Origin of the sequence: Gordonia hydrophobica NBRC 16057, from assembly GCF_001592365.1 — a bacterium.
Lineage (GTDB): Bacteria > Actinomycetota > Actinomycetes > Mycobacteriales > Mycobacteriaceae > Gordonia > Gordonia hydrophobica.
Genome location: NZ_BCWU01000014.1, coordinates 1 through 99,181, shown reverse-complemented (window position 1 = coordinate 99,181; position 99,181 = coordinate 1). Strand labels below are relative to the sequence as shown.

General features: G+C 68.4%; 91 protein-coding genes, 1 tRNA gene, 1 pseudogene and 1 riboswitch. Of the genes and pseudogenes, 35 read left to right on the top strand and 58 right to left on the bottom strand.

All coding sequences use genetic code 11. From position 1 onward, the window contains the following. Window positions 1-18: 18 nt before the first annotated feature. The gene (locus tag GH2_RS19200) at window positions 19-858 is read right to left on the bottom strand and encodes an undecaprenyl-diphosphate phosphatase (RefSeq protein ID WP_066171910.1); all 840 of its coding nucleotides are present in this window, start codon (window positions 856-858) and stop codon (window positions 19-21) included. A 57-nt stretch (window positions 859-915) separates the two neighbouring features. Here GH2_RS19200 and GH2_RS19195 point away from each other — a divergent pair, with 57 nt between their 5' ends. After that, complete coding sequence (locus tag GH2_RS19195; RefSeq protein ID WP_066171908.1) at window positions 916-1,953, top strand: YncE family protein; 1,038 nt, start codon at window positions 916-918, stop codon at window positions 1,951-1,953. A gap of 40 nt (window positions 1,954-1,993) precedes the next feature. Beyond that, window positions 1,994-3,091, top strand: a complete 1,098-nt coding sequence (locus tag GH2_RS19190; protein ID WP_066171906.1) for a quinone-dependent dihydroorotate dehydrogenase — start codon at window positions 1,994-1,996, stop codon at window positions 3,089-3,091. 58 nt (window positions 3,092-3,149) lie between these two features. Here GH2_RS19190 and GH2_RS19185 read toward each other — a convergent pair whose 3' ends face one another. Continuing rightward, window positions 3,150-3,689: a YbhB/YbcL family Raf kinase inhibitor-like protein gene (locus GH2_RS19185; protein ID WP_066171905.1), complete on the bottom strand. Its 540-nt coding sequence runs from the start codon at window positions 3,687-3,689 to the stop codon at window positions 3,150-3,152. A gap of 39 nt (window positions 3,690-3,728) precedes the next feature. Next, the gene (locus GH2_RS19180; protein ID WP_066171903.1) at window positions 3,729-5,060 is read right to left on the bottom strand and encodes a M20/M25/M40 family metallo-hydrolase; all 1,332 of its coding nucleotides are present in this window, start codon (window positions 5,058-5,060) and stop codon (window positions 3,729-3,731) included. A gap of 88 nt (window positions 5,061-5,148) precedes the next feature. Between GH2_RS19180 and GH2_RS19175 the strand changes: the two genes are divergently transcribed. After that, a tRNA-Leu gene (locus GH2_RS19175) sits at window positions 5,149-5,234 on the top strand. Window positions 5,235-5,289: 55 nt separating this feature from the next. Here GH2_RS19175 and GH2_RS19170 read toward each other — a convergent pair. The 3 genes from GH2_RS19170 to GH2_RS19160 form a co-directional block, all read right to left on the bottom strand. Next, entirely contained in the window at window positions 5,290-5,859 is a 570-nt protein-coding gene (locus GH2_RS19170) for a hypothetical protein (protein ID WP_066171901.1), read from the bottom strand. Window positions 5,860-5,952: 93 nt separating this feature from the next. Then, window positions 5,953-6,639, bottom strand: a complete 687-nt coding sequence (locus GH2_RS19165; RefSeq protein ID WP_066171899.1) for a response regulator — start codon at window positions 6,637-6,639, stop codon at window positions 5,953-5,955. Between the two features lie 9 nt (window positions 6,640-6,648). After that, window positions 6,649-8,229 carry a sensor histidine kinase gene (locus GH2_RS19160; protein WP_244885434.1) on the bottom strand — a complete coding sequence of 527 codons (1,581 nt, stop codon included), beginning with the start codon at window positions 8,227-8,229 and terminating at the stop codon, window positions 6,649-6,651. 124 nt (window positions 8,230-8,353) lie between these two features. Here GH2_RS19160 and GH2_RS19155 point away from each other — a divergent pair, with 124 nt between their 5' ends. Further along, entirely contained in the window at window positions 8,354-9,847 is a 1,494-nt protein-coding gene (locus GH2_RS19155; RefSeq protein WP_372434602.1) for a cation:dicarboxylate symporter family transporter, read from the top strand. 62 nt (window positions 9,848-9,909) lie between these two features. Here the strand turns inward: GH2_RS19155 and meaB are convergent, their stop codons facing one another. The 3 genes from meaB to GH2_RS19140 are packed head-to-tail and all read right to left on the bottom strand — an operon-like array spanning window position 9,910 to window position 15,052. Next, complete coding sequence (gene meaB / locus GH2_RS19150) at window positions 9,910-10,905, bottom strand: methylmalonyl Co-A mutase-associated GTPase MeaB (protein WP_066171897.1); 996 nt, start codon at window positions 10,903-10,905, stop codon at window positions 9,910-9,912. After that, window positions 10,902-13,154, bottom strand: coding sequence for a methylmalonyl-CoA mutase (gene scpA, locus GH2_RS19145; protein WP_066171896.1), 2,253 nt, complete (start codon window positions 13,152-13,154; stop codon window positions 10,902-10,904). The genes meaB and scpA overlap by 4 nt, the downstream gene beginning before the upstream one ends. Further along, entirely contained in the window at window positions 13,151-15,052 is a 1,902-nt protein-coding gene (locus GH2_RS19140; protein ID WP_066171895.1) for a methylmalonyl-CoA mutase family protein, read from the bottom strand. The genes scpA and GH2_RS19140 overlap by 4 nt, the downstream gene beginning before the upstream one ends. Window positions 15,053-15,164: 112 nt before the next feature. On the opposite strand from GH2_RS19140, the gene GH2_RS19135 reads away from it, so the two are divergent. The 3 genes from GH2_RS19135 (at window position 15,165) to GH2_RS19125 (ending at window position 17,203) form a co-directional block, all read left to right on the top strand. Continuing rightward, complete coding sequence (locus GH2_RS19135) at window positions 15,165-15,938, top strand: TVP38/TMEM64 family protein (protein ID WP_066171893.1); 774 nt, start codon at window positions 15,165-15,167, stop codon at window positions 15,936-15,938. A 195-nt stretch (window positions 15,939-16,133) separates the two neighbouring features. After that, window positions 16,134-16,652, top strand: a complete 519-nt coding sequence (locus GH2_RS19130) for an RNA polymerase sigma factor sigma-70 region 4 domain-containing protein (RefSeq protein ID WP_239589125.1) — start codon at window positions 16,134-16,136, stop codon at window positions 16,650-16,652. Continuing rightward, window positions 16,649-17,203 (top strand): hypothetical protein, encoded by a 555-nt coding sequence (locus GH2_RS19125; protein WP_066171890.1) that lies wholly within the window; start codon window positions 16,649-16,651, stop codon window positions 17,201-17,203. The genes GH2_RS19130 and GH2_RS19125 overlap by 4 nt, the downstream gene beginning before the upstream one ends. 16 nt (window positions 17,204-17,219) lie before the next feature. Here GH2_RS19125 and GH2_RS19120 read toward each other — a convergent pair whose 3' ends face one another. Next, the gene (locus GH2_RS19120) at window positions 17,220-18,014 is read right to left on the bottom strand and encodes an Rv1486c family protein (protein WP_066171888.1); all 795 of its coding nucleotides are present in this window, start codon (window positions 18,012-18,014) and stop codon (window positions 17,220-17,222) included. A 65-nt stretch (window positions 18,015-18,079) separates the two neighbouring features. Here GH2_RS19120 and GH2_RS19115 point away from each other — a divergent pair, with 65 nt between their 5' ends. Then, the gene (locus tag GH2_RS19115) at window positions 18,080-18,904 is read left to right on the top strand and encodes a DUF3097 domain-containing protein (protein ID WP_066171929.1); all 825 of its coding nucleotides are present in this window, start codon (window positions 18,080-18,082) and stop codon (window positions 18,902-18,904) included. Between the two features lie 24 nt (window positions 18,905-18,928). Here the strand turns inward: GH2_RS19115 and GH2_RS19110 are convergent, their stop codons facing one another. From GH2_RS19110 to GH2_RS19075, 8 genes are all read right to left on the bottom strand, one after another. Then, on the bottom strand, window positions 18,929-19,993 hold the full coding sequence (locus tag GH2_RS19110; protein ID WP_066171886.1) for a ferrochelatase: 1,065 nt from the start codon (window positions 19,991-19,993) through the stop codon (window positions 18,929-18,931). 1 nt (window position 19,994) lies between these two features. Beyond that, on the bottom strand, window positions 19,995-20,828 hold the full coding sequence (gene inhA, locus GH2_RS19105; RefSeq protein ID WP_066171884.1) for an NADH-dependent enoyl-ACP reductase InhA: 834 nt from the start codon (window positions 20,826-20,828) through the stop codon (window positions 19,995-19,997). A 53-nt stretch (window positions 20,829-20,881) separates the two neighbouring features. Next, entirely contained in the window at window positions 20,882-21,616 is a 735-nt protein-coding gene (fabG1, locus tag GH2_RS19100) for a 3-oxoacyl-ACP reductase FabG1 (RefSeq protein ID WP_066171882.1), read from the bottom strand. Between the two features lie 16 nt (window positions 21,617-21,632). Next, entirely contained in the window at window positions 21,633-22,625 is a 993-nt protein-coding gene (locus GH2_RS19095; protein WP_084247633.1) for a VWA domain-containing protein, read from the bottom strand. Then, window positions 22,625-23,563 carry a DUF58 domain-containing protein gene (locus GH2_RS19090; protein ID WP_066171880.1) on the bottom strand — a complete coding sequence of 313 codons (939 nt, stop codon included), beginning with the start codon at window positions 23,561-23,563 and terminating at the stop codon, window positions 22,625-22,627. The genes GH2_RS19095 and GH2_RS19090 overlap by 1 nt, the downstream gene beginning before the upstream one ends. Further along, complete coding sequence (locus GH2_RS19085; protein ID WP_239589143.1) at window positions 23,550-24,671, bottom strand: AAA family ATPase; 1,122 nt, start codon at window positions 24,669-24,671, stop codon at window positions 23,550-23,552. The genes GH2_RS19090 and GH2_RS19085 overlap by 14 nt, the downstream gene beginning before the upstream one ends. A 135-nt stretch (window positions 24,672-24,806) precedes the next feature. Then, window positions 24,807-26,222: a C40 family peptidase gene (locus tag GH2_RS19080; protein WP_084247636.1), complete on the bottom strand. Its 1,416-nt coding sequence runs from the start codon at window positions 26,220-26,222 to the stop codon at window positions 24,807-24,809. Window positions 26,223-26,553: 331 nt separating this feature from the next. Beyond that, window positions 26,554-27,150 carry an Rv1476 family membrane protein gene (locus GH2_RS19075; RefSeq protein WP_066171874.1) on the bottom strand — a complete coding sequence of 199 codons (597 nt, stop codon included), beginning with the start codon at window positions 27,148-27,150 and terminating at the stop codon, window positions 26,554-26,556. Between the two features lie 257 nt (window positions 27,151-27,407). Here GH2_RS19075 and acnA point away from each other — a divergent pair, with 257 nt between their 5' ends. From acnA to GH2_RS19045, 6 genes and pseudogenes are all read left to right on the top strand, one after another. Then, entirely contained in the window at window positions 27,408-30,188 is a 2,781-nt protein-coding gene (acnA, locus tag GH2_RS19070) for an aconitate hydratase AcnA (RefSeq protein ID WP_066171872.1), read from the top strand. Window positions 30,189-30,193: 5 nt separating this feature from the next. Further along, window positions 30,194-30,775, top strand: coding sequence for a TetR/AcrR family transcriptional regulator (locus GH2_RS19065; RefSeq protein ID WP_066171868.1), 582 nt, complete (start codon window positions 30,194-30,196; stop codon window positions 30,773-30,775). A gap of 188 nt (window positions 30,776-30,963) precedes the next feature. Further along, on the top strand, window positions 30,964-32,562 hold the full coding sequence (locus tag GH2_RS19060) for a substrate-binding domain-containing protein (protein ID WP_066171866.1): 1,599 nt from the start codon (window positions 30,964-30,966) through the stop codon (window positions 32,560-32,562). A 114-nt stretch (window positions 32,563-32,676) separates the two neighbouring features. Beyond that, window positions 32,677-34,219: pseudogene (locus GH2_RS19055) on the top strand (acyl-CoA synthetase). A gap of 116 nt (window positions 34,220-34,335) precedes the next feature. Further along, entirely contained in the window at window positions 34,336-35,223 is an 888-nt protein-coding gene (locus tag GH2_RS19050; RefSeq protein WP_157086155.1) for an MSCRAMM family protein, read from the top strand. Continuing rightward, a complete protein-coding gene (locus GH2_RS19045; RefSeq protein WP_066171863.1) occupies window positions 35,223-35,843 on the top strand; it encodes a class F sortase in 621 nt (206 codons plus the stop codon). The genes GH2_RS19050 and GH2_RS19045 overlap by 1 nt, the downstream gene beginning before the upstream one ends. Before the next feature lie 3 nt (window positions 35,844-35,846). Here GH2_RS19045 and GH2_RS19040 read toward each other — a convergent pair whose 3' ends face one another. Beyond that, a complete protein-coding gene (locus GH2_RS19040) occupies window positions 35,847-37,475 on the bottom strand; it encodes an ABC-F family ATP-binding cassette domain-containing protein (protein WP_066171925.1) in 1,629 nt (542 codons plus the stop codon). 99 nt (window positions 37,476-37,574) lie between these two features. On the opposite strand from GH2_RS19040, the gene GH2_RS19035 reads away from it, so the two are divergent. Further along, entirely contained in the window at window positions 37,575-38,348 is a 774-nt protein-coding gene (locus GH2_RS19035) for an SDR family oxidoreductase (protein WP_066171861.1), read from the top strand. Continuing rightward, window positions 38,345-39,481: a lycopene cyclase family protein gene (locus tag GH2_RS19030; protein ID WP_066171859.1), complete on the top strand. Its 1,137-nt coding sequence runs from the start codon at window positions 38,345-38,347 to the stop codon at window positions 39,479-39,481. The genes GH2_RS19035 and GH2_RS19030 overlap by 4 nt, the downstream gene beginning before the upstream one ends. On the opposite strand, the gene GH2_RS19025 is transcribed toward GH2_RS19030, so the two are convergent. The 3 genes from GH2_RS19025 to GH2_RS19015 all read right to left on the bottom strand — a co-directional run bounded on the left by GH2_RS19025 (window position 39,468) and on the right by GH2_RS19015 (window position 42,054). Continuing rightward, on the bottom strand, window positions 39,468-40,613 hold the full coding sequence (locus tag GH2_RS19025) for a DUF7373 family lipoprotein (RefSeq protein ID WP_066171857.1): 1,146 nt from the start codon (window positions 40,611-40,613) through the stop codon (window positions 39,468-39,470). The genes GH2_RS19030 and GH2_RS19025 overlap by 14 nt on opposite strands. A gap of 78 nt (window positions 40,614-40,691) precedes the next feature. Then, window positions 40,692-41,048, bottom strand: a complete 357-nt coding sequence (gene trxA, locus GH2_RS19020) for a thioredoxin (protein WP_066171855.1) — start codon at window positions 41,046-41,048, stop codon at window positions 40,692-40,694. 49 nt (window positions 41,049-41,097) lie between these two features. Beyond that, window positions 41,098-42,054, bottom strand: a complete 957-nt coding sequence (locus GH2_RS19015; RefSeq protein ID WP_066171853.1) for an NAD(P)/FAD-dependent oxidoreductase — start codon at window positions 42,052-42,054, stop codon at window positions 41,098-41,100. A gap of 48 nt (window positions 42,055-42,102) precedes the next feature. Here GH2_RS19015 and GH2_RS19010 point away from each other — a divergent pair, with 48 nt between their 5' ends. Beyond that, window positions 42,103-42,693: a helix-turn-helix domain-containing protein gene (locus GH2_RS19010; protein ID WP_066171851.1), complete on the top strand. Its 591-nt coding sequence runs from the start codon at window positions 42,103-42,105 to the stop codon at window positions 42,691-42,693. Here the strand turns inward: GH2_RS19010 and GH2_RS19005 are convergent. The 8 genes from GH2_RS19005 to GH2_RS18970 form a co-directional block, all read right to left on the bottom strand. Next, window positions 42,647-43,618, bottom strand: coding sequence for a GGDEF domain-containing protein (locus GH2_RS19005; protein WP_169802482.1), 972 nt, complete (start codon window positions 43,616-43,618; stop codon window positions 42,647-42,649). The two genes, GH2_RS19010 and GH2_RS19005, sit on opposite strands and share 47 nt — an antisense overlap. A gap of 84 nt (window positions 43,619-43,702) precedes the next feature. Continuing rightward, on the bottom strand, window positions 43,703-44,059 hold the full coding sequence (locus tag GH2_RS19000; protein ID WP_066171846.1) for a metal-sulfur cluster assembly factor: 357 nt from the start codon (window positions 44,057-44,059) through the stop codon (window positions 43,703-43,705). A 54-nt stretch (window positions 44,060-44,113) separates the two neighbouring features. Then, window positions 44,114-44,575 carry a Fe-S cluster assembly sulfur transfer protein SufU gene (gene sufU / locus GH2_RS18995; RefSeq protein WP_066171844.1) on the bottom strand — a complete coding sequence of 154 codons (462 nt, stop codon included), beginning with the start codon at window positions 44,573-44,575 and terminating at the stop codon, window positions 44,114-44,116. 16 nt (window positions 44,576-44,591) lie between these two features. Next, entirely contained in the window at window positions 44,592-45,857 is a 1,266-nt protein-coding gene (locus GH2_RS18990) for a cysteine desulfurase (protein ID WP_066171842.1), read from the bottom strand. A 27-nt stretch (window positions 45,858-45,884) separates the two neighbouring features. Next, on the bottom strand, window positions 45,885-46,655 hold the full coding sequence (gene sufC, locus GH2_RS18985) for a Fe-S cluster assembly ATPase SufC (RefSeq protein WP_066171841.1): 771 nt from the start codon (window positions 46,653-46,655) through the stop codon (window positions 45,885-45,887). A gap of 49 nt (window positions 46,656-46,704) precedes the next feature. Continuing rightward, the gene (gene sufD, locus GH2_RS18980; RefSeq protein ID WP_066171840.1) at window positions 46,705-47,880 is read right to left on the bottom strand and encodes a Fe-S cluster assembly protein SufD; all 1,176 of its coding nucleotides are present in this window, start codon (window positions 47,878-47,880) and stop codon (window positions 46,705-46,707) included. Then, complete coding sequence (gene sufB, locus GH2_RS18975) at window positions 47,880-49,316, bottom strand: Fe-S cluster assembly protein SufB (RefSeq protein ID WP_066171838.1); 1,437 nt, start codon at window positions 49,314-49,316, stop codon at window positions 47,880-47,882. Before sufB ends, sufD begins: the two co-directional genes overlap by 1 nt. Continuing rightward, window positions 49,313-50,059: a helix-turn-helix transcriptional regulator gene (locus GH2_RS18970; protein WP_066171836.1), complete on the bottom strand. Its 747-nt coding sequence runs from the start codon at window positions 50,057-50,059 to the stop codon at window positions 49,313-49,315. Before GH2_RS18970 ends, sufB begins: the two co-directional genes overlap by 4 nt. Before the next feature lie 117 nt (window positions 50,060-50,176). Between GH2_RS18970 and mptB the strand changes: the two genes are divergently transcribed. From mptB to GH2_RS18950, 4 genes are all read left to right on the top strand, one after another. Beyond that, window positions 50,177-51,952 carry a polyprenol phosphomannose-dependent alpha 1,6 mannosyltransferase MptB gene (gene mptB / locus GH2_RS18965; protein ID WP_066171834.1) on the top strand — a complete coding sequence of 592 codons (1,776 nt, stop codon included), beginning with the start codon at window positions 50,177-50,179 and terminating at the stop codon, window positions 51,950-51,952. Between the two features lie 98 nt (window positions 51,953-52,050). Further along, window positions 52,051-53,019, top strand: coding sequence for an ABC transporter ATP-binding protein (locus GH2_RS18960; RefSeq protein WP_066171923.1), 969 nt, complete (start codon window positions 52,051-52,053; stop codon window positions 53,017-53,019). After that, window positions 53,016-53,819 carry an ABC transporter permease gene (locus tag GH2_RS18955; RefSeq protein WP_066171832.1) on the top strand — a complete coding sequence of 268 codons (804 nt, stop codon included), beginning with the start codon at window positions 53,016-53,018 and terminating at the stop codon, window positions 53,817-53,819. The genes GH2_RS18960 and GH2_RS18955 overlap by 4 nt, the downstream gene beginning before the upstream one ends. Beyond that, a complete protein-coding gene (locus tag GH2_RS18950) occupies window positions 53,816-54,727 on the top strand; it encodes a COX15/CtaA family protein (protein ID WP_066171830.1) in 912 nt (303 codons plus the stop codon). Before GH2_RS18955 ends, GH2_RS18950 begins: the two co-directional genes overlap by 4 nt. Window positions 54,728-54,756: 29 nt before the next feature. Here GH2_RS18950 and GH2_RS18945 read toward each other — a convergent pair whose 3' ends face one another. Continuing rightward, complete coding sequence (locus GH2_RS18945) at window positions 54,757-55,128, bottom strand: hypothetical protein (RefSeq protein ID WP_066171827.1); 372 nt, start codon at window positions 55,126-55,128, stop codon at window positions 54,757-54,759. Window positions 55,129-55,163: 35 nt separating this feature from the next. Between GH2_RS18945 and GH2_RS18940 the strand changes: the two genes are divergently transcribed. Further along, window positions 55,164-56,138 carry a quinone oxidoreductase family protein gene (locus GH2_RS18940; protein ID WP_066171825.1) on the top strand — a complete coding sequence of 325 codons (975 nt, stop codon included), beginning with the start codon at window positions 55,164-55,166 and terminating at the stop codon, window positions 56,136-56,138. Further along, window positions 56,135-56,821 (top strand): hypothetical protein, encoded by a 687-nt coding sequence (locus tag GH2_RS18935; RefSeq protein WP_066171823.1) that lies wholly within the window; start codon window positions 56,135-56,137, stop codon window positions 56,819-56,821. The genes GH2_RS18940 and GH2_RS18935 overlap by 4 nt, the downstream gene beginning before the upstream one ends. Window positions 56,822-56,826: 5 nt before the next feature. On the opposite strand, the gene GH2_RS18930 is transcribed toward GH2_RS18935, so the two are convergent. After that, window positions 56,827-58,041, bottom strand: coding sequence for a hypothetical protein (locus GH2_RS18930; protein WP_066171822.1), 1,215 nt, complete (start codon window positions 58,039-58,041; stop codon window positions 56,827-56,829). A 52-nt stretch (window positions 58,042-58,093) separates the two neighbouring features. Further along, window positions 58,094-59,035 (bottom strand): heme o synthase, encoded by a 942-nt coding sequence (locus tag GH2_RS18925; protein ID WP_066171820.1) that lies wholly within the window; start codon window positions 59,033-59,035, stop codon window positions 58,094-58,096. Window positions 59,036-59,335: 300 nt separating this feature from the next. On the opposite strand from GH2_RS18925, the gene tkt reads away from it, so the two are divergent. The 9 genes from tkt to ehuA all read left to right on the top strand — a co-directional run bounded on the left by tkt (window position 59,336) and on the right by ehuA (window position 69,057). After that, window positions 59,336-61,420 (top strand): transketolase, encoded by a 2,085-nt coding sequence (gene tkt / locus GH2_RS18920; RefSeq protein ID WP_066171819.1) that lies wholly within the window; start codon window positions 59,336-59,338, stop codon window positions 61,418-61,420. A 26-nt stretch (window positions 61,421-61,446) separates the two neighbouring features. Then, on the top strand, window positions 61,447-62,565 hold the full coding sequence (gene tal, locus GH2_RS18915; protein WP_066171817.1) for a transaldolase: 1,119 nt from the start codon (window positions 61,447-61,449) through the stop codon (window positions 62,563-62,565). Between the two features lie 16 nt (window positions 62,566-62,581). After that, window positions 62,582-64,123, top strand: a complete 1,542-nt coding sequence (gene zwf, locus GH2_RS18910) for a glucose-6-phosphate dehydrogenase (protein ID WP_066171815.1) — start codon at window positions 62,582-62,584, stop codon at window positions 64,121-64,123. Beyond that, window positions 64,120-65,031: a glucose-6-phosphate dehydrogenase assembly protein OpcA gene (locus GH2_RS18905; protein ID WP_174545366.1), complete on the top strand. Its 912-nt coding sequence runs from the start codon at window positions 64,120-64,122 to the stop codon at window positions 65,029-65,031. The genes zwf and GH2_RS18905 overlap by 4 nt, the downstream gene beginning before the upstream one ends. A 35-nt stretch (window positions 65,032-65,066) precedes the next feature. Beyond that, the gene (gene pgl, locus GH2_RS18900) at window positions 65,067-65,798 is read left to right on the top strand and encodes a 6-phosphogluconolactonase (protein WP_066171811.1); all 732 of its coding nucleotides are present in this window, start codon (window positions 65,067-65,069) and stop codon (window positions 65,796-65,798) included. A gap of 198 nt (window positions 65,799-65,996) precedes the next feature. After that, a complete protein-coding gene (gene ehuB, locus GH2_RS18895) occupies window positions 65,997-66,887 on the top strand; it encodes an ectoine/hydroxyectoine ABC transporter substrate-binding protein EhuB (protein ID WP_066171809.1) in 891 nt (296 codons plus the stop codon). 22 nt (window positions 66,888-66,909) lie between these two features. Continuing rightward, window positions 66,910-67,644, top strand: coding sequence for an ectoine/hydroxyectoine ABC transporter permease subunit EhuC (ehuC, locus tag GH2_RS18890; protein ID WP_066171807.1), 735 nt, complete (start codon window positions 66,910-66,912; stop codon window positions 67,642-67,644). Continuing rightward, window positions 67,644-68,285 carry an ectoine/hydroxyectoine ABC transporter permease subunit EhuD gene (ehuD, locus tag GH2_RS18885; protein WP_066171805.1) on the top strand — a complete coding sequence of 214 codons (642 nt, stop codon included), beginning with the start codon at window positions 67,644-67,646 and terminating at the stop codon, window positions 68,283-68,285. Before ehuC ends, ehuD begins: the two co-directional genes overlap by 1 nt. A gap of 16 nt (window positions 68,286-68,301) precedes the next feature. Continuing rightward, complete coding sequence (ehuA, locus tag GH2_RS18880; RefSeq protein ID WP_066171803.1) at window positions 68,302-69,057, top strand: ectoine/hydroxyectoine ABC transporter ATP-binding protein EhuA; 756 nt, start codon at window positions 68,302-68,304, stop codon at window positions 69,055-69,057. Window positions 69,058-69,093: 36 nt separating this feature from the next. Here ehuA and ppc read toward each other — a convergent pair whose 3' ends face one another. From ppc to GH2_RS18825, 11 genes are all read right to left on the bottom strand, one after another. Then, the gene (gene ppc, locus GH2_RS18875) at window positions 69,094-71,922 is read right to left on the bottom strand and encodes a phosphoenolpyruvate carboxylase (protein ID WP_066171921.1); all 2,829 of its coding nucleotides are present in this window, start codon (window positions 71,920-71,922) and stop codon (window positions 69,094-69,096) included. 58 nt (window positions 71,923-71,980) lie between these two features. Further along, complete coding sequence (locus GH2_RS18870) at window positions 71,981-73,699, bottom strand: cation:proton antiporter domain-containing protein (protein WP_084247631.1); 1,719 nt, start codon at window positions 73,697-73,699, stop codon at window positions 71,981-71,983. Window positions 73,700-73,823: 124 nt separating this feature from the next. Next, window positions 73,824-74,057 (bottom strand): preprotein translocase subunit SecG, encoded by a 234-nt coding sequence (gene secG / locus GH2_RS18865; RefSeq protein ID WP_066171800.1) that lies wholly within the window; start codon window positions 74,055-74,057, stop codon window positions 73,824-73,826. A gap of 187 nt (window positions 74,058-74,244) precedes the next feature. Beyond that, window positions 74,245-75,030 (bottom strand): triose-phosphate isomerase, encoded by a 786-nt coding sequence (gene tpiA, locus GH2_RS18860; RefSeq protein ID WP_066171796.1) that lies wholly within the window; start codon window positions 75,028-75,030, stop codon window positions 74,245-74,247. After that, the gene (locus GH2_RS18855) at window positions 75,027-76,244 is read right to left on the bottom strand and encodes a phosphoglycerate kinase (protein ID WP_066171794.1); all 1,218 of its coding nucleotides are present in this window, start codon (window positions 76,242-76,244) and stop codon (window positions 75,027-75,029) included. The genes tpiA and GH2_RS18855 overlap by 4 nt, the downstream gene beginning before the upstream one ends. 20 nt (window positions 76,245-76,264) lie before the next feature. Next, window positions 76,265-77,284: a type I glyceraldehyde-3-phosphate dehydrogenase gene (gene gap / locus GH2_RS18850; protein ID WP_066171791.1), complete on the bottom strand. Its 1,020-nt coding sequence runs from the start codon at window positions 77,282-77,284 to the stop codon at window positions 76,265-76,267. A 145-nt stretch (window positions 77,285-77,429) separates the two neighbouring features. Continuing rightward, complete coding sequence (whiA, locus tag GH2_RS18845; RefSeq protein ID WP_066171787.1) at window positions 77,430-78,413, bottom strand: DNA-binding protein WhiA; 984 nt, start codon at window positions 78,411-78,413, stop codon at window positions 77,430-77,432. Between the two features lie 105 nt (window positions 78,414-78,518). Beyond that, window positions 78,519-79,514 (bottom strand): gluconeogenesis factor YvcK family protein, encoded by a 996-nt coding sequence (locus GH2_RS18840; RefSeq protein WP_066171785.1) that lies wholly within the window; start codon window positions 79,512-79,514, stop codon window positions 78,519-78,521. Next, window positions 79,511-80,362, bottom strand: coding sequence for an RNase adapter RapZ (gene rapZ / locus GH2_RS18835; protein ID WP_066171920.1), 852 nt, complete (start codon window positions 80,360-80,362; stop codon window positions 79,511-79,513). The genes GH2_RS18840 and rapZ overlap by 4 nt, the downstream gene beginning before the upstream one ends. Before the next feature lie 41 nt (window positions 80,363-80,403). Continuing rightward, on the bottom strand, window positions 80,404-82,389 hold the full coding sequence (gene uvrC, locus GH2_RS18830; RefSeq protein ID WP_066171918.1) for an excinuclease ABC subunit UvrC: 1,986 nt from the start codon (window positions 82,387-82,389) through the stop codon (window positions 80,404-80,406). 63 nt (window positions 82,390-82,452) lie between these two features. Further along, complete coding sequence (locus tag GH2_RS18825; protein WP_066171783.1) at window positions 82,453-82,737, bottom strand: hypothetical protein; 285 nt, start codon at window positions 82,735-82,737, stop codon at window positions 82,453-82,455. A gap of 507 nt (window positions 82,738-83,244) precedes the next feature. On the opposite strand from GH2_RS18825, the gene GH2_RS18815 reads away from it, so the two are divergent. Further along, the gene (locus GH2_RS18815; protein ID WP_157086152.1) at window positions 83,245-84,078 is read left to right on the top strand and encodes a hypothetical protein; all 834 of its coding nucleotides are present in this window, start codon (window positions 83,245-83,247) and stop codon (window positions 84,076-84,078) included. Between the two features lie 37 nt (window positions 84,079-84,115). Here GH2_RS18815 and GH2_RS18810 read toward each other — a convergent pair whose 3' ends face one another. From GH2_RS18810 to GH2_RS18795, 4 genes are read right to left on the bottom strand one after another with little or no spacing between them, the layout of a single operon-like run. Then, window positions 84,116-84,613: a PH domain-containing protein gene (locus tag GH2_RS18810; protein WP_066171777.1), complete on the bottom strand. Its 498-nt coding sequence runs from the start codon at window positions 84,611-84,613 to the stop codon at window positions 84,116-84,118. Beyond that, the gene (gene ribH / locus GH2_RS18805; protein ID WP_066171775.1) at window positions 84,610-85,080 is read right to left on the bottom strand and encodes a 6,7-dimethyl-8-ribityllumazine synthase; all 471 of its coding nucleotides are present in this window, start codon (window positions 85,078-85,080) and stop codon (window positions 84,610-84,612) included. Before ribH ends, GH2_RS18810 begins: the two co-directional genes overlap by 4 nt. Next, window positions 85,077-86,396 carry a bifunctional 3,4-dihydroxy-2-butanone-4-phosphate synthase/GTP cyclohydrolase II gene (locus GH2_RS18800; RefSeq protein ID WP_066171773.1) on the bottom strand — a complete coding sequence of 440 codons (1,320 nt, stop codon included), beginning with the start codon at window positions 86,394-86,396 and terminating at the stop codon, window positions 85,077-85,079. The genes ribH and GH2_RS18800 overlap by 4 nt, the downstream gene beginning before the upstream one ends. After that, entirely contained in the window at window positions 86,389-87,036 is a 648-nt protein-coding gene (locus GH2_RS18795) for a riboflavin synthase (protein WP_066171770.1), read from the bottom strand. Before GH2_RS18795 ends, GH2_RS18800 begins: the two co-directional genes overlap by 8 nt. 51 nt (window positions 87,037-87,087) lie before the next feature. Beyond that, window positions 87,088-87,240: riboswitch (FMN riboswitch) on the bottom strand. A 127-nt stretch (window positions 87,241-87,367) separates the two neighbouring features. On the opposite strand from GH2_RS18795, the gene GH2_RS18790 reads away from it, so the two are divergent. Further along, window positions 87,368-87,607: a LapA family protein gene (locus GH2_RS18790; RefSeq protein ID WP_066171767.1), complete on the top strand. Its 240-nt coding sequence runs from the start codon at window positions 87,368-87,370 to the stop codon at window positions 87,605-87,607. Between the two features lie 39 nt (window positions 87,608-87,646). Here GH2_RS18790 and ribD read toward each other — a convergent pair whose 3' ends face one another. From ribD to mihF, 10 genes are all read right to left on the bottom strand, one after another. After that, window positions 87,647-88,630, bottom strand: coding sequence for a bifunctional diaminohydroxyphosphoribosylaminopyrimidine deaminase/5-amino-6-(5-phosphoribosylamino)uracil reductase RibD (ribD, locus tag GH2_RS18785; protein ID WP_066171916.1), 984 nt, complete (start codon window positions 88,628-88,630; stop codon window positions 87,647-87,649). A gap of 26 nt (window positions 88,631-88,656) precedes the next feature. Then, entirely contained in the window at window positions 88,657-89,361 is a 705-nt protein-coding gene (gene rpe, locus GH2_RS18780) for a ribulose-phosphate 3-epimerase (RefSeq protein ID WP_066171764.1), read from the bottom strand. Between the two features lie 100 nt (window positions 89,362-89,461). Then, a complete protein-coding gene (locus GH2_RS18775) occupies window positions 89,462-90,910 on the bottom strand; it encodes an RsmB/NOP family class I SAM-dependent RNA methyltransferase (protein WP_066171762.1) in 1,449 nt (482 codons plus the stop codon). Then, entirely contained in the window at window positions 90,907-91,848 is a 942-nt protein-coding gene (fmt, locus tag GH2_RS18770; RefSeq protein ID WP_066171759.1) for a methionyl-tRNA formyltransferase, read from the bottom strand. Before fmt ends, GH2_RS18775 begins: the two co-directional genes overlap by 4 nt. Window position 91,849: 1 nt before the next feature. After that, window positions 91,850-93,790 (bottom strand): primosomal protein N', encoded by a 1,941-nt coding sequence (locus tag GH2_RS18765; protein WP_066171914.1) that lies wholly within the window; start codon window positions 93,788-93,790, stop codon window positions 91,850-91,852. Window positions 93,791-94,056: 266 nt separating this feature from the next. After that, entirely contained in the window at window positions 94,057-95,271 is a 1,215-nt protein-coding gene (gene metK / locus GH2_RS18760) for a methionine adenosyltransferase (RefSeq protein ID WP_066171756.1), read from the bottom strand. Between the two features lie 56 nt (window positions 95,272-95,327). After that, window positions 95,328-96,605 carry a bifunctional phosphopantothenoylcysteine decarboxylase/phosphopantothenate--cysteine ligase CoaBC gene (gene coaBC / locus GH2_RS18755; RefSeq protein WP_066171753.1) on the bottom strand — a complete coding sequence of 426 codons (1,278 nt, stop codon included), beginning with the start codon at window positions 96,603-96,605 and terminating at the stop codon, window positions 95,328-95,330. 9 nt (window positions 96,606-96,614) lie between these two features. Beyond that, window positions 96,615-96,914, bottom strand: a complete 300-nt coding sequence (rpoZ, locus tag GH2_RS18750) for a DNA-directed RNA polymerase subunit omega (protein WP_066171750.1) — start codon at window positions 96,912-96,914, stop codon at window positions 96,615-96,617. Next, window positions 96,911-97,534 carry a guanylate kinase gene (gmk, locus tag GH2_RS18745; RefSeq protein ID WP_084247630.1) on the bottom strand — a complete coding sequence of 208 codons (624 nt, stop codon included), beginning with the start codon at window positions 97,532-97,534 and terminating at the stop codon, window positions 96,911-96,913. Before gmk ends, rpoZ begins: the two co-directional genes overlap by 4 nt. A gap of 2 nt (window positions 97,535-97,536) precedes the next feature. After that, window positions 97,537-97,851 (bottom strand): integration host factor, actinobacterial type, encoded by a 315-nt coding sequence (gene mihF, locus GH2_RS18740; protein WP_062392741.1) that lies wholly within the window; start codon window positions 97,849-97,851, stop codon window positions 97,537-97,539. A gap of 245 nt (window positions 97,852-98,096) precedes the next feature. Here mihF and GH2_RS18735 point away from each other — a divergent pair, with 245 nt between their 5' ends. Continuing rightward, on the top strand, window positions 98,097-99,164 hold the full coding sequence (locus GH2_RS18735) for an alpha/beta hydrolase (protein WP_066171747.1): 1,068 nt from the start codon (window positions 98,097-98,099) through the stop codon (window positions 99,162-99,164). Window positions 99,165-99,181: the final 17 nt, after the last annotated feature.

Below are 99,181 nucleotides of genomic sequence, written 5' to 3'. Positions count from 1 at the left end.
GCGCTGGTTCCTCCGGACTCAGCTGGCGATGACACCCGTCGCCAGGAGTGCGATGACCAGCAGGCCGAGCGCGATGCGGTAGCCGGCGAACCAGCTCATGGAGTGGTGGGAGACGAACTTGAGCAGCCAGGCGATCGAGGCGTAGCCGAGCAGGAACGCGACGACGGTCGCGACCAGGATCTGCGGACCGGTCGCGGCGAGGCCCTCGCCCGCGGGCTCGAAGACGTCCTTCAGGCTGAACAGACCGGAGGCCAGCACCGCGGGGATGGCGATGAGGAACGAGAATCGGAAGGCGGCTTCGCGTTCTAGTCCGACGAACAGACCAGCGCTCGCGGTGGCACCGGAGCGGGAGACGCCGGGGATGAGCGCGAGGCACTGTGCCGCGCCCATGATGAGCGCATCGCGACCGGTGATCTTCTCGAGCGGCCGTGCTCGGTTTCCGAAACGCTCCGCGGCGATGAACACGAACGAGAACGCGATCAGCATGATGGCGACGAGCCAGAGGTTGCGCCCGGCCGTGCGGATCTGGTCCTTGAACAGGAATCCGAGCAGTCCGATCGGGATGGTGGCCAGAATCACGTACCAGCCCACGCGATAGTCCAGTCCCCGCTTGTCGGCGTCGCGCAGGCCGGTGAACCAGGCGAGGATGATCCGCCAGATGTCCTTAGCGAAGAACAGCAGCACCGCGAGTTCGGTTCCCAGCTGCGTGACCGCGGTGAACGAGGCTCCCGCGTCGTCGCCGAACCAGATCTCCGACACGATCCGCAGGTGCCCCGACGACGAGATCGGGAGGAATTCGGTCAGGCCCTGGACGCCGCCGAGCACGATCGCCTGCAGCCATGTCATGGTCTCGTTCACGGTGGGAGATGCTACCCATCGGCCGGGTCACACTTCCCGATCGCGCAAGATGGTGTCATGCGTGCGCGAACCCGATTCACCGCCCTGCTCGTGGCCGTGGCCACCGCTTCCGCCCTCACCGCCTGCGGTCAGTCTGACGACGGGCCCAAAGAGAACGTGCCGACAGTCACACCGGCGACGGCTGCGGAATCGCCCATGTCCGACGCGACGCCTGCGGGCACCGTCGTCGTCGCGCTGCCGGCGAAGGCGATCGTCGTCGGGCACGGTGCCGGGGCCAAGACGGCGATCCTCTCGAACGACGGCACGCGCGTTCAACTCTTCGCGGCCCCGGGCGCCATGGACGCTCCGGCGCCGATCACGGTGACCGTTCCTGCGCTCGGCGCCATCGCCGCCGTCGGGAACGGGTTCGTCGGCGCGGGCACGGACGGCCTGGTCCGGATCGACGCCAATGGTGGTGTGACCGAGCAGAAGGCCGAGTTGGGCGGGGTGCTCTCCCTCGCGGTGACCGACGATCAGCGGGTCCTCGTCGGCACCGACCGCGGACACGTCCTCGTCCTGGATTCGGCGGGCACGGTGAAGCGCGACATCGGCGGTTTCGTCCGCGTCGACAGCATCACCGTCGCACCGGCGTCGGCCGGTGATCGCGCCGGACAGGTGGTCGTCCTGGACCGCGCCCAGTCGGCCGTCACCCCGATCGACATCGACACCGGTGAACTCAAGGCCGCACTCCGGGCGGGCGACGGCGCCACGGTGTCGACGGTCGACCAGTACGGCCGCGTCCTGGTGTCCGGCACCCGGAACGACGAGGTCTACGCGTTCTACGGACAGCCGATCGTGATGCGCCTGCGCGCCCCCGTTCCCGCCAGTCCGTATGCGATCGCCTACGACGGCCGCTCGGACACCCTGTGGGTCGCGAGCACCGCGAGCGATGTGATCACCGGATACGACGTCTCCTCCGGAGAGGCACTCGAGCGCCATCGGATCACCAGCGTCCCGCAGGTCACCGCCATGACCGTCACCGATGCCGGGGATCTGCTGGCCGTGTCCGGCCGGGACGGTGCGCTGCAGGTGGTCTTCCCGAACGACGTCCGGTGACGTTCTCCCCCCAACCCACTCCAGAGACGAAGGCCCGCCGATGCTGAGCACTCTCAACCGCATCTTCTACCCCATCGTCCTCAAGGCGATGTTCCGAGTGTCACCGGAGAAGATCCACACCGTTCTCGCGACCGTGATCAGCCGCTGCGGCGCAGCGCCCGGTCTCCGGCAGCTGATGGCGAAGCTGTTCAGCGTGCAGGACCCCGTGCTGGCGAACGACGTGTTCGGGGTGAGGTTCCCCGCGCCGATCGGTCTCGCCGCAGGCTTCGACAAATCGGCGTCGGCCGTCAACGCCTGGGGGCAGATGGGCTTCGGGTTCGCCGAGATCGGCACCATCACCGGTCAGGCGCAGCCCGGCAATCCGGCGCCGCGCCTGTTCCGGCTGCCCGCCGACCGCGCCCTGATCAATCGCATGGGATTCAACAACCCGGGCGCCGACGCCGCCGCCCCCAAGCTGACCGCGCCGCGACCGGGGCCGATCCGCGTGCCGATCGGCGCCAACATCGGCAAGACGAAGGTCGTGCCGGTCGAGGAGGCCGTCGCCGATTACCGTCACAGCGCCCAGACGCTGGGACCATTGGCCGACTTCGTCGTCGTGAACGTGAGCTCCCCCAATACCCCCGGACTGCGCGATCTGCAGGCCGTGGACTCGCTGCGTCCGATCTTGGCGACGGTCCTCGAGGTGGCGCAGAAACCGGTCCTGGTGAAGATCGCTCCCGATCTGTCCGACGACGACGTCGACGCCGTCGCCGATCTGGCGGTGGAGCTCGGCCTGGCCGGAATCGTCGCCACCAACACCACCGTCCGACGCGACGGTCTGGCGACTCCGGCCACCGAGGTGGCGGCGATGGGCGCGGGCGGGCTGTCCGGCCCGGCCGTCGCCGATCGTTCGCTGGAGGTGCTCACTCGCCTGTACGGACGTGTCGGCGGCAGGGTGGCGCTGGTGAGCGTCGGCGGCATCGAGACCGTCGATCAGGCGTGGGAACGCATCTGCGCGGGCGCAGACCTCCTGCAGGTCTACACCGGCTTCATTTACGGCGGCCCGGTGTGGCTGCGAGAGCTGCACGAGGGTCTCGCGGCCAGAGTGCGTGCTGAGGGGTTCGCGTCGATTCGCGACGCGGTCGGTTCCGCGGCCTGACCGCCGCGTCGACGCGCACTCGCGGCGGCGAGCAGCACTCGCCGCCGCAAGTGTGGTCCTACTCGGACGGCTGCTCGTAGATGCCAGTCAGGACACCGCGCGCGATGGCGCGCGAGAACAGGTTGAATCCGAGGAAGCCGGGCGTCGCGGCCGCGGGCAGCTCCAGGGACTCCACGTCCACGGCATGGACCGCGAACAGGTAGCGGTGCGGGCCGTGTCCGGGAGGCGGGCCCGCACCGACGAACTGCTTGAGACTGGCGTCGTTGCCGAGGGTCACCGCGCCCGCGGGCAGGTCCGCCGACCCGGGGCTGCCCGCGCCGGTCGCCAACGACGTGATGGACGCCGGAATGTCGGCCACCGCCCAGTGCCAGAAGCCCGATCCGGTCGGTGCGTCCGGGTCGAAGCAGGTCACCACGAAGCTCTTGGTCTCGGCGGGAAAGCCCGACCAGCTCAACTGGGGCGAGACGTCGTCGCCCCCGGCGCCGAAGATCCCGGACACCTGCGGCATGGGCAGCGTCTGTCCTTCGGCGAAGTCGCTGGAGGTGACCGTGATCTCGGGGAGCGGCGGTAACGCCTCGTACGGATGATAGGTCGTCACAATCGGGTCCTTTCGACGATTCACACTCTGCCGTCGACGTCAGCAGTTGGTGAGGAAATGCTCGAAAACTTTGGTGCCGAACAGAATCGAGTCTACGGGCACCCGCTCGTCCACACCGTGGAAGAGCGCGGCGAAGTCCAGGTCCGGCGGCAGCTGCAACGGGGCGAAGCCGAAGCAGCGGATGCCGAGCTTGGCGAACGCCTTCGCGTCGGTGCCGCCGGACAGCATGTACGGGACGGTGCGTCCGTCGGGGTCGTGGGCGAGGATCGCGCCGTTCATCGCGTCCACCAGATCCCCGTCGAAGGTGGTCTCATACGCGTCGAGGTGAGTGATCCACTCGCGCTTCACCTTCGGGCCGATGAGCTCGTCGATGGTCTTCTCGAACTCGGCCTGCCGTCCGGGCAGCACGCGGCAGTCGATGACCGCCTCCGCGTGTTGCGGAATCACGTTGGCCTTATAGCCGGCGGAGAGCATCGTCGGGTTGGCCGTGTCGCGCAAGGTGGCACCGATGATGCGTGCGAGGTTGCCGATCTTGAACAGTGCCGACTCCAGATCCGGGGTCTGCGGGCTGAAGTCCAGGCCCGTCTCCTCCGAGAGCGCGGCGAGGAACTCGCGCACCGAATCGGCCATCACCAGCGGGAACGTGTGCGCGCCGATCCGAGCGACGGCGGCCGCGATCTCGGTGACCGCGTTCTCCGCGGCCAGGAACGAGCCGTGGCCCGCGGCGGCGTCGCAGGTCAGTTTCATCCACGACAGCCCCTTCTCTGCGGTCTCGACGAGGTACAGCCGGCGGACGCCGCCGTCGGGCCGGTCGACGGTCAGCGAGAATCCGCCGACCTCGCCGACGGCCTCGGTGACGCCGTCGAAGAGGTCCGGTCGGTGCTCCACCAGCCACTGCGACCCCCACTTGCCGCCGGCCTCCTCGTCGGCGAGGAAGGCGAACACGATGTCGCGCGGCGGCACGGTGCCGTCCCGTTTGAGCTGTCGGGCCAGCGCGAGGACCATGCCCGCCATGTCTTTCATGTCGACGGCGCCGCGACCCCAGATGTAGCCGTCCCGAACCGCGCCGGAGAACGGGTGGACGCTCCAGTCCTCGGCTTCGGCCGGAACCACGTCGAGGTGGACGTGGATCAGGAGGGCGCCGCGGTGCGGGTCGCGTCCGGGCAGGCGGGTGAAGACGTTGCCGCGTCCCGGCATGCCGGATTCGACGTACTCGGTCGGGTACCCGACCTCCTCGAGCCGCGATGCGACCCAGCGGGCACAGTCCGCCTCTCCCTTGGTGGTCGTCGGCTCCCCCGTGTTCGACGTATCGAACTGGATGAGACGGCTGACCAGATCCACTACTTCATCGGTTGCGCGCAAGGCTGTCACCTCTTCATTCGTAGGGGATTTGGGATACGGGGGCAACCTTGGTTATTGTTATGCGGCACCCGCCGAGCGGGTGCGCACAATTGAACGAGTCCGAGTGGCGGAATGGCAGACGCGCTAGCTTGAGGTGCTAGTGTCCTATTAACGGACGTGGGGGTTCAAGTCCCCCCTCGGACACCGCAGAATCGAAGCCCTTCATCGACGTGATCGATGGAGGGCTTCGCTCGTCTTCTCAGGGGACGTCGATGCCGACGAGACCGGGAACCAGACTGATCGTGACCGGCGGCCGCCGGTGTTGTTCGCGCATCACGGAGACGGTGGCGACTACGCGGCCCGCACCGGTGGGTGCGACGGCGGCGGTCGGCAGGGATGCCGGATAGCGGCGCGCCGGATCGGTGCCGGGCCGGGCGACGGTGCGCCAGTGGCGCAGATTCACCCGCCCGCTCTTTCCGGTGCGGAGATTGCGCCAGGAGACCGTCAGATACCGAGACGACACCTGCGCGTTCCACGGAACGACGTCGGCGACCCAGAAGTCGACGGCCGCGGGTGGAGCCGGATACTGCATGGTGTGAATCGCGGGTCGAGCGCGCACGGTCACCTGCTGGAACGGTCCGCCGGGCACACTGCCCGGTCCGATCTCCAGTCCCCCGACGACGGGCGTGGACACCGTCAGATAGGCGGGCACCTGCGAGGCGGGATGCGCCCGAACGGGCGCCGCCTGTGCGGGTGCGGCGGTGCCGACGGGAACGAGGACGGATGCTGCGGCCAGGGCGACGAACAGTCGGTTGCGGTGCGATGTCATCACGGCGTCGGTACGCGGTCTCCCGCGCGCGGTCGAGGGATCCTGTTGGAGTGATTATCGTCACCGTGCCGCACGATGTTAGCCGCGCCCGGATCACAGCCAGCGGTAGCGGTTCTCGGGTCGCCCGCGTCCGCCGTAATCGGGAACCCGTTCGCAGACGCGGTCGTCGACCAGCCGTTCCAGGTAACGCCACGCGGTCACCCGGGAGATCCCTGCGCGGCGCGCGATCTCGCCGGCGCTCAACGTGTCGCTCGACTCCCGCAGCACGGCGGTGATCCGCTCCAGTGTCGGCCCCGCGATTCCCTTCGGCGTGGCGGGACCGTCCGTCGGCTTACGCAGTGCCGCGAAGGCGGAGTCCACCTGGCTCTGCTCGACGTCGCCGCTGCCCAGGACCCGCCGATACTCCCGATAGCTCGACAGCTTCGCGGAGAACGCGGCGAACGTGAACGGTTTGATCAAGTACTGCAGCGCCCCGTGCGCAACGGCGGTCCGCACGGTGTCGATGTCGCGTGCCGACGTCACCACGATCACGTCCGGACGAGGCGTCACACCGGCGATCGCTGCGGTCACGTCCAGGCCGCTCATGTCTGGCAGCCCGATGTCGACGAGGGCGAGGTCCACCGGCGCGGGACCGGCGGCAGCACGACGAACGACGTCGATCGCCCCGGCACCGGTGCCGACGGTCGTCAAGACGTCGAATCCGCTGATCCGAGCGACGTACTCCGCGTGCGCCGCGGCGATCGACGGTTGGTCGTCGACGATCAGTACCCGAATGCTCATCGAAGCTCCTCACGCCTGCCGCACGGACGGCACCGACAACTCCACCGTCGACGGATTCCGCCGTGCTTCAAGTGTGCCGTCCCGACGCGCCGCGATCTGGTCGACGAGAGCGAGCCCGAGCCCGCGTCCGTGGACGACGCCGGTCGACGGCTTGCTGGAGTGACCGCGCACCCGCGCGCGGGCGAATTCCTCGGCGGACATGCCCGGACCGCTGTCCTGGATCCGCACCGCCCAGCGTCCGCTGCCGTCGGGACCTGCGTCGATCTCCACCCAGCCGTCGGCTCCGGCGGCGTCGATCGCGTTGTCGACGAGGTTGCCGATCACGGTGAGCAGCTCGGCCGTCGTCAGCGGTCCGCCGAGCAGCGCCGCAGACTCGCCCAGGGTCAGCTCGACGCCTGCGGTCGCGGCTTCAGTGGCCTTCGCCGCGAGGAGCGCGGTCAGCTCCGGCGGCGCCGCGGGCGGAAGTCGGTCGAGCAGGCTCGCCGACGCCGCGAACTGGGTCGTCGCCCACTCCACCGCCTCGGCCCGTCGGTCCAATTCGATCATCGTCACCAGTGTGTGCAGGCGGTTCGCGTGTTCGTGTGCCTGCGAGCTCAGGGCACTCGCGAGTGAGCGGACCGCGTCGAGTTCGCCGAGGACGTCTTGGAGTTCGGTCCGGTCGCGGACGGTCAGCACGGTGCCGATGCGCTTGCCGTCCACGCTGACCGGTTGTCGGTTCGCCACCAGGACGCGGCCCCCGCCCGCGTGCAGTTCGTCCACGAGGTCGGTGTCGCCGCGCAGGGACGGCGGGAGGTCGCTGCGCAACACCGGTCCCGTGGGCAGTGCGAGAAGGCGGCGGGCTTCGTCGTTGACCACCGCCGCCGGACCGTCGGGCGCGGCGTCGTCGAAGACGATCATCCCCTCGGCCAGCGCGTGCAGGACCGCGTCGTGATGTTCGTAGAGTTCGCGCAGTGCGGTGGGCGTGAGGCCCAGCGTCTGCGTTCGCAGTCGGCGTGCGATCAGCAGGGAGATCCCACCCGCGACCAGCAGCCCCGCGGCCAGGACGGCGAGGAGCGTCGGCACGCGGCCGCGGACCTGGTCGGTGAGGCGTTCGCGCGTCACGCCCGCGGCGACGAGGCCGAGCAGCCGACCGTCCTCGGCATACACCGGGGTGACCGTGCGAATGGACGGCCCGAGCGAGCCCGTGTACGTCTCGGTGAAGGTCTCTCCGCGCAGTGCGGGCCCGATGTCGCCGGTGAACGTGCCGCCGATCCGACTGGTGTCCGCGTGGGTGTAGCGCGTCCGGTCCGGCGCCATCACGACGATGAAGTCCAGTCCCGCTGCGCGGGTGATGGTGTCGGTGACCGGGAGCAGCACCGCCGTGGGATCGGGACTGGTGAGCGCGGCGATCGTCGACGGCGCCTGCGCGACGGCCACGGCGACCGCGGTGGTCCGCTCACGGGCGTGCTCGTCGGTCGTCGCGCGGTCGTGCCAGACGGTCAGGACACCGCCGAGCACGGCGACGCCGATCAACAGCGCCATCAGCGCGGCGAAGACCTGCGCGGCGACCGACGGCCGCCACCGCGGCCGCGGTACCCGAAGCCTGCGCACAGCACTCCCTCCTCGTGTCTGCCTTCTATCCCTGCATCGATCTTCTCCCGCCTCGACGGTGTTCCGACCCGAAGCGGTCATGTACAGAATGAACACAAGAGTGCTGCGCGTCACACGGTCGCCGATGATTCTGGTGTTCGGTCCCCCACGAGTCGAAGGAGACACCGTGTCAACGACGCTTCACACCGGATCCCGTCCGCCCCACACCAAGCGGAAGCGAGATCGCACTCATCTGCTGTACATGGCGGTCGTGGTCGCGGTGATCGGCGGCGTGGCGATCGGCCTCATCTGGCCGGAGTTCGCCAAGGACCTGAAGCCGCTCGGCGAGATCTTCGTCGATCTGATCAAGATGATGATCTCGCCGGTGATCTTCTGCACGATCGTCCTCGGCATCGGATCGGTGCGCCAGGCCGCGAGCGTCGGCAGAATCGGCGGTCTCGCCCTCGCCTACTTCATCGGCATGTCGGCGTTCGCGCTCGGCATCGGCGTCCTGGTCGGCAACCTGCTGAAGCCGGGAACCGGACTGCACATCACCGGCGACGGTTCGGGCACCGGATCGCGGCTCGTCGAGCAGGCGCACGAGGGCAGCGGGACGTGGGGCTTCATCAGCGGCATCGTCCCGGAGTCCATGCTGTCCGCACTGACCTCCGGCAACGTGCTGCAGACGTTGTTCATCGCACTGCTCGTCGGGTTCGCGCTGCAGGCGATCGGCGGAGCAGGTGCTCCCATCCTGCGTGGCGTCGAACTGATCCAGAAGCTGGTCTTCCGCGTGCTGGTGATGATCCTGTGGCTGGCCCCGATCGGTGCTCTCGGTGCGATGGCCGCGGTGGTCGGCGCAACGGGATTCGACGCGGTCAAACAGTTGGGACTGCTGATGGTGGCCTTCTACGTCACCTGCTTCCTGTTCGTGTTCGTGATCCTCGGCCTGGTGCTCAAACTCGTCGCCAAGCTGTCCGTGTTCAAACTGGCCCGGTACCTGGCGCGCGAATACCTGCTGATCGTCGCGACCTCGTCGAGCGAAGCCGCCCTGCCGCGCCTGATCGCGAAGATGGAGCACGTGGGCGTCGAGAAGAGCACCGTCGGCATCGTGGTGCCCACCGGGTACTCGTTCAATCTCGACGGCACGGCCATCTATCTGACGATGGCGTCGCTGTTCATCGCCGACGCCATGGGCGCTCCGCTGAACTACGGTGAGCAGTTCTCGCTGCTCCTGTTCATGATGATCGCGTCGAAGGGCGCCGCAGGCGTGACCGGTGCCGGGCTGGCGACGCTCGCCGGCGGACTGGCGAGTCACCGGCCCGAGCTCGTCAACGGCATCGACGTGATCGTCGGCATCGACCGCTTCATGTCCGAGGCACGCGCGCTCACCAACTTCTCCGGCAACGCCATCGCCACCCTCGTCATCGGCACGTGGACCAAGACCGTCGACCACGACCGCGCCGTGCGCGTGCTGAGCGGCAAGGAGCCGTTCGACGAGACCACGATGCTCGACGACGAACGGACCGATGACGCCGAGCTCGATGACACTCCGACCGACAGCGGGCAAACCGACGGTGGCGAGACCCCGTCGGCGACCACCGACCTGCCGGTTCGGGAACTGCAGGCATCGCTCGTCTAGTGCGTCGGCCTGATCAGCCACCGATCAAGTTCTAAGACTTGACGAGGCGATCCGGTAGCGCGTCAGAATCCCGCGGCGTCGACGATCTGCTCGGCGGCGAGCGCAGGCGTCAGACTTCCGTCCAGGACGCCGGTCTCCACCTCGCGGCGGACGCGCCGGACGTCGGGATCCTCATCGAGTTTGTTGAGCATGGCCTCCCGGACCATCGTCCACATCCAGTCCACCTGCTGCTGAGCGCGTCGTTTGGTGAACTCCCCCGCCTCGGTGAGTGTTTCGCGATGCTTCTCGATGGTCTCCCAGTACCTGTCGACACCGGTGTTCTCGATCGCGCTCATCGTCAGCACCGGCGGGTGCCACAGCGCGTCGTGCGGATAGATCAAGCCGAGTGCGTTGCGGAGTTCCCGGGCCGCTCCCCTGGCCTCGTTGACGTGCTTACCGTCGGCCTTGTTGACGACGACGATCTCGGCGAGCTCCAGCACACCCTTCTTGATGCCCTGCAGCGAGTCGCCGGTGCGCGCGAGCGTCAGGAACGTGAAGACGTCCACCATGCCTGCGACGCTGACCTCCGACTGGCCCACGCCGACGGTCTCGACCAGGACGACGTCGTATCCGGCCGCCTCCACGAGCACGATCGTCTCGCGCGTGGCCTTCGTGACACCGCCCAGCGTGCCCGAGCTCGGCGACGGCCGGACATACGCCTCCGGCGCCGCCGACAGCCGGCCCATGCGGGTCTTGTCGCCGAGGATCGAGCCCTTGGTACGGGTCGACGAGGGGTCGACGGCCAGCACCGCGACGCGATGCCCCTGCTCGATCAGGTACATGCCGAGCGCCTCGATGGTCGTCGACTTGCCGACGCCCGGCACACCGGTGATGCCGACGCGGAACGACTTCCCCGCGTGCGGCGTCAGGTTCAACAGCAACTGCTGCGCCGCGACCCGATGATCGGGTCGGACCGACTCGACGAGGGTGATCGCCCTGGCGAGCTGGGCACGGTTCCCGGAGAGGACGCCCTCGGTCAACGCCTCGACGTCGACCGGGCGACGAGCGGGGCGCGTCATTCGCCTGCGGCAGCCAGTTCCAGGCCCAGCTGATCGGCCAGCTTCCGGATCAAGTCCACCGCGCTGTCCGCGATCACCGTGCCCGGCGGGAAGATCGCCGCGGCCCCGGCCTCGTACAGGTCGTCGAAGTCGCCCGGAGGGATCACGCCGCCGACGACGATCATGATGTCCTCGCGCCCGACATCGGCCAGCGCCTTCTTGAGCGCCGGCACCAGCGTGAGGTGACCCGCCGCGAGCGACGAGACACCGACGACGTGCACGTCGTTGTCCGCGGCCTGCGTCGCGACCTCTTCCGGCGTCGCGAACAGCGGGCCCACGTCGACGTCGAACCCGAGGTCGGCGAACGCGGTGGCGATGACCTTCTGGCCGCGGTCGTGCCCGTCCTGGCCCATCTTCGCGACCAGCACGCGCGGACGACGGCCCTCGGCGTCGGCGAACGCGTCGACGACCGCCATGGCCTCGTCGATATTGCTCACGGAATCACCTGCCTCGTTGCGGTACACGCCGCTGATGGTCCGGATCTCGGCCTGGTGGCGACCGAAGACCTTCTCCATCGCGTCGGAGATCTCTCCGCCCGTGGCGCCTGCGCGCGCGGCGTTGATGGCCAGCGCCATCAGGTTGTTGTCCAGATCGCTGCCGCCGGCTTCGCCCGCGGCGCGGGTGAGATCGGCCAGCGCGGCGTCGACCGCCGACTGATCGCGCTCGGCACGGAGCTTGGCCAACTTGGCGAGCTGCTCGGCGCGGACCTTGGAGTTGTCGACCTTGAGGACCTCGATCTCCTCATCCTCGGCGACGCGGTACTTATTGACGCCGATCAGCGGCTGCTGCCCGGAGTCGATGCGCGCCTGGGTGCGCGCAGCGGCCTCCTCGATGCGCAGCTTCGGCAGGCCTTCGTTGATGGCCTGCGTCATGCCGCCGGCCTCTTCCACCTCCGCGATGTGCGCGCGGGCCTTCTCGGCGAGGTGGTGGGTGAGCCATTCGACGTAGTTCGACCCCGCCCAGGGGTCGATCGGCCGCGTGGTGCCCGATTCCTGCTGCAGCAGCAACTGGGTGTTGCGAGCGATGCGCGCCGAGAAATCCGTCGGCAGGGCGATCGCCTCGTCGAGCGCGTTGGTGTGCAGCGACTGCGTGTGACCCTGCGTCGCGGCCATGGCCTCGACGCAGGTCCGGGCGACGTTGTTGTAGACGTCCTGCGCGGTCAGCGACCAGCCCGACGTCTGCGAGTGCGTCCGCAGCGACAGGCTCTTGCTGTTCTTCGGGTCGAACTTCGCGACGAGCTCGCTCCACAGCAGGCGCGCGGCGCGCAGCTTGGCGACCTCCATGAAGAAGTTCATGCCGATGCCCCAGAAGAACGACAGCCGCGGCGCGAACTGATCGATGTCCAGTCCGGCCTCCAGGCCGGCGCGGATGTATTCGACGCCGTCGGCCAGGGTGTACGCGAGCTCCAGATCGGCCGTCGCTCCGGCCTCCTGGATGTGGTAACCCGAGATGGAGATGGAGTTGAACTTCGGCATCTTCTGACTGGTGTACGCGAAGATGTCCGAGATGATCCGCATCGACGGCGTCGGCGGATAGATGTAGGTGTTGCGGACCATGAACTCCTTCAGAATGTCGTTCTGAATGGTTCCGGCCAACTTCTCCGGCGGCACGCCCTGCTCTTCGGCGGCGACGACGTAGAGCGCGAGGATCGGCAGCACGGCGCCGTTCATCGTCATCGAGACCGAGACGCTGCCCAGGTCGATGCCGTCGAACAGCTGACGCATGTCCAGGATGGAGTCGATCGCCACACCGGCCATGCCGACGTCGCCCGCGACCCGCGGGTGGTCCGAGTCGTAGCCGCGGTGGGTGGCGAGGTCGAAGGCGACCGACAGGCCCTTCTGGCCCGCTGCGAGGTTGCGGCGGTAGAAGGCGTTCGATTCGGCAGCGGTCGAGAAGCCCGCGTACTGGCGAATGGTCCACGGCTGGTTGACGTACATCGTGGGGTACGGGCCGCGGATGAAGGGCGCGGCTCCGGGAATGGAGTCGAGCGGGTATCCGTCGTCGCCTGCCGCGACGGCGTCGCGGTCGGCGCGGGTGAAGACCGGCTGAACGTCGATCTGCTCGGGAGTGTTCCAGGTGACCTGCTCGGCGGTGTAGCCGTGCGCGGCGGCCAGCGGCTGCGTCTGGTCGGCTCCGGTACCGGCCGCGGCCGGTGCGGTGTCGCCGGTCAGGGCGACGTCGGCGAAACTCGGAATGGTCTTGTCGCTCATGCGGATGCGCTCCCGCCGTCGGTCAGGTGATCGAGAAGTTCAGTCAGGGTGGCTACGGCGTCGATGCCCACGCGGAGCGAGCCGTCGACCGGATCGGAGCCCTCCGGCCATTCGCGGTCAGGTCCGGCGAGTAGCACGCGGTCGATCCCTGCCGCACGCGCGGCGGCCAGCGCGGCCGGGCCGTCGGAGGCGTACCGCTTGCCTGTGCCGCACAGGACGGCGACGCTCACAGACTGTCCGGCGACGAGCGCGGCGATGCCATCGGGCTCGACCGGCCCCGGGTTCACCGCGGCGATGCCGCCCGCGGCGAGCAGGTTCGAGACGAAGGTGGTGCGGCCGTTGTGCTCGGCGACCGATCCGAGCGGGAGAAGCAGCACCGACGGGCGGGTGCCTGCAGCGTCGGCGCGATCGCGGAGCGCCTCGAACTGGCGGGCCACGCGTGCCAGCCGCGGGCTTGCGGTCGCGAGGTCGACGCTCGCGGCGGTCCCTTCCGGACGCGCGGCCTCCTCGAGGTTCGGGAACTCGCTGACACCGGTCAGCGGTGCCCGGCGATGCGCCACCTCCACATCGCGTGCGGCGAGGGATTCGGCGATCTGCTCACCGATCCAACCGTCGGCGACGGCGGCGGAGAAGCCACCGCGGCGCTCGACCTCGGTGAACAGGTCCCAAGCGGCGGCGGCGAGGTCGGCCGTCAGCGATTCGACGAACCACGAGCCGCCCGCGGGGTCGAGGACGCGGCCGAGGTTGGACTCCTCGAGCAGCAGTAATTGCGTGTTGCGGGCGATGCGCTGCGAGAACGACGCACTCGAGGTGCGCTCGTCGACGGGCAGCGCGGCGTCGTAGCCCAGGACGGTGACCTGGTCGGCGCCGCCGAGGCCCGCGCCGAACGCGGCGACGGTGGAGCGAAGCATGTTGACCCACGGATCGCGCTGGGTGAGCATCGCGAGGTCGGTCACCGCGTGGGTGACGGCGGCTCCGGCAGCAGGCTCGCCGAGCACGTCGGCGACCCGCGACCAGACCGTGCGCAGTGCACGCAGCTTGGCGATGCCTGCGAACTGATCGTCGTCGACCGAGATCGCGAAGGTGATCTGCGCCAGCGCCTGCTGAGTGCTGAGACCGGCCGCGACGAGATCACGGACGTGAGCGACGGCCGCGGCGACGGCGAAGCCGAGTTCCTGCGAGTTGCCTGCGCCCGCCTGGCTGAAGTCGGTGCCGTCGACGCGAAAGACGCGGACGCCTGCGGGAACGTCCGCGGCGAGCGCGGTGGCCTCTGCGGCGTCGACCGTCGCGCGTCCGGAATAGGCGGCGGTGTAGGGCGAGAGACCGAGGCTCTGAATGGTCGCGACGGTGGCGGGCGCGGCCTCCGGTGCGGCCGGAGCGGCGGCCCGGGCGGCGAGGTAGGCGCGTGCGACGGCGATGCCGTCGGCCCCGGCGTCCAGAGTGACCGGCATCAGATCGAGGTACACGCCGGACAGGACCGTCGCGACGTCGTCGGCCGAGAGCGCCCCGCCGAAGCGCAGCCACAGGCCGCTGGTGCCGTTGCCTGCGGCGTCGAGGATCTGCTCATTGACGGCCTCGGCAGTCGCAGGCCCGTCGCCGAATCGCTCGGTGACCCGCCACCCGACGTTGACGTCCCGGACGGGGTCGGCGCCGCGTACGAACGGGAACTGGCCGGGCAGTCCCGGTTCCGCGGTCTCGTCCTTGCGGGTGTACAGCGGGCGAACCACGGTGCCGTCGGCGGTGTGGGTCGAGAGCAACGCCTCCGGCGTGTCGGTCAGCTCGTCGACGGTCACCTTCCGCGACTTCGCCAGAACTCCGGCGGCCGCGTCGGACCATGTGCTGTACGCCTGCTGCAGGGCGTCGGCGCCGGGCTGCACCGCGTCGTCACTTGCCGTCATCGGCTCGCTTACCTCCATAGCTCGGGCATGACTTGTCGTCGTAGGGAACGATAACCGATCGTTCGGTCGGCCCAGGCTGCGGGATGTGATCCAACCCGTAAAATAGCGCGTTGTGCGCATCAATTCACGACGGTCGGAGGATCTGGCCGAGCAACCGGTGTCACTCGAACTCAACCATGACCAACCGAGCGAGACCTCCGGCGGTGATGCGGGCGCGGCCCGGATCTTGCGGGTGAGCCGCGCGACGGCGATCCGCGGGGTGATCGCGCTGATCGGTTTCATCGCGATCCTGATCGCCGCGTACTACATCCCGCTGCCGACGATCAGCACCATGCGTGCCTGGTCGGAGTCCTTGGGAGCGTGGTTTCCGGCCGCATACTTCCTGGCCTACGCGGTCGTGGCCGCCACCCCGATCCCGCGCACACCCTTCACGTTCGCCGCCGGTCTGCTGTTCTCACCGCTGATCGCCTTCGTCGGCGTGACGATCGCCGCGACCGCTGCGGCCATCGTCGCCTTCCTCGTCGCCCGCAGGCTGGGACGCGACCGGGTGCAGCAGTATCTGAAGCATCCGGCGATCGCCTCCGTGGAGCTCCGCCTGGCCGCGCGCGGGTGGTTGGCGGTGGGGTCACTGCGCTTGATCGCGGTGTGTCCCTTCTCACTTGTGAATTACCTATCAGGCTTGTCCAGTGTGCGCCTCGGGGCATTCGCCGCGGCCTCGGTGATCGGCATGACACCGGGGAACGCGTCGCTGATCTTCCTCGGCGACGCCCTCGCCGGCGCCAAGAACCCGGTCAGTCTCATCTTCTCTGGAGTGCTGTTCGCGATCGGAGTGATCGGGTTGATCGTCGACAGTCGCCTTCCAGTAAAGAGTCAGCCGTCAAGTTAAAATGCTTGATTTGATTTTGATCAAGTGATATTACTTGATGAACTGCCGCGGTGCGGCTTCGACGACCCGGACCGGCGGTGCAGGCGATACGCAGAACGGAGGCGGGCCGTGTTCGTCCTGACGGTTGATCAACGCGGGAGCCGAGGGGGTGTCGACAAAGTGCCGGATCTCCTGCGTCGCACGTCCGTGCCCGGAATGGTCCGTCCTTTCGATCGCACTGCGGGCGATGAAGTCCAGGCGGTGTTCGACGCCCCCGATCACGTCGCGTCCCTCGCCGCGGAGCTGGCGGCTTCCGGCGAGTGGAGTGTCGGTATCGGCGTCGGCGCGGTCGACACCCCGCTGCCCGCCGAGACGCGGGCGGGCGCCGGCGAGGCCTTCGTCTTCGCGCGCACCGCAGTCGAGGACGCCAAGAAGAACCGGTGGCATCTCACCATCGCCGGCGAGTCGGCGTCGTGCGTCCATGCGCAGACGGCGGGTCGGCTGCTCGTCGACGTCCTGACCGATCGCTCCGACGCCGGACGGGAGGCCGTCGCACTGGTCGCCGACGGCACCAGCCAGGCCGATGCCGCCGAACGCCTCGGGATCTCGCCGCAGGCGATATCGCTGCGTCTGCGGCACGCACGGTGGGACATCGAACCGTCGGCCGTCCGGCTGTTCGCCGCGGCTCTCGACGCCGCCGACCACCACACCGGAGCGAGTGGAGCGAGACCATGATGATTCCGCTGCTGCTGGTGCTCGCCATCGCCACGTCGACAGCCGGATGGGCGGTACGGCGTCGCAGGGTCGACGATCCGCACCGCAGCGATCGCGACGTCCTCGGCGTCGACATCGTCGTCACGGCTGCGTGTGCCGTCCTGCTGGCCGTCGCGGCGGTCGTGGCGGCGACGACCGAACCGGCCGGGCAGGCGGTGGTCGTCACGACGGCGGTCGTTGCGGTGCTGGCCGCGGCGGTGACCGGATCAGGGGTGGTCCGCGTAGTCCTGGCCGCAGGTGGAATTCCGACGCGTGCCGACAACCACGACGACGAGCCCGACGCTCCGCTACGCGGCGGACGAGTGATCGGCCTTCTCGAACGGACCGCGGTCGCCGCGTCACTGCTCTTGGCGTGGCCCGCGGGCGTCGGCGTGATCCTGGCGGTCAAGAGCCTGGCCCGATTCTCCGAACTCCGGGCGCCGCGGGCCAGCGAGCAGTTCATCCTCGGAACGTTCGCGTCAGTGCTGTGGGCGTCGGCGTTCGCCGGCGTGGGATGGCTCGCCGCGCTGTGACGCCTCGCCGTGGACGTCAGCGCGCGCGAGTGCGATAGCGGAACTCGGCGAGCAGCGCGTTGATCGCCGCGCTGCGAGCACGGCGGGTCACCGACGACAGTCGACGGAGCTGTTCGTCGGCGCGGTTCACCTGCGCCCCGGAGTCGCCGAGCGTCCCGCTGCCGACGAGCGAGAGGATCGCGTCGATCTGGGCGGCACTGGCCAACACCCGATCGATCCGCGGCTGGTCGTGCGGCGGCAGATCGATCTGCGCGGCGGCGACGCGTGCGGCAAGTGCGTCCCGCAGGTCGGCGGGTGAACCGCCGCGCGCACCGCCGAGGCCGGCGATCACGGCGGCCGCGGAGGTCGTCGCGTCCTTCAACTCGTACTCGATCTCCCCGAGAGAAGCCTCCGACACCAACTGGTCGACGGAGACCTCGGCCTCGAGTCGCAGAAGCGGCCAGCGGCAGCGCTCCGCGGTGCCGATCGGGACCAGCGCCAGCGGCCGGGTGGGTCCCGTTGCGCCGGGAGCGCGGTCGTCCACGAGGAGGATCTCGCCCGCGGCCATCGCCGCGTCGGTCGCGCGGCCGGGAGGCAGCCCCTGGGCGTCGCCCGGTGCGGGCATCCGCACGCACAGGTGGGCCGCCCCGGAGACCGTCGCCAGCAGATCGAGGACGCCGCCGCCCGGATCGAGTTCGTGGACCTGCGCGTAGTGCGCCAGCGTCTGCAGCACGTCGTCCGCGGCGCAGCGCCCGGCGTCGAGGGCCGCCGTCCAGGCGGCCAGTGCGCTCGCGGGCCAGGCGCGAAGGAGTGCGGTGGGAGAACTGGTCATCGACAGACACGCTACTCGGTGCGCCGACCGCGCGGTCGCGCTCAACTCCCCTACCCTTGGACTTCGTGTTCGATGATCGTTACGGCCGCGACGTGCTGTCCTCCCCCCGCAAGACCAAGCCCAAGGCGCCCGAGGTGGCCGCTGAGCGCGATCTCGTCGTCGAGGACGCCGCGACCGGCTTCTGCGGCGCCGTCGTCGGGATGGAGAAGAGCTATGCCGGCGACCTGGTCCGTCTGGAGGACCGGCGCGGGCGGACTCGCGTCTTCCCCATGTACCCCGCGGCCTTTCTGATCGACGGCAAGCCGGTCACGCTGGTCCGCCCGCGCGGTCGTGGACCGGTCCAGAAGGCGCAGACCGCCTCCGGCTCCCGTGCCGCCCCCAAGCAACGAGCCCGCACCGCGCGCGCCAGCCGCATCTTCGTCGAAGGCGTGCACGACGCGACCCTCCTCGAACGCGTGTGGGGCGACGACCTCCGGAGTGAGGGCGTCGTCGTCATCGCCATGAACGGTCTCGACAACCTGGACGAGATGCTCGCCGAGTTCGAGCCCGCTCCGCATCGCAAGGTCGGTGTCCTGGTGGACCACCTGGTCGCAGGCACCAAGGAGGCCAAGCTCACCGCCGAGGTCGGCCCCAACGTGCTCGTCTGCGGCCATCCCTACGTCGACGTGTGGGAGGCGGTGAAGCCGTCGTCCGTCGGCATCGAGGCCTGGCCGACGATCCCGATGGGCATCGACTGGAAGACCGGGATCTGCAACGAACTCGGGTGGGGCACGCCGCAGGACGGCTGGCGTCGCGTCCTGGCCGGCGTAGCGAGCTTCCGCGACCTCGAGGTCCCGCTGTTGCGCAGCGTGGAGGAGTTGATCGACTTCGTCACCGTCGGGAGCGAGTAGGGACACGCCCTCGGGTCGTGCGTCCTACGCAGGTGTGGGACGAGGCCGCCGCGCAGGCACGCAGCAGTCCGGGCGGCACAGGGTTCCGTTGTCCCCGCATCCCATCGCGCTGACGTCTCCGCCGCCACCCGCGTACCGCTCCACCAGGTCGGCGATCAAGGAGATGAACACCGTGTCGGTGCCGACGGTCGGGACACGGACGTAGTTCATTCCCAGGTCGGCGGCGACGTCGCGAGCTTCTGAGTCGAGGTCCCAGATCACTTCGAGGTGATCGGAGACGAAGCCGATCGGCATCACCGCGACATCCGTGACACCGCGCTCGCCCAATGACCGGAGATGGTCGCAGATGTCGGGCTCCAGCCACGGCACCTGAGGTGGACCCGACCGCGACTGCCAGACGACGTCGAACTCGTCGATCCCCAGCGCCTGGGCGACGGCGGCCGACGCCGCCTTGACCTGCAGTGAGTACAGGCGCCCGCCGTCGGCCGCCGGGCCGGCGTTGCGATCGGCCGACTCGGGAATGGAGTGGGCGGTGAACACCACGCGCGGAGTCCGCGTGAACTCGCTCAGCGCGGACCGTAGCGCCCGCACCAACGCCTCGATGAACTTGGGTTCGGCGCAGTACTGCGGCAGCTTCCGCATCACGAACGACGGGTCGTCGGCGGGCAGGCCGTCGGTCAGCGCCGTCGTGATGTCCTCGTGGTATTGCCTGCAGCCCGAGTAGCCGCCCCACGCCGACGTCGGGAACACCAGGACGCGACGGTGACCGTCGTCGTAGATCCGCCGGGTGGTGTCGGCGACCATCGGGTGCCAATTGCGGTTGCCGAAGTAGACCGGTAGATCCACGCCGCGCGCCGTCAGCTCTGCGCGGACGGCGTCGATCATCGCGAGGTTGAGCCGATTGATCGGCGAGACGCCGCCGAAGTGCAGGTAGTGCTGCACCACGTCGTCGAGCCGCTCGGGTGGCACTCCCCGACCACGCGTCACGTTCTCCAGGAACGGCCGCACGTCCTCGGGACGTTCCGGCCCGCCGAACGAGAGGAACAGCAGCGCGTCGAAGGCGGCGCCGTTCCCCGCTGTGTCGGCCACCTCAGTTCAGGAAGTTGTCGGGGAACCAGGTGTTGTGGCTGGCGCCGCCGTCCACGTAGATGATCGATCCGGTGGTGCCGGGGAGGAAGTCCGAGAGCACGGTGCACACGCTGGTGCCGACGACGCCCGGATCGTTCACGTTCCACCCGATCGGCGACGCGCCGTCCCAGTACTCGTTCAGCATGTTCAGCTTCTTGGCGTCGTCGGTCGCCGTTCCCGAAATCGCCTTGGCGGCAAGGGTTTTGATGGGCCCCGCGGCGACGAGGTTCGAGCGGATGCGCTTGGCCTCGCCCACCTCGCGGGCCACGTAGCGGTTCACCGACTCGAGCGCCGCCTTCGCCACACCCATCCAGTTGTAGTCGGGCAGCGCGGTGCGCGGATCGAAGTCCATGCCGACGATGGAACCGCCCTCATTCATCACCGGCAGCGCTGCGCGCGCGAGCGAGGCATAACTCCAGGCCGAGATCTCGAACGACTTCGCGACATCGGGACCGGGGCCCTCCAGGAACGGCACCGCATCGGGACCCATCAGCGTCTTCGGGGCGAATGCGATCGAATGGACCACGCCGTCGACGCCCTCGGGGGCCAACTCACGCACCTTGTCGGCGAGCTGTCCGAGGCTCTCCTCGTCGGTGACGTCGAGCGGAATGGCGGGCGGCACCTCCTGCGGCAGCCGCTTGGCGATGCGGTCGATGAGACGCAACCGCTCCGGAATTCCGGTGATGATGACCTTGGCGCCCTGCTCCTGCGCCACCTTGGCGGTGTGGAAGGCGATCGAGGCATCGGTGATGATGCCGGTCACCAAGATGGTCTTGCCTGCGAGGATCCCGCTCACGAAAAAGCTCCTGTCCGGTTCGGAAGTCGAATTGAGTTGTGGGTGGACCGGGCTCAGTTGCCCATGCCCATGCCGCCGTCGACGGGCAGCACGGCGCCAGTGATGTAGCCGCCCTGATCGGATGCCAGGAAACTGATCGCGGCGGCGACGTCCTCCGGCTTGCCGGTGCGGCCGAGCGGGATCGCCTGCTTCGCCATGTCGATGTACTTGTCCTCCATCGCGGCGGTCATGTCCGTCTCGATGAAACCGGGAGCGACGACGTTCGCGGTGATGTTCCGGGAACCGAGCTCGCGCGCGATGGAGCGGGCCAGACCGATCAGGCCCGCCTTCGACGCCGCGTAGTTCGCCTGTCCGGGAATGCCCGACGTCGCGACCACGGAGCCGAGGAAGATCATCCGCCCGAAGCGTGCGCGCTGCATGCCCTTGGTCGCGGCTTTCGCGCAGCGGAAGGCTCCGGTGAGGTTCGCGTCGACGACCTTCTCGAAGCTGTCCTCCGACAGGCGCATCAACAGCATGTTGTCGGTGATGCCCGCGTTCGCCACCAGGACCTCGACCGGCCCCTGGTGCTCGGCGACCTCGGCGAAGGCGCGTTCCACCGAGGCGTTGTCGGTGACGTCGCACTGGACGCCGAACAGGCCCTCGGGCGCGCCCGACCCACGGTGGGTGACGGCCACCTTGTGTCCGTCGGCGGCGAGGCGCTGCGCGACCGACAGGCCGATGCCGCGGTTACCGCCGGTGACGAGGACCGAGCGAGGCGTCTGGGCGGGAAGTGATGATTGGTCTGCCATGGTGATTCAACCTATCTCAGGGAAGTCGCCGGTTCAGGAAGAGGGCGGCGAACGCGCCGAGGATGGCGAGCAGGGTGCCCGCGATCAACCAGGGGCGGGAGTTGTCGCCGCGCTGCCGTTCGTAGCCGATCTGTTTCTGGAGCGTGGAATAGACCTGCTTGAGTTCGTCGAGGCTCGACGCGGTGTAGAAGTCGCCGCCGGAGAGGTTCGCGATCTTCCGCAGCGAGTCGTCGTCGACCGGCACCGAGACACTCTGCGTTCCGCCGCTGGGGCTCTCGATGTCGACGGTGCCGTTGAGCGTGCCGAACGAGATCGTCGACACCGGAATGCCCATCTCCTTGGCCTTGCGGGCCGCGGTGAACCCGCCGCGCGGATCGTCGGGGCTCTCCGGCACGGTCTGCGTGCCGTCGGAGAGCAGCACCACGCGGGCCGGCGGTGCGCCCTCGGGTCCGCCGAGCACCGCGTTCAGCGTCTGGATCTGCGTCAAGGCGGCGAAGATGCCCTCACCGGTCGCCGTCTTGTCCGCGAGTTTCAGCTTCTCCAGCGCCTTCTTCGTGGCGTCGTGGTCCGGCGTCGGTGAGACGAGGGTCGACGCCGTGCCCGCGAACGAGACCAGGCCGAGGTTGATGCCGTTGGTCAGATCGTCGGCGAACCGCTGGCCGGCCGCTTGGGCGGCTTTCAACCGGGACGGCGCGACGTCGGTCGCCTTCATCGAGTTGGACACGTCGACGACCAGCATGACCGTCGCCCGGTTGCGCGGGACGTCGCGCTCGGCCATCGGTCCGGCCATGGCGATCGTCAACAGCAGCAGTCCGACCAGCAGGATGGCCACCGGCACGTGCTTGAAGCGGTCCTGATTGCGCGGAGTTACCGAGCGGAGCATGTCGAGGTTCGCGAACGCCAGGGCACGGGCCCGCCGGCGCCGCATCACGTACACATACGCGGCGGCCAGTGCGACGACCAGCAGTGTCGCCAGCAGCCACCACGGGTGGGCGAGCAGATCGCTCATCAGCGCGCTCCTGCCGCCATGGTGCGCCGACGAGTGCCGACGAACCGCACCGTGTCGGCGATCCAGTCGCGATCACTGCGGAGCGACAGCACCGGCCCGCCCGCACTGCGGAAGGTGCGATGCACCTCGTCACGGTGCGCAGCCGACGCACGGGCGTAATCGGCGCGCACGCGCGGCGTCACGTCCACGTCGACGATCTCGCCCGACTCGGCGTCGCGCAGCGTGACCGGACCGACCGCGGGCAGTTCGATGTCGCGCGGATCGAGCACCTCGACGCCGAGCAGTTCGTGGTGCGCGCCGATCGCGCGCAACGAGCGCGCCCAGTCGATGTCGCCGAGGAAGTCGCTGATCACGACCGCCAGTCCACGCCGACGCAGCGGCCTGCGCAGGGCCTCCAGGCCCGCATCGAGGTCGCCGCGGACACCGGGCGCCGACCGCCTGGTGGTGGCGATCGCCTTGAGCAGCGCGCGGTCGTGGGCACGGCCCGACAGCGCGGGGATCCGCTCGATGCGGTCACCGGTCACGATGATCGCGCCGTGGCGATTGCCGCCGCCCGCGGTCAGATGGACCACCGCGGATGCCGCGGCGATCGCCAGATCGCGTTTGGTCCGCCCCACCGAACCGAAGTCGAGGCTCGCCGAGGCGTCGACGACGAACCACGTCTCCAATTCGCGGTCGGCGATCATCTGCCGGACGTGCGGGGAGCCGGTGCGCGCGGTCACCGACCACTCCATACGGCGGATGTCGTCGCCGGGCTGGTATTCGCGCGCCTCCCCCGGCTCCGATCCCGGACCGGGGATCAGCCCCAGGTGCTCGCCCTGCAGCACGCCGTCGAGTTTGCGTCGGACCGTCAACTCCAGCGATTTCAGCGCCGCGGTGAGTTCGGGATCGGTCAACTGCCCCTCATCGAACGACGGCAGATGACTAGCGTCCGCCATTGCCCTGCTGCTGCGTGACGGGGTTCTTCGCCATGGCAGGTCCCTGCTGCTGAGGCGTCGGCGCCTGCTGCGGGGTCCCCGGGGCCACCGGGGCCTGCGGCGGGCCGGCCGGGGCCTGCGACCCGGCCATCGGTGTCGCCGAGACCTGCGGCAGTCCCACCGTCTGCAGGATCCGCGTGATGATGTGGTCGGGCGTCACCTCGTCGGCCAAGGCGTCGTACGACAACACGATGCGGTGTCGCAGCACGTCGGGGATCACCTCGACGACGTCCTGCGGAATCACGTAGTCGCGCCCGTGGATGAGCGCGAGTGCCCGCGCTGAGGCGACGATGCCGAGCGTTGCGCGCGGCGATGCTCCGTAGGCGAGCCACTGGTCGACATCGGTCATGCCGAGTTCGGCCGGCCGACGGGTGGTGTTGATGACGCGGACCACGTAGTCGACGAGCGCGTGGTGCACGAAGACGTTGGCCGCCAGATTCTGCAGGCGGATGGTCGCCTCGGGGTCGAGGATCTGCGACGCCGTCGGGGGGACGTTGCCCATGCGGTAGACGATCTCGCGCTCTTCCTCGACCGACGGGTAGTCGACGAGGACCTTGAACAGGAAGCGGTCGCGCTGCGCTTCGGGAAGCGGGTACACGCCCTCGTTCTCGATCGGGTTCTGCGTCGCCATCACCAGGAACGGTGTGGGCATCGGGTAGGTGGTGCCGCCGATCGAGACGTGCCGCTCGGCCATCACCTCCAGCAGCGCGGACTGCACCTTGGCCGGTGCGCGGTTGATCTCGTCGGCGAGCAGGAAGTTGGCGTTCACCGGGCCGAGCTCGGTGTCGAACTCCTCGCGGCCCTGGCGGTAGATGCGAGTGCCGATGAGGTCCGACGGGACCAGGTCCGGGGTGAACTGGACGCGGGAGAAACTGCCGCCGATCACGGTGGCGAAGGTCTCGACCGCCAGCGTCTTCGCCACGCCGGGCACGCCTTCGAGGAGGATGTGTCCGCGCGCCAGCAGACCGGTCAGAATCCGTTCGACGAGCTTGTCCTGACCGACGATCACTCGCTTGACCTCGAACATCGCGCGCTCGATGAGCTTGGCGTCGTCCGCAGTGAAAGTCAGATCGTCTACGCCGGAGTTCTCCGACGTCGTGCCGCTGCGGTCACTGCCGCTGCTGCCTGTTGAAGTCAAGCCGATGCTCCTACCGATCGAGGCGTGCGATGTACCGTCACCCACAGTAGCGGGACTCGGCGGCGGTCAGAGGAGGCGCACGACGTTCGGCATGGCTCCCGCGGTCCGGACCGGCGAGATCTTGACCACGTCGCCGGACTGGGGGGCTTCGATCATGGTGCCGTCGCCCAGGATCAACGCGACATGCTGACTGGCGTTGGGCCCGTAGAAGATCATGTCGCCCCGTCGCATCTCCGACAGCGGTACCTGCGGACCGGCCGTGTACTGATAGCCGGAGTATTTCGGCAGGTCGATGCCGACGCCGGCGAATCCGTAGACCATGAGTCCGGAGCAGTCGAAGCCGACCTTCTGGTAGTCGCCGTAGCTGTCGGCGACGCCGCCGTCGCGGATGCCGAGGGTGGGTCCGTTGGCGTCGCCGCCGCCCCACGAGTATGTGACGCCCAATTGCGACTTCATCCGGTTGACCACGACTTCGATGGCCTCGGGGCCGCGCAGGCCCGGGCGGACGACGCCGCCGTACGTTCCGGGCGCGCCGCCGAGCAGGTTGCCGAGCGAGCCGTTGCCGAGGCGGGTGGTGGTGCCGTCGGGACCGGACTCCAGCGGGCTCGAGCCGCCGATGCCGAGTTCGTCCAGGAGTTTGGAGTGCGGGATCTGCTGCTGTCCGATGAGGCTCGCCAGGAGGGCCTGACCGGTGTCCGCCGCCAGTTTGGCTGCGGCGGCGGCCGCCTGCGCGACGGCGTCGTCGCCGGCAACGGGCTTGGCGGGGATGTTCTTCAGGACCTTGTCGATCTGGTCCACCGGACTGCCCGGCGCCGGTGCACCGGTGTTCTTCCTCGGCACGGACTTGCGGAGCTTGGCGAGTTTGTCGGCCAGCGCGGTGCGTTCGGACATCAGATCGCCGCGTTTGGTCTGCTGATCGCGGATCGCGGCCTGGGCGACGCGGACGGCCTGCACGGCGTCGTCGCGACGTGCGGCAGCGTTCTGAGCGGCCGTCGCGGTCTGCACCTTCGTGGCCTCGGTCGCCGCCACCCGATTGGCCTGCTGGTTACGGGCGACCTGGAGTTTGCGGATGACGGTCTGCTGCTGCCGGGTGACGCGATCCACCGCGGTCATCTGGTCGAGGATCTTCTCCGGGTCGTCGGAGGCGACGTACTTCGTCATCGCGCCGCGGTTGTTGCCTTCGCGATAGACGGTGCGGACGAAGGCGTCGAACTCCTTCTGCGCGGCCTCGACCTTCCCGCTGATGGTGGTCAGCGACGTCTTGGCGCTGCGGTTGGCGGCCGCCGCGACCTGCTGGGCGGCCACCGCGTTCTGGAAGTCGACGAGGGTGCGGTTGACGTTCTCGCGTTTGACGGCGACGGCGTCCGCGAGATCACTCAGATTCTGGTCGACGTCGGCGATCTGATTGATCAGTGATGCGACCGGGTTCGCGGTGGTCGGTTCGGCGAACGCCGGACCCGTGCCGAGGACGCTGACGAGCATGACGGCACCGACGGTGGTTCCGCGCGCGGCCCGCCGAGTGGCGTTCTGTCCTGCCTTCAACTCGAGTACTCCCTCACAACATTCATCCCCCAAGCACCATAAGTGTCTCCTGCACCGTACGTCACAGCAGTCGCCTGCGGCACCACCGGGATATGAATTACAAACACGTGATTACCTGCGGAAACGTTGCTATCTGCACAAAAGCGGAAACCTTAGAATCCCGTTACAGTTCAGTAACACAGGGATTGTGCGCTGCCGGTGTACCAGATGTCAGAAATGACGGAGACCGACGCCCCGGTGAGGGGCATCGGTCTCGGGGGTGCGGATCAGGTCAGCGAGCGTCGGCGGACGCGTCCTTCTCGACCTCGATCGATGCGGCGTCGTCGGTGCGCTCGGCGTCGGCGGCCTCGGCGCGACGGCGTCGTTTCGTCATCAATCGAGCGATCACGGCCCCGATGATCACCACGAGGATCAGTCCGATCGTGACACCGTTCCAATTGACGTTCGGGTCGGTCACGCTGTGATACATCTGCGTGGCCGCGCTCGTCGCGTCCGACCCTTTCGTCACCGACGTCGACGCGTCCTCCAGATCCACGCGGCTGAACTCGCTCGAGGCGGTGCCGCTGCCGCTGGGGCCGAAGACCAGGACGGTGCCGCCCACCTGAGACTGGAGCTCGGTGGCGATGTCGCGGTAGGCGGTGAACTTCGGGTACGTCTGGTCCAGCACCACCAGATGGAGGTCGTGGCCGTCGGCTGCGGCGTCGGCCACCAGCGCCTTCAATCCGGCCGCCTGATCGGCGGGAGCCCACACACCGGTGTCGTTCAACGACGCTGTGATGGCCGCCATGTCGAGGTTCGACCACACGTCGGCTGGCGCCTGCGCACCGGGCGGTGCGGCGAGCACAAACTCGGATGGACCCGGATTCATCAGTGGAAGCTCCCTCGAGCGATCGGTCGGACGTCGCGGCCAAGGATACGGCAGCGACCGTCGCGCAGGCCCGCTGACGTCGGTCGAGGTGAATTCGGCGTGTCGACACGAGCCATTCACCCAACCAGTACGCCCGTACTGCTATGATGGGTGACGTAGCAATGCGGCCGCAGCCCGCCGCAGGCTGCGACGCTTATGACTGAACTCCCGACGGCGCAGCCCGTCGTCGGAAACTGCACGAAACGAGTGGAGCACACGTGAGCATCAATTCCTTTGACTCCCGCGGCACCCTGGAGGTCGGTGAGAACTCTTACGAGATCTACCGACTGAAGGCGGTACCCGGAACCGAGAAGCTGCCCTACGCGCTGAAGGTTCTCGCCGAGAACCTGCTGCGCACCGAGGACGGCGCCAACATCACCACCGAGCACATCAACGCCCTGGCGAACTGGGACGCCGACGCCGAGCCGAGTGTCGAGATCCAGTTCACGCCGGCGCGCGTGCTGATGCAGGACTTCACCGGTGTGCCCTGCGTGGTCGACCTCGCCACCATGCGCGAGGCCATCACCGCACTCGGCGGCGACCCGAACAAGGTCAACCCGCTCTCCCCTGCCGAGATGGTCATCGACCACTCGGTCATCCTCGACGTCTTCGGCCGCGCCGACGCCTTCGAGCGCAACGTGGAGTTGGAGTACCAGCGGAACGGTGAGCGCTACCAGTTCCTGCGCTGGGGCCAGGGCGCCTTCGACGACTTCAAGGTGGTCCCCCCGGGCACCGGCATCGTCCACCAGGTCAACATCGAGTACCTGGCCCGCAGCATCATGGTCCGTGACGGCAAGGCCTACCCGGACACCTGCGTCGGCACCGACTCGCACACCACCATGGAGAACGGTCTCGGCGTCCTCGGATGGGGCGTCGGCGGCATCGAGGCCGAGGCCGCGATGCTGGGTCAGCCGGTCTCGATGCTGATCCCGCGCGTCGTCGGCTTCAAGCTGACCGGCGAGATCAAGCCGGGCGTCACCGCCACCGACGTGGTGCTCACCGTCACCGACATGCTGCGTCAGCACGGTGTGGTCGGCAAGTTCGTCGAGTTCTACGGCAAGGGCGTCGCCGAGGTTCCGCTGGCCAACCGCGCCACCCTGGGCAACATGAGCCCGGAGTTCGGCTCCACCTGTGCGATCTTCCCGATCGACGAGGAGACCATCAACTACCTGCGCCTGACCGGCCGCGACGACGACCAGCTGGCTCTGGTCGAGGCGTACGCCAAGGAACAGGGCATGTGGCACGACCCGGAGAACGAGCCGGTGTACTCGGAGTACATGGAGCTCGACCTCGGCACCGTGGTCCCCTCGATCGCCGGCCCGAAGCGTCCGCAGGACCGCATTCTGCTGTCGGAGTCGAAGGTCGCGTTCCGCAAGGACATCCACAACTACGTCGAGGAGCAGCATCCGGCTGCCGCGACCGCTGACGCCGGAGCCGTCGCCGACTCGGCGACCCTCTCGTTCGCGGACGACGGCGCGGTCAACGTGCAGTCGGCCGCGCTGGGCGCCGAAGGTCGTCCCAGCAAGCCGGTGAAGGTCACCGACCCGGAGCGTGGCGAGTTCATCCTCGACCACGGCGCCGTGGCCGTCGCGGGCATCACCTCGTGCACCAACACCTCCAACCCGTCGGTCATGATCGGCGCAGGTCTCCTCGCCCGCAACGCGGTCGAGAAGGGCCTGACCTCGAAGCCATGGGTCAAGACCAACATGGCGCCGGGCTCGCAGGTCGTCACCGACTACTACGAGAAGGCCGGCCTGTGGCCGTACCTGGAGAAGCTGGGCTTCTACCTCGGTGGCTACGGCTGCACCACCTGTATCGGCAACACCGGCCCGCTTCCGGACGAGATCAGCAAGGCCGTCAACGACAACGACCTGTCGGTCACCGCGGTCCTGTCGGGCAACCGCAACTTCGAGGGACGCATCTCCCCCGACGTGAAGATGAACTACCTGGCGTCGCCGCCGCTGGTCATCGCGTACGCCCTCGCCGGCACGATGGACTTCGACTTCGAGACCCAGGCCCTGGGTCAGGACACCGACGGCAACGACGTCTTCCTGAAGGACGTCTGGCCGTCGGCGCAGGAGATCGACGACACCATCAAGACCGCGATCAGCCAGGACATGTTCCGCAAGTCCTACGCCGACGTGTTCGCCGGTGACGAGCGCTGGCAGGGTCTGAACACGCCGGACGGCGACACGTTCGCGTGGGACGACAAGTCCACCTACGTCCGCAAGGCTCCGTACTTCGACGGCATGACCCTCGAGACGCAGCCGGTCGAGGACATCAAGGGAGCGCGCGTCCTGGCGCTGCTGGGCGACTCGGTCACCACCGACCACATCAGCCCGGCCGGTCCGATCAAGCCCGGCACCCCCGCCGCGCAGTACCTCGACGCCAACGGTGTGGCCCGCAAGGACTACAACTCGCTGGGCAGCCGTCGCGGCAACCACGAGGTGATGATCCGCGGCACGTTCGCGAACATCCGTCTGCAGAACCAGCTGCTCGACGGTGTCTCGGGCGGCTACACCCGTGACTTCACCCAGGAGGGCGGCCCGCAGTCGTTCATCTACGACGCGTCGGTCAACTACAAGGCCGCGGGCATCCCGCTGGTGGTGCTGGGCGGCAAGGAGTACGGCTCCGGCTCGTCGCGTGACTGGGCCGCCAAGGGCACCGTGCTGCTGGGCGTCAAGGTCGTCATCGCCGAGTCCTTCGAGCGCATCCACCGCTCCAACCTCATCGGCATGGGCGTGGTCCCGCTGCAGTTCCCGGAGGGCGAGAACGCCAAGACCCTGGGTCTGGACGGAACCGAGGTGTTCGACGTCGAGGGCATCACCGAGCTGAACGACGGCACCACCCCGTCCACGCTGAAGGTGACCGCCACGAAGGAGAACGGCGAGAAGGTCGTCTTCGACGGCGTCGTGCGCATCGACACCCCCGGAGAGGCTGATTACTACCGCAACGGCGGCATCCTGCAGTACGTGCTCCGGAACATGATCAAGAGCTGACCTTCATGCCACGGGTCAGCGATGACCGTCTTGCCGCGCGTCGTCGAGAGATCCTCGACGGCGCGCGGCATTGCTTCTCGGAGCACGGCTACGACGGAGCAACGGTCAAACGCTTGGAAGAGGCGACCGGGCTATCGCGGGGCGCGATCTTTCACCACTTCAAGGACAAGGAAGCTCTGTTCTTGGCGTTGGCGCGAGAGGACGCGGACCGGATGGCGGAGGTTGCAGCGCAAGAAGGTCTGGTCCAGGTGATGCGGGACATCCTCGCTCGTCCGAAGGACTTCGACTGGTTGAGCACCCGACTGGAGATCGTGCGGAAGATCCGTTCCGATCCCGGCTTTCGGGAGGCCTGGGAGGCGCAGGGCGCCGATCGTGAGGCGGCGACGCTCGCACGCCTGGAACGCAAGCGGCGCGCGGGCAGTCTCCGCAAGGACGTCGAACCAGAGGTTCTGGTGACCTATCTCGACGTGATCCTGGACGGCATCGTCACCCGATTGGCCTCCGGCCAGTCGACGGACGACCTGCACGCCGTCCTCGACCTGGTGGAGGCGTCGGTGCGGGTGCCTGCGGGCGAACACTACCGCTGACGCACACCGAGCGAACCCGGCGTCGTCGACGCCGCCACCGGCCCGGGGCCGTCGCCGACTGACGGCGGCCTCGGGCCGGTTTATGCGCGTAACAGCATATTCATGCCCTGCGTGTGTGCTGTGTCATCTGATCGTCTACCCTTTTTGTCGCATAGACGAGAACCCCGCATAAGGAGACATTCACACGCATGGGCGATCACCGCACTACCACCGTGTCCAGCACCGGACTCCGAGTCGGACTCTCGGTGGCGCTCGTCGCCCTGCTCGCCGGCGGCGGATATCTCGTCTGGCAGAAGAACAGCGACAAGTGCGACGACGTGCGTGCGGTCTCGGTGATCGCCGATACCGGGGTCAAGGACTTCGTCGAACGGCTGACCGAACGCGCGGAGGGCGAGAGCTGCCTGGACTTCACCGTCGAGGCCGTGGCGCCCAGCCACACCGGGGAGCGTCTGACCGGACGCGACGCACCACAGATCTGGGTCGCCGAGTCCCAGTCGCGGATCCGTCAGGTCCGCACCGCGCTGGGTCGATCGTGGTCGGACATCGGGCCGTCGCTCGGCGTGTCGCCGGTCGTCGTCGCGGGCCGCACCCATCCCGCTCGACTCTCGTGGACCGACCTCATGACCGATCCGAAGGTGCATGTCGATCCGCCCGCTCAGAGCGACGTCAGCAACGCCGCGGTGGTCGGGTCGCTCGCCGCGGTGTCGTCGGGTTCGCTCACGCACGGCACGCTGATCGAGGATCTGACCAAACGCGCGCTGCTGATGAACAACAACGAGGGCACGTCGGATCTCGCGAAGATCGCCGACGGCGCCGACCCGGCCGCCGCCCTCACCACCGAGCGCGAGGTGGTGAAGTACGCCCGCAGCCATTCGGACGACGTCATCGAGGCGAAGGTCCCCGAGTCGGGCACGGTGAACCTGGACTACCGGATCGCCGACGTCTCGCAGTCTGCGGATCAGGGACTGGCCGCCGAAGCCATCCGGGCGATCGTCGACGTCCTGCAGACGGAGGACGGTCGCGCCATCCGCGACGAGGAGGGGATTCGTCCGCCGGACGGCTCCCCGCTCGCCGGTGGCGAAGGCGTCGGCGACGTCGCCGCCCTGCAGCAGCCGAACCGCGAGCTGGTCGACAACATCCTGCGCAAGTGGTCGGCGTTGACCAAACCGATCCGCTCGCTCGTCGTTCAGGACGTCTCCGGATCGATGACCAAGGACGCGGGCGGCCGCAGCCGGGCCGAACTGCTCCGCGAAGCGTCGCTGTTCGGCTTGAAGCAGTTCCCGAAGAACACGGCACTCGGGTACTGGGCGTTCAGCATCAACCGCGGCGGCGACGGCAAGGACTACCGCGAGATCCTGCCGATCCGTCCGCTGGCGGAGAAGGTCGACGGCAGCACGCAGCGAGCGTTGCTCGGTAAGGCGGTCGACGACACGCTGAGCGATCTCGCGGGCGGCACCGGCCTCTACGACACGGTGCTGGCGGCGTTTCGCAGCGTCTACGACTCCTACGATCCGGCGTACTCGAACAGCGTCATCATCATGACCGACGGACGCAACGAGGACCGCGACACCATCACGCTGGCACAGCTGGTGTCCGAATTGAACATCATGAAGAACCCGGCCCGCCGGATCCCCGTCATCGCCGTCGGCATCTCCGAGGACGCCGACGCGGCGGCGCTGAAGAGAATCGCCGACGCGACGGGCGGCAAGTCGTTCATCGCCCGTGATCCCCAGGATATCGGTCCCATTCTGCTGCAGGCGGTCTCGTTCCGCGCCGAGGGCGCCTGAGGTCGGCGTCGTCACCACCGCGACACTGAGTCACCGCTCGATTCAGACACCGAATGAGCGCTTGGTCGGTTACCGTCGCTGAGAGACGTCCGACACACCCGAGGAGCGCGCCCCGTGTACCCAGGAACCTTTGCAGCGACCACGCCCGACAAGCCGGCCGTCATTCGCCCGGCGACCGGGGAGCAGGTGACGTACGCCGAGTTGATGGACCGCTCCACCCGGATCGCGAACCACCTGCGCGGCTTGGGAGTCGGTGAAGGCGACACGATCGCGATCGTCTCGGACAACGACCTGCGCATCTTCGACGTCTACTGGGCGGCCGTCCGCAGCGGCATGTACGTGACGGCGGTGAACCACCACCTGACTCCCGGCGAGGTCAATTACATCCTCGACGACTGCGGCCAAGGTCGTGTTCGCGGCCGCCGCCGTGGCCGACGCGGTGTCCCGCGCACACGAGATCCCGGCGTTGGCCGCACCGGAGAGTCGACTCGCGTGGGGCGGAGTCGTCGACGGCTTCGGTGATTTCGAGACGACACGGGAGGCGGCGTCGCCCGCCCCGTTGGCGTCCCAGCCCCGCGGCGCCGACATGCTGTACTCGTCCGGGACGACGGGACGACCCAAGGGGATCAAGCCGGACCTGCCCGGTGTGCAGGTCGACGAAGAGAAGGACTTGATGTCGCGGGTCTTCGGCGTGGTGTACGGGTTCGGGCCGGACACGGTCTATCTCTCGCCCGCGCCGCTCTATCACGCCGCTCCCCTGCGCTACTGCGCCATGACGAACGCACTCGGCGGCACCGTGATCATGATGGATCGCTTCGACGCCGAGGGAGCACTGAGACTCATCGACGAGTACTCGGTCACCCACAGCCAGTGGGTGCCGACGATGTTCGTCCGCATGCTCAAGCTGCCCGACGACGTCCGCAACGCCTACGACGTCTCCAGCCTGAAGGTCGCGGTCCACGCCGCTGCCCCGTGTCCGGCCGAGATCAAACGCCGGATGATCGAGTGGTGGGGCCCGGTGATCAGCGAGTACTACGCGGCGACCGAGGGCGTCGGCATCACCGTCATCAACTCCGAGGAGGCCCTCGCGCATCCGGGCTCGGTGGGGCGCGCCGTCCTCGGCGTGGTGCACATCTGCGACGACGCGGGCGTCGACCTGCCGGTCGGCGAGGTCGGCACGATCTACTTCGAGCGCGACGAGCCGACCTTCGTCTACCACAACGATCCAGCGAAGACGAAGGCTGCGCAGCACCCCGATCACGAGTGGTGGACCACCACCGGCGATCTCGGATACCTCGACGCGGAGGGCTACCTCTACCTCACCGATCGCAAGGCGTTCACGATCATCTCCGGCGGCGTCAACATCTACCCGCAGGAATCGGAGAACGTCATCATCAACCATCCCGCCGTGTACGACGTCGGCGTGATCGGTCTGCCGGACGACGACCTCGGCGAACGACCCGTCGGCTTCGTCCAGTTGATGGAGGGCGTGGCGCCCAGCGAGTCGCTGGCCCAGGAGTTGATCGAGTTCACCCGCAACGACCTCGCGGCGTTCAAGGCGCCGAAGGAGATCCGGTTCATCGACGAACTCCCCCGGACACCGACCGGCAAGCTGGTCAAACGCACCCTGCGCGATCAGGTTCTCGGGCGGTCTTGACCAGCGCGGTCACTGCGCGATCATTCAGGTGAATGACGGTGGACGAATTCGGCTAATCGGACGGGCCCGACGAACGATATACCTCATGTCGGGGCCGATCCGTGAAGGAGCCCACCATGAGCAAGCACGTCACTCGCCTCCTGTTCGCCGTCGCCGCACTGTTGGTCGCGGTGGCGGCGGCAGTCGCGATGAGCGCGCCGCCTGCCGTCGCCGAACCGGCGCCGCCGAGCACGACGCAGGTCGACACCACCGTGACACCGGGGCCTGCGCCCGGCACCACGACGCCGTCGCAGGACACTGGAACGCCGACGACCAGTCCGCCGGACGAGACCGGTCCCTCGACGCCTGCCGAGACGACGACCACCACCGAGCCGCCGCCGACCAGCACCGAGCCGCCGGTCCAGGTCGGTGAGGTCACCGTCACGGCGATCGATCGCAAGACCGCGACCCCGGTCGACGGCGTCACCGTGTCCTTACGGGTCGACGACACGAACACGGCAGTGACGACCCCGTCGACCACGACGATGCCCGCGGGCACGGTGACCGCCACGGTCACCGGCATTCCGGAGGGCTACAACTGGGCGAATGCGGAGCCGTCGTCGGTCGAGCTGACCGCGGGCGGTCGGGCCGCCATCGTCGTGAAGCTCGGCAGACCCGACTTGCGCGGTGCGATCTCGATCACCAAACGCGACCGGATCACCGGAGCGCCGCTCGCAGGCGCCCGCTACCGCCTGGCGCCGTGTCAGGGCGCCGTCGGCGCGATCATCGTCACCGGACGAGACGGCGTCGGCACCCAGTGGATCCGACACGGGTGCTACCTCCTCAAGGAGATCGAGGCCCCGGCCGGGTACCGACTGGATCCGACCGAACGCACCGTCACGCTCGTGCCGACCGAGGTCCTGAGGCTGACGCTGTACGACCTGCCGAACGCACCGGTCGTGATCGTCCGCAACCCCGGGAACCGCGTCCCCTTGACGTCGATCCCCACGGGTAGGACCTCGTGATGTCGGGCCGGTCGGGCCGGTTCGTCCGCCGGCTCCTCGGGGCGCTGGCCGCGATCGCGATCGTCGTCGCGACCGCCGCCTGCGGCACCGACCAGCCCGCTCCCGCGACGTCGACGCACGCGCAGGGCGAGCTGCAGCCGCCGGTCAGCGCGGTCTCGCACGATCCGTCGACGCCGACGACACTGGTGATCGACGGGCAGTCCGCGCCCACCGTGGCCGTCGCCACCGACGCGCAGGGCACGCTGCTTCCCCCGACCGACATCGCGCAGGTGGGCTGGTGGGTCGACTCGGCGCTACCGGGTTCCGGTGCGGGCACGATCGTGGTCGCAGGCCACGTCGACAACGTGGAGCAGGGCGTCGGGTACGCGGCGCGCTTCGCGACGTTGACGAACGGCGACACGGTCGCGGTGCAGACCGCCGACGGTCGGACGCACGACTACCGGGTGACGCGCGTGGTCGATGCGCGCAAGCAGGGCACGGGTGCCGATGCGGTGCCGTTCGACGAGCTGAACCGCCTGACCGGTCCGGAGACGCTCGCCCTGGTCACCTGCGGCGGCCCGTTCGTCGGACCACCGCTCGGCTACCGCGACAACATCGTCGTGTTCGCTGCGCCGGAGTGAGGATCAGGCCAGTTCGATGATCTCCCGGTACTCGTCGGACCAGTGGTCCTCGGTCCCGTCGGGCAGCAGGATCACCCGCTGCGGATCCAGTGCCTCCGCCGCGCCGGGGTCGTGCGTCACCAGCACCACGGCCCCGGTGTAACTGCGGAGCGCTTCCAGCACCTGCTCGCGGGAGATCGGGTCCAAGTTGTTGGTCGGTTCGTCCAGCAGCAGGACGTTCGCGGCCGACGACACCAGCCCGGCGAGTGCCAGGCGGGTCTTCTCACCGCCCGACAACGTGCCCGCGGGCTGCTCCAACTGCGGGCCGGTGAACATGAACGCACCGAGCAGTCCGCGTAGATCCTGCTCGCCGGCGTCTGGCGCTGCGTGCCGGATGTTCTCCCAGACCGAGGCCTCGTCGTCGATCGTGTCGTGCTCCTGGGCGAAGTAGCCGAGCTTGAGTCCGTACCCGGGCACCACCTCGCCGAGGTCGGGCTCCTCCGTGCCGGCGAGGAGTCGCAGAAGAGTCGTCTTGCCTGCACCGTTCAGCCCCAGGACCACGACGCGCGATCCCTTGTCGATCGCGAGGTCGACGCCGGTGAAGATCTCCAGTGAGCCGTAGACCTTGGTCAACTCCTTGGCCGTCAGCGGCGTCTTGCCGCACGCGGCGGGCTCCGGGAAGCGGATGTGCGCGGTCTTGTCCTCGACGCGGATCTCGTCGAGCTCGCCCATCATCCGCTCGGCGCGCTTGATCATCTGGTGCGCTGCCGCCGCCTTGGTCGCCTTGGCGCCCAGTTTGGCCGCCTGAGTACGCAGCGCGGACGCCTTCTTCTCCGCGTTGGCACGTTCGCGCTTGCGTCGCTGTTCGTCGGTGGCGCGCGCGTCCAAGTAGCGTTTCCAGCCCATGTTGTAGACATCGGCCTCGCCGCGGACGGCGTCGAGGAACCACACCCGGTTCACCACGTCGGCGAGCAGATCCACGTCGTGACTGATCACGATGAGACCGCCGTCGTGGTTCTGCAGGAATCCGCGCAGCCACCCGATCGAGTCGGCGTCCAGGTGGTTGGTCGGCTCGTCGAGCAGCAGTGTCATATCGGACTTGCCGGAGCCGTCCGACGCACCGAACAGGATGCGGGCCAGCTCCACTCGACGACGCTGACCGCCCGAGAGCGTCTGCAGCGGCTGGCCGAGGACGCGGTCGGGCAGACCGAGGCTGTTGCAGATCCGTGCGGCGTCGGCCTCCGCGACGTAGCCGCCGAGCGCGGCGAACCGCTCCTCGAGGCGCGAGTACTTGGCGATGGCCTTGTCGCGGCGCTTGTCGTCGAACGCCGCCTCCATGTACTCCTGCTGCCGTGCCATGGCGGCGAGGATCTCGTCGAGGCCGCGTGCGGACAGCACCCGGTTCTTGGCGAGGATGTCGAGGTCGCCTTCCTTCGGATCCTGCGGCAGGTAGCCGATGGGACCGGAGCTGCGGAGACTGCCCGCGTACGGCTGCGTCTCCCCGGCCAGGATGCGCAGGGTCGTCGTCTTGCCCGCGCCGTTGCGGCCGACGAGACCGATCCGGTCGCCGGGCGCCACGCGCAGTGCATCTCCGGGCGCCGAAAGAAGAGTCCTCGCGCCCGCTCGTACTTCCAGGTCGGTCGCGGTGATCACGGCGGTCAACTCTACCGATCCCAGTGCGACGAACCCGAATCGAGCGACGCGAGGACGACGCGCATCACACCCGATGAGGCGCCGGACTACGGTTGAGCCATGACTGACGCATCGTCCACCGATCTCTCCGGCCGTTCCGCTCTCGTCACCGGGGGCAGCCGCGGCATCGGTCACGCCATCGCGACCGAACTCGCCCGCCGTGGTGCCGCGGTCGTCATCACCGGCCGCAAGCCCGAACCGCTGGAGCAGGCGGCGACCGATCTGCGTGCCGCCGTCCCGGGGGCCGTCGTCACCGCGGTGGCGGGCAACACCGGCGACGAGGCGCATCGTGCAGAGGCGATCGCGGCGACGGTCGCCAACGGTGGCATCGACATCCTGATCAACAACACCGGCATCAACCCCACGGCGGGGCCGTTGATGGACGCCGATCTGGGCGCGGTGCGCAAGACTTTCGACACCAACGTCGTCGCCGCCCTGGGCTATGTCCAGGAGGCCTATCGCGCAGGCATGAAGGAGTCGGGCGGTGCCGTCGTCAACATCGCCTCGGTCGCCGGACTGCGCTCCACCGGCCTCATCGCCGCCTACGGTGCCTCCAAGGCCGCCCTGATCCATCTGACCCAGGAGCTGGCGTGGCAGCTGGGACCGTCGATCCAGGTGAACGCCGTCGCCCCGGGCATCGTGAAGACAAAGTTCGCGGAGCTGCTCGTCGCCTCCGGTGAGGACTCCGCGGCGGCGCCGTATCCGATGAAGCGCCTCGGCTCGCCCGAGGACATCGCGAGCGCGGTCGCCTTCCTGGTCAGCGATAGGGCGGGCTGGATCACCGGCGAGACGCTGCGGGTCGACGGCGGTCTGCTCGCCACGGGCGGCATGTGACCGCATCCGTCGATCTGATCGTGGTCGGCGGCGGACCGGCCGGCCGAGCGCTCGCCCATCGTGCCGGCGTCGCGGGGCTGCGCGTCACCCTGATCGATCCCGCCCCCGAACGGGCATGGCACGCGACGTACGGCCTGTACGCCGATGACGTGCCCGCCTGGCTCGACCCGGCGACCGTCGCCACCCGCAGCGCCGCCGTCACCGTGTACACCCCGCACCGGCGAGTGGTCGACCGCGGCTACGTCGTCCTCGATCCCGAGGAGTTCCGCCGCTCGCTCACCGTCGACGACGTGGTCGCGAGCACGTGCACGCGCGTCGACGCCGGATCGGTGACGCTGGCCGACGGTTCGGTGCGGTCGGCGCGTCACGTGATCGATGCCCGCGGCACCGCCGCCGTACCGGCATCGGTGCCCCGGCAGACGGCGTACGGGACGTTCGCCGCCGAGACGGTCGCCGCGGCCGATGCGCCAGCGGCCCATGCTCCCGCGGAGACGGTGCTGATGGACTGGCGAGCGGCGGGCGTCTCGGCGCTGCGGCCCGCGTCGTTCAGCTATCGGGTGCCGACCGCGCGCGGGCTTCTCGTCGAGGAGACGTGTCTGGCCGGCAGTCCGCCGATTCCGCTCACCGAATTGCGCCGCCGCGCGCAGCTGCGGAGTCCCAGCCTGGCAGTCGACTCTCCGGTGGAGACCGTCGACTTCCCGCTCTATCCGGGGCACCGACCCTGGCAAACCCGGGGTGCACTCGCCTTCGGTGCGGCAGGCGGACTGATGAACCCGGCGACCGGCTACAGCGTCGCGCAGTCGCTCGGTGCCGTCGACGGCCTGGTCGAGGCGATCATCGACGGCCACGAGCTGCGCGGGTGCCTGTGGACGTGGACGGCGCGGATGGTCTATCGACTGCAGCTGATCGGGCTCGCGGTGTTGCTGATGCTCGACGCCGAGCAGTCCGTCCGCTTCTTCGACGCCTTCTTCCGCCTGCCGGCCGCGCGCCAGCGCGCGTACCTCTCGGTTCGCGACGATCTGGGCGGAACGGTGCTCGCGATGCTGGCGGTGTTCTTACGGTGCCCGCCGCGGCTGCAGTTCGCGGTGGCGGTCTCCTCGGCCCGCGCCGCGTTCCGACTCAGAGCTGGCTGAGCAGCAGGTATTCGGCGGACGCCATCTGCTGTGCGGCGAGCAGCTCGGAGTCGGACGCCTGCACCACGTACTTGCCGACCGCGAGGTAGCAGTCCGCGCTGTCGCTCCCGTACGACGATTTACTGGTGTAACAGGTCGCGGAGGCGAGATCCTGCGGGCTCGCCGCCTTACGCGCCGTCGGATCGCCCGACTGATCCGACAGCGTCTTGAGGTACTCGGTGGCCTGCTGATCGCTGCCCGCCTTGAGAACGAGCGCGTCACCGACCACAGCTGCGGTGATGCCCGCCTTCTTCCCGGCGTCGTACATCTCGGTGGGCTTGTTCGCCAGCAGCGCGACCGTGCGCGGGCCGAGGACCATGTTGCTCAGCCGCGACCCCGACTCCACCGGCAGCACACCGCGCAGCATGCCGTCCGGATCGATCCGGGGGTCGTCGCTGATCGGCTTCATCCCGTCGAGCAGCGCCTTCTGCTTCTCGTACGAGACCCGCACCGTCGTGGCGGTCCACGCGGCGTCGGATGAATCGGCCCAGGTGTAGACCACTTTGTCCCCGACCGGGGTGAGGGCTGCCGTCACGAAACCCTTCGACGTCTTGCCGTTGACCGCGCGCATCTGCGTCGGCGCGCCCGGAACCCGGGTCCGGGTCCGCTCGCCGCTGCCGCGGGACTTCAGAAGCGCATCGGCGAGTGCGTCTGCGGCCGTGTTCGCGGCCGCGGCATCGGTGAAGACGAAGACGGCGTGGTTGTAGCCCTTGTCGTTGTCGTCGTCCTTGGAGCCTGCGGCGACGGAGAAGCCATAGCGCAGCGCCTTCATGAACGGCTCGTCGTTCACATCGCTGATGATGCCGGACAGACCGGACGCCGGCGTGACCGGATAGGTCGGCATCGACGTCCGGTTGAGCTGCGGGTCCACGTCGTCGTGGTACACCAGCGATTCACCGAGCCGCACCGCGCGCAGCTTGTCGAGCTCGGCATCGGTCGTCGCCGTCCCCGCCGGTTGCGCCAGACTGGTCTGGTACTTGCCGGTATCGAGGTCGAGTGGACCACGCGTCGGGGTTCCGTCGACCGAGCAGGCGGCGAGCAGGACGATGGACAGCCCCGCGGCGAGTGCGGGAACGACGCGCTTTCCATTCATGGCGATGAGTCTAAAGGCATCGCCGAAACGCCGACGACCGCCATCCGCCGAGCGAATGACGGTCGTGGCGGACAGTGGTCACGCTTGGCCGCTCTCCTTGAGCGCCTGCTCCACGTCGAGCGCCTTCAACTGGTCGATCAGGCTGTCGAGCGCCTGCGGCGGCAGCGCACCGGCCTGGTTGAACACCAGCCGCCCCTGTTTGAACGCCATGATGGTCGGGATGGACTGGATGCTGGCCGCGGCGGCCAGTTCCTGCTCGGCCTCGGTGTCGACCTTGGCGAAGACGATGTCGTCGTGCTTCTCCGACGCGGATTTGAAGGTCGGCGCGAACTGGCGGCAGGGGCCGCACCAGCTGGCCCAGAAGTCGACCAGGACGATCTCGTTGTCGACGATGGTCTGCTCGAACTCGGTACCGGAAAGATCAATTGTTGCCATGTCTGTATCTAACCGGAACTCCGCACCCGATATTCCGTGCCTCGCAGGGTCAGGACCGGACGCTCATTGCGGCGGCGACCTCGTCGGCCACCAGGTCCGCATTGAGTCCGGCTCCGGCGAACACGCCCATGCCCGCCGACATCCCGACCATCGCGGACAGATCGCGGACGTTGCCCGCCGCCCACACGCCGTCGACGGCGGTGCGGCCCATCTGATCCGCGTCGATGAAACTCCCCATCGGATGCGGTGTGACCTCCCCGCCCAGGAGCCGGTAGACGTCGGCGCGCGCGTGCATCGCGGTGCCGACCACCACCGCGTCGACCTCGTATCGGGAGTCGTCGACCAAGACGGCGCGAACGCGGTCGCCCTCGACGTCGACCTGCGCGACCGTGCCGCTCACCACGGCCACGCCCATGGCGTACAGACGTGCGCGGGCTGCGTCGTCGAGGATCGCACTGTGATCGAACACGGTGACCGCGTCAGTGAGACGTCCGAAGAGGAGTGCTTGATGTTCTGCCATCGGTCCGGTCGCGATCACACCGATGCGCTGACCGCGCACCTCCCAACCGTGGCAGTACGGGCAGTGCAGAACCGTCGAACCCCAGCCCTGTGCCAGCCCCTCGATCTCCGGCAGTTCGTCGACGAGCCCGGTGGCGAGCAGGATCCGTCGCGCCTGGACGCGGGCGCCCGAGGCCAGCTGCAGCGCGAACCCGCCGTCGGCGCGGTGGGCGTCGGTCACCTCGTCGTCGAGCAGGACCGCGCCGTACGACGCCGCCTCCGACCGACCGGCCGCGACCAGGTCGGACGGCGCGATGCCCTCGCGTCCGAGGAGGTTGTGTGCGGAATCGGCGGGCAGGTTGCGCTGCTGGGCGGAGTCGATGACGACGACGGAGCGGAGTGATCGTCCGAGGGTCACGGCGGCCGACAGGCCGGCCGCTCCCCCGCCGACAACGGCGACGTCGTAGTGGGCGGTGTCGGAGGGAGAGTTCTGGGTTGAGTTGCTCATGATTCGAGCGTAAGCAACGATCTGCCAAACTGGCATACACTATTGCGTGTGACGCAAAAAGAAGGCGGGTCGGCGGCGCCCGGCTCCTCCGACCTCGACGCTCTGGTCCGCGGGCGCATTCGCAGTCTGCGATTGGCCCGCGGGTGGACGCTCGACTCGTTGGCCCGGCGCTGCGACATGAGCGCGTCGACCCTGTCCCGTATCGAGACGGGCGGTCGTCGCGTCGCGCTCGATCAGCTGGTGCCGATCGCCCGAGCGCTCGACATCTCACTCGATCAGTTGGTCGAGCCCATCGGCGACGAGGACGTCGTGATCCGCCCCGAAGGGCATTCCTCCGGCGACACCATCACCTGGCTGCTCTCGCGCGACCGCGCCGACGCGGGCACCGTGGTGGCTAAGATGCGACTGGAGCCGCCCGCGGCGTGGCCGGAGCCACGCGTGCACAGCGGCCACGAGTGGTTCACCGTGCTGTCCGGCAGCATCCGGCTCACGCTCGGCGAGCGAATCGTGTACGTGGCGGCGGGTGAGGCCGCGGAGTTCTCGACGATGACGCCCCACGCCTTCTGCGCGCACGGCGAGACCACCGAGATCCTCACGATCTTCGACCGTGATGGGCAGCGCGCGCATCTTCCGCAGTGAGTCCCGTCGCGGAGCGCCCCACCTGCCGTGCGGCCTTGCGGTGTCGCAAGTCCACGTCGGCTGCCGCATAGGTGGCGGCGAGTCGGGCAGTGGTCGAATCGATGCCCTGGCCGGCCGGGAGGTCGGCGGTGAAGTCGGCGAGGAACGCCACGCCCACGGTGGCGCCGTCGAGAGCTTGGAGGGTCGCCACCGCGCGAGCGTCCCCGTCGGAACCGGTGAGGCAGACCGCGAACTCGTCGCCGCCCATCCGTGCGAATACCGCCCGGGGCGGCAGGACCGCACGCACCGACTGGACCAGGTTCGCCAATCGCCGGTCACCCGCGAAATGTCCTTCGGTGTCGTTCGTGATCTTGAGATCGTCCAGATCGATCAGGGCGATCGCCGTCGGGGAACGCCGACGCGAGGCCTGCGCCGCCGTGGTCATCGCTGCATCCCACCCGGCGCGGTTGAGCACCCCGGTCAACGGATCGGTGTGTGCGGCGAGGACGAGCGCGTCGGACAAGCGCCCGAAGATCATCGCGGCCAGCGGAATCACCAGCGCCGCCAGCACGTACATGAACGCCGAGCCCGGCGCAGGCGCGAGCGCCCACGCCGCTGTGCACCCGGCGGCCAGGCCGACGATCATGATGTCTGCGGTCCGACGCGGCACCGTCGCGCGCAGCACCATGGCTAGAAACATGGCGGTGACCAAGCACAACAACTCAGCCGAGTGCCGCGTATGAAACGCCATCACGGCGACGATGGCGGCGCAGGCCGCGGCTGCGGCAGGTACCAACCGCTGCGGCCGGCGTGCCAGCCAGAGCAGAGCGGCGACACCGAGGGCGACGGCCAGCAGCCCGCCGGTCGCCGCGCCGTAGTCCCGGCCCGAGCTGATCGGACTGCGCGCCCACCCGATGGCCACAGCGATCACGGCGGTCGTGGCCACGAGGTATCCGCGGATCATGCTCAGCCGGACCCGGTGCAGTGGTCCGGCCGTCCGAACGTCGGACGGACTCCCCAGCACGCCCGGCTAGACGGTGAAGCCCAGTGCGCGGAGCTGCTCGCGGCCGTCGTCGGTGATCTTGTCCGGACCCCAGGCGGGAATCCAGACCCAGTTGATCTCCATGTCGGTGCACAGACCACTGTTCACGAGCATGCTGCGCGCCTGGTCCTCGATGACATCCTGCAGCGGGCAGGCGGGCGAGGTGAGCGTCATGTCGATCGTGACGCCGGCGTCGTTGTTCACCTCCAGGCCGTAGATGAGTCCGAGGTCGACCACGTTGATCCCGAGTTCGGGATCCACGACGTCGCGCAACGCCTCTTCGATGTCGTCGATCGTCGGCAGCGAGGTGTCGACGGGTGCGGGGTTCGCGGGGGTCTCGGTCATGGACTGCTCCTAAACGGGAACGGGGATCGGGAAGGACGGGTCACACGGGTCGGGTCACACGGAGGTGTGGGCGGGCTCGGTCTCGGCGACGGTCTGCGCGAGGGCGTCTTTGAACGCCATCCACCCCAGCAGAGCGCATTTGACGCGCGCCGGGTACTTGCTGACGCCCGCGAAGGCGATGCCGTCGCCGATGAGATCCTCGTCGCCCGCGTCCTGGCCGCGTGAAGTCATCATCTGGTTGAACGCATCGAGCGCCGTCAGGGCTTCGTCGATCGGCAGGCCGACCACCTGGTCGAACAGCACCGACGTGGACGCCTGCGAGATCGAGCACCCCTGGCCGTCGTACGAGATGTCGGACACCGCACCGTCGGCGACCGCCACGCGCAAAGTGACCTCGTCACCGCACGTCGGGTTCACATGGTGGACCTCTGCGCCGAACGGTTCTCGCAGACCGCGCCCGTGCGGATGCTTGTAGTGGTCCAGGATCACCTCCTGGTACATCTGCTCCATTCTCATCAGCAGACTCCCTTCATCAGCGCGCTCCGAAGAAGCGCTGCGCGACGCCGATGGCGTCGGCCAGTGCGTCGACCTCGTCGAGGGTGTTGTACACAGCGAACGATGCGCGGGCGCTGGCCTGCACACCGAACTGCCGGTGCAGCGGCCACGCGCAGTGGTGGCCGACGCGAATCGCGACGCCCTCGTCGTCGAGCACCTGCCCGAGATCGTGGGCATGGATGCCGTCCACGTCGAACGCCACTGCCCCGCCGCGCCGGTCCGCGGTCGCCGGTCCGACGATCCGCAAGCCCTCGATCGCGCTCAACCGGTCCAGTGCGCGCACCACGAGGTCGTGCTCGTGCGCCGCGACAGCGTCCATACCGATCTTCTCGAGGTACTCGACGGCGGCGCCGAGTCCGACGACCTGGGAGGTCATCGGCACTCCCGCCTCGAACCGCTGCGGCGGCAGCGCGTACGTCGACAACTCCATGGTCACGGTCTCGATCATCGACCCGCCGGTCAGGAACGGCGGCAACTGTGCCAGCAGCGACGACCGCCCGTACAGCACGCCGACCCCCGACGGACCCAGCATCTTGTGCCCGGAGAACGCCGCGAAATCGACGTCCAGGGCCGCGAAGTCGACGGCCATGTGCGGCACCGACTGGCAGGCGTCCAACACCACGTACGCGCCGACCGCCCGTGCACGGCGAACCAGCTCCGGCACGTCGGCGACGGCGCCGGTCACATTGGACTGGTGCGTGAACGCCACCACCTTGACGGTGTCGTCGAGTTCCAGCGAATCGAGGTCGATCCGGCCGTCGTCGGTGATGCCGTACCACCGCAGCGTCGCTCCGGTCCGCCTGCACAGCTCCTGCCACGGAACCAGGTTCGCGTGATGCTCCAACTCGGTGACGACGATCGTGTCGCCCTCGCCGAGTGGACGGCCGCCGAACAGCCCGCCGCTGCGATCGTCGCCGAATGCGTACGCCACCAGGTTCAGGGATTCGGTCGCGTTCTTGGTGAACACGATCTCGTCGACCGCGGCGCCGACGAAGCCTGCGATCGCCGCGCGAGCATGCTCGTACGCGTCGGTCGCCTCCTCCGCCAACTGGTGCGCGCCGCGGTGCACCGCGGAGTTGTGGTTCAGCAGGAAGTCGCGCTCGGCATCGAGCACCTGCAGTGGACGCTGCGAAGTGGCGCCCGAATCGAGGTAGACGAGCGGCTTGTCGTCGCGGACGGTGCGGGACAGGATCGGGAAATCCGCCCGCAGGGCCGTGACATCCAGAGCGGTCGCTGTGGTCATGTCAGTTCCCCTCACGTCTGGTGACGATTACTTGGCCGCTGCTGCCGTGAAGCGCTCGTAGCCGTTCTCTTCCAACTCGTCCGCGAGCTCGGGGCCCGCCGACTCAACGACGCGACCGTCGACGAAGACGTGCACGAAGTCGGGCTTGATGTAGCGCAGGATCCGCGTGTAGTGCGTGATCAGCAGAATGCCGCCGGTCTCGGCCTCCTTGTAGCGATTGACGCCCTCGGAGACGATGCGTAGCGCATCCACGTCGAGGCCCGAGTCGGTCTCGTCGAGAATGGCGACCTTCGGCTTCAGCAGGCTCAGCTGCAGGATCTCGTGCCGCTTCTTCTCACCGCCGGAGAAGCCCTCGTTGACGCTGCGGTCGCCGAACGCCGGGTCGATGTCCAGATCCGCCATGGCGGCCTTGGTCTCCTTGACCCAGTGGCGCAGCTTCGGCGCCTCGCCACGGACCGCGGTGGCGGCACTGCGGAGGAAGTTCGACATCGAGACCCCGGGGACCTCGACCGGGTACTGCATGGCCAGGAAGAGGCCGGCGCGGGCGCGCTCGTCGACCGACATGGTCAGCACGTCCTCACCGTCGAGGGTGATGGTGCCCGAGGTGACCTGGTATTTCGGGTGACCGGCGATGGCATACGAGAGCGTCGACTTTCCTGAGCCGTTGGGGCCCATGATCGCGTGCGTCTCGCCCGACTTCACGGTCAGGTCCACACCCTTGAGGATGTGGATCGGCTCGGCGTCGGGGTCGCTCTGGGCGACGTCGACGTGCAGGTCGCGGATTTCCAAGGTGGTCATCTGTGGTGGTTCCTTAAAGTCTGTGTGTGGTCGACAGCGACGGTGCGGATCAGGCGCCTGCGGATTCGAGCTCGGCTTCGATGGCCGCCTCGAGTCGTTCGCGCAGTTCAGGCACGGAGATCTTGGCGAGGACCTCGCCGAAGAATCCGCGGACGACGAGACGCCGCGCGACGTCCTCGGGAATGCCGCGCGCCTGCAGGTAGAACAACTGCTCGTCGTCGAACCGGCCGGTGGCGCTGGCGTGGCCGGCCCCGATGATCTCGCCGGTCTCGATCTCCAGGTTCGGCACCGAATCGGCGCGGGCATTGTCGGTCAGAACCAGGTTGCGGTTGAGCTCGTAGGTGTCCGTGCCCTCGGCCGCCGGTCGGATCAGCACGTCACCGATCCAGACGGTGTGTGCTTCCTTCCGCTTGTCGCCGGACGCGTCGCCCTGGAGCGCACCCTTGTACACCACATGCGAGCGGCAGTTCGGCTGTGCGTGATCGACCAGCAGTCGCTGCTCGAGGTGCTGCCCACCGTCCGCGAAGTACAGTCCCCACAGCTCGGCGTCGCCGCCGGGCGCGGTGTACTGCACGTGCGGCGAGATCCGGACGGTGTGTCCGCCGAGGCTGACGGCGAAGTGCTTGAGCGCCGCGTCGCGACCGAGCGAGAGGTGATGCGTCGCAACATGCGTCGCGTCGTCCTCCCATTCGTGAACGTTCACCACGGTCAGGTGAGCGCTGTCGTCGGCGATGATCTCCACGTTCTCGCCGATGACGCCGCTGCCGCGCTGATCGATCACCACGACGGACTTCGAGAAGGCCCCGGCGTGCACCTGGATGTGCGAGTAGGCGGTCTGATCGACGCCCGGACCGTTGACGGTCAGGAAGACCGGGTCGGCGACCTGCGCCTCGTTGGCGATCGTCACGATGGTCGCGGTCTCGAACGACGAGTACGCCTGCGCCGAGACGCGGTCGAACGGAACGCCTGCCTTGCCCAACCGAGCATCGTCGCGGCCGACGGTCTCCACGGTCACGCCGTCGGTGGCCCCGGTCGACTCGACGGTGGTGGTCCCGGTCGGCGTCGCGGTGCCATCGTGCAGTCCGTGCAGCCGACGGAACGGTGTGAAGCGCCAGGCCTCCTCCCGCTGCGACGGGACTTCGAACGCCTCGACGTCGTAGGAGGTGAAGAGCTCACCCTTGTTGACCACCACCGCGGGTGCGGCGGTGGAAGCAGAGTCCGCCATCAGCCGACCGCTCCTTCCATCTGCAGTTCGATCAGCCGATTCAGCTCGAGCGCGTACTCCATCGGCAGTTCCTTGGCGATCGGCTCGACGAAGCCGCGAACCACCATGGCCATGGCCTCTTCCTCGGTCATGCCGCGACTCATCAGATAGAAGAGCTGATCATCGCTGACCTTCGAGACCGTGGCCTCATGGCCCATCGTGACGTCGTCCTCGCGGATGTCGACGTACGGGTAGGTGTCGCTGCGGCTGATCTGGTCCACCAGCAGGGCGTCGCACTGCACAGTGGAGCGACTGCCGTGGGCGCCCGGATTGATCTTGATCAGGCCGCGGTACGACGACCGGCCGCCGCCGCGCGCCACCGACTTGCTGACGATGTTGCTGGAGGTGTTCGGCGCCAGATGGACCATCTTGGATCCGGTGTCCTGGTGCTGGCCCTCGCCCGCGAACGCCACCGACAGGACCTCGCCCTTGGCGTGCTCGCCGGTCAGCCACACCGCCGGGTACTTCATGGTGACCTTGGATCCGATATTGCCGTCGACCCACTCCATGGTCGCGCCCTCTTCGGCCTTGGCGCGCTTGGTCACCAGGTTGTAGACGTTGTTCGACCAGTTCTGGATGGTCGTGTAGCGGCAGCGACCGCCCTTCTTGACGATGATCTCGACGACGGCCGAGTGCAACGAGTCGGACTTGTAGATCGGGGCGGTGCAGCCCTCGACGTAGTGGACGTAGGCGTCCTCGTCGACGATGATCAGCGTGCGTTCGAACTGACCCATGTTCTCGGTGTTGATACGGAAGTACGCCTGCAGCGGGATGTCGACGTGCACGCCCTTCGGCACGTAGATGAACGACCCACCGGACCAGACCGCGGTGTTCAGCGCGGAGAACTTGTTGTCACCGGCCGGGATCACGCTGCCGAAGTACTCCTCGAAGAGTTCCGGGTGCTCGCGCAGACCACTGTCGGTGTCGAGGAAGATGACGCCCTTCTCCTCCAGGTCCTCGCGGATCTGGTGGTAGACGACCTCTGACTCGTACTGTGCCGCGACTCCCGCGACCAGGCGCTGCTTCTCGGCCTCCGGGATGCCCAGTCGGTCGTAGGTGTTGCGGATGTCCTCCGGCAGGTCCTCCCACGACTCGGCCTGCTTCTCCGTGGAGCGCACGAAGTACTTGATGTTGTCGAAGTCGATGCCGTCGAGGTCGCCGCCCCAACTCGGCATGGGCTTGCGATCGAAGATCCGCAGCGCCTTCAGCCGCGACTCGAGCATCCATTCGGGCTCGTTCTTCTTCGAGGAGATGTCGCGGACGACGGCCTCGGAGAGCCCGCGGGTCGCGGACGCTCCTGCCTCATCGCTGTCGGACCAGCCGTAGCCGTAGCGGTCGAAGGAAGCAATGGTCTCTTCCTGCGTCAGCTGGGTGGCGGCGGGATCGGTGACCGTCATCGGGGAACCTTTCCATCGGGGGTGTCGGTGGTCGCGGGCTGGCGGCCTCCGTCAGTCATGACGTGCACGGGCACGTGCGTCGTACACACGCAGTCGCCGTTGGCGATGGTCGCCAACCGCTGCACGTGCGTACCGAGGAGCTCGGTGAATCTGGCTGTCTCGGCCTCACAGAGCTCCGGGAACTCGGCCGCCACGTGGGCGACCGGACAGTGATGTTGGCAGATCTGAATGCCTGCACCCACCTCGCGGGTGTTGGCTGCGTATCCGCCTGCGGTGAGAGCATCGGTGATCTGTTCGACGGTCGCGATGACCGAGCCGGACTCGGCGACCGGGGTCACGTCGGTGGTGAGGTCGGCGATCCGCTCGTGAGCGAAATCGTCGACGGCGTGCTGCCCGGCGACGTCGCGCAGTTTCCGAAGCACCGCACCGGCGAGATCGTCGTAGGCGTGTCGCAGCTTCCCGCGACCCGTCGGCGTCAGTTGAAACCACTTCGCGGGGCGGCCGCGGGTGGCCTTCCCGCTCTTCGAGAAGCCGGCGGGTGCGACTTCGATGTCGCCGTCGCCCGACAGGATGTCCAGGTGTCGACGGACCCCCGCCGGTGAGATTCCGAGGTGGTCGGCGATGTCACTGGCCGTCATCGGGCCCTCGTCGACGAGCAGCGAAACGACAGCAGCACGGGTCGCGCCGTCGGGGCCCGTCCCGTCTGCAGGCTGCTGTGACAGCAGCTGATCGTCACCGCTCATGCTTTTCACAACAATATTGTTACTTAAATACTTCCCCCGGGCTAGCAAGGGTTGCCTAAATCATCCTCGTGCCGTGTCTGACCGGAACGCGCAACCACACCCGTTACAGTCGTCGGTGTGCCTGAACTCCCCCTCGTGCGACGGACCGTCGACTACATAGGCCTGGCCAAGCCTGCGGCCCAGCGTGATGTCGACCGCACCGGCGACTACGGCACCAGCGTCGCACGCATGCACGACGACGAGCACGAGACCGGCCCGCTCAATCGCCTCGAGACCCTGCGCATGCGGCGGATCCGGCTGTTCGGCACCACCGGATCGATGCTGATCCTCATCGGTTCGCTCGGCACCGGCATGCTCCCGGTCCTGCAGAACCCGATCGTGGGAACTCGCATCCTCTCCTTGCCGTCGCGCATGTACTCCACGGCGCTGACCGTCTCCATCGGCGGCGCGATCATGCTCACCGTCGCCTGGGTGATGCTGGGCCGCTACGCGATCGGGCGGTTCCGAGTGGAGGTCGCGGAGGGCCGCAGTCCCGCCCGGCGGATGACGCGCGGACAGGCGGATCGCACGCTGCTCATGTGGGTGGCTCCGCTGATCATCGCGCCTCCACTGATCAGCAAGGACGTCTACTCGTACCTCGCGCAGAGCGCGATCGCCTACAAGGGGCTGGACCCCTATACCTACAGTCCGATGCGCGGCCTCGGCGTCGACCATCCGCTGACCCTGTCGGTGCCGAATCTGTGGAAGGACACGCCCGCCCCGTACGGTCCGCTCTTCCTCTGGATCGGCGAGCACATCACCGCCATCACCGGGGACAACATCACCGCCGGGGTGCTGCTGCATCGCGTCGTCGCCATCTGCGGCGTGCTGATGATCGTCTGGGCGCTCCCCCGCCTGGCTCGACGCTGCGGCGTGTCCGCCGTCGCCGCGCTGTGGCTCGGCGCACTGAACCCGCTCCTGATCCTGCACCTCGTCGGCGGCATCCACAACGAGTCGCTGATGCTCGGCATGATGCTCGTCGGTCTCGAATGGTGCCTGCGCGGCGTTGACAGTCCCGGCCGATTGCGACGGATCGACAAGCCGTATCTTCCCTCCCGCGACGGCGCGATCCTGCTCGCCGGCGCCGTGGTGATCGCCGGGTCGTCGATGATCAAGGTCGCCTCGCTGCTCGCGCTCGGGTTCGTCGGCATCGCTCTGGCGCGCCGCTGGGGCGCCACTCTGCCCGCCTTGCGCCATGCCCCGGTCCGGGAATGGTGGTCGCGGTCGCGGCGGTCGCTCGCCGCGCTGACGGCGAGCGCCGGACTGTTGGGAATCATGTCCGGCGCCGTCATCGCCGTCACCGGCTTCGCAACGGGGCTCGGGTTCGGCTGGGTCCACACCCTGAGCACCGGCGGCATCGTCCGTTCCTGGATGTCCATGCCGACCCTGCTGTCGGTGGTGTCCGGGCGCATCGGACTCTGGCTCGGCCTGGGCGAACAGACGCAGGCCATCCTCGACATCGCCCGGCCGATCGCCCAACTACTCGCCGCAGCCCTCGTGGTCCGCTGGCTCCTCGCGTGCCTCGCCGGCCGCATCCACCCGCTCGGCGGCCTCGGTATCGCCATGGCGACGGTCGTGGTGTTCTTCCCCTTCGTGCAGGCGTGGTACCTGCTGTGGGCCGTCATTCCCCTCGCCGCCTGGGCCACCACCCGGTGGTTCCGCGTCGGCACCGTCGCTATCTCCAGCATCATCGCCGTCGTCGTGATGCCCACCAGCTCCGACACCAGCCCCCTCGTGGTGGCGCAGGGACTCGCCACCGGTGTGATCATGGTCGCAATCACCGCGGCCGTCTTCTTTCTCGACACCCCGCTGCGGCGTCGACTGCGACGCAAGCGGACGCAGAAGACGCAGTAAGACGCCTGTTTCCCCACGCGGGCAACCGGGCCGTCCGACACCGTCGCAGGCCAGGCCCACACCCGGGTGACCTGGGCCTCTGGCCTAGGGTGGTGGGCGTGCAAGATGCTCTTTCGCCCCGCGTCGGGCCGGATTCGACGTCGAATCCTGATGATGCCGCACTTCTGGTGCGCGGGCTCGTCAAGCGCTTCGGCGACAAGACCGCCGTCGACGGGCTGGATCTGACCTTGCCCCGGGGTGAGCTGCTGGCGCTCCTGGGACCGAACGGTGCGGGCAAGACCACCACCGTCGAGATCTGCGAAGGATTCGGCCGCCCCGACGCAGGCGATGTGCGGGTCCTTGGCCTGGACCCGATCGCGAACAACGACACGCTGCGCACCCGGATCGGCGTGATGCTGCAGGGCGGCGGCGCGTATCCGGGCGCCAAGGCCGGAGAGATGCTCGGCCTGTGCGCCGCATACAGCGCCGATCCCCTCGATCCCGACTGGTTGATGGAGGCCCTCGGCCTCACCGAGGTCGCGGGCACCGGTTTCCGTCGACTGTCCGGCGGTCAGCAGCAGCGCCTCTCCCTCGCGTGCGCGCTCGTCGGGCGTCCCGAACTCGTGTTCCTCGACGAGCCGACCGCCGGACTCGACGCGCACGCTCGAATCATGGTCTGGGAGTTGATCTCCCGTCTGCGTGCCGACGGCGTCTCGATCCTGCTGACCACCCATCTGCTCGACGAGGCCGAAGAGCTCGCCGACCAGATCGTCATCATCGACCACGGTCGCGCCGTGGCCGCGGGTGCGCCCGCCGACCTCGTCCGGCAAGACGCGGAAGGGCAACTCCGCATCCGGGCCGCCGGTCTGGCCGCCGACGCGTTGGAGACTGCACTCCCCGACGGTTACCGCTGCCGACTGTCCCCGGCGGGTGAACTCCTCGTCACCGGCGACATCACGCCCGAACTCGTGGCCACGATCACCCGCTACTGTGCCGACCAGGGCATCCTCGCCGAGTCGATGAACGTGGCGACCAACACACTGCAGGACGTCTTCCTCACTCTCACCGGACGGGAGGTGCGGGCGTGAGCACCGACGTGTCCGCCTCGAACCGGTTCCCCCGCGGAACCTTCACACCGAATCCGCGCCCGGCGTCGCTGTCGCAGATGCTGATCGCGCAGACGAGGCTGGAACTGCTGCTCCTGCTCCGCAACGGCGAGCAATTGCTGTTGACCATGTTCATCCCGATCACCATGCTCATCGGCCTGAGCCTGCTGCCGCTCACCACCGAGGTCGGCGACACGGCGGCGGACCGTGCCACGACGTTCGTTCCCGCCGTGCTGGCGGTCGCGATCATGTCGACGGCGTTCACCGGTCAGGCCATCGCGGTGGGCTTCGATCGCCGCTACGGCGCCCTCAAACGGTTGGGCGCCACCCCGATTCCGCGCTGGGGCATCATCGCGGGCAAGTCGCTCGCCGTGCTCATCGTGGTCGTGATGCAGGCGCTGATCATCGGCGGCATCGGACTCGCCTTCGGCTGGCGCCCCGACCTCGGCGGTCTGGGCCTCGGCGTCGTCGCGATCATCCTCGGCACTGTCGCGTTCGCGTGTGCGGGGCTGCTGCTCGGCGGCACGCTGAAGGCCGAAGTGGTGCTCGCGTTGGGCAATCTGGTGTGGTTCGTCCTGCTCGGACTGGCGAGTCTGGTCGTGTTCGACGATCACGTCCCCGGCGCGGTCCGCACCATCGCCCGACTGTCGCCGTCCGGGGCGCTCACCGAGTCGCTGTCGCGGGCGCTCGAGTCCTCGGTGGACGTCTTCGGTCTCTGTGTCCTCGTCGCCTGGGCCGCCGTCTGCGGCACGCTGGCAGTTAGGTGGTTCCGCTTCCAATGATCGCATCGTGGTTCGGGTTCAAGAATCCAACGGCGAAGTTCCTGTACGGCTGGGCGGTCGCCAACGTCGCCGCCAACGTACTACTGGTCGTTACCGGCGGAGGCGTACGAGTGACCGGCTCTGGACTCGGCTGCCCGACTTGGCCTCAGTGCACCTCGGGCAACATCGCCCCGGTGCCCGGCAACGCCATGGGCATCCACAGCGTGATCGAGTTCGGCAATCGCCTGCTGACGTGGGTGCTGGTCGCCGTCGCCGTCGCGACGTTCGTCGCGGCGATCCGTCGTCGTCCGGTCGACAGACTCGCACGCACGCTCGCGTTGGTCGTGGCGCTCGGTGTCCCGCTGCAGGGCGTGATCGGCGGCATCACGGTCCTCACGAATCTGAACCCGTGGGTGGTCTCGCTGCACTTCGTGGCCACGATGGTGATCATCTCGGTCGCCACCTGGTTGGCCTTCCACGTCCGTCCGCGCGAGGAGGCCTCCGCGGCCGCGACGCCCTCGCCGGTGTTCGGTCGCGTCACGCTGACGCTGACCTGGTTGATCTACGTGACGACGTGGATCGCGATCTATGTCGGCACCATCGTCACCGGTTCCGGTCCGCACTCGGGCGACGACATCGCGATGCGCAACGGCCTCCGATTCGACCAGTTGGCCGTGTTGCACGCCGATGCGGTGTGGGTCCTGGTCGGCCTCTCGATCGCGCTGACGGTCCTCGTCGTCGCCGCACAGTCAGCGCTGCGACGCGCCACGCTGATCTTCGGCGCAGTGATCCTGCTGCAGGGACTGATCGGGTACGTGCAGTACGTGCTCCACGTCCCCGCCGGGCTCGTAATCCTGCACATGTTCGGCGCCGCCGTCCTGATGATCGGCGCCACGCACCTGGTGCTCAGCGCGTCCCGCACCCGGTAGGCCTGCTCGGCCCACCGGGCGACGAGCCGTCAGTCGACGATCGAGCTGTTCCGCGCCTTCGGGAATCGCTTCTGATGGGCGACCCACCCGGCCATCGTGCGCCAATGCGACGGACGGACGTTCGCCGTCGAGGTCAGTTCCCGGTCCCATTCGGCGACCTCGAGCCCGTCGACGGAATCGACGACCGCCTGGGCCACGGCCACACTGTCGACGACCCGGTCGCCGAGGATCCCGTTGTCTCCCACGAGGGTGAGTCGGACGCCTGCGGCGCCGATGGGCGCAATGACGACCTTGGCGGATCCGCCTTCGTCGGCGACGAAGCGCCGGACGGCGGAGACGACGTCGGAGGGGGCGGCGACAGCGGAAGCTGTCGCGGTGGAAACGGCAGTGTCTTCGCTCATGACTGGCGAGTATACCGGCGTGCCAAAATGGACCCATGCGTGCGATCCAAGTGTCCGCTCACGGCGGAGCCGAAGTTCTGACCCTCGTCGATGTTCCCGTCCCCCAACCGGAGTCGGACGAAGTCCTGATCGCCGTCCACACCGCAGGCGTCAACTTCATCGACACCTATCTGCGAGAGGGCCGCTATCCGTCGACACCGCCGTACATCCCGGGCAGCGAAGGCGCGGGCGAGATCGTGGCACTGGGCGCCGACGTGACGGATCTCGCCGTCGGCGATCGGGTCGCCTGGTGCAACGGCGACCAGAGCTATGCCGAGTACACCACCGTCCGCGCCGCTCACGTCGTGCGTGTTCCGGACGCCGTGACCGACGCCGTCGCGGGGTCGTCCCTGCTCCGCGGACTCACCGCCCACTACCTGCTCGATGGAAGCGCGCACCCGGCCCCGGGCGACACCGTTCTGCTTCATGCGGGCGCAGGCGGCGTGGGACTGATCCTGACCGAATGGGCCGTCGCCCGTGGCATCCGCGTGGTGACCACGGTGTCGTCTGACGAGAAGGAGGCGCTGTCGCGGGCCGCCGGAGCGAGCGACGTGCTCCGCTACGGGGACGACATCGCCGACCGAGTCCGTGCGCTGACCGACGGCCGGGGCGCATCGGTGGTGTACGACGGTGTGGGCGCGGCCACGTTCGAGCAGTCGCTGGCGGCGACCGCGATCCGCGGCACGGTGGTGCTGTTCGGCGGTGCGAGCGGGCCCGTTCCGCCCTTCGACCTGCAACGTCTGAGCACCGCGGGGTCTCTGACCGTCACCCGGCCGACGCTCGCGCACTTCACCGCCGACCCCGCGGAGTTCGCGTGGCGGGCCCGAGAGTTCTTCGACGCGATCGCCGACGGAACGCTCACCGTCCAGGTCGGGCAGGTGTTCGGCCTCGCGCACGCCGCCGACGCGCACCGTGCCCTCGAAGCGCGCGCCACCACCGGTTCCACCGCGTTGGAGGTCGTGGCGCGATGACGAGAGGCACGGGCGGCGTCGTCGCGATCGTCGGCGTCATTCTGCTGGTCGTGATGCGGCCGTTCGGTCCCGTCGGACTGCTGATCGCGCTCGCCCTGGTCCTCGGCGGCGGGTTGCTCGTCGTCGCTGCGCCGGCCCGACCGCGACCCGACCCGGTCGCTGCACCGGCACCGGCACCGACGCCGACACGCTCGATCACCGAGCGCTGGCAGCGGGCGATCGACCATCACAACCAGGTGCTCGGCGCCTACGGTGCATTCGAGTTGGATCCCCGCATGCTGCTGCAGTATCCCGCGCTGTGGGATCTCTCCGCCCCGGAGGTCATCGCCTTCCACGACAGCATGGAGGCCGCGAGTGAACTGCGCACGGACACCTTCCCGGGCACGACGCACGCCGAGCGCTACCTCGAGGCGGTCACTGAGCTGCGCAGTGCCTGGGCGCGGGCGGACCGGTTCGCGCGCTCGACGGGCACCGACGCCCTGGACTCCGCCGACGCCCGGGACTGCAGGCGGGCGCTGAAACTGCTCAACCACGCCGACGCGGCCGAGAGCGCGGAGCGCGCCACCTACCTTCAACAGGTCCTCGGAACCGTCGACCGGCTCGCCGAACGCGGGGTCGTGCGCCGACCCGAGCGGGCGCGCGAGCGACTGGAGACCACGCTGCGGCGCGCGATCGAAGCCTAGAGACCCTACCGGACGCCGTCGCGCAGGAAGCGGCCGCGCGTCGAGTACACGCCCGCGACTTCGACCGAGCTCGGGCCGAGGACCATCTGGATGGTGACCGGGACTCGGCCGGGGCCGCTGTCGTCGGACGCCACGCCGATCGCGGCGCCGATCACGTCGCGGTCGTAGTGGCGGACGGATCCGCGCCGCGCGAGGTCGTCGCGCACGGACACCATCGTCGCGCCCGTCAGACCCGACAAGGAGAATCCGTCGGGTTCGCGGTCCGTGGTCGACTTCCGGATCTCCGGAAACTGCCCGACCTCGACGGCGATCGACATGATCGGGCCGCCGTCGAACGAGAGGTCGAAACCGGGGCGCGCCCGTCCGTGCCACGAGGCCCCGTCGTCCAACGACTTGTACGCGACCTCGCGGAGCATTTTGGCCTTCGGGTCCAACCCGGCATCGGTCATCACTCGGCGTGCGACGTCGAGGAAACCGTCGATCGACGCGGCGTCGACGGTGTCGGCCAGGTTGCCGGACGCGTCGGCCTCGATCGGGAAGGCGCCTCCCGAGAACGTCGCGACCAGCTTCTCGTCGCCCGAGCGCGGCGCCACCTCGACTTCCGGCTGCCCGCTCGCGTCGTCGAGAGCCATCGTCCGCCAGGTCTGCACCACGCGGTCCGCGGTGGCGTTGAGATTCAGCCCGCGGACGTCGGCGCGGCTGAACACGGTTCGCTGCGACGTCGACATGGTCCTGGGCTCGTACCAGCCGCTGTCGCCGGACCGGTGCGAGTAGACCATCTGGCCGTTCTGCTGGTTCAGGACGTACAGTGACTCGCTGTCCCCGTCGATCGTGATCCGCAGAATCGACTCGGCGCCGTTGGGCGCGATCTCCTGCGCGCGGTCCAGACTGCGCTCGAGAGCGGCGGACAGATCGGTGGAGTCGGCCACCTCGACGCGCGCACCGTCCGCGACCGATTCGGCGCCGGACGGGGCGAGGAGGACGACGGCCGGAATCCCCACCACCAGGATGGACACCGTCACGATTAGGGCGCCCCGGACTGCGGCTGCGACCGCCTCGGTCCGGATCCGATGGATCAGCACGATCGCGACAACCGCCGTCGCCGCGGCGATCAGCGCCGACACCGCCGCGTGGTCGACGATGACCGCGACCACGACGCCGACGGTGGCGACGACAGCCGCCACGACGGTCCGGATGGTGGTGTAACCGGGCTGCTTCACGGGCGTGCAGTCGTCCTCACAGTGCGGCGCGAGCCACGGGCGGTCTCGGCCGCTAGAACAGGCTCGCGATGGTCGGCATGTTGATCACGGCGTCCACGGCGAGTCCGCAGAACAGCAGCGCAAGGTATTCGTTCGAGGTCAGGAAGATCTTGAGCGGCTTCACCTCGACGCCGCGCCGGGTCTCGAGGAACAGCTTGGTCACCATGTAGATGAACCAGGCGCCCGCGCCGATCGAGACGGCGAGGTAGATCCAACTCGTGACCGGGATCAGCGCGAACGACGTCAGTACCGTCAGCCAGGTGTAGACCAGCATGTGCGTCGTCACCCGCTCGTCGCCCGCGATGACGGGGAACATCGGCACACCCGCGGCGCGGTAGTCCTCGCGATACCGCATCGCCAGGGCCCAGGTGTGCGGCGGCGTCCAGAAGAAGACGACGAGGAAGAGCACGAACGGCTCCCAGCTCAGGCTGCCGGTGACGGCGGCCCAGCCGACCAGCGCCGGGGTGCAGCCCGCGGCGCCGCCCCAGATCACGTTCTGCCAGGTGCGACGCTTCAGGATCAGGGTGTAGACGCCCGCGTAGAAGCCGATGGTGACCCAGACCAGGATCGGCGGGAGCCACTTGTTGCCGGTGCCGAAGTACAGGACGGCGAACGAGGCGAAGGCGAGCACGATGCCGAAGACGAGTGCGTTGCGCACCGGGACCGCATGGCGTGCCAGCGGTCGCTTCTGCGTGCGCTTCATCTTCTGATCGATGTCGGCGTCGGCGACCATGTTCAGGCTGTTGGCGCTCGCCGCACCCATCCAGCCACCGATCACCGTGACGACGATGAGCGCGATGTCCACGTGGCCGCGATCGGCCTGCAGCATGACCGGAATGGTCGAGACCAGCAGCAGTTCGATGACACGAGGCTTCGTCAGCGCGATATAGGCGAGCAGCGTGTTCCACACCCGTGCGCCCCTACCGGCGGATCCGACCGAATCATCGGTGGACATCGGGGTCGAGGAGGCGTCGGTAGCCGCGCTTTCCTCAATACTCACAGATGCTCCTCACATAAGGCCGGGGAACTCGCCGCCGAAAGCAGAACGACGGCCTACTACACACGATGGTAGACCGCCGGGTCACCGAGAACAGAATCGGTGCTCGCCAGATCACCTCTCCGAGCACGCTCGACGTCGCCCCGCTCACATTCTTCTCGAAGCCGCTCCGGTCGCACACTGACCGACACAGACCGCTAGGCTGGACTCGCTAATGCGTACGAGCACCAGAACAAGGCATCAGGAGACCCCACCACCGTGGCCATAACCGACGAGATCCGCGCGCTCACCCAGCAGGTTCACCCCACCGACTGGACCGATCTGGACACCAAGGCCGTGGACACGGCCCGGATTCTGGCTGCCGACGCGGTTCAGCACTGTGGCAGCGGCCATCCCGGCACCGCGATGAGCCTCGCGCCGCTCGCGTACACGCTGTACCAGCGCGTCATGCGACACGACCCCACCGATCCGCAGTGGGTCGGCCGAGACCGCTTCGTCCTCTCGTGCGGACACTCGAGCCTCACCCAGTACATCCAGCTGTACCTCGGCGGGTTCGGTCTGGAGCTCGGCGACCTGGAAGCGCTCCGCACCTGGGGATCGCTGACCCCCGGCCACCCCGAGTTCCGCCACACCAAGGGCGTCGAGATCACCACGGGTCCGCTCGGCCAGGGCCTGGCCTCAGCAGTCGGCATGGCGATGGCGGCTCGTCGCGAGCGCGGACTGTTCGATCCGGACGCCGCCGCCGGCGAGAGCCCCTTCGACCACCACGTGTACGTGATCGCCTCCGACGGCGACATCGAGGAGGGCGTCACCTCCGAGGCCAGCTCGCTCGCGGGCACCCAGGAGCTCGGCAACCTGATCGTCTTCTACGACCAGAACCACATCTCCATCGAGGACGACACCCAGATCGCCCTCACCGAGGACACCGCCAAGCGCTACGAGGCCTACGGCTGGCATGTGCAGGTCGTCGAGGGCGGCGAAGACATCGTCGCGATCGAGGCGGCCGTGGAGGCCGCGAAGGCGGTCACCGACAAGCCGTCGATCATCTGCCTGCGCACCATCATCGCGTGGCCCGCACCCACCAAGATGAACACCGGCGCCTCCCACGGTTCGGCGCTCGGCGCCGACGAGGTCGCCGCCACCAAGGAGCTCCTCGGCTTCGATCCGGCCAAGAACTTCGACGTCGCCGACGACGTCATTGCGCACACCCGTTCGCTGGCCGAGCGCGCCGCCGCCGACCGCACCGCATGGCAGCAGTCGTTCGACGCGTGGGCCGCCGGCAACCCGCAGCGCAAGGAGCTCTTCGACCGGCTCGCCGCCCAGGCGCTGCCCGAGGGATGGACCGACGCGCTGCCGTCCTGGGAGGCGGGCGACAAGGCGGTCGCCACCCGGTCCGCGTCCGGCAAGGTGCTCTCCGCGCTGGCACCGGTGCTCCCCGAACTGTGGGGCGGCTCGGCCGACCTCGCGGGCTCCAACAACACCACGATGGACGGTGCACAGTCCTTCGGTCCCGCGTCCATCAGCACCGGAACCTGGAACGCCGACCCGTACGGCCGCACCCTGCACTTCGGCATCCGCGAACACGCGATGGGCTCGATCCTCTCGGGCATCGTGCTGCACGGCCCGACCCGCGCCTACGGCGGCACGTTCCTTCAGTTCGCCGACTACATGCGCCCCGCGGTTCGCCTGGCGGCCCTGATGGAGATCGACCCGATCTACGTGTGGACGCACGACTCGATCGGCCTCGGCGAAGACGGCCCCACCCACCAGCCGGTGGAGCACTTGGCCGCACTGCGCGCCATCCCGAACCTCGACGTCGTCCGGCCTGCCGACGCCAACGAGACCGCCCACGCCTGGCGGCACCTGCTGACGCGTCGCAACCGTCCGGTAGGGCTGGCCCTGACCCGCCAGAACGTCCCCGTCCTCGAGGGCACCTCGTACGAGGGCGTCGCCCGCGGCGGCTACGTGCTGTCCGACGGCACGAACGACAGCGGCGCCGCCGACGTCGTCCTCATCGGCACCGGCTCGGAGGTCAGCTTGGCCGTCGAGGCCGCGGCGTCGCTGGCCGCCGAGGGCGTCGCCGCCCGGGTGGTGTCGATGCCGTCGCTCGAATGGTTCGCCGAGCAGGACGACGACTACCGCGAATCGGTGCTCCCGACCGGAGTTCCGCGCGTGGCCGTCGAAGCGGGCATCGCCATGCCGTGGCACGCCGTGGTCGCGGGCGGCGAGATCGTCTCCCTCGAGCACTTCGGAGCGTCGGCCCCGTACCAGAAGCTCTACGAGGAGTTCGGCATCACCGCCGCCGCCGTCGCCGCAGCCGCCCACCGCGCCCTGCGTCGCTGACCTCGATTCCGATAGGAGAAACATTCATGTCGCAGAACCAGAATCTCGCAGACCTATCGGCCGCCGGAGTGTCGGTGTGGCTCGACGACCTCTCCCGCGATCTGATCGCCACGGGCGGACTGCAGGAGCAGATCGACACCCATTCGGTCGTCGGCGTCACCACCAACCCCGCGATCTTCCAGAACTCGATCTCCAAGTCCGACAGTTACGCCGAGCAGGTCAGCTCGCTCGCCAAGGCGGGCGCCGACGTCGACGCCGCGCTCACCGCGATCACCACCGACGACGTCCGCAACGCGTGCGACGTCCTGGCGCCGGTGTTCGCCGCCTCCGACGGTCACGACGGTCGCGTGTCGATCGAGGTGGACCCGCGTTTGGCGAACAAGACCGACGAGACGGTCGCGCAGGCGATCGAGCTCTGGAATCTGGTCGACCGCCCGAACCTGTTCATCAAGATCCCGGCCACCAAGGCGGGCATCCCGGCGATCGCCCGCGTCATCGCCGAGGGCATCAGCGTGAACGTCACCCTGATCTTCTCGGTCGAGCGGTACCGCGAAGTGATGGACGCATACCTGGACGGACTCGACACGGCCCTGCGCAACGGTCACGACGCCGCGAAGATCGAGTCGGTCGCCTCGTTCTTCGTCTCCCGCGTCGACTCCGAGGTCGACAACCGGCTGACCGCGATCGGCACGCCCGAGGCGCTCGAGCTGCGCGGCAAGGCCGGCCTGGCCAACGCCCGGCTGGCCTACGCCGCCTACCGCGAGGTCTTCGAGGCCGAGACCCGGTTCCCGGATCTGCAGGCGCACGGCGCCCTGCCGCAGCGGGCGCTCTGGGCGTCGACCGGCACCAAGAACGCCGAGTACCCGGACACGCTGTACGTCAGCGAGCTGGTGGCGCCGAACACGGTGAACACCATTCCGGTCAAGACGTTGAACGCGTTCGCCGACCACGGCTGGGTCAACACCGAGTCGATCATCGGTCAGGCGGCCGCATCGCAGGAGGTATTCGACGCGCTCACCGCCGTCGGCGTCGACCTCGCGGACGTCTTCGTCACGCTCGAGACCGAAGGCGTCAGCAAATTCGAGGACGCGTGGGGCGATCTGCTGGCCGCCACACAGACGCAGCTCGACGCGGCGCAGAGCTAGCGGCGGACTGACAGCCATGGCACGTGCGGACAAGCCGACGTGGACCAATCCGCTTCGCGATCCGCACGACACGCGAATGCCGCGGATCGCCGGACCGTCGGCCCTGGTGATCTTCGGCGTCACCGGCGACCTCGCTCGCCGGAAGCTGATGCCCGCGATCTACGACCTCGCCAATCGCGGACTCCTGCCGCCCAGCTTCGCGTTGATCGGGTTCGCCCGGCGCGACTGGGCGCACGAGGACTTCGCCGAGGTGGTTCGCGACGCCGTGAAGGCGGGCTGCCGGACCGGCTTCCGCCAGGAGGTCTGGGATCGGTTGAGCGAGGGCATCCGCTTCGTCGCGGGCACCTTCGAGGACGATGACGCGTTCGCCCAGTTGCAGCGCACGTTGACCGACCTCGACGCCGAGCGTGGCACCGACGGGAACCACGCGTACTACCTGTCGATTCCGCCGAAGGCCTTCCCCACGGTGCTCGCCCAGCTGCGCCGGACGGGGATGGCCGATCCGACCGGCGACAGTTGGCGTCGCGTCGTCATCGAGAAGCCCTTCGGGCACGATCTTGAGAGCGCGCAGGAGCTGAACAGCCTCGTCGGCAGCGTCTTCCCCGAGGAGTCGGTCTTCCGGATCGACCACTATCTCGGCAAGGAGACGGTCCAGAACATCCTGGCGCTCCGGTTCGCCAACCAGTTGTTCGATCCGCTGTGGAGCGCGCACTACGTGGACCACGTGCAGATCACCATGGCCGAGGACATCGGGCTCGGCGGTCGTGCCGGGTATTACGACGGCATCGGCGCCGCGCGCGACGTGATCCAGAACCACCTGCTTCAACTGCTGGCGCTGGTCGCCATGGAGGAACCGGTCTCGTTCTCGCCCCGACACCTCCAGATCGAGAAGATCAAGGTGCTCTCGTCGACGCGGAACATCACCCCGATCGCCGAGAACTCGGCGCGGGGACAGTACGCGGCCGGGTGGCAGGGATCCGAACCGGTGGTCGGGCTCAAAGAGGAGGAGGGCTTCTCCCCCGACTCCACGACGGAGACGTTCGCGGCCATCGCCCTGGAGGTCGACACGCGACGCTGGGCGGGCGTGCCCTTCTATCTGCGCACCGGTAAGCGCCTCGGGCGGCGCGTCACCGAGATCGCCCTGGTCTTCAAACGCGCTCCGCACCTGCCGTTCGACGACACCATGACCGAGGAGCTGGGACAGAACGCCCTGGTCATCCGCGTGCAGCCGGACGAGGGCGTCACCCTGCGCTTCGGCTCCAAAGTACCGGGCAGCGGCATGGAGGTCCGCGACGTCAACATGGACTTCTCGTACGGCGGCGCGTTCACCGTGTCCTCGCCCGAGGCGTACGAGCGGCTGCTGCTCGACGTCATGCTCGGCGAGCCGTCGTTGTTTCCGGTCGACGAGGAAGTGGAGCTCAGCTGGCAGATCCTCGATCCGGTCCTCGAGGAGTGGGCGGCTGCGGGCACCCCGGACGAGTACGAGTCCGGCACCTGGGGTCCCCCGTCCGCCGACGAGATGATGGCCCGGACCGGACGAGTGTGGAGGCGCCCGTGATCGTCGACCTGCCCGACACCACGACCGAGGAGATCAGCAAGAAGATCGTCTCCCTGCGTCGCACCGGCGGCGCGGTGACGCTCGGTCGCGTCCTCTCGCTCGTGATCGACCTGGACGACGGCGACCACGTCGAAGACGCCGTGGCGGCGTCCAACAAGGCCAGCCGCGAGCATCCGTGCCGCGTCATCATGGTGGTCCGCCACGACCGTTCCGAACACTCCCGACTCGACGCCGAACTGCGCGTCGGCGGCGATGCGGGCGCCTCGGAGGTGGTCGTGCTGCATCTCACGGGCCGGCTCGCCGACCATCCGCACGCGGTCGTGACCCCGTTCCTGCTCCCCGACACCCCCGTCGTCACCTGGTGGCCGGGTCGCGCTCCGGCCCGACCGTCCGACGCGCCGCTCGGCCGGTTGGCGTCGCGGCGCATCACCGACAGTCGGCGCAGTGGCGATCCGGGAGCGCTGCTGAGTGCTCGACGTGTCGGGTACGCGCCCGGCGACACCGATCTCGCCTGGGCGGCGATCACCCAGTGGCGCGCGATGCTGGTGTCCGCGCTCGACCGCCCGCCGCACACCGACATCGTCAGCGCGTCGGTCACCGGACCGCACGACCTGGCGGGTCTCGACCTGTTCGCCGGTTGGCTCGCGTCCGCGCTCGACGTTCCGGTGACCCGGGTCGACGGCGACATGTCGGTCACCCTCGTCCGGTCCGACGGCGAGCTGTCGATGAGCGTCGGCCCCGAGGGCGGGGTGCTGCGCAGCACCGGTCACCCCGACGGCCGCTCGCACTGGGCACGGCGCACCACCGCCGAATGCCTCGCCGAGGAACTGCGCAGTCTCGACGCCGACGAGGTGTACGAGAGCGCTTTGCACGGCCTGTCCGGCGTGACTCACCAGGAGCGGCACTGAGCCGCGACGACCACCGCGATCCACGAGGAGAGACTGTGACCGACCGGACCGAACGCCTGATCTTCGACTCAGCGAGCGAATTGGTGAGCACTGCGGCGGCGCGGTTCGCCGCAACGGTGGCGACGGCCCAGCGTGAGCGGGGACTCGCCACCGTCGCGCTCACCGGCGGCAGCAACGGCATCGCTCTGCTGCGCGCGCTGGCCGTCGACAGCGGTGCCGTCGACTGGTCCCGCATCGAGATCTACTGGGGCGATGAACGCTTTGTTCCGGCCGACGATCCCGAACGCAACGAGTTGCAGGCACGCGAGGCACTGCTCGATCACGTCGCGGTGGATCCGGCGCGCGTCCACGCCATTCCCGCCTCCGACGGCGCGTTCGGCGACGACATCGACGCCGCCATGCGCGACTACCGCCGACTGGTGTGCCACGACACGGTGTTCGACGTCCACCTCCTCGGCATGGGCGGCGAAGGCCACGTGAACTCTCTGTTCCCGCACACCGACGCCACCGCGGAGGACGATCTCACCGTCGTCGCCGTGACCGACTCTCCCAAGCCGCCGCCGCGTCGGATCACCCTCACCTTCCCGGTCATCAACGCCTCGCGCGAGGTCTGGTTCCTGGTCTCCGGCGCGGAGAAGGCCGAGGCCGTCGCCGCTGCCGCGGCCGCAGCGTCGCGGCACGACTGGCCGTGTGCCGGCGCCCAGGGCACCGAGCGGACCGTGTGGTTCCTCGATCGCTCGGCCGCCGCCGATCTTCCGCTGTCCTAAGCCTTCTCGCCCGTGCCGCCGTCGGGACGGGTTGCGGAAAATCGCCCATCTCGTCGTTGATGTCTTGCTACGGTCAGTGCACCCGATAGTCAAGAGATCGAACATACGAAACCTTGGGCGCCGAGCACCGGTGTGACACCTGGCGAAGCCATCACTGCGCTGCGGATTGGTCGACGCTCAGCGGGGAGAAGGCACCTCATGAAGTATCGACGCAATCACCGACACCTGATGCGCAAGGGCGCAGCACTGCTCGCCTCCGTCGCCATCGCGGCGACCGCACTGACCGCGTGCACGAAGACCGATGAGGAGGCGACGACGCTCGAATCCCTCCGGGAGAAGGGCACCGTCACCGTCGCGTATGCGAACGAGGCCCCGTACTCGTTCGAGAAGGACGGCCAACTCACCGGCGGGACCATCGCCCTCCACCGCGAAGTGTTCAAGCGGCTGGGCGTTCCCAATCTCGAGGGTGTCAAGACCGACTGGGGCGGCCTGATCCCCGGCCTCAATGCGAAGCGCTACGACCTGGTGAGCGCAGGCATGTCCATCACTCCGGAACGCTGCGGCCAGGCGGCGTTCAGCGTGCCGGAGATCAACTACACCACCGCACTGATGGTGAAGCCGGGCAACCCGATGAACCTGTCGGACATGGACACGGTCAAGGCCTCCGGCGCCAAGATGGCTGCCATGACCGGCGCCATCGAAGCCGATTATGCCGATGAGCTGAACATCTCGAACCTGATGCTCGTCAAGGATCAGCAGTCCGGCATCGACGCCGTCAACTCCGGGCGGGCCGATGTGTTCGCCCTGACCGCGGTGTCGCTGAAGTACGCCAAGGACAACACCCCGGGCCTCAACGTGGAGGTGACGAAGCCGTTCATCGCCGTCATCGACGGCAAGGAGCAGAACCCGGCCGGTGCGACCGTGTTCCGGAAGGCCGACACCTCGCTGCGCGACGCCTACAACGAAGAGGTCAAGAAGATTCTCTCCGATCCGGCGGAGTACATGCGGATCCTCGGACCATTCGGGTTCACCGAGGAGAACATCCCCGCGGCCGACCTGACCACCGAGAAGCTGTGCAGCGGAGAGTGACGGCGACCGGGATCAGCCTTCGGTGAGTACCAACATCGACGCACTCGTCGATGCCCTGCCATCGCTGTGGCGGGGCATCGTCGTGACCATCGAACTGACCGCGGGCGGCGGCCTCCTGGCCTTCCTGCTGGCCGTCGTGCTCGGCACCGCCGTCCGGGTCCGGTCGCTGCCGATCCGCTTCGTGGTACGGGTCCTGATCGAGTTCTTCCGAGGCACGTCACTCGTCGTGCAGTTGTTCTGGTTGTTCTACGTCCTGCCGCTGTTCGGTTACCAGCTCGACCCGATGCTCTGCGGCGTCCTGGCGCTGGGTCTCAACTACGGGGCCTACGGCGCCGAGGTGGTCCGCGGCGCGCTGGACGCGGTGCCTGCCGGGCAGCTCGAAGCCGCGGTGGCGCTGAACTTCAACGCACGCCAGCGGCTGACGCGGGTGGTGTTCCCGCAGGCGTGGGCCATGATGATCCCGTCGCTCGGGAACTTCTTGATCCACCTGCTCAAGGGCACCGCCTTCGCCTCGTTCATCACGTTGCAGGACCTGACGGCGGGCATCGTGGATCTGCAGAAGACCACCGGCGCGACGATCTTCTCGTTCGGCATCGGTCTGGTGATCTACTTTGTTCTGGCCTATCTGGTCTCGCTGCTGATCAATCTGGCGGAGGCGCGCGCCAAGCATCGACTGGGCCGCGGTCCGTCGCTGCGGGAGGTTTTGCGCTTCCGCCCGGCGTCTGCCGACACCGTTCGGGGCGGGGTGAGTCTCTGATGGACTGGAGTTGGGAACGCGCGAACGACGCGCTGCCGGTCCTCGCCGAGGGCTTCAAGATCACCTTGTTGGCCACGCTGATCGGGTTCGCCATCGCGGCCGTGCTCGGCCTGGTGATCGCCGTGATCCGCCGATCGGGGCCACGCTGGCTCGCCGTTCCGGTGCATGCGGTGATCGAGTTCATCCGACTCACGCCACTGGTCATGCAGCTGCTGTTCATCTTCATCCTGGTGCCCGGCCTGTCGCCGCTGACCATCGGTTTCACCGTCCTGGGCGTGCACTACTCGAGCTATATGGCGGAGGTCTATCGCGCAGGCATCGAGGCGATTCCCGCGGGTCAGTGGGAAGCGGCCCGAGCCCTGTCGTTGCCGCCGGTGCGCACGTGGCGTGCGGTCATCCTGCCGCAGGTGGTCCGGAACTCCACGCCCGCACTCGGCAACAACGCGGTGTCGATGTTCAAGGACACGCCCTATCTCTTCACCATCTCCGTGGTCGAGCTCGTGACTGCTGCGCAGACGTTCGGCGCCGCGCACTTCGCGTTCCTCGAAGCCTTCACGCTCGCCGGCGCGTTCTTCCTGATCGCGAGCTACCCGACCTCGGTTCTCATCCGACGACTGGAGAAACGCCTTGCCCCGCGATGACGCAACCCTTGCCGCCATGATCCGGTTCGACGACGTCGTCAAGCGCTTCGGTTCGCACACCGTCCTCGACCACCTCGACTTCTCGGTCGACCGCGGCGACAAGGTGACCTTGATCGGACCGAGCGGCTCCGGGAAGACGACCATCCTGCGTCTGCTCATGACCCTCGAGACCGTCTCCGACGGCGTGATCTGGGTCGACGGGAAGCCGCTCACTCATGAGTACCGCGGGACGCGGTTGGTGCCCGCCAAGGAGAAGTCGCTGCGGGAGGCCAGGAAGAACATCGGGATGGTGTTTCAGCAGTTCAATCTGTTCCCGAACATGACCGTGCTGCAGAACATCACCGAAGCCCCGGTCCATGTGCTGGGCCAGACCCGCGACCAGGCGGTCCAACAGGCGAAGGTGTTGTTGGACATGGTCGGCCTCAGCGACAAGGAGTCCGCGCATCCGCACCAGCTCTCCGGCGGTCAGCAGCAGCGCGTGGCGATCGCGCGCTGTCTGGCGATGAGCCCGCAGGTGATGCTCCTCGACGAGGTGACCTCCGCGCTCGACCCGGAACTGGTCGACGGCGTCCTCGCGGTCTTGCGCGACATCGCCACCAGCACCGACATCACCATGCTGATCGTGACGCATGAGATGCGCTTCGCGCGCGAGGTGTCCGACCGAGTCCTGATGTTCGACGCCGGACGCATCGCCGAAGAGGGCCCTCCCGAGCAGATCTTCGAGGATCCCCGCGAAGAACGGACTCGGGAGTTCCTCAAAGCGGTGCTGTAGCGAGCCCGCGAGACCGTCTCGCCGCTGTTCCCCCGGCTACCCGCTGTTCCTCAGCGCGGTCGCGAGACCGTTCATCGTCAGTTGGATTCCGCGGCGGATCAGCGGCGAGTCCTCCCCCGCGCGGAATCGTTGGAGGAGTTCCACCTGCAGCAGGTTCAGCGGCTCCAGGTACGGAAACCGGTTGTACACCGAGCGTTTGAGTGCGGCGTTGTCTGCGAGGAGGTCGTCGGTTCCGGCGATCTGCGCGTAGACGGCGATGGTGCGCTCGTGCTCGGCGACGATCATCGAGAAGACCCGCTCGCGGAGATCGGCATCGGGCACCAGCTGGGCGTAGCGATGAGCCAGACCCATGTCGGACTTGGCAAGCACCTGCGCCATGTTCGACATGACGGACCGGAAGAACGGCCAGTTCTCGTAGTAGTCGCGGAGCTTCGCGAGCCGCTCGGCGTCGTCGCCCGCCCACGCCTGCACCGCACTGCCGACCCCGTACCACCCCGGCAGCATCACGCGGCACTGGGTCCACGACAGCACCCACGGGATGGCCCGCAGGTCGCTGATCGCCGTGGTCTGCTTCCGCGAGGTCGGCCGACTGCCGATGTTCAGTGCGCCGATCTCCGACAGCGGTGTCGATGCGGTGAAGTACTCGACGAACCCGGGCGTCTGGTGCACCAGCGCACTGTAGGACTGACGAGCCAGCTCGGCGAGCTCGTCGAAGTCGGCGTACGCCTGCGCGGGATCGGCCAACCCCTCGGTGTTCAGCAGCGACGATTCGATGGTGGCGGCCAGGAGCGATTCCAGATTGCGTCGAGCGCTGACCGGCTCGGCGTACTTCGCGGCGATGATCTCGCCCTGTTCGGTCAACCTGAGTGCACCCTGCACGGCCCCCGGCGGCTGGGCCAGGATCGCGTCGTAGCTCGGTCCGCCGCCTCGGCCGACGGTGCCCCCACGGCCGTGGAACAGGCGCAGCCGCACGTCGGCGTCGCGCGCCGCCTCGACCAAGTCCAGCTCGGCACGGTACAGCGCCCAGTTGGCGGCCAGGTATCCGCCGTCCTTGTTCGAGTCGGAGTACCCGAGCATCACCTCTTGCGTATTGGCCTGCGTCCGAACGAGTTCCCGATAGAAGTCGAGCGCGAGCGTGGCCGTCAGGGTCGCGGCGCCATCGCGGAGATCCTCGATCGTCTCGAACAGCGGCACCACACGAACGCTGCACGACGGCGTCTCCCCCGGCTGATAGAGGCCGGCCTCCTTCAACAGGATCAGCGCTTCCAACATGTCCGACACCGACGTGCACATGCTGATGATGTAGTTGGGCACGGCGCGTGGGCCGAACCGGTCGACGGCGCCCGCGGCCGCGTGGACCACTCCGAGTTCTTTCACCGCGAGCTCGCTGAGCTCGGCCTCGGGCGAGGTGAGCGGGCGGCGGGAGGTGAGCTCGCGACACAGCAACTCGACGCGCTCCGCCTCGCCGAGTGCTGCGTAATCGTCGCAGACGCCGGCCCAGGACAGCAGTTCGGCGACCACCTCCTCGTGTGTCTCGGAGTTCTGCCTCATGTCCAGTCCGGACAGATGGAACCCGAATGTACGAACCGCTTCGCGGAGCGCTCCGAGGCGATCATCGGCGATGGGCCCGTCGAACGCCTGGCGCAGCGCGTCGTCGAGCACGTCGAGGTCGGCCAGGAACTCGTCGGCGTCGGCGTAGGGCCGGGCGGCGTGCGCGAGGGCACGGTCTGCCGGATCCACGACGTCGGCGCCGAGCGTCTGTAGTGCTCGCGCCAGCACCCGCGATCGGATGGCGGTGACGGCGGACCGGAAGGGCTCGTCGTCGGTGTCGGCCGGCTCGTCGCCGGGTGCGAACCCTACGCCCAGGGCGGTCAACGAGGCGGTGACCGGTCGCATCAGGCGCGCGGAGAGACTGAGCTCCTGGTGCAGCGCCGACAGTTGCTCGAGATGGTGCTGCATGGCGGCGCGCGCGGCGCTCGACGACGCCTCGGTGACCACGTCGGCCGTCACGAACGGATTGCCGTCTCGGTCACCGCCGATCCACGACCCCATGCTGATCATCGACATCCCGCTGAAATCGGCGTCCGGATAGGCGCTGGCCAGCGCCGCCCGGACGTCGTTGTTGAGGGCGGGCACCACGTCGAAGAACGAGGCGCCGTAGTACCGGAGTCCGGTCACGATCTCGTCGGAGATGGTGAGTCGACGGAGCCGGATCAGCGCGGTCTGCCACAGCAGGAGGATCTGCCTGCCGATATCGGCCGACAGCGCGGCCTCCTCGCTGGGCGTGAGCTCTGTTCTGGCGCGCACGCGCATCAACTCGGTGATGCGGTTCTGGGCGTCGAACACGCTGCGCCTGCGGGTTTCGGTGGGATGCGCGGTGATCACCGGCACCACTTCGGCGCCGGTGAGTGCCGCCGCGACCTCGGCGCCGGTCAGGCCGGCCTCCGCGAGTTCGGCGAACGCCGCGGCCAGGGACGACGGTTGAGCCGGATCCCCGGCGCGCAGGTGAATCCGCCTGCGTCGTTCTCGGTGCAGATCCTCGGCGAGGTTGGCCAGCAGCGCGAAGTTGGTGAACGCCCGGATGACCGACATCAGCTCGGACACCTCACGTCCCACATAGCGTGCCGCGAGATCGTCCCGCGTCACGTCGGCGTAGCGGATGCCGAACGCATCCGTGCGGGAGTCCTCGACGAGGCGGAAGGTCTCCTCGCCCGCGTGTGAGCGGATGACGTCACCGAGCAGCCCGCCGAGATACCGGATGTCGTCGCGCAGCGGTTCGGTCAGGGCGCGCCCGGCGTCGTCGACGCTGATCCGCTCGACCATCGGGGTAGCGATCGCCCGCGCGATCGCATCGGTGTCGGGCATGTCGGTCACGGGAGACGATCCAGTATCTGCCATGCCACCAACGTACTTTGGGGACGCCTCACCCGTCGCCCGACCGGAGATCGTCACGCACCCGCGCTTCGCGTGCTCCGGTCCAGCGCGTGGTGGCCTCGTGCCTGCCGTGCGCCCGCGGATCCCGCTGGTGCCGCCCGACGGGCCGGTCCGACTCCGTGCGGGGCGGAGGATCGCCGTCGGCGGCGGCCACGGCGCGGTCGGCGAGGGCCTCGCCCGCACCGTGGTACAGCAGGATCACGACGTCGATTCCCATGTCCTCGAGTTCTTGGACGTCTTCCCGATACAGGGCGACCGACGCCACCACCGCCTCACCGTCGCCGACCCGCCGGAGTTCGCGCAACGCCTCGATGTTCGCGTACTGCGCGGGCATCGCCAGCATGATCACCTTGATGTTGCCGGTGTCGACCACGCGCGCCCAGAAGTCGTAGTCGGTGGCATCGGCCTCCAGGACCTGGTAGCCGCGATCGACGAGCTGCTTGGTCCGATTCGGGTCGTGTTCCACGCCGAGGACCCGGTAACCGTGCTCCTGTGAGAGTTGCCGATACGCCGACGATCCGACGCGCCCCATCCCGAGCACGATCGCCTCGGCGTCGCCGATGTCGATCAACCGGTCCTCGGGGTGAATCCGTTCGGGCGGCCGGGTGGGAAGCCTGCGCGCGAACGCCGAGACGGCCGACACGCTCGTCGGATTCATCACACCGGCGAGGACGAACCCGCCCGACACCGCGATCACCAGGGTCAGCAGCCAACTCTCCGACAGCCAGCCGTCCTCCGCCCCGAGTTCGGCGACGATCAGCGCGAACTCCGAGTAGTTGGCGAGCGCGAGAGTGGCCAGCACCGCGGTGCGGTTGCGCAGGCCGAACAACCACAGCAGTCCCCAGTAGCAGAACGCCTGGACCGGAACCAGCAGTAGGAGGCTCAGTCCGACGGCGACGTTGGCCCACGTCGGGATGCCGTGGAAGCCGATGGAGACGAAGAAGGCGACGAGCAGGAGATCTTTGACCCGGAACAGGGCGTTCGACAGTTGGTCGGCCCCGGGGCGTCGAGCCAGCAGGACGCCCATCATGAGCGCACCGAGACTGCCGGACAAGCCCACCGAGGTGAACAGCAGGTACCCGGGGATCAGCGCCATGCCGATGCCGAACAGCATCTCCATCTCGCCGTGCCCGATCCGCGACCAGTACTTGCCCGCCCAGCCGATCAGCGGCAGCACCACCACCAGGCCCAGCGCCCACGGGCTCGGCATCTCTCCGCTCGACGCCGAGATCAGGACCACCGCGGCGATGTCCTGCATCACCAGCACACCGATGACGATCCGCCCATAAAGGGCCTGCTCGTCGCCGCGCTCCTGTAGAACTTTGACCGCCACGATGGTGCTGGAGAACGACAGCGCCACCGCGATCGCGATAGCCACGCGGAAGTCTTCCGGCGCCACGAACCCGAGTGCCATCAGCCCCGCGACGAAGCCTGTGCCGACGACGCTCATCACGATGATGTGCAGCCCCGAGTTGAGCCACACCTCCTTCTTGATCAGCGACGTCACATCGAGCTGCAGCCCGATCGCGAACAGCAGGAGCATCACACCGATCTCAGCGACTTCGTCGACCCCGGTGATCTTCTCCACATGAGAGGCTTCGAGGAGGAATCCTGCGCCGAGAAATCCGATCAGCGGCGGGAGACGGACCACCTTCGCCACCAGACCGCACGCGAACACCACGGCCACATAGGTTGCGATGAGGTGCACGTCAGTACTGTAACCACGCGCGCGATGCGGCCGATGCGAACTGGCCGCCGAGACGAGTCTCGACGGCCAGGAAAGGCTGTGTGTTCCGACGTGCGCGTCGCGTCACGTCGGCGCAGGCGTCACCCTAGGTGTACTTGATGTCCAAGCCCACGCCGATGATCAGGATCAGCCAGATGATGCCGACGAACACGGTCAGGCGGTCGAGGTTCTTCTCGACGACCGACGAACCCGAGAGACTGGACTGGACGCCGCCGCCGAACAGCGACGACAGGCCACCGCCCTTGGCACGATGCAGCAGCACCAGAACGATCAGCATCACGCTGGTGATGATCAAGCCGACGTTGAGCGCGATAGTCACGGGTGGATGATCCTGTTCGTCGAGAGCTTCGGGCTGTCGATGCGGTCCGCCTCAACGAAGGTCCGCAAACAACAGTGGCAGGTCGCCCCCGTCGGGAGGCAACCTGCCACAGTCTACGCGATGGCGGCGACGACGAACGCAACCACCCGCGCGGGTTCTTCGGCCGTGTTGCGGCGCGTGTCCCGCTCTACAGCAGCGGACCGCCCGCGGCGATCGCCGACAGTTGAGCGAACTCGTCGGCCTTGAGCGAGGCTCCACCCACGAGCGCGCCGTCGACGTCGGCCTGAGCGATGAGCTCACCGACGTTCTTGGCGTTCACCGATCCGCCGTACAGGACCCGGACCGCGTCGGCGGTCGCCTGGTCGGACAGTTCCGCGACGGCGCCGCGAACCTCCTTGCAGACCTCCTGAGCGTCCGCCGCACTCGCGACGCGGCCGGTGCCGATGGCCCACACGGGCTCGTACGCCACGACCACCTTGGCGATCTCCTCCGTCGAGAGGCCGGCCAGCGAGGCCTTGATCTGCTCGACGTTGTAGGAGACGTGCTCACCGGCCTCGCGGACGTCCAGGCCCTCGCCGATGCAGACGATCGGGGTGAGCCCGTGACGCAGCGCAGCCTTGGTCTTGGCCAGCACGACCTCGTTGGTCTCACCGTGCAGACTGCGCCGCTCGGAGTGTCCGACGACGACGAAGGTGCAGCCCAGCTTCGCCAGGAAGGCGCCGCTGATCTCACCGGTGTACGCGCCCGAATCGTGTTCGGACAGGTCCTGCGCACCGTAGGTGAGCAGCAGCTTGTCGCCGTCGACGATCGTCTGGATGCTGCGGATGTCCGTGAACGGCGGGATCACCGTCACGTCGACCTTCTCGAAGTACTTCTCCGGTAGCGCGAACGCGATCTTCTGAACCAGCGCGATGGCCTCGTAGTGGTTCAGATTGCACTTCCAGTTGCCTGCGATCAGCGGGGTCCTGCTCACGACTGCACCTCCAGCACTGCCAGCCCGGGGAGCTCCTTGCCCTCCAGGTACTCCAGCGACGCACCGCCGCCGGTCGAGATGTGCGAGAACGCCTCATCCGGGATTCCCAGGGCGCGCACCGCCGCCGCCGAGTCGCCACCGCCGACGACGCTGTACGCGCCGTCCTTCGTGGCCTCGACGATCGCCTCGGCCACCCCGCGGGTGCCTGCGGCGAACTTCTCGAACTCGAACACGCCCGACGGGCCGTTCCAGAAGATCGTCTTGGCGCCGCGCAGGACCGCGGCGAATCGCTCGACGGTGCCCGGACCGATGTCCAGGCCCATGCCTTCGGTGAACCCGTCGGCGGTCTTCGCGATGCTGGTGTCGGCGTCGGCGGCGAACGCACTCGCGACGACGATGTCGTGCGGCAGGTGGATCACGTCGCCGAACTGATCGAGCAGACCCTTGCAGGTGTCGATCATGTCTTCCTGCATCAGCGAGTCGCCGACCGGACTGCCCTGCGCCTTGATGAAGGTGAAGGCCATGCCGCCGCCGATGACGAGGGTGTCGACCTTGGGCGCGAGTGCGTCGATGACGCCGAGCTTGTCGGACACCTTCGAGCCGCCGAGAACGACCGCGTAGGGACGTTCGACGTCCGAGGTCAGCTTCTTGAGGACCTCGACCTCGGTCGCGACCAGATCACCCGCGTACGACGGGAGCAGCGTGGCCACGTCGTAGACCGACGCCTGCTTGCGGTGCACGACGCCGAATCCGTCGGAGACGAAGGCGCCGTCGTCGCCGACCAGCTCGACGAGCGCCTTCGCGAGCTTGATCCGCTCGGCGTCGTCCTTGCTGGTCTCGCGAGCGTCGAAGCGGATGTTCTCCAGCAGCAGGACGTCGCCGTCGGTGAGTCCCTCGGCACGCGCGAGCGCGTCGGAGCCCACCACGTCGCCCGCGAGCTGGACGTTGCGGCCCAGTTCCTCGGACAGTCGTGCAGCGACCGGCGCCAGCGAGAGCGCCGGGTCCGGCTCGCCCGTGGGGCGACCCAGATGTGCGGTGATGATGACCTTGGCCCCGGCGTCGACGAGCTTCGCGATGGTCGGAGCGGACGCGATGATGCGCCCCGGGTCGGTGATCGTGCCGCCGTCGAGCGGAACGTTCAGATCCGAGCGCACCAACACGCCGCGGCCCGAGACTCCTTCGGCCAGAAGGTCTTCCAGAGTACGAACTGCCATGATGCTTTCCGTCACGATTCCTAGAGGGACTTCCCGACCAGACCGATGAGGTCGACGAGGCGGTTCGAGTAGCCCCACTCGTTGTCGTACCAAGAGACGGTCTTGGCCTGCTTGCCGATGACCTTGGTGAGGCCCGCGTCGATCAGCGAGGAGTGCGCATCGGTGACGATGTCGCTCGAGACGATCGGCGCGTCGTAGTACTTCATGATGCCCTTGAGCGGGCCTTCCGCAGCGGCCTTGAAGGCGGCATTGATGTCCTCGGCGGACGCCGACTTCTTGAGCTCCGAAGTGAGGTCGGTGACCGAACCGGTGGGGATCGGCACCCGCAGTGCGTAGCCGTCGAGCTTGCCGAGCAGCTCCGGAAGAACCAGGCCGATGGCCTTGGCGGCGCCGGTGCCGGTCGGAACGATGTTCACGGCGGCGGCGCGAGCGCGACGCAGGTCCTTGTGCGGGCCGTCCTGCAGGTTCTGGTCCTGCGTGTAGGCGTGAATGGTGGTCATCAGACCCTGCTCGATGCCGAACTCGTCGTTGAGCACCTTGGCCATCGGGCCGAGGCAGTTCGTGGTGCACGAGGCGTTGGAGATGATGTTCTGGCTGCCGTCGTACTTGTCGTCGTTGACGCCCATGACGATGGTGATGTCCTCATCGGAGGCCGGAGCCGAGATGATGACCTTCTTGGCACCGGCGTCGAGGTGACCCTGAGCCTTCGCGCGAGCGGTGAAGATGCCGGTCGACTCGACGACGACGTCGACGCCCAGGTCGCCCCACGGCAGCGCTGCCGGGCCTTCCTTGACCTCGAGAGCCTTGATCTTCATGTCGCCGACGACGATGGTGTCGTCGCCTTCGAGGTGCACGTCCTGCGGCAGACGGCCCAGGATGCTGTCGAACTTGAGGAGATGAGCCAGCGTGGCGTTGTCCGTCAGGTCGTTGACGGCGACGATCTCGATGTCGGTGGTTCCGAGCGCCTTCTGCGCCTCGACGGCGCGGAAGAAGTTGCGGCCGATGCGGCCGAAGCCGTTGACGCCTACCCGAACAGTCACAAGTTGCTCCTTAGCGGTGAGTGTAGAGCCGGCGGTTCTCGTACCGGCCCGCTCCACCCAGCCTAAACGTCGCGGCCCGCCAGGTCACCGGAAGGTCACATGTCGGGGCTAGGGTGTCGGTCACCTCATCGGCCGAGAGCAGAGCTCAGGCCTCGTCGAGGAGCTCCGCCGTCACAGCCGATTCGGTGTCCGGGATGCCGTCGGTGCGGGCGCGCTTGTCGGCCATCGACAGCAGGCGACGGATACGACCGGCGACGGCGTCCTTCGTCATCGGCGGATCGGCCAGCTGGCCGAGTTCTTCGAGCGAGGCCTGGCGGTGCTCCACGCGAAGCCGTCCCGCGGCCACCAGATGGTCGGGGACGTCGTCGCCGAGGATCGCGAGGGCCCGTTCCACCCGGGCTGCGGCCGCGACGGCGGCACGAGCCGAGCGGCGGAGGTTGGCGTCGTCGAAGTTGGCGAGGCGATTGGCCGTGGCCCGGACCTCCCGACGCATCCGTCGCTCCTCCCACACCAAGCGGGTGTCGTGCGCACCCATCCGGGTCAGGAGTGCGCCGATCGCCTCGCCGTCGCGGATGACGACGCGGTCGCTGCCGCGCACCTCGCGGGCCTTGGCCGCGACGCCCAGCCGGCGAGCTGCACCGACCAGGGCCAGCGCCGCCTCCGGTCCGGGACAGCTGACCTCCAGGGACGAGGAGCGGCCCGGCTCGGTCAGCGAGCCGTGCGCCAGGAATGCCCCGCGCCACGCGGCCTCGGCGTCGCCGATGCTGCCGCCAACCACCTGTGCGGGCAGTCCCCGCACCGGCCGCCCGCGCATGTCGAGCAGCCCGGTCTGGCGGGCCAGTGCCTCACCGTCCTTGGTGATGCGGACGATGTAGCGGGCGCCTTTGCGCACTCCGCCGGACCGCAGGACCACCACCTCGGCGTTGTATCCGAACAGGCCGTGGATCTCGTACTTCAACCGACGCGCCACATTGCCGAGGTCGACCTCGGCTTCCACCACCACACGACCGTTGACGATCTGAAGCCCCCCGGCGAAACGCAGCAGCGCCGACACCTCGGCTTTGCGGCAACTGACTTGCGTCACCGACAACCGGCTCAACTCATCTTTGACTGCACCCGTCATAGCCACGGTGCAACGCCTCCTGTCCCCTGTAGATCCCCCGGTCCTCACCGCTGCTGAAAGGTCAACGACCTCCGCCGACGGCGGGACGACTCGGATCGATCTTACCGACGGTCAATTCTCGTTGATCAGGGCCGCCATCGTCGCGGCCGTTTTGGCTGGATCGTGCACCCCCGTTCCGGGTACGCACAGGTCGGAGACGCGGAGCCGCGCGCCGAACCGGTCGGCGGCCCGCTCCAGGTGTTCGCGTTCGAGGCCGGCGGGCACCGACGCCGCATCGACGATCACGTCGTCGACCCGCAGGCTCGACGCGTGCGCGTGCAGCACGTGCAGGTGCCGTTCCACAGAGAAGCCCGTCGTCTCGCCGGGCTCGGCGACCAGGTTGACGAACAGCATCTTTCGGGCCGAGGTGGTCCGGAGCGCATCGAGCTGCTCGGGGACCAGAACGTGCGGGATCACGCTGGAGAACCACGACCCGGGACCGAGGGTGACCACGTCGGCGGCGCGGATCGCCTCGGTCGCGACCTGACACGCGCCCGGTGCCTCCGGGATCAGTCGCACCCGGCGCGGCTTTCCCGGCGTGGTCGCGACCGCGACCTGCCCGCGGATCACCCGGCTGACGCGCGGATCTGATTCCAGCCCCGACACGTCGGCCTCGATCACCAGCGGAACGTTCGCCATCGGGAGCACCCGGCCGTCGACGTCGAACAGATCGATGAGCTGGTCCAGGGCGGCCACCACGTCGCCGGTCATCTCGGCGAGCCCGCTGAGGAGCAGGTTGCCGATCGGGTGGCCGGCGAGCGCCCCGTAGCCGCCGAAGCGGTGCTGCAGCATCTGCGCCCACCGCTCGTGGCGTTCGGCGGCCCGCGGATCGGTGCGCCGTCGATCCTCCAGAGCCGCCGGCGCGCCCATCAGGGCGGCGAGCGCCATCCGCAGGTCGCCCGGCGGGATCTGCCCGAGTTCGGCGCGCAGTCTGCCCGACGATCCGCCGTCGTCGGCGACGGTGACGACGGCCGTGACGTCAGCTGTCAGATAGCGCAGCGCAGTGAGCGTGTTGAACAGGCCGTGACCGCCGCCGAGAGCCGTCGCCTTCAGACCGTCGATCCTCATTCGCGCCCCAGGTCGCGGTGGGTCACTTCCACGTCGTAGAGGGGCGCGCCGTCGGCGTCGGTCGCCTCGGACAGGCGGCGCGCCAGGTCCTCGGACATCGCGACGCTGCGGTGCTTGCCGCCGGTGCAGCCGACGCCGAGCGTCATGTAGCCCTTGCCTTCGCGGAGGTAGCCACGGCCGACGATCCCGACCAGATCGACGTATCGGTCCAGGAATTCGGCGGCGTCGTCCTGCCGGAGCACGTAGTCGCGGACCTGCGGGTCGCGCCCGTTGTGCTCGCGCAGTTCCGGGATCCAGAACGGGTTCGGCAGAAATCGGACGTCGACGACGAGGTCGCAGTCGATGGGCAGTCCGTACTTGAACCCGAACGATTGGACGGCGATCGACAGCCTGCGGCCGGCGACACTCGGGAAGGCGTTCTCCACGATCGACCGCAGTCGCGTGGAACTGAGGTTCGACGTGTCGATCACGGTGTTCGCAGCATGCGCGACCGGGTCCATGATCGCCCGCTCGGCGGCGATCCCTTCACCGAGAGTTCCATTGCCCTGCAACGGATGTCGTCGTCGCACCTGTTCGAATCGACGGACCAGGACGTCGTCGGAGGCGTCGACGAAGATCATCGACGTGCGGGCTCCGCCGTCTTCGAGTTCACGACGCAACTGCTGCATCTCGTCCCCGAACGACGGGTCTCCCCCGCGGACCACCATCGCGATCCGCTGCGCACCGAGCTCGCTGCTGCGGACCATCTCCACCAGGGTGGCGATCAAGGAGATCGGGACGTTGTCGCTGACATACCAGCCGTCGTCCTCGAGGACGTTCGCGACCGACGTGCGGCCGGCGCCCGACATGCCCGTGACGAACAGCACGGTGGTGCGGCTCTCCGAATCAGTCAACTTACAGTTTCCTCCGTGTCGGTTCTCGGCTGCGCGTCGGCGCCGGAAGCGTTGTCGTCATCGAGTGCATCACGAACGGCCTGCGCTGTCGCGGGACCGATGCCCTTGACCTCCGCGATCTCGTCGACACTCGCTCGTTTCAGGTTGGCCACCGAGCCGAAGTGAGTGACGAGCGCAGTCCGACGTCCCGCACCCAACCCGGCGATGCCGTCCAGGGCGGACGCCGTCATGCGTTTGCTGCGTTTGCTGCGGTGGAAGGTGATCGCGAATCGGTGCGCTTCGTCGCGCACGCGCTGCAGCAGGAAGAGGGCTTCGCTGTTGCGCGGAAGGATCACGGGCTCATCATCGCCCGGAATCCACACTTCTTCGAGTCGTTTCGCCAGACCCACCACGGCCACATCGGTGACGCCGAGGTCGTCGAGCACGGAGGCGGCCGCGTGCGCCTGCGGCGCCCCGCCGTCGACGACGAACAAGTTGGGCGGATACGCGAACTTCTTCGGTTTGCGGGACGTGGTCTCGTTGTCCGCGGCCGTCTCGCCCGACGCCGGGCCGTCGGGCGGGGGTGTGATGGCGCCGTTGCGGTGCCGCTCAAAACGACGGCGCGTCACCTCCGCGATCGATGCGACGTCGTCGGAGTGCCCGTCCCCCGCGGCCTCCTGGATCGAGTAGTGCCGGTAATCGGATTTGCGCGCGATTCCGTCCTCGAAGACCACCAGGGAGGCGACGACGTCGGTGCCCTGGACGTGCGAGATGTCGATGCACTCGATCCGCAGCGGTGCGTCGTCGAGGCCGAGCGCCTCCTGCAGATCGGTGAGCGCCGCGGATCGCGATGTGAGGTCGCCCGCCCGCTGCAGTTTGTGTCGCGCCAGTGCCTCGGTGGCGTTGAGTTCGACGGTGGTCATCAGCGTGCGCTTGTCCCCGCGCCGGGGCACCCGCAGCCTGACGTGCGATCCTCGCTGCTCGGTGAGCCACGCCTCCAACTCGGGGGCGTCGTCCGGCAACGCGGGCACCAGGACTTCGCGGGGGATACCGCTGCTCATCTCGCTCTCGGCACCGTAGAACTGCAGCAGGAACGCACCCACCTGGTCGGCGAGCGTCGCGTTCTCCTGCACCTCGACCACCCACCCGCGCTCACCGCGGACCCGGCCGTCGCGGACGTGGAACATCTTGACCGACGACTCCAGTTCGTCGCCGACGACGGCGATCACGTCGGCGTCGGTCCCGGTCCCCAGGACGACGGCCTGCTTCTCCATGGCTCGCCGCAGTGCCGACACGTCGTCGCGCAGGCGGGCCGCGCGCTCGAAGTCGAGCTCTTCGGCGGCCGCCGCCATCTCGCGTTCGAGTTTCCGGATCAAGCCGTCGGTCCGACCGGCGAGGAAGTCACAGAAGTCTTCGACGATCTCACGATGCTCCGCAGCAGAGACCCGACCGACGCACGGCGCCGAGCATTTGTCGATGTAGCCGAGCAGGCAGGGCCTGCCCATCTGTTCACTCCGCCGGAACACGCCCTTGGAGCAGGTCCGCACCCCGAAGACCCGAGTCAGCAGATCAACGGTCTCGCGGATGGCCCACGCATGCGAGTACGGCCCGAAGTAGCGGACACCGGGTTTGCGTGGGCCGCGGTAGACGAACACCCGCGGGTACTCCTCGTTGAGGGTGACGGCGAGCATCGGATAGGTCTTGTCGTCGCGGTAGCGGACGTTGAACCGTGGGTCGAACTCCTTAATCCAGTTGTATTCCAGTTGGAGCGCTTCGACCTCGGTGCCGACCACGGTCCACTCCACGGACGCCGCAGTGGTGACCATCTGCCGGGTCCGCGGATGAAGTCCCGCGAGATCGGCGAAGTACGAGGTGAGGCGCTGCCGCAGATTCTTGGCCTTGCCGACGTAGATGACACGACGATGCTGATCCCGGAACTTGTAGACGCCGGGATCGGTAGGAATGGTGCCCGCGGCCGGGCGGTAGGTCGACGGATCTGCCACGGCACCCAGGTTAGTCGTCGCGTCGGACATGCCCGGTGCCGCGCTGGTGTCCTGCACCGGAGACTAGAACGGCGGCTCACCGTAACCGGCGAACTCCGCTGCGAGCGACGCCGCTTCGGCAATCCGCGCACGGCGGTTGGCCGCACGGACCCGGGTCCGGTAGCGGTGCTTGGCCTCGACCCGGATACGGGAACGTTGTGGCTCGTCCCCGCGCGGTTCGCCCGGCGCGACCGGTACACCGTGGCGGCACTGCAGGTGGCCGATCTCCGGCAGGAGCCAGGTCTTGAGCGCCTGTTGGCGATTCGTGATCCTCGACGACGTGGTCGAGGTCGCACTTCCAAGCGGCACGGTCGCAGCCAGGCGTTGTGCACTGCCCGAACAGCCCCCTGGACCGCCACCGCGTCGAGATCGAGTTCGCGCACGGCAACATCATCGCGGTCCGCGATCTCCTCGTCGGAGACCCGGGCAGCGCAGTCGGCGCGACCACACTCGCAGACCAACGTCAGGCCGAGCTGCCGTGCGCACGCGGCGGCGGCACGTTGCTGATCCTTGGTGCGGGGATCGTGGTCGCACAGCCCCTCGACGATGGTGTCGAGCGGCGCCAACTGGACGCGCGTGCACGCCTTGGCCTTCTTCCGAGCCTGCCGGGCCGACCCGCCCCTCGGCGGGCAAGTCGATCGGAGCGTCCGTCGGAACAACAGTTTCGGCTGTCATAGTGCCCTTCCCAACCAGCGCTTCGTTCGTGTGTTCTATTATAACGAGGGGGTACGACAATTCCGGTCGAGTCAGCCGACGCCGGCCCGGCGTGCACCGTCTTCGGCGCACACGGCATCGACCCGTCCTAGGCTGGAAGCCATGTCAGCCTCGCTTGCCGGCAGGATGAAGGCGCTGTGGGCAGCGTCGCTGCTCACAGCGGTGGTCCCGATGGCCGTCGCCTGCAATAACGCCAATGCGTTCGCCGATCGGTACACGGAGTTCCTGGCCTCGCAGCCAGCCGTCGAGACGTTCACCGTGCGGCCGAACAACAGCCTGCCGACGGCGGAATCAGTGGATTCGTCCGTGACCTTGCGGAGCGGCCTGTCGGACGCGCAGGCGACGCAGGCGATCCGCACACTCGCCGGGCATCGAGTCGACGAGAAGGTCGGCCAACATCGCATTCGCGTGACGATTCCATCCCGGAATGCGACGTCGGACATCGCCGATGTCACGCTCACGGTGATTCCAGGATCCGATGAGCCGCGCACGGGCGACGCCTCGACGTTCGGGCACTGGGTGCAGCGCGCGCGGGCGTTGGTCGCCGCCGATCCGACCGTGACCGACCTGCACCTGTGGGCCGACTCGGTGACAGCCGACACCGTTGCCGACGGTTACCCGCTCGCCGAGCGTCTCGACGCATTCGTCGCGGAGGAACCCGCCGGACTGGTACGACTGTCCGTGTCCGCACCGCCGTGCAATCTGGCCTGGGACGCCCACGACTCGCTGCGCGCGCTCGCGCCCTATCAGGATCTGGTGGCGCTGCTGCCCACCGACGTCGTGCCCACGCACTGTCGCGCGAGTTCGCAGCAACCGCTGACCGAGCCGAGTTTCTTCCTCACGCTCCCCCGCGGCACGACGCCGGAGACCCTCGACGCGGTGCGAGATCGCGCCGCAGCGCTCGACCTCGCCGCGAAGATCACCGTCGCTCCATAACGGCGACGCCGCAAATCAACGACGTGGGGCGAGCAGTCTACTCAGATCCGGACTGCTCCGCGGGTGCGTACCGAGCGCCGAACTCTCTGATCCGGTTCATCGCCGCGACGGCGAGATCCCCGTCGCGGGCCTGGATCGCCATGACCGGGATGTGCTCGTCATTCGGAAACACCAGGCGCGCCCACGACCCCTTCTCCGGGTACTCGAGGCCGAGGACCTCGTCCCAGCCGAACACGCGCTCGGACACCAGATTCAGGACGCCGACGCCTCGCGGTCCCACCCGCACGCGAGCGCGCGTCAAGTACAGGATGACGGCACTGATCAGGACGCCGACGCCGATCAACGACAGTTTGTCGGACCAGCCGACGTTGACGCCGGTGTACGAGATGTCCAGCAGTAGCCCGAACGTCAGGTGAATGATCATGACGACGGCGATGGCCACCCACGCGGCACGCTTCATCCAGAGCGGCTTGTACTCGTAGTCCCACTCGCCGCTCGCCGGTCGTCGCGCGTCCGAGTCCAGCGCCTCGCTCATTCGAGCTCCTTCAGGATCAGCGCCGCGGCCAATGCCGCGGTCATCGCCTGCGCTCCCTTGTCCTCGGACGATCCCGGCAGGCCGGCTCGGGCGATCGCCTGATCCTCGGTCAGCGTGGTGAGGACCCCGTTGCCGACCGGCGTCGACTCGTCGAGCGACACCCGGGTCAGTCCGTCGGTCACGGCGTCGCACACATACTCGAAGTGCGGTGTCTCGCCCTTGATCACGACGCCGAGCGCGACCACGGCGTCGTGCGTGCGAGCCAACGCCTGCACGATCACGGGGAGTTCGATCGCACCGGCGACACGAACCACCGTCGGATCGGTGACGCCGTTGCGGTGGGCGGCGCGCACAGCGCCGTCGAGCAGCGCCGTGCAGATGGTCTCGTGCCACTGCGAGGCGACGATCGCGACGGTCAGCCCGCCCGCATCCTGCAGGTCGAGTGCCGGTTCTCCACTGCCGCTCATGCGCCCTCTCCCGTCCCATCGGCTGCGGTCCCGTCGAAATCCTCGAGCCCGTCCAAGACGTGTCCCATGCGGTCACGCTTGGTCCGCAGGTATCGGAGGTTCTCGGCGTTGGCGCGCACCGGCATCGGGACGCGCTCCACGATCTCCAGTCCGTAGCCGTCCAGTCCGACGCGCTTGGCGGGATTGTTGGTGAGCAGTCGCATGGATCGCACCCCGAGGTCGACCAGGATCTGTGCGCCGAGACCGTAGTCGCGAGCGTCCGCCGGCAGGCCCAGCTCGAGGTTCGCGTCGACGGTATCGGCGCCGTCGTCCTGCAACTGGTACGCCTGCAGCTTGTGCATCAGGCCGATTCCCCGACCCTCGTGTCCGCGCATGTACAGGACGACGCCGCGGCCTTCGCGCCCGACCAGCTCCATGGCGGCGTCGAGTTGCGGCCCGCAGTCGCAGCGCAGCGAACCGAAGACGTCGCCGGTCAGGCACTCCGAGTGCACCCGGACCAGCACGTCTTCGCCCTTGCCGTCGGGACCTTCGATGTCGCCCATCACCAGCGCGACGTGCTCGGCCTCGTCGTACGAGCTCTGGTAGCCGACGGCCCGGAACGTTCCGTGTTCGGTCGGGATCCGGGCGTCGGCGACGCGCTCGACATGCTTCTCGTGGTGACGACGCCATGAGATCAGGTCGGCGATCGAGATCAGTGCCAGCTCGTGCTCGTCGGCGAAGACGCGCAGTTCGTCGGTCTGGGCCATGTGGCCGGGATCCTTCTGGCTGACGATCTCACAGATCACGCCGGCGGGAGCCAGTCCCGCTGCCTTGGCGAGGTCGACCGCGGCCTCGGTGTGACCCGGGCGGCGCAGCACACCGCCCGGCTTGGCGCGCAGCGGCACCACGTGTCCGGGGCGAGTGAAGTCGTGAGCGGCCGACGCCGAGTCGGCCAGTTTGCGCATGGTGGTCGCGCGGTCGGCGGCGCTGATGCCGGTGCCGATGCCTTCGCGGGCGTCGACGGTGACGGTGTACGCGGTGCCGTGTTTGTCCTGGTTCACCGAGTACATCGGCGGCAGGCCCAGACGATCGCAGTCCTCGCCGGTCATCGGGACGCACAGGTAGCCCGAGGTGTATCGGACCATGAAGGCGACGAGTTCCGGCGTGGCCATCTCTGCGGCGAAGATCAGGTCGCCCTCGTTCTCGCGATCCTCGTCGTCGACCACCACGACCGCCTTGCCCGCGGCGATGTCGGCGATGGCGCGCTCAACGGTGTCGAAGACGATCTGCTCCGCAGTGTCCTTCTCTGCACCGTCACTGCTCCCGGTCTCACTCATTGGGCTCACTGCCTTCCACATCAGCGTTCGCGGGACGACCGGCGCCGGTCAGGCGCTCGACGTACTTCGCGATGACATCGACTTCCAGGTTGACACGCACGTCGGGCGCCGCGTCACCGAGGTTGGTCTCGGCCAGAGTCGTCGGTATGAGAGACACCTCGAGCCAGTCTCCGTATTCCCCGTCGACGCCGACGGCCGAGACGGTGAGCGAGATGCCGTCGATCGTGATCGACCCTTTTTCGACGACGTAGCGGGACAACTGCTCGGGGACCTCGACGCGCACCACCGTCCAGTTCTCACTCGGGGTGACCGCGCGGATCCGGCCGACGCCGTCCACGTGGCCCTGAACGATGTGCCCGCCGAATCGGCCGCCCGCGGCCATCGCACGCTCGAGGTTCACCGAGGCGCCTGCGCCCAGCCGATCCAGTGAACTGCGAGTGAGGGTCTCCGCCATCACGTCGACAGTGAACTCGTCGTCGGCGAGTTCGGTGACCGTCAGGCACACCCCGTTGACGGCGATCGAATCGCCGAACGAGGCGTCGCTGGTCACCAAGGGGCCGCGAATCCGAAAACGTGCGGCTTCCGTGAGGTCGTCGCGGGCGGTGATTTCGCCTCGCTCCTCCACGATTCCCGTGAACACCGTCTCTCCTTTGCACTGTGCGCTCGGGAGAGACAGCCGACGGGTGCCGGCTGACGTCCTCTCGTATCCGGACTGTGACCGTCGGCCTCGGAATCGCACCGAAGTCTGCTCGTCCCCGCACTGCTGCGCGGGCGCTCGCGGGCTCGTCCCTCTGTCGAGAGCATTACCGCCGGTGGGGAATTGCACCCCGCCCCGAGAACTCACTTACGAAATTAGCACGCGTCACACAATCGGTGCGCAGCGCACGTCCCGGACGCTGGGACACTCGACGTCAGGCGCTACGGTGAGCACGTTGCGGGTCCGGCCAGGACCCCTACCGAAAGGACCGACGATGAGCACGTCGCAGTCTCCCGCCGTAAGCTTTCTGACCCGGTACTGGCTTCCCATTCTGCTGGCCGTCCTGGCGATCGTGTTCATCGCACAGAACCGGGACTCCACCAGCACCACCCTGTTCTGGTTCTCGTTCAACGCGCCACTGTGGCTGACGCTGACGGTGGTGACCGTCATCGCGTTCGGTTGCGGTGTCGTCGTCGGCCGTCGCAAGAAGGGCTCACCGCGCATGAAGGACTGACGCGTCGACGCGTCACGCATCGGCGTCGCGCGCTACGGGTCAGCGGGGCACGAACACGATCAACAGGTCGTCGCCCAGCTCTTCGACGGCGGTCCGCCGAAAGCGATGGGCGTTCGGCAGCGTGGCGACCGACTCATCGTCCACCGCGCCGCGACCGCCGCCCAGCACCATCGGCGCCTGATACGCCTGGACCTCGTCGACGAGCCCCGCGGCCAGGAAGGCGCCGATGATCGCCGGTCCGCCCTCGACGAGGACGTGCAGCGCATCGGGCAGTGCGGCGAGGACCGCGTGCGGGTCGTGACTGCGGACGCAGAGCAACGGCGCGACGCCGTCACGCAGCGTCGCCGCTGCCGGGACGTCTCGATGCCCCATGACGACGCGCGCGGGCTGGTGCCCGCGGAGTGTGCCGTCGGGATAGCGGGCGGTCAGCGACGGGTCGTCGGTGAGAGCCGTTCCGGTACCGATGACGATCGCGTCGAGCCGCGCGCGCTGTCGGTGCGCGTGTTCCCGCGACGCTGGTCCGGTGATCCATTGACTGGTGCCGTCCGGCGCCGCGATCCGACCGTCGACGGTCGCCGCGATCTTCGCCGTCACGAACGGGCGGTCGTACCGTTGGCGGTGCAGCCAGTAGCGCAACGGTCCGCGACGGACCTGCGCCTCGAGCACGCCGCCGGTGACCGCGACGCCGGCCGCGCGGAGGGTCTGCGCTCCCCCGGCGGCGGACGGATTCGGGTCGGCGACGGCGTAGTGCACAGCGGACACGCCTGCGTCGAGGAGCGCCTGCGCACAGGGTCCGGTCCGCCCGGTGTGATTGCACGGTTCCAGCGTGACCACCGCGGTCCCGCCGCGCGCCCGGTCTCCGGCGTCCCGCAGTGCCATCACCTCGGCATGGGCCTGTCCCGGCGGCTGGGTGTGCCCGACGCCGACGACGTCGCCGGCGGCGTCCAGGATCACGGCGCCCACGGCCGGGTTCGGCGAACTGACGCCCAGGGCGTCGGCCGATGCGACGACCGCCCGCCGCATCGCGTCGTCGACCGAGGAACGCACCTCTACTGGTTCTCGCGGACCGACGTCGCCAGGCGGCGCAGATTCGCCACGCGGGCGGCGGGGTCGTCTCCGCCGTAGACGGCCGACCCGGCCACGAAACAGTCGACACCTGCCTCGGCCGCCTCCTCGATGGTCGACGCGCTGATCCCGCCGTCGATCTCGACGAGCAGTCGGAGATCGCCCGCGTCGATCTTCTTGCGGATGGTGCGGACCTTGTCGAGGACCTCCGGCATGAACTTCTGGCCGCCGAAGCCCGGCTCGACGCTCATCACGAGAAGCGTGTCGAAATCCCGAAGGATCTCCAGATACGGCTCCAGCGGCGTGCCCGGTTTGATCGCCAGACCGGCTTTGCCTCCGGCGGCCCGGATGTCGCGGCCGACCGCCGTCGGATCGTCGGTCGCCTCCGCGTGGAAGGTGACGTTGTAGGCGCCGGCCTCGGCGTACGCGGGCGCCCAGCGGCCCGGGTCCTCGATCATCAGGTGACAGTCGAGCGGGATGTCGGTGGCCTTGAGCAGGCTCTCGACGACGGGCATCCCGAGCGTCAAGTTCGGCACGAAGTGGTTGTCCATCACGTCCACGTGCACCCAGTCGACGCCGGGGTCGACGTCGGACGGACCGACTGCGGCCACTTCCGCGGCGAGATTCGCGAAGTCGGCGGACAGGATGGACGGGGCGATCATGGGAGCCGGGCGGCCGGAAGTGCACATGCCCCCGAGTCTACGAGAGCGCCCGGCCTGGGGTGACACCTGCGGGCATCCGCGTCATCCACCGGTATGAAAACGAATGGCGCACGCGAAGATTCCCCCGTCAGTCCTTGCGCAGCGCCGCCAAGAACATCGCATCGGTGTCCTGGCGGTGCGGCCACAGTTGGACGTGCGGCCCGGCGCCGAGCGTCTCCGGGTCGAAGACGTCGCCCGCGGCCAGGGGCCGCGCATCGAGCTGGGTGATGCCGTCGACGTCGGCGAGCACCGCGTCGATCACCTCGACGGTCTCAGCGCGGTGGGGTGAACAGGTGGAGTAGACGACGACCCCGCCGGGCTTGACCAGCCGCAGCGCTTCGGTCACCAACTCCTTCTGGAGGGTGACCAGTGCCGGGATGTCGTCCGGCTTGCGCCGCCACCGCGCCTCGGGTCGACGTCGCAGCGAGCCCAGACCGGAGCAGGGCGCGTCGACCAGAATGCGATCGAAACCCGGCTCCAGGCCCGAGTCGCGACCGTCGGCGACATGGACTCGGACCGGCAACCCGTCGACGACCTTGTCGATCAGCTCGGCGCGATGCTCGGAGATCTCGACGGCGTCGAGATGCGCCTCGGCGATGTGTGCCAGCGAACCGAGGAGCGCGGCCTTACCTCCCGGTCCCGCACACAGATCCAGCCAGCGACCGGCGTCGTCGGCGACCTCGGCGCGACTGAGGGCGAGAGCAACCAACTGGCTGCCCTCGTCCTGCACGCCGGCGAAGCCCTCCCGCACGGCGTCGATCTTGCCGGGGTCGCCTTCGGGCAGGTAGACGCAGTACGGCGAGTAGCGGCCCTCGTCGCCACCGCTGATGAGGGCCAGTTCCTCCCCGGAGATCTGCCCGGGACGGGCGACGAGGTGGACGATCGGCCGATCGTCGTCGGCGGCCAAGGCGGCCTGCAGCTCACCGGTCGACCGATCGAGAGCCTCGTAGAACACCTCGGCGATCCACCGCGGGTGCGCGTAGGTGAAGGCGAGGTTGCCGATGCGGTCGTCCATCATCGACGGCGCCAGTTCGTCGATCCAGAGCTGCTCGTCGCGCTGGCTGATCTTGCGGAGCACGGCATTGACGAATCCCGACGGTCCCATGCCGTTCTCGCTGCGCGCGATGTCGACCGACGTGGAGACGGCGGCGTGCGACCCGATGCGGGTGCGCAGCAACTGGTACGCGCCCAGACGAAGCACATCGAGGAGCGTGCCGTCGATCTCGTGCGCCGGCCGTCCAGCGGCCGCGGAGATCACCGCGTCGAGGAATCCGAGGGAGCGCGCTGTGCCGTACGTGAGCTCGGTGGCGAGCGCCGCGTCGCGGCCGGTGATCTTCCGCTCGCGCAGCAGTTTCGGCAGCAGCAGGTTCGCGTAGGCGTCTCGCTCCCGGACCGCACGCAGCACGTCGCGGGCGACGATGCGCGCCGGATCGATCTCCTTGTCGCGGTACTTGTTCGGCCCACTCTGCGACGGTCCCGATCGTTTGGGCCGACCGGGGCCGTCGTGTCCGCGGCGACGGTTGGGGTGGCTGCTCATTCGAACTCCTCCGTGCCGTCGAGCCGACTGCCGCGCGCCCAGTCGGCCGCGTTCATCGACTTCTTCCCCGGCACCTGGACCGTGCTCAGTCGGACGGCGCCGGACGCGGTGCCGACGAAGACGGCCTTCTTAGTGACTCCGAGAACGCCGGGGGCGAGCTCGGTGGGGACGGCCGGGTCGTCGTCGGCCGGGGTGACCGGTCCCAGTTTGATGCGGGCGTCACCGAGCGTCGTCCACGACCCGGGCGCCGGCGTGTGGGCGCGAACGGTGCGCCCGATGATGTGCGACGGCAGGTCCCAGCGGACACGGGCGTCGTCGCTGCTGATCTTCGCGGCGTGCGAGACGCCGTCGGCGTCTTGGGGAACCGGGGCGAGCTCGCCCGCCTCGATGCCGTCGACCACGGCCTTCGCCAGAGTGGCGCCCGAGACCGCGAGCCGTCCCAGCAGATCGCCGGAGGTGTCGGTGTCGCGGATCCGCTCGGTCAGCGTGCCGTAGACCGGCCCGGTGTCGAGACCGGCTTCGAGGAGGAAGACGCTGGCGCCGGTGATCTCGTCACCGGCCGCGATCGATGCCTGCACGGGCGCGGCCCCGCGCCACGCCGGGAGCAGCGAGAAATGCAGGTTCACCCAGCCGTGCGGGAGCATGTCGAGCACGCTCTGCGGAATCAGTCCGCCGTACGCGACGACGACGCCGAGGTCCGCGTTCCACCGTGACAGTGCCTCGGCGACGTCCGGATCGGACATCCGCGCGGGCGTCACGACCTCGATCGCATGCTCGTCGGCGAGCCGCCCGACGTCGGATCGGACCACCTTCCGTCCCCGACCCGCGGTGGTGTCGGGACGGGTGATGACGCCGACCACCTCGTGGTCGGGAGAGTCGATCAATTCCTGCAGGGTCGGCACCGCCACGTCGGGCGTGCCGGCGAACACCAGCCTCATGTCAACCAATCGTAGGTGGATCCACCTGGACCCGGATGCCCGCGGTGTCGTCATGACGCGCATTCCGCAGCGCCTGCGCCGCGCGAAGGGCCTCGGCCAGCTCCCGGCCGGCCACGCGCGGGGTCCGCAGCAGCATGCGGTCGACGGGCCCCGCATCGTCCAGACCTGCGGGACGACGGACCCCGGCGGGCAGCGGAACCGGCCCCAGCGTCTCCGCATCCGGTGGCATGGCCAGCAGGTTCACGAATGCGGCGACGGCGTCGGGCGGGCCGTCGACCGACGCCATCGTGACGGCCGGGGGAAACCCGAGTTCCACCCGATTGGCGAGCTCTGCGGACGCGAACCCGACCGGATCCCACCGGATCAGCGCCTGCACCGCGACCTCCGACGAGTCGGCGACCACCACCACGCGCCCGCCTTCCCCGCGCGGCCGCACCAGGGTCGCCACCGCCATCCACGCGCGCACCGCCTCCTCGGCGGCACGCAGATCCTCCCGGTCCAACTGCGCCCACGTGTCCAGGAGCACCGCGGCGCCGTAGCCGCCGGGCGCGCGCGGAGCGGCACCGGGCGTGGCGATCACCACCCGGGGGCCTGGCGGAACCTCGTCGACGATCTTGTCCCCCGCCGAAGTCACCACCGGCACGCCGCGGAACGCGCGGCCGAGCTCCTCCGCGGTGCGCTTGTCGCCGATCATCAGGGCCCGGACCGCGGTCCCGGCGCACACCGGGCAGACGAACCGGTTCTCCGGCCGCCCGCACCAACGGCACGCGAGGTCGCCGCGATCGCTCATCTGCAACGGACCGTTGCACGCCCGGCAGCGGGCGTGCGTGCGGCACCGCGCGCACGCCACCGATGGGAGGTAGCCGCGCCGCGGAACACTGAACAGCACCGCCTGCTCGGCGGCCAGCGCACGACGGGCGGCGTCGAACGCGATGCCGGGAATGCGGGCCGACCGAGCCAGCGGGTCGCCGGCGATCCGTCGATCCTCATCGGAGATCCCGTCGACGCGCGGCATCGCCTCGCGGACAGTCGCCCGCGGCGCGACGACGTCGAACGCCCATCCCGATTCGACGAGGGCCTGCACCTCGGCCGTCCGCGAGAATCCGCCCACGAGCAACGCTGCACCCGTGGCATGCGCGCGCAGCACACCGACCTCCCGCGGATGCGGGTACGGCGACCGCGGCTCGTCGAGGCTGTCGTCCCCGTCGTCGAACACGACGATCAGACCGATGTCGCGCACCGGCGCGAAGATCGCACTGCGGGTGCCGATGACCACCGGGGCCCGGCCGCGCAGAGCCGAGAGCCAGCGCCGGTATCTCGCCGTGGGGCCGAGACCGGCCGCGAGGGTGACGCATTGCTCACCGAGCAACGGCGCACAAGCCGCTTCGAGGCGGTCCAGATCACGCTGATCGGGCACGACGATCACGACGCCGCGACCCGCGGCCGCCGCACCCGCCGCCAGTTCGGCCAGGCGGGCGGCCACGTCCTCCCCCGGCAACGCCTGCCAACCCGCGTGCGGGTGCCCCCCGTCACGCACCGCGTCGAGGAATGCCCGGCCGCCGTCGTACCGGTCCCAGCCGTCGACGTCCGGCGCCGCGATCGCCGGAAGGACGTGCTGCGAACAGTCTTCCTTCTCGACCCGCGCGTGCCGCGGCGGGATGGCCGAGCGGAGGACGTCGGCCATCGTGCCGGCGTAGCGGTCGGCGACGGCACGGCACAGCTCGGCCATCTCGTCGGTCAGGACCCGTTCGGGCGACACCACACGGTCGAGCCACGACAACCTGCCGCGGTGATCGCTGTCGTCGATGCGTTCCAGCAGATAGCCGTCGACCAGACGCCCCGCGAACCGGACCCGGACCCGGACACCGGGCTGCGCCTCGGCGTCCGTCTTCGTGTCGACCAGGTAGTCGAAGGTGTGATCGAGATGCGCCAACCCGAGCATGGGCAGCACACGCGCAACGGGCCGCTGCGACGCAGCGACCCGTTCATTGCGCGCAGGCTTGCGCGCCTGCGTTTCCTTGTCTGTCACGACTCCGCTCCTACGCCCGCGCTCTCGGCGGTCTCGATGCGCTTCGCTTACTCGACCAGCGTAAAGAGCACCCGGCGCTTCGCTTACTCGACCAGCGTAAAGAGCACCCGGCGCTTCGCTTACTCGACCAGCGTAGGGACCCGCTTCGCTTACTCGACCAGCGTAGGAGGACCAGGTGCCTAGAGGCCGGCCGCCTTACGCAGGGCGTCGACGCGGTCGGTGCGCTCCCACGGGAGGTCGACGTCGGTGCGTCCAAAGTGACCGTAGGCCGCGGTGGGTGCGTAGATCGGCTGCAGCAGGTCCAGATCGCGCGTGATGGCGCCCGGACGCAGATCGAAGACCTCGGAGATCGCCTTCTGGATGGTGCCCGGATCCACCTTCTCGGTGCCGAACGTCTCCACGAACAGGCCGACCGGGGCCGCCTTGCCGATCGCGTACGCGACCTGGACCTCGATGCGACTGGCGAGGCCCGCCGCGACCGCATTCTTGGCGACCCAGCGCATCGCGTACGCCGCACTGCGGTCCACCTTCGACGGATCCTTGCCCGAGAACGCGCCGCCGCCGTGACGGGCCATGCCGCCGTAGGTGTCGACGATGATCTTGCGGCCGGTGAGGCCCGCATCGCCCATCGGACCGCCGAGAACGAAGCTGCCGGTCGGGTTGACGAGCAATCGCGGGTTGGAGGTGTCGAGCTTCACCGGAAGGTCCAGCTCGTCGAAGATCGGCTCCAGGACGTGCTTGCGAATGTCGGGGGCCAGCATGCCGTCGATGTCGATGTCGGCCGCGTGCTGGGTCGAGACGACGACGGTGTCCAGACGGACCGGCGTGTCGCCCGCATATTCGATGGTGACCTGAGTCTTACCGTCCGGACGCAGGTACGGGAGGATGCCGTCCTTGCGGACTTGCGTGAGACGACGCGAGAGGCGATGGGCCAGTGCGATCGGCAGCGGCATCAGTTCCGGGGTCTCCGCCGAGGCGTACCCGAACATCAGTCCCTGGTCGCCTGCGCCCTGCGAGTCGATGTCGTCGTCGCCCGTACCGGTGCGCTTCTCATGCGACTCGGTCAGACCCTGGGCGATCTCCGGCGACTGCGCGCCGATTGCGACGTTGACACCGCACGATGCGCCGTCGAATCCCTTGGTCGACGAGTCGTAGCCGATCGCGAGGATCTTCTCGCGGACGATCGTCGGAATGTCGACGTAGGCGGTCGTGTTGACCTCACCCGCGACGTGGACCTGGCCGGTCGTCACCAGCGTCTCGACCGCCACCTTGGCGTGAGGGTCTTTCGCCAGCATCGCGTCGAGAATCGAGTCGCTGATCGCGTCACAGATCTTGTCGGGATGTCCCTCCGTGACGGATTCGCTCGTGAATAGACGGGACGCTGAGGCGCTCATCGGTTCCTCTCGGTGTTGTCCCTCGCGGGATCAGGTGTTGTCCCTTGCGGGATCTGTCAGTGTTCGGTGTCGCCGGACCGGCCTGCTGCCGGGTGCACTCGTCCATCTGGCACGAGTTGGGCGACTTCGTCAAGGATTCTGCTCGCCATCAATGTCTTTGATCCGAAAGGCAGTCCGGTCTCACGGCCGTCGGCCGACAGCACCCACCCGGTGTTGTCTTCGGTGCCGAAGGCTTTTCCGCCCCCGACGGCATTGACGATCAGCAGGTCACAGCCTTTTCGTCGGAGTTTCGCACGTCCGTGATCGAGAACGCCGCCGTGCTCGTCGCCGGTCTCGGCGGCGAAACCGACGATGACCGTCTCCGACGCGATCTTGCCGTCGCGCCGATCGGTGACCAGGCCTGCGAGGATGTCCGGGTTGGTGTCGAGCACGATCGGAGCGGGTCCCGAGTCGCCCTTCTTGATCTTCGCGCCGGCGACGGAGACCGGGCGGAAGTCGGCGACCGCGGCGGCCATGATGACGACGTCGGCCTCGCGCGCACGGTCGGTCATCTCGCGCTGCATCTCGCGCGCGGAGTCGACGTCGACGACGGTGACGGCCGCCGGATCGCCCGGATCAGACGTCGCTCCGGCGACTAGGGTCACCCGTGCGCCGCGTTGCGATGCCGCCCGAGCGAGCGCGTAGCCCTGCTTTCCGGAACTGTGGTTGCCCAGATAGCGGACGGGGTCCAGTGCTTCTCGCGTGCCGCCCGCGCTGATGAGGACCCGCACCCCGGCGAGGTCGTAGGGCAGAGCGTCGGACCGGTCCAGAAGCAGGTCGCCGAGCGCGGCGATCTCCGCCGGCTCGGGCATTCGCCCCGCCCCGGTGTCGGCGCCAGTGAGGCGACCGACGGCGGGCGTCATCACCGTGGCACCGCGACTGCGCAGTGTCGCGACGTTGGCGACCGTCGCCGGGTGCTCCCACATCTCCGTGTGCATGGCGGGTACGAACAGCACCGGGCAGGTCGCCGTCAGCAGCGTCGCGGTCAGCAGATCGTCGGCACGACCACCCGCCGCGCGAGCCATCAGATCCGCGGTCGCGGGAGCGATGATCACCAGATCGGCCTGCCGGCCCAGCGCCACATGGGCGACCTGATCGACGTCGTCGAAGACCTCGGTCGAGACGGGATTCCCGGACAGGGCTTCGAAGGTGGCGGCGCCGACGAAGTTCAGTGCCGCGCGGGTCGGCATGACGCGAACGTCATGACCGGCCTCGGTGTAATGACGGATGACCGAGCAGACCTTGTAAGCAGCGATCCCTCCGCCCACACCGATGACGATGTGCGCTCTGGACACCGGTGCGGCCTACTCGCCTTCGGTGTGCTCGAGAAGATCCGAGTGGATCTCCCGCATCGCGATCGAGAGCGGCTTCTCCTGGACGCCAGGCTCCACCAGGGGGCCGACGTACTCGAGGATGCCCTCGGCGAGTTGGTTGTAGTAGTCGTTGATCTGCCGAGCGCGCTTGGCGGCGTAGATGACCAGCGCGTACTTGGACGAGGTGCGCTCGAGCAGTTCGTCGATCGGCGGATTGGTGATACCCAGCGGGGTGTCGTAAACGGGTTCGTCGACGACGTCGGTGGTTTCGATGTCAGTCTGAGTAGTCACTCATTCTCCTGCGAAGTCTTGGCCTGGGCCGCCTCGTACGAAGGCGGCCCAACCAGCAAGTTTACCAATTGTTGTGCGGCTACGTCGACATCGTCGTTCACAATCACGTGTTGGAACTCGTCGAGCGCCGCCATTTCGGTGCGCGCGGTGTCGAGTCGACGCTCGATCACCTCGGCGGATTCGGTGCCGCGCCCGGTGAGTCGCTGCACCAGTGCGTCCCAGCTCGGCGGGGCCAGGAAGACCGTGACGGCCTCCGGCATGGCGGCTGCGACGTTGCGCGAGCCGACCAGATCCACCTCCAGCAACACGGGTGCTCCCGAGTCCAGCGCCTGGCGCACCGGCGCCGCAGGTGTTCCGGACCGTTGCAGCCCGCCGTGGATGTCGGCCCACTCCAGCAACTCGTCCTGGTCGATCATCGAATCGAACCGTTCGCGGCTGACGAAGTGATAGTCGCGGCCGTCCACCTCGCCGCGACGCGGGTCACGCGTCGTCGCCGACACGCTGAACCACAGGTCGGGCACCAGCTCACGCAGCCGCGCGACGACCGTCGACTTGCCGACGGCCGAGGGGCCGACCAGTACCACCAGTCGGCCCCTCCGTCGGGTCTGTTCCCGGGTCACGCTCAGGCGCTGAACTTCTCAAGCAGAGCCTTGCGCTGGCGGTCACCCAGGCCGCGCACGCGGCGGGTCGGTGCGATCTCGAGCTCGGTCATGATCTCCTGCGCCTTGACCTTGCCGACCTTCGGCAGCGCCTCGAGCAGAGCCGAGACCTTCATCTTGCCGAGGATCTCGTCGTTCTCGGCGTCGGCCAGCACCTGCTGCAGGTTGGTGCCGCCGCTCTTCAAACGGTTCTTGAGCTCGGCGCGAACACGGCGAGCGGCAGCCGCCTTCTCGAGTGCTGCTGCACGCTGCTCATCGGTCAACTGGGGAAGAGCCACGGTTCCTCCGTCTTTCGTTTCTACAGTTCGGTTTGTCCACGCGACGCTATATGAACATCTCGTGTTTTTCCGCCTCGGGGGCGTGCCCCCTACGAGCGAATCGGCTCCAGCCTAGCGCTCGATGCCGTGTCCCATGCAATCGGACCAGCACAAACGGTACCCGGAACCGGCGAGACGATGCGACATCCGCATCGGCGCGCCACGTCGTTATCGGCGGGGCCGTCGAACAAGGTACCCTGCGCCTCATGCTCAGTGACCTCCGGACCCTTGCGCGTGTTCTGACCGGCGATCTAGCGCCGAAAGCGGCCACCGAGAGCGTGGTCCTGTCCGACCGTCCACACGCCCGACTGATCCGCTACGGGTCCGTCGCGCAGCTCGACGCGGCGCGCGCATCCGGCCAGGTCCCAGTGCTGCTGGTACCGCCGCTGGCGGTGCCGGCCCACTGCTACGACCTCGCGCCCGACGCACGACCGGCGAACTCCGTGGTCGAGTTCCTGCTGAACCTGGGCACCATCCCGTATGTGATCGATCTGGGCGACGTCTCGTACCGCGACCGACACCTCGGTTTCGAGGACTACATCGATCTCATCGTGCCGCGCGCCATCGGCGACGTCGTCGACGACTTCCGGTCGGCGCCGGACGCCGTGGACCTGATGGGCTGGAGCCTGGGCGGCACGCTGTCACTGCTGACCGCAGGCGCCCATCGCGAGCTGCCCATCCGGTCGGTGATCACCGTGGGCACCCCGCTCGACTACAAGCAGATCCAGCCCTATCCCCTGGTGCGCGCACTCCTGGGACCCACCGGCGGTCGTCCCGTCACGTATCTGATGCGCGCGTTGGGCGGCATCCCGGCGCCCGCGGTCCGCCTCGTCTACCGAGCGACCGCCTGGGACCGCGAACTACTCAAGCCCAAGTACATCCTGTCGAATCTGCACGACGTCGACGCACTGATCCGCATGCAGGTGATCGACCGGTTCCAGAGCTCCATGCCCGGTTACCCCGGCCGGGTGAGCGAGCAGATGTTCGTCAATCTGATTCTGCGCGATGAGATCTCGCGAGGGGTGCTGCACTTCGACTCGCTGACCGTCGACCTCGCGTCGGTGACCGCGCCGGTGTTCATGGTCGGCTCTCATCACGACGCCATCGTCTCGCACGCCGCGGCGAAACACGGTCTCGACCTGTTCGCCGACTCGGTGCACACCGAGTTCCACACCGTCGAGTCGAGTCACCTCGGCCTGCTCACCGGCGCCGTCGCCGAACAGCAGACCTGGCCCGCGATCGCCGCCTTCCGCGAGAAGATTCAGGGGATCTAGCGACCCAGCACAACCCC

Excerpts from the sequence above, each read along its gene's own strand:
- sufC (WP_066171841.1), bottom strand. The coding sequence starts at position 46,655 with ATGACCACCTTGGAAATCCGCGACCTGCACGTCGACGTCGCCCAGAGC.
- zwf (WP_066171815.1), top strand. The coding sequence starts at position 62,582 with ATGGCACGTGCGGACAAGCCGACGTGGACCAATCCGCTTCGCGATCCG.
- GH2_RS19155 (WP_372434602.1), top strand. The coding sequence starts at position 8,354 with ATGATTCTGGTGTTCGGTCCCCCACGAGTCGAAGGAGACACCGTGTCA.
- GH2_RS19065 (WP_066171868.1), top strand. The coding sequence starts at position 30,194 with ATGCCACGGGTCAGCGATGACCGTCTTGCCGCGCGTCGTCGAGAGATC.
- GH2_RS18735 (WP_066171747.1), top strand. The coding sequence starts at position 98,097 with ATGCTCAGTGACCTCCGGACCCTTGCGCGTGTTCTGACCGGCGATCTA.
- GH2_RS19130 (WP_239589125.1), top strand. The coding sequence starts at position 16,134 with ATGGTCCGTCCTTTCGATCGCACTGCGGGCGATGAAGTCCAGGCGGTG.
- GH2_RS19080 (WP_084247636.1), bottom strand. The coding sequence starts at position 26,222 with ATGCTCGTCAGCGTCCTCGGCACGGGTCCGGCGTTCGCCGAACCGACC.
- GH2_RS19075 (WP_066171874.1), bottom strand. The coding sequence starts at position 27,150 with ATGAATCCGGGTCCATCCGAGTTTGTGCTCGCCGCACCGCCCGGTGCG.
- sufD (WP_066171840.1), bottom strand. The coding sequence starts at position 47,880 with ATGGCGGACTCTGCTTCCACCGCCGCACCCGCGGTGGTGGTCAACAAG.
- GH2_RS19090 (WP_066171880.1), bottom strand. The coding sequence starts at position 23,563 with ATGGCGGACGCTAGTCATCTGCCGTCGTTCGATGAGGGGCAGTTGACC.
- rpe (WP_066171764.1), bottom strand. The coding sequence starts at position 89,361 with ATGTGCACTTCCGGCCGCCCGGCTCCCATGATCGCCCCGTCCATCCTG.
- GH2_RS19060 (WP_066171866.1), top strand. The coding sequence starts at position 30,964 with ATGGGCGATCACCGCACTACCACCGTGTCCAGCACCGGACTCCGAGTC.
- GH2_RS19170 (WP_066171901.1), bottom strand. The coding sequence starts at position 5,859 with ATGACATCGCACCGCAACCGACTGTTCGTCGCCCTGGCCGCAGCATCC.
- GH2_RS18790 (WP_066171767.1), top strand. The coding sequence starts at position 87,368 with ATGAGCACGTCGCAGTCTCCCGCCGTAAGCTTTCTGACCCGGTACTGG.
- GH2_RS18935 (WP_066171823.1), top strand. The coding sequence starts at position 56,135 with ATGACGAGAGGCACGGGCGGCGTCGTCGCGATCGTCGGCGTCATTCTG.
- GH2_RS18970 (WP_066171836.1), bottom strand. The coding sequence starts at position 50,059 with ATGAGCGGTGACGATCAGCTGCTGTCACAGCAGCCTGCAGACGGGACG.
- GH2_RS19000 (WP_066171846.1), bottom strand. The coding sequence starts at position 44,059 with ATGACCGAGACCCCCGCGAACCCCGCACCCGTCGACACCTCGCTGCCG.
- GH2_RS18855 (WP_066171794.1), bottom strand. The coding sequence starts at position 76,244 with ATGGCAGTTCGTACTCTGGAAGACCTTCTGGCCGAAGGAGTCTCGGGC.
- ribH (WP_066171775.1), bottom strand. The coding sequence starts at position 85,080 with ATGAGCGGCAGTGGAGAACCGGCACTCGACCTGCAGGATGCGGGCGGG.
- sufB (WP_066171838.1), bottom strand. The coding sequence starts at position 49,316 with ATGACGGTCACCGATCCCGCCGCCACCCAGCTGACGCAGGAAGAGACC.
- fabG1 (WP_066171882.1), bottom strand. The coding sequence starts at position 21,616 with ATGGCAGACCAATCATCACTTCCCGCCCAGACGCCTCGCTCGGTCCTC.
- GH2_RS19125 (WP_066171890.1), top strand. The coding sequence starts at position 16,649 with ATGATGATTCCGCTGCTGCTGGTGCTCGCCATCGCCACGTCGACAGCC.
- scpA (WP_066171896.1), bottom strand. The coding sequence starts at position 13,154 with ATGAGCGACAAGACCATTCCGAGTTTCGCCGACGTCGCCCTGACCGGC.
- GH2_RS18940 (WP_066171825.1), top strand. The coding sequence starts at position 55,164 with ATGCGTGCGATCCAAGTGTCCGCTCACGGCGGAGCCGAAGTTCTGACC.
- tal (WP_066171817.1), top strand. The coding sequence starts at position 61,447 with ATGTCGCAGAACCAGAATCTCGCAGACCTATCGGCCGCCGGAGTGTCG.
- GH2_RS18765 (WP_066171914.1), bottom strand. The coding sequence starts at position 93,790 with ATGCTCGGGTTGGCGCATCTCGATCACACCTTCGACTACCTGGTCGAC.
- GH2_RS19165 (WP_066171899.1), bottom strand. The coding sequence starts at position 6,639 with ATGAGCATTCGGGTACTGATCGTCGACGACCAACCGTCGATCGCCGCG.
- GH2_RS18815 (WP_157086152.1), top strand. The coding sequence starts at position 83,245 with ATGTCAGCCTCGCTTGCCGGCAGGATGAAGGCGCTGTGGGCAGCGTCG.
- trxA (WP_066171855.1), bottom strand. The coding sequence starts at position 41,048 with ATGGCAACAATTGATCTTTCCGGTACCGAGTTCGAGCAGACCATCGTC.
- metK (WP_066171756.1), bottom strand. The coding sequence starts at position 95,271 with ATGAGCGCCTCAGCGTCCCGTCTATTCACGAGCGAATCCGTCACGGAG.
- fmt (WP_066171759.1), bottom strand. The coding sequence starts at position 91,848 with ATGAGGCTGGTGTTCGCCGGCACGCCCGACGTGGCGGTGCCGACCCTG.
- GH2_RS19190 (WP_066171906.1), top strand. The coding sequence starts at position 1,994 with ATGCTGAGCACTCTCAACCGCATCTTCTACCCCATCGTCCTCAAGGCG.
- ehuB (WP_066171809.1), top strand. The coding sequence starts at position 65,997 with ATGAAGTATCGACGCAATCACCGACACCTGATGCGCAAGGGCGCAGCA.
- ehuA (WP_066171803.1), top strand. The coding sequence starts at position 68,302 with ATGATCCGGTTCGACGACGTCGTCAAGCGCTTCGGTTCGCACACCGTC.
- GH2_RS18945 (WP_066171827.1), bottom strand. The coding sequence starts at position 55,128 with ATGAGCGAAGACACTGCCGTTTCCACCGCGACAGCTTCCGCTGTCGCC.
- GH2_RS18810 (WP_066171777.1), bottom strand. The coding sequence starts at position 84,613 with ATGAGCGAGGCGCTGGACTCGGACGCGCGACGACCGGCGAGCGGCGAG.
- GH2_RS19025 (WP_066171857.1), bottom strand. The coding sequence starts at position 40,613 with ATGAATGGAAAGCGCGTCGTTCCCGCACTCGCCGCGGGGCTGTCCATC.
- ribD (WP_066171916.1), bottom strand. The coding sequence starts at position 88,630 with ATGCGGCGGGCGGTCGTCGCATCGGCCGACGCCCTGGGCGTCAGTTCG.
- GH2_RS19095 (WP_084247633.1), bottom strand. The coding sequence starts at position 22,625 with ATGAGCGATCTGCTCGCCCACCCGTGGTGGCTGCTGGCGACACTGCTG.
- GH2_RS18800 (WP_066171773.1), bottom strand. The coding sequence starts at position 86,396 with ATGAGTGAGACCGGGAGCAGTGACGGTGCAGAGAAGGACACTGCGGAG.
- meaB (WP_066171897.1), bottom strand. The coding sequence starts at position 10,905 with ATGACGCGCCCCGCTCGTCGCCCGGTCGACGTCGAGGCGTTGACCGAG.
- GH2_RS18840 (WP_066171785.1), bottom strand. The coding sequence starts at position 79,514 with ATGAGGATCGACGGTCTGAAGGCGACGGCTCTCGGCGGCGGTCACGGC.
- GH2_RS19050 (WP_157086155.1), top strand. The coding sequence starts at position 34,336 with ATGAGCAAGCACGTCACTCGCCTCCTGTTCGCCGTCGCCGCACTGTTG.
- GH2_RS19120 (WP_066171888.1), bottom strand. The coding sequence starts at position 18,014 with ATGACCAGTTCTCCCACCGCACTCCTTCGCGCCTGGCCCGCGAGCGCA.
- sufU (WP_066171844.1), bottom strand. The coding sequence starts at position 44,575 with ATGAGAATGGAGCAGATGTACCAGGAGGTGATCCTGGACCACTACAAG.
- ehuD (WP_066171805.1), top strand. The coding sequence starts at position 67,644 with ATGGACTGGAGTTGGGAACGCGCGAACGACGCGCTGCCGGTCCTCGCC.
- GH2_RS19140 (WP_066171895.1), bottom strand. The coding sequence starts at position 15,052 with ATGACGGCAAGTGACGACGCGGTGCAGCCCGGCGCCGACGCCCTGCAG.
- GH2_RS19195 (WP_066171908.1), top strand. The coding sequence starts at position 916 with ATGCGTGCGCGAACCCGATTCACCGCCCTGCTCGTGGCCGTGGCCACC.
- GH2_RS18950 (WP_066171830.1), top strand. The coding sequence starts at position 53,816 with ATGATCGCATCGTGGTTCGGGTTCAAGAATCCAACGGCGAAGTTCCTG.
- GH2_RS19015 (WP_066171853.1), bottom strand. The coding sequence starts at position 42,054 with ATGAGCAACTCAACCCAGAACTCTCCCTCCGACACCGCCCACTACGAC.
- GH2_RS19045 (WP_066171863.1), top strand. The coding sequence starts at position 35,223 with ATGTCGGGCCGGTCGGGCCGGTTCGTCCGCCGGCTCCTCGGGGCGCTG.
- GH2_RS18990 (WP_066171842.1), bottom strand. The coding sequence starts at position 45,857 with ATGACCACAGCGACCGCTCTGGATGTCACGGCCCTGCGGGCGGATTTC.
- GH2_RS18925 (WP_066171820.1), bottom strand. The coding sequence starts at position 59,035 with ATGTCCACCGATGATTCGGTCGGATCCGCCGGTAGGGGCGCACGGGTG.
- GH2_RS18775 (WP_066171762.1), bottom strand. The coding sequence starts at position 90,910 with ATGAGCAGCCACCCCAACCGTCGCCGCGGACACGACGGCCCCGGTCGG.
- GH2_RS19035 (WP_066171861.1), top strand. The coding sequence starts at position 37,575 with ATGACTGACGCATCGTCCACCGATCTCTCCGGCCGTTCCGCTCTCGTC.
- rapZ (WP_066171920.1), bottom strand. The coding sequence starts at position 80,362 with ATGTCGGGCGCCGGCCGCACGTCGGTCGCGAACGTCCTCGAGGACGAC.
- ppc (WP_066171921.1), bottom strand. The coding sequence starts at position 71,922 with ATGCCCGACACCGATGCGATCGCGCGGGCGATCGCTACCCCGATGGTC.